The 115343-nt window shown below is 33.7% G+C and carries 121 protein-coding genes and 1 other RNA gene (1 of these 122 running past the window's edge); 61 read left to right on the forward strand and 61 right to left on the reverse strand.

Annotated elements, in window-relative coordinates:
- Nucleotides 1-260: 260 nt before the first annotated feature.
- From Q0951_RS11290 to Q0951_RS11310, 5 genes are all read right to left on the reverse strand, one after another.
- A complete protein-coding gene (locus tag Q0951_RS11290) occupies nucleotides 261-2162 on the reverse strand; it encodes a putative porin (protein ID WP_299336916.1) in 1902 nt (633 codons plus the stop codon).
- A gap of 240 nt (nucleotides 2163-2402) precedes the next feature.
- Nucleotides 2403-4280 (reverse strand): S8 family serine peptidase, encoded by a 1878-nt coding sequence (locus Q0951_RS11295; RefSeq protein ID WP_299336918.1) that lies wholly within the window; start codon nucleotides 4278-4280, stop codon nucleotides 2403-2405.
- Nucleotides 4281-4448: 168 nt separating this feature from the next.
- Nucleotides 4449-5231, reverse strand: coding sequence for a hypothetical protein (locus tag Q0951_RS11300; protein WP_299336919.1), 783 nt, complete (start codon nucleotides 5229-5231; stop codon nucleotides 4449-4451).
- Nucleotides 5232-5251: 20 nt separating this feature from the next.
- The gene (locus Q0951_RS11305; protein ID WP_299336920.1) at nucleotides 5252-6745 is read right to left on the reverse strand and encodes a RagB/SusD family nutrient uptake outer membrane protein; all 1494 of its coding nucleotides are present in this window, start codon (nucleotides 6743-6745) and stop codon (nucleotides 5252-5254) included.
- 11 nt (nucleotides 6746-6756) lie between these two features.
- Nucleotides 6757-9798 carry a SusC/RagA family TonB-linked outer membrane protein gene (locus Q0951_RS11310; protein ID WP_299336923.1) on the reverse strand — a complete coding sequence of 1014 codons (3042 nt, stop codon included), beginning with the start codon at nucleotides 9796-9798 and terminating at the stop codon, nucleotides 6757-6759.
- 203 nt (nucleotides 9799-10001) lie between these two features.
- On the opposite strand from Q0951_RS11310, the gene Q0951_RS11315 reads away from it, so the two are divergent.
- The 6 genes from Q0951_RS11315 to Q0951_RS11340 all read left to right on the forward strand — a co-directional run bounded on the left by Q0951_RS11315 (nucleotide 10002) and on the right by Q0951_RS11340 (nucleotide 17012).
- Nucleotides 10002-10604, forward strand: coding sequence for a ribonuclease HII (locus tag Q0951_RS11315; protein ID WP_299336926.1), 603 nt, complete (start codon nucleotides 10002-10004; stop codon nucleotides 10602-10604).
- A 27-nt stretch (nucleotides 10605-10631) separates the two neighbouring features.
- The gene (locus Q0951_RS11320) at nucleotides 10632-13064 is read left to right on the forward strand and encodes a ribonuclease HII (RefSeq protein WP_299336932.1); all 2433 of its coding nucleotides are present in this window, start codon (nucleotides 10632-10634) and stop codon (nucleotides 13062-13064) included.
- Between the two features lie 122 nt (nucleotides 13065-13186).
- Entirely contained in the window at nucleotides 13187-14740 is a 1554-nt protein-coding gene (locus tag Q0951_RS11325) for an OmpA family protein (RefSeq protein WP_299336935.1), read from the forward strand.
- A gap of 119 nt (nucleotides 14741-14859) precedes the next feature.
- Nucleotides 14860-15909, forward strand: coding sequence for a nucleoid-associated protein (locus tag Q0951_RS11330; RefSeq protein WP_299336936.1), 1050 nt, complete (start codon nucleotides 14860-14862; stop codon nucleotides 15907-15909).
- A gap of 30 nt (nucleotides 15910-15939) precedes the next feature.
- A complete protein-coding gene (locus Q0951_RS11335) occupies nucleotides 15940-16410 on the forward strand; it encodes a DUF1572 domain-containing protein (protein WP_299336938.1) in 471 nt (156 codons plus the stop codon).
- Nucleotides 16411-16517: 107 nt separating this feature from the next.
- On the forward strand, nucleotides 16518-17012 hold the full coding sequence (locus tag Q0951_RS11340; RefSeq protein ID WP_299336940.1) for a CIA30 family protein: 495 nt from the start codon (nucleotides 16518-16520) through the stop codon (nucleotides 17010-17012).
- A gap of 67 nt (nucleotides 17013-17079) precedes the next feature.
- On the opposite strand, the gene Q0951_RS11345 is transcribed toward Q0951_RS11340, so the two are convergent.
- A complete protein-coding gene (locus tag Q0951_RS11345; protein WP_299336942.1) occupies nucleotides 17080-18060 on the reverse strand; it encodes a PLP-dependent cysteine synthase family protein in 981 nt (326 codons plus the stop codon).
- Between the two features lie 202 nt (nucleotides 18061-18262).
- Nucleotides 18263-19501, reverse strand: a complete 1239-nt coding sequence (locus tag Q0951_RS11350; protein ID WP_299336944.1) for an FtsX-like permease family protein — start codon at nucleotides 19499-19501, stop codon at nucleotides 18263-18265.
- A 21-nt stretch (nucleotides 19502-19522) separates the two neighbouring features.
- Between Q0951_RS11350 and Q0951_RS11355 the strand changes: the two genes are divergently transcribed.
- Nucleotides 19523-20809 (forward strand): DUF1343 domain-containing protein, encoded by a 1287-nt coding sequence (locus Q0951_RS11355; RefSeq protein WP_299336946.1) that lies wholly within the window; start codon nucleotides 19523-19525, stop codon nucleotides 20807-20809.
- A 51-nt stretch (nucleotides 20810-20860) separates the two neighbouring features.
- Nucleotides 20861-21325: a hypothetical protein gene (locus Q0951_RS11360; protein ID WP_299336948.1), complete on the forward strand. Its 465-nt coding sequence runs from the start codon at nucleotides 20861-20863 to the stop codon at nucleotides 21323-21325.
- Here the strand turns inward: Q0951_RS11360 and Q0951_RS11365 are convergent.
- The 6 genes from Q0951_RS11365 to Q0951_RS11390 all read right to left on the reverse strand — a co-directional run bounded on the left by Q0951_RS11365 (nucleotide 21312) and on the right by Q0951_RS11390 (nucleotide 25890).
- Entirely contained in the window at nucleotides 21312-21707 is a 396-nt protein-coding gene (locus tag Q0951_RS11365; protein WP_299336950.1) for a hypothetical protein, read from the reverse strand. The two genes, Q0951_RS11360 and Q0951_RS11365, sit on opposite strands and share 14 nt — an antisense overlap.
- Nucleotides 21708-21863: 156 nt before the next feature.
- Complete coding sequence (locus tag Q0951_RS11370; RefSeq protein ID WP_299336952.1) at nucleotides 21864-22514, reverse strand: hypothetical protein; 651 nt, start codon at nucleotides 22512-22514, stop codon at nucleotides 21864-21866.
- Nucleotides 22515-22765: 251 nt separating this feature from the next.
- Nucleotides 22766-23638, reverse strand: a complete 873-nt coding sequence (locus tag Q0951_RS11375) for a glycerophosphodiester phosphodiesterase family protein (protein ID WP_299336954.1) — start codon at nucleotides 23636-23638, stop codon at nucleotides 22766-22768.
- A complete protein-coding gene (locus tag Q0951_RS11380; protein WP_299336956.1) occupies nucleotides 23638-24477 on the reverse strand; it encodes a sterol desaturase family protein in 840 nt (279 codons plus the stop codon). The genes Q0951_RS11375 and Q0951_RS11380 overlap by 1 nt, the downstream gene beginning before the upstream one ends.
- A 12-nt stretch (nucleotides 24478-24489) precedes the next feature.
- Nucleotides 24490-25389 carry a hypothetical protein gene (locus Q0951_RS11385; RefSeq protein WP_299336958.1) on the reverse strand — a complete coding sequence of 300 codons (900 nt, stop codon included), beginning with the start codon at nucleotides 25387-25389 and terminating at the stop codon, nucleotides 24490-24492.
- A 6-nt stretch (nucleotides 25390-25395) separates the two neighbouring features.
- Nucleotides 25396-25890 carry a YkgJ family cysteine cluster protein gene (locus Q0951_RS11390; protein WP_299336959.1) on the reverse strand — a complete coding sequence of 165 codons (495 nt, stop codon included), beginning with the start codon at nucleotides 25888-25890 and terminating at the stop codon, nucleotides 25396-25398.
- 20 nt (nucleotides 25891-25910) lie between these two features.
- Here Q0951_RS11390 and Q0951_RS11395 point away from each other — a divergent pair, with 20 nt between their 5' ends.
- Nucleotides 25911-26618: a bifunctional 2-polyprenyl-6-hydroxyphenol methylase/3-demethylubiquinol 3-O-methyltransferase UbiG gene (locus tag Q0951_RS11395; RefSeq protein ID WP_299336961.1), complete on the forward strand. Its 708-nt coding sequence runs from the start codon at nucleotides 25911-25913 to the stop codon at nucleotides 26616-26618.
- Here Q0951_RS11395 and Q0951_RS11400 read toward each other — a convergent pair.
- The 3 genes from Q0951_RS11400 to Q0951_RS11410 form a co-directional block, all read right to left on the reverse strand.
- Nucleotides 26599-28215, reverse strand: coding sequence for an amidohydrolase (locus Q0951_RS11400; RefSeq protein WP_299336963.1), 1617 nt, complete (start codon nucleotides 28213-28215; stop codon nucleotides 26599-26601). The two genes, Q0951_RS11395 and Q0951_RS11400, sit on opposite strands and share 20 nt — an antisense overlap.
- Nucleotides 28216-28323: 108 nt before the next feature.
- Nucleotides 28324-30042 (reverse strand): TonB-dependent receptor, encoded by a 1719-nt coding sequence (locus Q0951_RS11405; RefSeq protein ID WP_299336965.1) that lies wholly within the window; start codon nucleotides 30040-30042, stop codon nucleotides 28324-28326.
- 4 nt (nucleotides 30043-30046) lie between these two features.
- Nucleotides 30047-33070 (reverse strand): tetratricopeptide repeat protein, encoded by a 3024-nt coding sequence (locus Q0951_RS11410; protein WP_299336967.1) that lies wholly within the window; start codon nucleotides 33068-33070, stop codon nucleotides 30047-30049.
- 221 nt (nucleotides 33071-33291) lie between these two features.
- Between Q0951_RS11410 and Q0951_RS11415 the strand changes: the two genes are divergently transcribed.
- Nucleotides 33292-33975, forward strand: coding sequence for a cell division ATP-binding protein FtsE (locus Q0951_RS11415; protein WP_299336969.1), 684 nt, complete (start codon nucleotides 33292-33294; stop codon nucleotides 33973-33975).
- Here the strand turns inward: Q0951_RS11415 and Q0951_RS11420 are convergent.
- The gene (locus Q0951_RS11420; protein ID WP_299336971.1) at nucleotides 33972-35597 is read right to left on the reverse strand and encodes a hypothetical protein; all 1626 of its coding nucleotides are present in this window, start codon (nucleotides 35595-35597) and stop codon (nucleotides 33972-33974) included. The genes Q0951_RS11415 and Q0951_RS11420 overlap by 4 nt on opposite strands.
- Nucleotides 35598-35688: 91 nt before the next feature.
- On the opposite strand from Q0951_RS11420, the gene Q0951_RS11425 reads away from it, so the two are divergent.
- Nucleotides 35689-36579: a glycosyltransferase family 2 protein gene (locus Q0951_RS11425; protein ID WP_299336973.1), complete on the forward strand. Its 891-nt coding sequence runs from the start codon at nucleotides 35689-35691 to the stop codon at nucleotides 36577-36579.
- Nucleotides 36576-37499, forward strand: coding sequence for a glycosyltransferase family 2 protein (locus tag Q0951_RS11430; RefSeq protein ID WP_299336975.1), 924 nt, complete (start codon nucleotides 36576-36578; stop codon nucleotides 37497-37499). Before Q0951_RS11425 ends, Q0951_RS11430 begins: the two co-directional genes overlap by 4 nt.
- Here Q0951_RS11430 and Q0951_RS11435 read toward each other — a convergent pair.
- Nucleotides 37484-37894: an FdtA/QdtA family cupin domain-containing protein gene (locus Q0951_RS11435; protein ID WP_299336977.1), complete on the reverse strand. Its 411-nt coding sequence runs from the start codon at nucleotides 37892-37894 to the stop codon at nucleotides 37484-37486. The two genes, Q0951_RS11430 and Q0951_RS11435, sit on opposite strands and share 16 nt — an antisense overlap.
- The gene (locus tag Q0951_RS11440; RefSeq protein ID WP_299336979.1) at nucleotides 37884-38990 is read right to left on the reverse strand and encodes a glycosyltransferase; all 1107 of its coding nucleotides are present in this window, start codon (nucleotides 38988-38990) and stop codon (nucleotides 37884-37886) included. The genes Q0951_RS11435 and Q0951_RS11440 overlap by 11 nt, the downstream gene beginning before the upstream one ends.
- A gap of 52 nt (nucleotides 38991-39042) precedes the next feature.
- Between Q0951_RS11440 and Q0951_RS11445 the strand changes: the two genes are divergently transcribed.
- From Q0951_RS11445 to Q0951_RS11455, 3 genes are read left to right on the forward strand one after another with little or no spacing between them, the layout of a single operon-like run.
- Complete coding sequence (locus Q0951_RS11445; RefSeq protein ID WP_299336981.1) at nucleotides 39043-40191, forward strand: glycosyltransferase; 1149 nt, start codon at nucleotides 39043-39045, stop codon at nucleotides 40189-40191.
- A gap of 1 nt (nucleotide 40192) precedes the next feature.
- A complete protein-coding gene (locus Q0951_RS11450) occupies nucleotides 40193-41017 on the forward strand; it encodes a glycosyltransferase (RefSeq protein ID WP_299336982.1) in 825 nt (274 codons plus the stop codon).
- Entirely contained in the window at nucleotides 41014-41505 is a 492-nt protein-coding gene (locus Q0951_RS11455) for a DapH/DapD/GlmU-related protein (RefSeq protein ID WP_299336985.1), read from the forward strand. The genes Q0951_RS11450 and Q0951_RS11455 overlap by 4 nt, the downstream gene beginning before the upstream one ends.
- Before the next feature lie 12 nt (nucleotides 41506-41517).
- Here Q0951_RS11455 and Q0951_RS11460 read toward each other — a convergent pair whose 3' ends face one another.
- From Q0951_RS11460 to typA, 9 genes are all read right to left on the reverse strand, one after another.
- The gene (locus tag Q0951_RS11460) at nucleotides 41518-42276 is read right to left on the reverse strand and encodes a transferase (protein ID WP_299336987.1); all 759 of its coding nucleotides are present in this window, start codon (nucleotides 42274-42276) and stop codon (nucleotides 41518-41520) included.
- Nucleotides 42269-43756 (reverse strand): oligosaccharide flippase family protein, encoded by a 1488-nt coding sequence (locus Q0951_RS11465; RefSeq protein WP_299336989.1) that lies wholly within the window; start codon nucleotides 43754-43756, stop codon nucleotides 42269-42271. Before Q0951_RS11465 ends, Q0951_RS11460 begins: the two co-directional genes overlap by 8 nt.
- Nucleotides 43757-43772: 16 nt before the next feature.
- On the reverse strand, nucleotides 43773-45080 hold the full coding sequence (locus Q0951_RS11470) for an O-antigen translocase (protein WP_299336991.1): 1308 nt from the start codon (nucleotides 45078-45080) through the stop codon (nucleotides 43773-43775).
- Nucleotides 45081-46184, reverse strand: a complete 1104-nt coding sequence (locus tag Q0951_RS11475) for a DegT/DnrJ/EryC1/StrS aminotransferase family protein (protein ID WP_299336993.1) — start codon at nucleotides 46182-46184, stop codon at nucleotides 45081-45083.
- A complete protein-coding gene (locus Q0951_RS11480) occupies nucleotides 46181-47053 on the reverse strand; it encodes a GNAT family N-acetyltransferase (RefSeq protein WP_299336995.1) in 873 nt (290 codons plus the stop codon). Before Q0951_RS11480 ends, Q0951_RS11475 begins: the two co-directional genes overlap by 4 nt.
- Before the next feature lie 151 nt (nucleotides 47054-47204).
- Nucleotides 47205-48698 (reverse strand): hypothetical protein, encoded by a 1494-nt coding sequence (locus Q0951_RS11485; RefSeq protein WP_299336997.1) that lies wholly within the window; start codon nucleotides 48696-48698, stop codon nucleotides 47205-47207.
- The gene (locus Q0951_RS11490; protein ID WP_299336998.1) at nucleotides 48691-50076 is read right to left on the reverse strand and encodes a class I SAM-dependent methyltransferase; all 1386 of its coding nucleotides are present in this window, start codon (nucleotides 50074-50076) and stop codon (nucleotides 48691-48693) included. The genes Q0951_RS11485 and Q0951_RS11490 overlap by 8 nt, the downstream gene beginning before the upstream one ends.
- Nucleotides 50060-50275, reverse strand: coding sequence for a hypothetical protein (locus Q0951_RS11495; RefSeq protein WP_299337000.1), 216 nt, complete (start codon nucleotides 50273-50275; stop codon nucleotides 50060-50062). The genes Q0951_RS11490 and Q0951_RS11495 overlap by 17 nt, the downstream gene beginning before the upstream one ends.
- Before the next feature lie 80 nt (nucleotides 50276-50355).
- Complete coding sequence (typA, locus tag Q0951_RS11500; protein ID WP_299337002.1) at nucleotides 50356-52155, reverse strand: translational GTPase TypA; 1800 nt, start codon at nucleotides 52153-52155, stop codon at nucleotides 50356-50358.
- A gap of 319 nt (nucleotides 52156-52474) precedes the next feature.
- Between typA and Q0951_RS11505 the strand changes: the two genes are divergently transcribed.
- From Q0951_RS11505 to Q0951_RS11515, 3 genes are read left to right on the forward strand one after another with little or no spacing between them, the layout of a single operon-like run.
- On the forward strand, nucleotides 52475-52822 hold the full coding sequence (locus Q0951_RS11505; RefSeq protein ID WP_299337004.1) for a hypothetical protein: 348 nt from the start codon (nucleotides 52475-52477) through the stop codon (nucleotides 52820-52822).
- Between the two features lie 37 nt (nucleotides 52823-52859).
- Complete coding sequence (kdsA, locus tag Q0951_RS11510; RefSeq protein ID WP_299337006.1) at nucleotides 52860-53678, forward strand: 3-deoxy-8-phosphooctulonate synthase; 819 nt, start codon at nucleotides 52860-52862, stop codon at nucleotides 53676-53678.
- 3 nt (nucleotides 53679-53681) lie between these two features.
- Entirely contained in the window at nucleotides 53682-54155 is a 474-nt protein-coding gene (locus Q0951_RS11515; RefSeq protein ID WP_299337008.1) for a GNAT family N-acetyltransferase, read from the forward strand.
- A 3-nt stretch (nucleotides 54156-54158) separates the two neighbouring features.
- On the opposite strand, the gene Q0951_RS11520 is transcribed toward Q0951_RS11515, so the two are convergent.
- The gene (locus Q0951_RS11520; RefSeq protein WP_299337009.1) at nucleotides 54159-54518 is read right to left on the reverse strand and encodes a DUF1801 domain-containing protein; all 360 of its coding nucleotides are present in this window, start codon (nucleotides 54516-54518) and stop codon (nucleotides 54159-54161) included.
- 6 nt (nucleotides 54519-54524) lie between these two features.
- Entirely contained in the window at nucleotides 54525-54878 is a 354-nt protein-coding gene (locus Q0951_RS11525) for a hypothetical protein (RefSeq protein ID WP_299337011.1), read from the reverse strand.
- Between the two features lie 52 nt (nucleotides 54879-54930).
- Here Q0951_RS11525 and Q0951_RS11530 point away from each other — a divergent pair, with 52 nt between their 5' ends.
- The 13 genes from Q0951_RS11530 to Q0951_RS11590 all read left to right on the forward strand — a co-directional run bounded on the left by Q0951_RS11530 (nucleotide 54931) and on the right by Q0951_RS11590 (nucleotide 63686).
- On the forward strand, nucleotides 54931-55902 hold the full coding sequence (locus tag Q0951_RS11530) for a transglutaminase domain-containing protein (protein WP_299337013.1): 972 nt from the start codon (nucleotides 54931-54933) through the stop codon (nucleotides 55900-55902).
- Nucleotides 55903-55970: 68 nt separating this feature from the next.
- The gene (locus Q0951_RS11535; protein ID WP_299337015.1) at nucleotides 55971-56600 is read left to right on the forward strand and encodes a hypothetical protein; all 630 of its coding nucleotides are present in this window, start codon (nucleotides 55971-55973) and stop codon (nucleotides 56598-56600) included.
- Nucleotides 56601-56645: 45 nt separating this feature from the next.
- Nucleotides 56646-56939: a transcriptional regulator gene (locus Q0951_RS11540; RefSeq protein WP_299337017.1), complete on the forward strand. Its 294-nt coding sequence runs from the start codon at nucleotides 56646-56648 to the stop codon at nucleotides 56937-56939.
- Nucleotides 56940-56995: 56 nt separating this feature from the next.
- A complete protein-coding gene (locus Q0951_RS11545) occupies nucleotides 56996-57760 on the forward strand; it encodes an oxygenase MpaB family protein (RefSeq protein WP_299337019.1) in 765 nt (254 codons plus the stop codon).
- 56 nt (nucleotides 57761-57816) lie between these two features.
- Nucleotides 57817-59214, forward strand: coding sequence for a DUF4173 domain-containing protein (locus tag Q0951_RS11550; RefSeq protein ID WP_299337021.1), 1398 nt, complete (start codon nucleotides 57817-57819; stop codon nucleotides 59212-59214).
- 7 nt (nucleotides 59215-59221) lie between these two features.
- Nucleotides 59222-59593, forward strand: coding sequence for a hypothetical protein (locus Q0951_RS11555; RefSeq protein ID WP_299337023.1), 372 nt, complete (start codon nucleotides 59222-59224; stop codon nucleotides 59591-59593).
- A 1-nt stretch (nucleotide 59594) separates the two neighbouring features.
- Nucleotides 59595-60095 (forward strand): Coq4 family protein, encoded by a 501-nt coding sequence (locus Q0951_RS11560; RefSeq protein WP_299337025.1) that lies wholly within the window; start codon nucleotides 59595-59597, stop codon nucleotides 60093-60095.
- The gene (locus tag Q0951_RS11565) at nucleotides 60088-60375 is read left to right on the forward strand and encodes a hypothetical protein (RefSeq protein WP_299337027.1); all 288 of its coding nucleotides are present in this window, start codon (nucleotides 60088-60090) and stop codon (nucleotides 60373-60375) included. The genes Q0951_RS11560 and Q0951_RS11565 overlap by 8 nt, the downstream gene beginning before the upstream one ends.
- Nucleotides 60376-60379: 4 nt before the next feature.
- Nucleotides 60380-61009 (forward strand): ElyC/SanA/YdcF family protein, encoded by a 630-nt coding sequence (locus Q0951_RS11570; RefSeq protein WP_299337029.1) that lies wholly within the window; start codon nucleotides 60380-60382, stop codon nucleotides 61007-61009.
- Entirely contained in the window at nucleotides 61006-61389 is a 384-nt protein-coding gene (locus tag Q0951_RS11575; protein WP_299337030.1) for a DUF2809 domain-containing protein, read from the forward strand. The genes Q0951_RS11570 and Q0951_RS11575 overlap by 4 nt, the downstream gene beginning before the upstream one ends.
- Nucleotides 61377-62033: a DUF1361 domain-containing protein gene (locus Q0951_RS11580; protein ID WP_299337032.1), complete on the forward strand. Its 657-nt coding sequence runs from the start codon at nucleotides 61377-61379 to the stop codon at nucleotides 62031-62033. Before Q0951_RS11575 ends, Q0951_RS11580 begins: the two co-directional genes overlap by 13 nt.
- 4 nt (nucleotides 62034-62037) lie before the next feature.
- Entirely contained in the window at nucleotides 62038-62754 is a 717-nt protein-coding gene (locus Q0951_RS11585) for a hypothetical protein (RefSeq protein ID WP_299337034.1), read from the forward strand.
- Nucleotides 62755-62795: 41 nt separating this feature from the next.
- Entirely contained in the window at nucleotides 62796-63686 is an 891-nt protein-coding gene (locus Q0951_RS11590) for a hypothetical protein (protein ID WP_299337036.1), read from the forward strand.
- Here the strand turns inward: Q0951_RS11590 and Q0951_RS11595 are convergent.
- Complete coding sequence (locus Q0951_RS11595; protein WP_299337037.1) at nucleotides 63683-64888, reverse strand: NAD(P)-dependent oxidoreductase; 1206 nt, start codon at nucleotides 64886-64888, stop codon at nucleotides 63683-63685. The genes Q0951_RS11590 and Q0951_RS11595 overlap by 4 nt on opposite strands.
- A gap of 65 nt (nucleotides 64889-64953) precedes the next feature.
- The gene (locus tag Q0951_RS11600; protein WP_299337039.1) at nucleotides 64954-65166 is read right to left on the reverse strand and encodes a DUF2945 domain-containing protein; all 213 of its coding nucleotides are present in this window, start codon (nucleotides 65164-65166) and stop codon (nucleotides 64954-64956) included.
- Nucleotides 65167-65434: 268 nt separating this feature from the next.
- Here Q0951_RS11600 and ssrA point away from each other — a divergent pair.
- Together ssrA and Q0951_RS11610 are read left to right on the forward strand one after the other, a co-directional pair.
- Nucleotides 65435-65829, forward strand: a transfer-messenger RNA (tmRNA) gene (gene ssrA, locus Q0951_RS11605).
- A 308-nt stretch (nucleotides 65830-66137) separates the two neighbouring features.
- Entirely contained in the window at nucleotides 66138-66383 is a 246-nt protein-coding gene (locus tag Q0951_RS11610) for a GIY-YIG nuclease family protein (protein WP_299337040.1), read from the forward strand.
- A 218-nt stretch (nucleotides 66384-66601) separates the two neighbouring features.
- Here Q0951_RS11610 and Q0951_RS11615 read toward each other — a convergent pair whose 3' ends face one another.
- The 6 genes from Q0951_RS11615 to Q0951_RS11640 form a co-directional block, all read right to left on the reverse strand.
- A complete protein-coding gene (locus Q0951_RS11615) occupies nucleotides 66602-67084 on the reverse strand; it encodes a hypothetical protein (RefSeq protein WP_299337042.1) in 483 nt (160 codons plus the stop codon).
- 191 nt (nucleotides 67085-67275) lie between these two features.
- Nucleotides 67276-67836: a type 1 glutamine amidotransferase domain-containing protein gene (locus Q0951_RS11620; protein WP_299337043.1), complete on the reverse strand. Its 561-nt coding sequence runs from the start codon at nucleotides 67834-67836 to the stop codon at nucleotides 67276-67278.
- Between the two features lie 65 nt (nucleotides 67837-67901).
- Nucleotides 67902-68543: an SDR family oxidoreductase gene (locus Q0951_RS11625; protein ID WP_299337046.1), complete on the reverse strand. Its 642-nt coding sequence runs from the start codon at nucleotides 68541-68543 to the stop codon at nucleotides 67902-67904.
- A gap of 9 nt (nucleotides 68544-68552) precedes the next feature.
- Entirely contained in the window at nucleotides 68553-68708 is a 156-nt protein-coding gene (locus tag Q0951_RS11630) for a YqaE/Pmp3 family membrane protein (protein WP_299337048.1), read from the reverse strand.
- Between the two features lie 293 nt (nucleotides 68709-69001).
- Entirely contained in the window at nucleotides 69002-69295 is a 294-nt protein-coding gene (locus tag Q0951_RS11635) for a hypothetical protein (RefSeq protein WP_299337050.1), read from the reverse strand.
- A gap of 139 nt (nucleotides 69296-69434) precedes the next feature.
- Nucleotides 69435-71756 carry a transglycosylase domain-containing protein gene (locus tag Q0951_RS11640; protein ID WP_299337052.1) on the reverse strand — a complete coding sequence of 774 codons (2322 nt, stop codon included), beginning with the start codon at nucleotides 71754-71756 and terminating at the stop codon, nucleotides 69435-69437.
- A gap of 539 nt (nucleotides 71757-72295) precedes the next feature.
- Between Q0951_RS11640 and msrB the strand changes: the two genes are divergently transcribed.
- Genes msrB through Q0951_RS11660 form a run of 4 tightly spaced genes read left to right on the forward strand, consistent with a single transcriptional unit; the run spans nucleotide 72296 to nucleotide 74311 of the window.
- Complete coding sequence (gene msrB / locus Q0951_RS11645) at nucleotides 72296-72757, forward strand: peptide-methionine (R)-S-oxide reductase MsrB (RefSeq protein ID WP_299337054.1); 462 nt, start codon at nucleotides 72296-72298, stop codon at nucleotides 72755-72757.
- Nucleotides 72757-73308, forward strand: a complete 552-nt coding sequence (msrA, locus tag Q0951_RS11650) for a peptide-methionine (S)-S-oxide reductase MsrA (protein WP_299337056.1) — start codon at nucleotides 72757-72759, stop codon at nucleotides 73306-73308. The genes msrB and msrA overlap by 1 nt, the downstream gene beginning before the upstream one ends.
- Before the next feature lie 10 nt (nucleotides 73309-73318).
- Nucleotides 73319-73573 (forward strand): glutaredoxin family protein, encoded by a 255-nt coding sequence (locus Q0951_RS11655; RefSeq protein WP_299337058.1) that lies wholly within the window; start codon nucleotides 73319-73321, stop codon nucleotides 73571-73573.
- A gap of 6 nt (nucleotides 73574-73579) precedes the next feature.
- Nucleotides 73580-74311: a nitroreductase family protein gene (locus Q0951_RS11660; RefSeq protein WP_299337060.1), complete on the forward strand. Its 732-nt coding sequence runs from the start codon at nucleotides 73580-73582 to the stop codon at nucleotides 74309-74311.
- Here Q0951_RS11660 and Q0951_RS11665 read toward each other — a convergent pair.
- From Q0951_RS11665 to Q0951_RS11690, 6 genes are all read right to left on the reverse strand, one after another.
- Nucleotides 74296-75138, reverse strand: a complete 843-nt coding sequence (locus tag Q0951_RS11665) for a hypothetical protein (protein ID WP_299337062.1) — start codon at nucleotides 75136-75138, stop codon at nucleotides 74296-74298. The genes Q0951_RS11660 and Q0951_RS11665 overlap by 16 nt on opposite strands.
- A gap of 3 nt (nucleotides 75139-75141) precedes the next feature.
- Nucleotides 75142-77544: a protein-disulfide reductase DsbD gene (locus tag Q0951_RS11670; RefSeq protein WP_299337064.1), complete on the reverse strand. Its 2403-nt coding sequence runs from the start codon at nucleotides 77542-77544 to the stop codon at nucleotides 75142-75144.
- A 131-nt stretch (nucleotides 77545-77675) separates the two neighbouring features.
- Entirely contained in the window at nucleotides 77676-78089 is a 414-nt protein-coding gene (locus Q0951_RS11675; RefSeq protein ID WP_299337065.1) for a rhodanese-like domain-containing protein, read from the reverse strand.
- Nucleotides 78090-78101: 12 nt separating this feature from the next.
- Complete coding sequence (locus Q0951_RS11680) at nucleotides 78102-78416, reverse strand: rhodanese-like domain-containing protein (RefSeq protein ID WP_299337067.1); 315 nt, start codon at nucleotides 78414-78416, stop codon at nucleotides 78102-78104.
- 109 nt (nucleotides 78417-78525) lie between these two features.
- Nucleotides 78526-79134, reverse strand: coding sequence for a thioredoxin family protein (locus Q0951_RS11685; RefSeq protein ID WP_299337069.1), 609 nt, complete (start codon nucleotides 79132-79134; stop codon nucleotides 78526-78528).
- A gap of 7 nt (nucleotides 79135-79141) precedes the next feature.
- A complete protein-coding gene (locus Q0951_RS11690) occupies nucleotides 79142-79666 on the reverse strand; it encodes a TlpA disulfide reductase family protein (protein ID WP_299337071.1) in 525 nt (174 codons plus the stop codon).
- A 102-nt stretch (nucleotides 79667-79768) separates the two neighbouring features.
- On the opposite strand from Q0951_RS11690, the gene Q0951_RS11695 reads away from it, so the two are divergent.
- The 17 genes from Q0951_RS11695 to Q0951_RS11775 all read left to right on the forward strand — a co-directional run bounded on the left by Q0951_RS11695 (nucleotide 79769) and on the right by Q0951_RS11775 (nucleotide 92625).
- The gene (locus tag Q0951_RS11695) at nucleotides 79769-80224 is read left to right on the forward strand and encodes a MarR family winged helix-turn-helix transcriptional regulator (protein ID WP_299337073.1); all 456 of its coding nucleotides are present in this window, start codon (nucleotides 79769-79771) and stop codon (nucleotides 80222-80224) included.
- Between the two features lie 60 nt (nucleotides 80225-80284).
- Nucleotides 80285-80917, forward strand: coding sequence for an NAD(P)H-dependent oxidoreductase (locus Q0951_RS11700; protein ID WP_299337075.1), 633 nt, complete (start codon nucleotides 80285-80287; stop codon nucleotides 80915-80917).
- A gap of 24 nt (nucleotides 80918-80941) precedes the next feature.
- Nucleotides 80942-81514, forward strand: coding sequence for a YceI family protein (locus Q0951_RS11705; protein ID WP_299337076.1), 573 nt, complete (start codon nucleotides 80942-80944; stop codon nucleotides 81512-81514).
- Between the two features lie 262 nt (nucleotides 81515-81776).
- Entirely contained in the window at nucleotides 81777-83177 is a 1401-nt protein-coding gene (locus Q0951_RS11710; RefSeq protein ID WP_299337078.1) for an anthranilate synthase component I family protein, read from the forward strand.
- Entirely contained in the window at nucleotides 83174-83737 is a 564-nt protein-coding gene (locus tag Q0951_RS11715) for an aminodeoxychorismate/anthranilate synthase component II (RefSeq protein WP_299337079.1), read from the forward strand. The genes Q0951_RS11710 and Q0951_RS11715 overlap by 4 nt, the downstream gene beginning before the upstream one ends.
- 1 nt (nucleotide 83738) lies before the next feature.
- On the forward strand, nucleotides 83739-84731 hold the full coding sequence (gene trpD, locus Q0951_RS11720) for an anthranilate phosphoribosyltransferase (RefSeq protein WP_299337081.1): 993 nt from the start codon (nucleotides 83739-83741) through the stop codon (nucleotides 84729-84731).
- Nucleotides 84731-85516: an indole-3-glycerol phosphate synthase TrpC gene (gene trpC / locus Q0951_RS11725; RefSeq protein ID WP_299337083.1), complete on the forward strand. Its 786-nt coding sequence runs from the start codon at nucleotides 84731-84733 to the stop codon at nucleotides 85514-85516. The genes trpD and trpC overlap by 1 nt, the downstream gene beginning before the upstream one ends.
- Nucleotides 85513-86154, forward strand: a complete 642-nt coding sequence (locus tag Q0951_RS11730) for a phosphoribosylanthranilate isomerase (RefSeq protein ID WP_299337085.1) — start codon at nucleotides 85513-85515, stop codon at nucleotides 86152-86154. The genes trpC and Q0951_RS11730 overlap by 4 nt, the downstream gene beginning before the upstream one ends.
- Nucleotides 86138-87319, forward strand: coding sequence for a tryptophan synthase subunit beta (trpB, locus tag Q0951_RS11735; RefSeq protein WP_299337087.1), 1182 nt, complete (start codon nucleotides 86138-86140; stop codon nucleotides 87317-87319). Before Q0951_RS11730 ends, trpB begins: the two co-directional genes overlap by 17 nt.
- Nucleotides 87320-87349: 30 nt before the next feature.
- Nucleotides 87350-88414, forward strand: a complete 1065-nt coding sequence (locus Q0951_RS11740) for a carbohydrate-binding family 9-like protein (protein WP_299337088.1) — start codon at nucleotides 87350-87352, stop codon at nucleotides 88412-88414.
- Nucleotides 88411-89499 carry a family 10 glycosylhydrolase gene (locus Q0951_RS11745; RefSeq protein ID WP_299337090.1) on the forward strand — a complete coding sequence of 363 codons (1089 nt, stop codon included), beginning with the start codon at nucleotides 88411-88413 and terminating at the stop codon, nucleotides 89497-89499. Before Q0951_RS11740 ends, Q0951_RS11745 begins: the two co-directional genes overlap by 4 nt.
- Nucleotides 89492-90256, forward strand: coding sequence for a tryptophan synthase subunit alpha (gene trpA, locus Q0951_RS11750; protein ID WP_299337092.1), 765 nt, complete (start codon nucleotides 89492-89494; stop codon nucleotides 90254-90256). The genes Q0951_RS11745 and trpA overlap by 8 nt, the downstream gene beginning before the upstream one ends.
- A gap of 106 nt (nucleotides 90257-90362) precedes the next feature.
- Nucleotides 90363-90587: a hypothetical protein gene (locus tag Q0951_RS11755; protein ID WP_299337094.1), complete on the forward strand. Its 225-nt coding sequence runs from the start codon at nucleotides 90363-90365 to the stop codon at nucleotides 90585-90587.
- Nucleotides 90577-91026: a tRNA (cytidine(34)-2'-O)-methyltransferase gene (locus Q0951_RS11760; protein WP_299337095.1), complete on the forward strand. Its 450-nt coding sequence runs from the start codon at nucleotides 90577-90579 to the stop codon at nucleotides 91024-91026. Before Q0951_RS11755 ends, Q0951_RS11760 begins: the two co-directional genes overlap by 11 nt.
- Before the next feature lie 33 nt (nucleotides 91027-91059).
- Nucleotides 91060-91185 (forward strand): hypothetical protein, encoded by a 126-nt coding sequence (locus Q0951_RS11765; RefSeq protein ID WP_299337097.1) that lies wholly within the window; start codon nucleotides 91060-91062, stop codon nucleotides 91183-91185.
- Between the two features lie 17 nt (nucleotides 91186-91202).
- Entirely contained in the window at nucleotides 91203-92117 is a 915-nt protein-coding gene (locus Q0951_RS11770; RefSeq protein WP_299337099.1) for a YitT family protein, read from the forward strand.
- 91 nt (nucleotides 92118-92208) lie between these two features.
- Entirely contained in the window at nucleotides 92209-92625 is a 417-nt protein-coding gene (locus Q0951_RS11775; protein WP_299337101.1) for a hypothetical protein, read from the forward strand.
- Nucleotides 92626-92628: 3 nt separating this feature from the next.
- Here Q0951_RS11775 and Q0951_RS11780 read toward each other — a convergent pair whose 3' ends face one another.
- The 5 genes from Q0951_RS11780 to Q0951_RS11800 all read right to left on the reverse strand — a co-directional run bounded on the left by Q0951_RS11780 (nucleotide 92629) and on the right by Q0951_RS11800 (nucleotide 96467).
- Nucleotides 92629-92850, reverse strand: coding sequence for a VF530 family protein (locus tag Q0951_RS11780; protein WP_299337103.1), 222 nt, complete (start codon nucleotides 92848-92850; stop codon nucleotides 92629-92631).
- A gap of 10 nt (nucleotides 92851-92860) precedes the next feature.
- Nucleotides 92861-94129 (reverse strand): DEAD/DEAH box helicase, encoded by a 1269-nt coding sequence (locus tag Q0951_RS11785; protein ID WP_299337105.1) that lies wholly within the window; start codon nucleotides 94127-94129, stop codon nucleotides 92861-92863.
- A 118-nt stretch (nucleotides 94130-94247) separates the two neighbouring features.
- Entirely contained in the window at nucleotides 94248-95045 is a 798-nt protein-coding gene (locus Q0951_RS11790) for a tryptophan-rich sensory protein (RefSeq protein ID WP_299337107.1), read from the reverse strand.
- A 45-nt stretch (nucleotides 95046-95090) separates the two neighbouring features.
- Nucleotides 95091-95744: a uracil-DNA glycosylase family protein gene (locus Q0951_RS11795; RefSeq protein ID WP_299337109.1), complete on the reverse strand. Its 654-nt coding sequence runs from the start codon at nucleotides 95742-95744 to the stop codon at nucleotides 95091-95093.
- Nucleotides 95745-96467 (reverse strand): hypothetical protein, encoded by a 723-nt coding sequence (locus Q0951_RS11800; RefSeq protein WP_299337111.1) that lies wholly within the window; start codon nucleotides 96465-96467, stop codon nucleotides 95745-95747.
- Nucleotides 96468-96557: 90 nt separating this feature from the next.
- Between Q0951_RS11800 and Q0951_RS11805 the strand changes: the two genes are divergently transcribed.
- Nucleotides 96558-96683 carry a 30S ribosomal protein THX gene (locus Q0951_RS11805; protein ID WP_299337113.1) on the forward strand — a complete coding sequence of 42 codons (126 nt, stop codon included), beginning with the start codon at nucleotides 96558-96560 and terminating at the stop codon, nucleotides 96681-96683.
- On the opposite strand, the gene yaaA is transcribed toward Q0951_RS11805, so the two are convergent.
- The 6 genes from yaaA to Q0951_RS11835 all read right to left on the reverse strand — a co-directional run bounded on the left by yaaA (nucleotide 96684) and on the right by Q0951_RS11835 (nucleotide 102185).
- Nucleotides 96684-97442, reverse strand: a complete 759-nt coding sequence (gene yaaA / locus Q0951_RS11810; protein ID WP_299337115.1) for a peroxide stress protein YaaA — start codon at nucleotides 97440-97442, stop codon at nucleotides 96684-96686.
- A 92-nt stretch (nucleotides 97443-97534) separates the two neighbouring features.
- The gene (locus Q0951_RS11815; RefSeq protein ID WP_299337117.1) at nucleotides 97535-98911 is read right to left on the reverse strand and encodes a DUF5672 family protein; all 1377 of its coding nucleotides are present in this window, start codon (nucleotides 98909-98911) and stop codon (nucleotides 97535-97537) included.
- 6 nt (nucleotides 98912-98917) lie between these two features.
- On the reverse strand, nucleotides 98918-100090 hold the full coding sequence (locus tag Q0951_RS11820) for a glycosyltransferase family 9 protein (RefSeq protein WP_299337119.1): 1173 nt from the start codon (nucleotides 100088-100090) through the stop codon (nucleotides 98918-98920).
- A gap of 158 nt (nucleotides 100091-100248) precedes the next feature.
- The gene (locus Q0951_RS11825; RefSeq protein WP_299337121.1) at nucleotides 100249-100518 is read right to left on the reverse strand and encodes a hypothetical protein; all 270 of its coding nucleotides are present in this window, start codon (nucleotides 100516-100518) and stop codon (nucleotides 100249-100251) included.
- Between the two features lie 61 nt (nucleotides 100519-100579).
- A complete protein-coding gene (locus Q0951_RS11830; RefSeq protein WP_299337123.1) occupies nucleotides 100580-101620 on the reverse strand; it encodes an RluA family pseudouridine synthase in 1041 nt (346 codons plus the stop codon).
- Between the two features lie 4 nt (nucleotides 101621-101624).
- Entirely contained in the window at nucleotides 101625-102185 is a 561-nt protein-coding gene (locus Q0951_RS11835) for a PASTA domain-containing protein (RefSeq protein WP_299337125.1), read from the reverse strand.
- A 145-nt stretch (nucleotides 102186-102330) separates the two neighbouring features.
- On the opposite strand from Q0951_RS11835, the gene Q0951_RS11840 reads away from it, so the two are divergent.
- Entirely contained in the window at nucleotides 102331-103305 is a 975-nt protein-coding gene (locus Q0951_RS11840; RefSeq protein ID WP_299337127.1) for a D-alanine--D-alanine ligase, read from the forward strand.
- Nucleotides 103306-103357: 52 nt separating this feature from the next.
- The gene (gene coaD, locus Q0951_RS11845; RefSeq protein WP_299337129.1) at nucleotides 103358-103813 is read left to right on the forward strand and encodes a pantetheine-phosphate adenylyltransferase; all 456 of its coding nucleotides are present in this window, start codon (nucleotides 103358-103360) and stop codon (nucleotides 103811-103813) included.
- On the opposite strand, the gene Q0951_RS11850 is transcribed toward coaD, so the two are convergent.
- The 6 genes from Q0951_RS11850 to alaS all read right to left on the reverse strand — a co-directional run bounded on the left by Q0951_RS11850 (nucleotide 103806) and on the right by alaS (nucleotide 112941).
- The gene (locus Q0951_RS11850) at nucleotides 103806-104456 is read right to left on the reverse strand and encodes a response regulator transcription factor (protein WP_299337131.1); all 651 of its coding nucleotides are present in this window, start codon (nucleotides 104454-104456) and stop codon (nucleotides 103806-103808) included. The two genes, coaD and Q0951_RS11850, sit on opposite strands and share 8 nt — an antisense overlap.
- 68 nt (nucleotides 104457-104524) lie before the next feature.
- A complete protein-coding gene (locus Q0951_RS11855; RefSeq protein WP_299337133.1) occupies nucleotides 104525-106471 on the reverse strand; it encodes a tetratricopeptide repeat protein in 1947 nt (648 codons plus the stop codon).
- Nucleotides 106472-106792: 321 nt separating this feature from the next.
- Nucleotides 106793-108685 (reverse strand): PQQ-binding-like beta-propeller repeat protein, encoded by a 1893-nt coding sequence (locus Q0951_RS11860; protein WP_299337135.1) that lies wholly within the window; start codon nucleotides 108683-108685, stop codon nucleotides 106793-106795.
- A gap of 14 nt (nucleotides 108686-108699) precedes the next feature.
- Nucleotides 108700-109233: a DUF6252 family protein gene (locus Q0951_RS11865; RefSeq protein ID WP_299337137.1), complete on the reverse strand. Its 534-nt coding sequence runs from the start codon at nucleotides 109231-109233 to the stop codon at nucleotides 108700-108702.
- An 80-nt stretch (nucleotides 109234-109313) separates the two neighbouring features.
- Nucleotides 109314-110264: a GSCFA domain-containing protein gene (locus tag Q0951_RS11870; RefSeq protein ID WP_299337139.1), complete on the reverse strand. Its 951-nt coding sequence runs from the start codon at nucleotides 110262-110264 to the stop codon at nucleotides 109314-109316.
- Between the two features lie 61 nt (nucleotides 110265-110325).
- Nucleotides 110326-112941, reverse strand: a complete 2616-nt coding sequence (gene alaS / locus Q0951_RS11875) for an alanine--tRNA ligase (RefSeq protein ID WP_299337141.1) — start codon at nucleotides 112939-112941, stop codon at nucleotides 110326-110328.
- A gap of 107 nt (nucleotides 112942-113048) precedes the next feature.
- Between alaS and Q0951_RS11880 the strand changes: the two genes are divergently transcribed.
- The 4 genes in view from Q0951_RS11880 to Q0951_RS11895 are tightly spaced (at most 12 nt apart) and all read left to right on the forward strand, a layout consistent with a single transcriptional unit that may run on beyond the window.
- Nucleotides 113049-114020, forward strand: a complete 972-nt coding sequence (locus tag Q0951_RS11880) for a M23 family metallopeptidase (protein ID WP_299337143.1) — start codon at nucleotides 113049-113051, stop codon at nucleotides 114018-114020.
- Nucleotides 114021-114024: 4 nt separating this feature from the next.
- Complete coding sequence (locus Q0951_RS11885) at nucleotides 114025-114354, forward strand: MerR family transcriptional regulator (RefSeq protein ID WP_299337144.1); 330 nt, start codon at nucleotides 114025-114027, stop codon at nucleotides 114352-114354.
- Nucleotides 114355-114366: 12 nt separating this feature from the next.
- Entirely contained in the window at nucleotides 114367-114966 is a 600-nt protein-coding gene (locus tag Q0951_RS11890) for a LemA family protein (RefSeq protein WP_299337146.1), read from the forward strand.
- 5 nt (nucleotides 114967-114971) lie between these two features.
- Nucleotides 114972-115343 carry the 5' portion of a TPM domain-containing protein gene (locus Q0951_RS11895; protein ID WP_299337147.1) on the forward strand. Its footprint extends 66 nt past the window's final position, so the window shows 372 of its 438 coding nt (coding positions 1-372); the start codon lies at nucleotides 114972-114974; its stop codon lies off the right edge, out of view.

Raw genomic sequence — 115343 nt, forward strand, 5'->3', positions numbered from 1 at the left:
TAAGTACTTTATCACTTAAGCGGGTGCAAATATAAAACCCTTTTTTTTATCCCACAATACTTATCTGTACTTTTTTTTAAAATTATTTTTAAAACTTAAATTAGTAATCAAATATTGTGTTAGAACATCACTAACGTATCCCGTTAGCGGGTGCAAATATACAACCACTATTTTTATACCACCAAAACTTTTTTCATCTTTTTTCTATTTATTTTTTTTATAATTCCGCATAGACTATAAATGAGGGACATAGCAAAACTTTACAGAAAGAAATTCCAGACTAATCCAAAGCGTATATTAAAATCTCTGTAAGGATTATTAGGTGCAGAGAAGTAATCGTAACCAGTAAAAGAAGAATTAAAGTGTTCTGCTTTCAGGAAAATCCTAGTTTGTCTAATTTTAGCATTAATAAAAAAATCCAATCTAGGAAATCCACTAATTTTCGTTTGGTTTTGGGTGTAGAATTCAGCAAGCAGAGGATCGTATCCATCCATATAATAATCACTGAAATAATTAAACGTAATTCCTGTTTGCAGATAAAGTGCATTATTTTTAAAAAAATGATTAGAGTAATACAGGGTATTTCTCAATATAATTTCGGGTAAGTTAAGCGATTGTGTATCATCATCAACACTTTGGTATAGGATAGAATTATCGAGTGCAAACTTCCCTAACCTTATTTCCTTATCTAATCTTATTTTGAAAAAACTAACTGACTGGTTAAGTTGTTTTGGTTTTACGATATTGAATTCTGAATCCGTTGATATTTCAGAATCAAAGAAAGATAAATTATCAATAGTGGTATATTGAATGGAGGCATTCAAAAGCTTCTTTGATTTTAGGGTAAAACCTAAATTATAAGTTTCTTGATTGGAGAAGTTTTCAATATTATTCCAATTATAATTTATATAGTCACTCTGATACAGCAGAAGATTATAATTTGGCGAATTAGAATTTATTCCAATGTTACCTCCAATAAGAATATCCTTATTTAAATCATAGGACACAGTTCCTGCTAGAAAACTGTTATTGAAGTCACCAACAATATTGGTACCAATATCAAAATCATATGAGAGCCTTTTAATTTGATTAGAATATCTTCCTTGCAGCCCAATTACTTTATCTTGTATTCTGTTGGGAATTACCTGATCACTTAAAATTGTCACTTTATCATATCCATAATTGACATCATTATAATTTACACCAAAACTTATATTTCCTAAAATTGAGTTTCTGTAATCTACAGATAGTTTTGTATTAAAATTCTCCAATGTAACCCTATCTCTAATATCTGTTTGATTGAAAGATTCTCCAAAAAAGTTTACACTATTTGTTTGATCGAATTGATAATATTTATCTTCAAAATTGATAATATTCTTGATTGATAAAGATGTACTGACAGAGTCTGTAGGTTGAATTATATAATAGGCATGGTTTAGATAAAATCGCTTACCAACCAGAATATTTTCAGCATTATCAAAATTAGGATCAAAAACTGATCTGTCCTCAAAATCTTCATCGCCAGATATAAAATTTTGAATATCTTCATTCTTCAGACCTCCATTTTCCTGATTTAACAAGTCTTGAGTTGTTATGTGTGCTTTGGCATTGTATCGTCTATTTTTGGTTTTATAATTCGTTGTGAATCTTAAATTACCAGTACTTGTCAGCGCATTTTGATAATTACCTAAAGATCTAAGTCCTTTATATGCAATTGAGAAATTAAATTGTTTTGAAGTATTAACAGTAAAAAAAGCATCTAACAATTGACCTTGCTGAAAAGCGGTTTTAAAGAATAATTCAGTTAAAGGTGTTGGTACTTCATAATAGTTGATATCATCAACTTCCATGTAATTGAAATGTCTTGCACGAGCACCAAACATTGGGAGTAACTCTTGATTAGAAAAATCTTTAGTGAGTTGATTGTAAGTTTGTCCTAAATTAGCAAATTGCAGCAAACCAAAATTATCTCTCCTCAAATAATTAAACTTGTATTCCTTCCTAATGGACAAGGTGGTATCAACATAAGTTGAATCGCCTCTGTCAGAAATAATTAAATATTGACTAATAAGTGCTTTATCTTTTGATCCTTTACTCTTTTTTAATGCACTTGAATCTCTAGCAGTTCGATTCGACGGCCTTTTTGATTGATCTCTATTCAATTCTTCTTGACCATATGCAAGAATACTTAATAATAGAAAAATTAAACTGAATTTATATTTAAGGTAATTAGAATACAATATAATTAAGTATTGAATTTAGGTTTGTTAAACGCTATTATATAAAACAAAAGCGAGAATACTAGTTAAGAATTCTCGCTCTAAAGATAATAATGTATAAAAATAAAAAGCTTAAATTAATTGTAAAATATCCTTTTTATTTTTTGAAAGCTTTTAAATCAGTTAGTACTTTATAACTTTTGAATTAGATATAGAACTACCTTGTTTAATTGATAGTATGTAGCTACCGTTAGCTAAATTAGACACATCAATTGTTTCAGTAATTCTGGAATCGAATACATCAAGAGTCTTATTGTATACAACTCTACCTTGTAAATCAATCATTGTGAGAGTGATATCTAGATTATTCACTGGTTCAAAACTAAGGTTAAAGACATCTCTTGTTGGATTAGGCCAGAGTTTTGAGTCAAATACTGACACATCGTCCACGCTTAAGCTTATATTCTTTCCTGACACAATCAAAGAAAAGTCTTGTTCTTGTGGTTCGAAAGGTGTTGCTCCCTGAAGTGTACCCTTATGAGAAACGGTTAATGTATACGTACCTGTTTCAGGGGCTTCAATATCGATACGTTCAACATTATCTGCAGTATTATCTCCTTTTGTACTAGTGACAGAGGTTCCATTTAATTCAAGTTTCCAAGGCAGATAATCTACACCATCTTTTGTTAATCTAATATCCAAATCATTTACCAATCTTGATGCAGTATTGTTAGAATCATTATCAATGGTTAATACACCTCTTACATCAGTCCAACAGATCGTAGCACTTAATTTCTCTCCTTCTACAGCACTAAACGTAGTAACATATGTTTGTCCATTAAGTAACGTTTGTTCATCTAAAATGGCTGACCCATTAGTGTCTCCAGTAATTAATTCCGCAGCAGCTCTAGCATCTAAAAATCCCCAACCAAATCTTGGATCTGGTCCAAAAGTATCGAAATCCTCTAAAGCCGTGTGACATACCAGACCTTTTAATGTTGAAGCGTTCATATACACTCCATGCAACTGTTCATAGTACTGTTGTAATAATACTAGTGTTCCAGTAGTATTAGGAGCGGACATAGACGTTCCGGAAGAATTTCCATATGTTCCACCCGGAAATGTTGAAAACACTCCTGTTCCAACAGCAGCAATATCTGGTTTTACTCTTAAATCATCAGTTGGTCCTTGTGTACTTCCTCCACTAATAGACAAACTTGTCAGTTCACCATTGAAAGGAAAAACTGTAGCAGCAGCATTACCTATAACTAAATTATTTTTGGCACAAGCAACACCAGTTAATTTGTCCAAACCTGGAGCCATTGCATCCGAGTTAACAAAAAAGCCATCATTACCAGCAGAAACTACCATTAAGTATTTTGGATTGTTTCTAGCTATTTGATCAACCTGACTAGCATCACCAGTGTAAGCACCTAGTCTCCACTCTTCAAGAAAATCGATAATTAAGCCATAAGAATGATTTGATAAAATAATAGGACTTGTCAAACTGGTAATCTCGGTTAACATCTCAGGTGTGTCATTGAGAAAGTTATATGTGAAGACATTTACGTTTGTTGCCATTCCTTTAGCTGCTGGATTAACACCTTTAGCCGAAATAGTTCCAGTAACATGTGTTCCATGACTTGATAAATCGAATGATCCATCTGTGTTCTCCAATTCTTTATTAAGAACACGTGATGCTGAACCAGAAGCTTCTGCAAATTCAGGGTGATCAATTTGAATTGCACCTCCATCCCAAACACCAACAGTCATACCAGTACCATCAAGATCTAAGCCTAAGGCTCCACCAACTTGTAAATCACTTGTTCTAGTAGCTAATGCAGCTTCATTATTATAAGTTGCAGTATATTGAGGTTTTCCATCAATAACATCTGTCATGGTAGCTGTATTACCACTAGATGTTCTAATGTATCTTGAAACGTTTGGATTAGTAGCTAAAAACTGATTCACTCGTTGAGACTTTTCATTACTAGTTGCAACTAATTCATTATATAATTTTTTGTTTGCTTCAGACAAACTTTCGTATTGTTCTTGAGGCATCTGTTGTGCAGTTAATACTGAACAAAAAAGGCATAGTAATACTAAGGGATAAAATTTTAACATAACTTCTTCTTTTTTTTATAAAAATACAACATTTACCTAATAACATACAAATAAAAAAGGGCTACCAATATTGGTAGCCCTTTTTATTTATAGAATATTTTATTCTTAAGGATTCACTGAGAATGGCGTTGATTCAAATGATCCATTATCTAACTCACCCTCACCAGAGGCGTGTGTTAAGATAGAACATGTCAATGCATAGTTTCCAGTTAGAGTAACTCCTCCACCAGTACCTAGCTGACCATCACCATACGAATCATACAAGGTAAAGATGTAATCTCCATCTGGCAAGAAAAAGTCTGCTTCAAAGGTTTGTGGCTGTGTTGAGTTGATTGTCCAAGGGAAAAACTCAGCAATCACTACGTTACCATCTGCATCTGTGATGTCAAAACTAGTTTCAGTTGCCCATACATCAGAAACGATCAATAAGTTCATATCATTACAAACGATTTCTCTAAAGTATTCGATCTCTACGGTTTCAAAATATGCAGTATCTCCTGCATCAGGATTGATTGAAAACACTAAGTTTTTCACATCTCCATCCTCTCCAGTAATTGAAGAGAAATCAAATGATACATCCAAAGACCCACTATAAGATCCAGCAGGAATCACAATAGAACCTAAAGAGTACTCTCCAGCTTCTCCAGTAGTTCCTTCAGCATCAACAGATACAGAAACGTTTCTGTCCTGAGTAGATACTGTTGTTACACTTACAGGAATAGTTAATACTAAATCTTCCTGTGGTATTGATAAGCTATAGCTTGTTTGACCGAAAGAGTATGCTGATTGCCCATTAATTGGATCAAAATTCTCTATGTCATACTCACAACTTGTGTAGGTGAATACTACAAGTAAAGCCAGAGCTAATTTTAATATATTATTTTTCATAATTATAAGATTTTTAATTGTTAGTATCCAGGGTTTTGTTGACCACCTATACCGTTATTAGCGTTAATCTCGATAATTGGAATAGGTAAAGTGAATCTAAAATCACTAGCAGATAATGTACAAGCACCACTTTGCGTAGTACAATCTGTAACATCTCTATCAACTCCTCTGTTAGCTGCAGTTCCAAGACGTTTTAAATCTTTGTAACGGTGTCCTTCGTAGCATAACTCGATTCTTCTTTCTTCTAAGATACCAGCATACGCTTCTTGAGCAGAACCAAATGATGGTGCCGCTTGAGCAGAACCGAAACGTGCATCTCTAAGTTGCTTGATAAGGTTAGCAGCTCCAGTAAGATCATTGTTGATCGCTACTCTAGCTTCAGCTAAGATTAATAACATTTCAGAAGATCTGAATACTTTTAAATCGTTCATTAAAGGACGACCTTCAGAACCAGGATACTTTTGAATCACAAGGATATCAGTGTTCACTGGATCAGGATCGGTTGCATAATCTGGATTGATTACTGAACTAGGAGCTACTACAACATCAAATCTGATATCAGCAGGATCTAAAAGGTTAAATACACCTCTATCCATTTCAAAGTATGGAGAACCTGATAATGTTGCATCAACGAATGCAAAACGAGCACCAGCCCATCCACCTGCGGCAACTGAACCAGTAGTTCCTTGTCCGTCATAAGCATCATTAAGTGTTCTTTCTAATTTGAAGATCACCTCAGTATTGTCAGCATCTAACCACATGTTCTCATATTGAGTTCTGTTAGCCAGTGGATAAGCAGATAATAACTGACTAGCCAATGTTTGAGCAGTTGGATAATCTTTTCTTGTTAATGCTGCTCTAGCTCTCATCGCATTGATCCCATCTGTAGAGATAAATGTTGGATCAGACTGAACATTACTTAAGCTCAATGCAGTGTTTAAATCAGAATCGATGTAATCCCAAAGCTCACCTGTTGTATTTCTAAGTGGCTGATAATCTAATGGTGCTACAAAATCAACAACTGGCGCTGCTAATGTAGAGTCATCAGAAGGATCTGGACTAAAATACGTCATTAATTCTAAGTTAGCATATGCTCTTACAGCATGAGCCTGAGCTAAGATATCATTGTATAAATCTTCTTCTCCAGCTTCTGGTGTAATATTACCAGCAGCTTCAATAAGAATAGTTGCTCTGTTGTTTGCTCTGTAGTTTCTTACCCAGAAATCAGATGCAGCTGTACTACCTGCATTTATTACGAAATCGTATAAAGCGAAACCTTGTCCACCACTATCAAAACCAACAGATAATTCATCTGTAAAGTTTGATGACAATGCAATTTCAGGAGTTACATCCCATTGGTTGTATACAGCAAGGAGACCTTGTTGTAAATCGTCAACCGATTGAAAAGCGTTTATCGCGTCTAATCGACCTGGTTGTCTGATATCAATTGCGTCGTTACATCCCATTACTATTGTAAGGAGTCCGACAAATATTATTTTACTAAATTTTTTCATATTTCTTTTTTTTAAAATCCTAATTCGAATCCTACAGAGATTGTTCTTGGTGTTGGGTAAGATCTTTGACCTCCTCTAGAAGAAGCATCAAATCCTCTCCATTCAGTCCAAGTAAATAAGTTTTCTCCATTTACGTAAACTCTAGCGTTTGTAAGTCCAGTGTTCTCTAAGTATTTAGCAGGAACATTGTATCCAAAACTTGCGAAACGTAATCTAACGAAGTCTGCACTTCTTAAGAAACGGTCAGAGTTTCCAAATGAGTTTCTGTTAGATGCAGAAGGTGAAGGAATATCAGTTACATCTCCTGGTTGAGACCATTCTCTCAATACATCAGCAGAAAGGTTAAACTGTCCTACATCATCTTGATCAATTAAACTTGCATAATCATTGTCAAAACGATCTACACCAAACACATAGTTAAATTGTGTTTGTAAGAAGAAGTTCTTATAATCGAAGTTAAGTTTAAAACTACCATTCCAATCAGGAATAATATTCTTATCTAACCATACACGGTCATTATCAGCATCAGGGTTTTCAGTAACATCTCCATTTGCAGTTAAGTATAATAAGTTACCATTTGCTGGGTTAACACCTACATATCTTAATGTGAAAATTTCGAATAATTTACCTCCGTTACGACCTAGACCAATGATTTCTCCTTCTGGGTTAGGAATATCCTGTAACTCAGTTTCGTTGAAGTTACCAACAATACCAACTGTAAAGTTAAAGTCACCAGCAGACTTAGCTCTAAATACATCGTAATCAACGATGAAATCAAAACCTCTGTTGAATAACTCTCCTGTATTAGCATTTTGCTGAGTTACACCAGTTGTAGCTGATAAAGGCGTACTTTGGAAAAGCTCAGTAGTTTGTCTTTGGTAAACATCAAATGAACCACGTAATCTACTGTTCCAAACACCGAAATCTAAACCTATGTTAAGAGTAGTAATAGTTTCCCATTGTAATGAACGGTTACCTAATTGTGCTAATGCAATAGAGTTAGCATTACCATAACCAGATCCAGTTGCGAAGAAGTCTTCAGTTAAATCTGGACCTCCAAAGTAACCAGCACCTACGATATCTTGGTTACCCGCTGTACCATAAGACGCTCTTAATTTTAAGTTGTCAATTGCTGAATCATCCATGAATGCTTCGTTAGAAATATTCCAACGTCCAGAAACAGACCAGAATGTACCCCATCTGTTAGAACCAGCAAAACGGTAAGATGCATCTCTACGTACTGTAGCTCCGAAACCATACTTGGTATCGTAATCGTAGTCTAATGAAGCAAAGTAAGAGAATAAACCTGCATTTAAGATATTTGCGTTTGCTGTATCTTGGAATAATCCATTTGCAGGAGCAATAAATCCACTACCATCTCCAGGGAAGAACGTTTTAGGATCTAAACCATCTTGTCTGTATCCAAATGTTCTTAAGTGAGCTTTAAAGTACTCTGTATATAAACCTACATCAACAGTATGCTTATCAGCAAATGTCTTGTTAAAGTTTAATGACGTTACTTGGTTGTAAGAGAATTGTCTTGTTGACTGTTGGAATTGGAAACCAGATGTTGGGTTCTCAGCACCACCAAATAACAAAGCGTTAAATGATGTTGGTCCTTCAGCACGAGTTAAGAACTCACTTTGGTAATCTGCAGATAATACAACTCCAGCTGTTAACCAGTCTGTAATATCATAATTAAAGTTTGCACTACCAATAGCTTTAACCTCTTCCTCAAAACGCGTATACGTTCTTAATCTATCTAATAAGAATAAAGGTGTGTTTGTAAATGAAAGTGGAGCTAATAAATCTGCACCATCAACATAATCTTGATCTGTAATATAAGGTACAGATTCAAATGCACCTAATACGTAGTTTCTGTTAATTGCAGTACTACCGATACTATTTGGCTCATTTGACTTAGAGTAGTTAATAGATAAGTTAGCACCATATCTAAATTTCTCATTTGTAGATTTCCCACTAACGTTTGTTCTTAAGTTGAAACGTTTCAAATCTGAATCTTCTAATACACCTTCAGTATCTTGGAAACCAAATGATGTAAACTGAGACGTATTTTCACTACCACTAGTTAATGATAATGTATGACTTTGTGTGACACCTGTACGGAAAAAGAAGTCAGTCCAATCAAAATTTGGAGCTGCTGCAATTTGCGCATCTGTTAATGGTGTACCATTTCCAGGGTTGAATTTACCTGTACTGTTACCAGCACCTGCACCATTCCCTCTGTCTCTTTCATAAGCTAAAAGCTGTTGAGAAGACATTCTATTGTAATCATTATCTTGAAGTGTACTGTAAGCTACAAATCCGTTGTAGTTCACCTTAAGTCCTTCTCCAAAATTACCTTGACGTGTTTTAATAACGATTACACCATTCGCACCTCTGTTACCGTAAATTGCTGTTGCACCTGCATCTTTCAATACATCAATAGAAGCAATATCTTGCGGGTTAAGAGATCTGAAGTTGTCCTCATCAACTGGAGCACCATCAATAATGAATAAAGGCTCCGTGTTACCATTAATAGAAGCAACACCACGAAGTTGAACTAATGAATTACCACCTGGCTGACCAGAACTAGTTGTAATGTTCAGACCTGGTGCTTGACCAGCTAGTGTTTGAACAAAACTCGCATTCGGTCTGTTTTCAATAGTTTCTGCTGACACCCTAACGGTAGCAACATTTGAAGTTGCTTTAGTTTGAGTTTTGTACCCAGTAACTACAACTTCTTCTAGTTGGTTATCAAATTCCATCGCTACGTTAATAGTCGAACCTGAACCTACTAGCATCTCAGTATTTTTCATACCTACATAAGAAAATACTAAAGTTTCACCAGCAGATGCTTTCAAGGAATAATTCCCATCAAAATCTGTTTGTGCTCCTCTTGTAGTTCCTTTAACAATTACAGAAGCTCCAGGCAATGGTAAACCATCGTCTTTAGTTGTAACTGTTCCTGTGATTGTTTTCTCTTGCGCGAAAGAGAGTTGCATCACAAACGCCATAAAAAGCGTCATTAACCATGTTAACTTTAATTTCATAAAACAATTATTTGAGTTAGTCTAGCGCAAACATCTTAATAATATATTAAATAAACAAGTATTTATACTAAAAAAATGTTAACAAGTAATTAAATTACAAGTCTCTATTTTTAGCATGCTAAGCCTTATAATTACTAGTAATTAGATACATAAACATTAAATTGGTTGCGTTAAAATTTTAACTTTGTCCAAACTTTAACATTTTGACACTAAAATCTTCATTTTCAAATTTCAAATTAGAATGCGGGACTGACGAGGCCGGAAGAGGCTGTCTGGCAGGCCCAGTAACTGCTGCAGCTGTTATTTTACCACACTCATTCTCTAATGATTTACTCAACGACTCCAAGCAACTCTCTGAAAAGAAAAGAAACTTACTTAAACCATTGATTGAAACAGAGGCGGTGTCATATTCGTTTTGCCACATTTTTCCTGATGAAATTGACACAATCAATATTTTGAACGCTTCTATTTTAGCCATGCAAAAATCTATTGATCAATTATCTTCCAAACCGGAATTCATCATAGTTGACGGAAATAGATTTAAGCCTTATCACGATATTCCTTTTAAAACAATTGTTAAGGGCGACAGCAAATACCTTTCTATAGCTGCCGCATCTGTGCTTGCAAAAACCTACAGGGACTCGTATATGGAACGTATTCACAAAGAATTTCCAGTATACAATTGGAAACAAAACAAAGGGTATCCTACAAAAGAACATCGTGCAGCGATAAAAAAATACGGCATTACTAAATACCATAGAAAATCTTTTAGATTATTACCAGCACAACTCAAATTAGAACTCTAACTTTTTATATTTGTAAAAATCTTTCAAATGAAAAACATCTGGTTCTTAGTTTTTTGCTTTTCTTTCTTTTTTAATTGCGAAAACTCTAAATCAAAATCACTAAATCCCTTATCCCTTGTCCCAGAAGACTCAGAAATTATTATTAAAATAAATTCATCAGAAGGTTTAGAGAACGGACTTAAAAACAACTCGCTAATTAAAGCCATTGAAAGTTACTCTCAAGTAAAACATCTCAACACTTCTTTAGCGCCTTTTTATTATGTTAATAAGCGTCATAGCTTACTTGCATTTTCAAGATCTTCAAATGATAGTTTGGAAATCAGCTACATCGTTCCTTTTTCAAAAGAAAGCATATCTCTAGATTCAATTTCAGGATTAGAAATTGATTCTAAATTCAGTTCTGAGAAACCAATCAAAAAACTGATGTACAATGAAAACATATTCTACAGCACACTAGTAGACAGTGTTCTATTTGTTTCAAATTCTCTGATATTAACCAAAAATGCATTGATCAAACCAAAAGTAAATACTGAATTAGAATCATTATACAAGTTGTCTAACAATGAGAAAATGGTTTCTGTTTTTATTGATAATACCAAAAAAAACACCTTTCCAACTCAATTCAAAGATTCCTTACTAAATTCATATCAGTTTACAAATTACACTGTTTTTGATAGTGACATTTCACAAAATTCAATTTTCATCAATGGCATCACAAAAGCAAAAGACTCTACAAAAAGCCTTATCAATATTTTTAAAAATACCATTCCTCAAGAAAACAAAATAGCCTACGTATTACCAAATAATGTAAGCAGCTTTACCAGTGTAACATTTAACGATTATGAAGTTATAAGAGCAAATTTGATTCAGCACAAACTAGAAGACTCTTTGACAAACCACTCCAATATCTTTCAAAATGTTATTGAAGTTGGACAATTTAGGAACACTTCCCAAAAAGCTATCGTATTAAGATCTATTGATGCCGCTTCAACACTAGACAACATCAATTCTTTGACCATTTCAGACGAATACAGAGGCGTAAACATCTTCCAAATAGACGATGCGATGCCTTTTTTGAATAGCTTCAACCCTATTATTACAATTGAATCAGCTAATCATTTTATTAATCTGGACGACTTTTTTATATTTTCTGAAAATATCGATTTTCTTCAGTCAATTATTTCAAATTATCAAAATAACACAGTTTTATCTGAATCTGATGCTTATAAAAATCTTATGCTAGACCTAAGTGACGAATCCTCGCTACTACTATATGGCAACGCCTCTGAGTTAAACGATATTTTAAATACCAATTTTACTGACGATAAAAAATTAAATATCTCTGACTATAAATCATCATCAATACAATATATTTATGACACAGATTTTGCACATGTTAATGCAGCAATTAAGACTAACAAGACACGAGGAAAACACAATGTGGTAAGTGAAGAATTAAATATTTCGTTAGACTCAGATCTTGCCTCTGCGCCACAATTGGTAAAAAACCACACTAACAACCAAATGGATATCATTGTTCAAGACGTCAATAACAACATTCATCTTATATCCAACAAAGGTAAAGTGTTTTGGAAAAAACAATTAGACGGTAAAATAATGGGTGACATAAAACAAATAGACATCTATAAAAATGGTCGTTTGCAACTCGTCTTCAACACCTCAAAACGTCTCTATATCTTAGACAGAAACGGAAATGACGTCAAACCATTTCCTTTAAAATTCAATGATAAAATCACACAACCCGTATCTGTTTTTGATTATGACAAAAAGAAAAACTACCGCTTGATGATTACACAAGGTAAATCTGTTTTGATGTATGATAAAAACGGAAAAATAGTAAGCGGCTTCAAATACAAATCTGCAAAAAACGAGATTTCCTCTCAACCCAAACATTTTAGAATAGCTAGAAAAGATCACATCGTTTTTGCCCATGGTAATACTCTAGAAATTCTTGATCGTGTCGGAAAAACAAGAATAAAAGTTAAGGAGAATATCAGTTTCTCAGGAAATGAAATTTACCTCTACAACAATAGATTTACAACATCAAATACCAATGGCGAACTTTTAGAAATCAACCAAAACGGCAATGTAAATCATAAAAACTTAAACGCAAATGATGAACATAAAATTACAACTACCAGTAAAACTCTTGTTGTTTTAAACGAAAATAAACTGACGATTAAATCTAAGACAATCGATTTAGATTATGGCGATTACACAGCTCCAAAAATATTCTATATTAATGATAAAATATATGTGACGATAACAGATTTACAATCAAAGAAAGGCTACTTGTTTGATAGCCAAGCTAAGCCTATTGCAAATTTTCCAGTATATGCTAATTCAGAACTTACCCTCAATAACATCGACAAAGACAAGTCTTTGGAGGTGATTACCAAAGGTGACAATGATGCTATTATCATATACAAAATCCAGTGATTTCTATATTTTTAGATATGACCAACTATACATAAAAAGCGACTAAACATACATCATTCTTTGCTAATTGAATTTGATTATCTACCTTTAAAGTGGCTATTAATCAATTCATTGCAATCCTCATGACTGAAAATCTTGCATTTAAAAAAATGTTACTTACAAGTTTAGTATTTGTGTTTTTCATTCCCCTTTCCTACGCACAAACTAAAAAAATTAAAAGACCCAGAAGTAGCGTTGGTATATCAAGTGTCGATAATTTTGTAAGAGAGTCTTTTGATCTTTATGACAAGGTTTATAAATACGATGGTTACGCTGAAGCTGGAACTCCACTTGAAGATGAAGATATAGACACGCTAGAGGAAGCGCTTGATGATGTTACAGTATTAAGTGAAAGTGCCCCAGATATTATATCAGATCTCGATGGTCAGAACGTATTAAAACAAGGTAAAGCCACATTACAAATTAATAAAGCAAAAAAAGCGCTAAAATACAGTGTTAAGACTGCCAAAGAATTACTATTGGGTGAACGTAAAAGAAAAGAAGAGGAATCTGAAGACAATGATTCGTCTTCCGAGAGTGATGATGATAACATCAATAAAACCTCCTCTGAGAACAGTGAAGAAAATGAGGATATCCCTGAAGTGCCTAAAAACGTTTCTGATGATTTAGAAATATTGAGTAAATATGATTTTGTCCCTGGAGATAAATTGTTGTTTTTTGATGACTTTTCACAAGATTTTATTGGTGATTTCCCCTCTAAATGGAACACTAATGGTTCGGGAGAAACAGTAAAAGTCAAAGGTCAGAATTGGCTTGAGCTAAAATCAGGCTACGGACTTTACTTCATCCCTGATATAGAACAATTACCAGAAGATTATACCATTGAATTCGATATACTTACTAGTGGAATTTCAAAACAAACGTCGTCCACAGCCAGACTTAGTATATTTTTAAGTGACAACTTAAAATTTGATCGTGGAGAAGAACACTATACTGAAATCTCACTTCCATTTGGACAATTTGGAGTCTTCAATATTAGAGCGTCTAACTATTTCAACAGAGGAGGTGGTGATATTAATTCTCAAATAAAAGCTGATATCAGAACTGCTGTCTTAAACCAACCACATGTAGCTATATCTGTTACCAAAAAGCGTTTCCGATTGTGGGTAAACGAAGTGAAATATGTTGATATTCCTCGATTTATAGAAGTTCAAAATGTACTGAACCACATCAAATTTCACATCAATAATTTTAAAGATAACGAAGAGCGTGTTTTTATATCAAACTTAAAAGTTGCTGAAGGAGGTGTTGATCTAAGACGTAAATTACTTGCAGAGGGGAAAATCTCAACAAATGGTATTTTATTTGACTCTGGATCTTCAGATATTCAAGCTCAATCCTATGGTATCATTCGTCAAATTTCTCAGGTTTTACTTCAAGATGAAACAATCAAATTAAAGATTGTAGGTCACACTGATTCTGATGGTGGTGACGACATCAATATGAAATTATCTAAATCGAGAGCTGAAGCTGTTAGGCAAGCACTTGTAACTGTGTATAAAATTAATGCAAACCGACTCACTTCTGAAGGAAAAGGAGAAACAGATCCAGTTGCAGACAACTCAACTATTGCTGGAAAAGCTCAAAACAGACGTGTTGAATTTATAAAGCAATAAACATATTTAAGGTAACCAAATCGATGCCTCAGTCTTAGTGAAGGCGCCAAGGAGAAATCTTTGGCGTTTTTACTTATTTACACTAAATTTTAGTAGTATTGCAGCTCTAAATTCTTATCATGATCAAACGTAATAAAGCTTCAATTTCTAAGTGTATTCTTCATAAGGTTGGTAATAAATTCAACAGCACTAAAAACGCTTTTTCTGAACAAGTTATTGATTTTGAGGAGGTAAGCTACGACCTTGTGCTTCCATATTTATTACGTCCATTTACTAGTCTTTCTGAATCTTATCGCTTTAACCATCATGCTGATATTGATCTCAATGAAATTAATAGTTATGCAACCCAACTCTTAAATGACGACTCTAATTTTGTAGACGTTTCTAAACATATTGTGATGCATTTATTTGAGCAATCAAATTCTGCTCAAATTAAAACAGGAGATGTCATTGTATGTCTCTTTCATGATATTATTTATGAAGATTATCAAACCGATGCTGTTGGAATTTTTAAAATTGAAAATAAATCGCATTTTTTTCAAACCTATCTTGAAAATGGTAGTTATGATATTATTACTCAAAAAGGAATAGCTACAAAGAAAGTTGATAAAGGTGTCTTGATTTTAAATGCAGCCGATACTGAAGGCAAAATTGTATTGAGTGTTGACAATAATAATTACGATGCTCAATATTGGATCAAAAGTTTTTTAAACATTAAATATCCTGACGATGCTAACCAACACACAAAGAATTATATTGAAATGTGTCGAGAATTTTCAAAAGAAGTCATGCAACCTCAATTTGGCGGACAGGAACAGAGTAACTTCTTAGCTAAAACCGTCGATTTCTTTAAAGAGAATGACATTGTAAATATTGAATCTTTCAAAGAGGAAGTGTTTGAGGAAGAAGATACTATTCAGTTATTCGAAGATTATAAAAAAACTTACGAGAGTGATCATAACATCCTAATCAGAAATCAATTTGACGTTTCAGAAAGAGTTTTAAAAAAACAGAAGCAAAAGATAAAGACAGAGATCAAATTAGACACTAATATTCAAATAAAACTGGACGTAGATGCTCCTGATGCATCTGCTGAATATTTAGAACGCGGTTATGATGAGGAGAAAAAAATGCACTATTACAAAGTATTTTTTAATGAGGAAGGTTAATTAGCTTTTATTACCTTTAAATAAAAAATCATGAGTCTAAGTACTGCACTTGCCAACCATTTAAGAGCTGTGTTTTTTGGAGGTAACTGGACCAGTTCTAATCTAAAAGATCAATTATCAAATGTGACCTTAGATGTTGCATCTGTCAAAGTACAAGAATGTAATACCATACTTGCACTCACATACCATATTAGTTATTATATTTCTGGAGTTTTAGAAGTGTTTAAAAATAAGCCCTTGTTAATTAAAGATCAATACAGTTACAATTACCCTAACATAACTACTGAAACTGAATGGCAGACAATGCTTGATACTGTTTGGACAGATGTTGAAATTTTGGCTACATCTATAGAACAGCTAAAAGAAGAACAATTGTGGCAAGACTTTACAGATGCTAAATATGGCAGCTATTACAGTAACATCACTGGAATTATTGAGCACACACATTATCACTTGGGACAAATTTCATTACTGAAAAAGTTAATCAAGAATCCTTCATAATTTTCTAAAACTTAAGTTAAGGTCATTATTATCAGCTTAATCCCTTTGTATCTTTACAAAAAAGCTGTGATATGAAAATGCTTCTACTAATTTCAACACTAATACTAATGAGCACCTCTACTATCCTTTTTGATTTTACTAAAACCAGTAATCTTGATAATTGGCGTATTGTTGACGATGTGGTTATGGGAGGACGCTCTAACGGAAGCTTTGAGATCAACAAAGATGGTCATGGCAAATTTAGTGGTGATATTTCTTTGGAAAACAATGGCGGGTTTTCATCCTTGCGTTATAACTTTAAAACAAAAGATGTCTCCAATTATTCTAAAATTATTTTACAAGTAAAAGGTGATGGTAAAACATATCAATTTAGAGTAAAGTCCTCTTCCAAAGATTATGCATCTTACATCTACGAATTCCAAACAACATCAGATTGGTTGACTATTGAAATCCCCTTCGATGATATGTATCCTGGGTTTAGAGGTCGACGTTTACGTCAACCAAACTATGAAGGGGAAGAAATGGAAGAAATTGGTTTCTTAATTGGCAATAAAAAAGAAGAATCTTTTGAATTGTTAATTGATAAGATAGAACTGAAATAAAAAAACTTATCATAAACAAAAAAAAGAGTGCGAATTGCACTCTTCATTTTAATTATGTGATTCAAATTTAATCTATGTAACCCATTTCACGCATCCAGTCATTATTAAACATTTTGCCTACATAACGACTTCCATGATCGTGGAATAAGACTACAACAACATCATCTTTTGTAAAATGCTCTTTTAATTGCAACAATCCTTTCACAGCTGCTCCAGCACTATTACCTAAGAACATCCCTTCTTCTTTAGCTAAGAGTTGTGTATATACTGCTGCATCCTTATCAGTTACTTTAGTGAATCCGTCAATAATGGAAAAATCAACGTTTTCTGGAAGAATATCTTCTCCAATACCTTCAGTCACGTATGGATAAATTTCGTTCTCATCAAAAATACCTGTTTCATGATATTTTTTAAAAACACTACCATAGGTATCAATTCCCCAAACTTTGACATCAGGATTCTGTTCTTTAAGGTATTTCCCAACACCAGAAATAGTTCCTCCTGTACCTACACCTACAATAAAATGCGTAACCTTACCATCAGTTTGTTTCCAAATTTCTGGACCAGTACTTTCATAATGTGCTTTGGCATTACTTGGGTTATCATATTGATTAACATACCATGAATTAGGTGTTTCTTCACCTAATCGTTTTGATACCGAATAGTAACTACGTGGATCTGTTGGCTCAACATCTGTTGGGCAAACAATAACCTCTGCTCCTACAGCGCGAAGAACATCCATTTTCTCCTTAGACTGCTTATCACTAATTACAAAAATACATTTATACCCTTTTACGATGGCTGCCAATGCGAGTCCCATTCCTGTATTTCCAGAAGTTCCCTCAATTATAGTTCCACCTGGTTTTAAACGACCGTCTGCCTCAGCATCTTCAATCATTTTCAAAGCCATACGATCTTTAACTGAGTTTCCAGGGTTAAAGGTTTCATATTTAGCTAAGACCAAACAAGGAAGCTCAGCGGTTAATTTGTTGAGTTTTACCAAAGGTGTATTACCAATAGTTTCTAATATATTTTCTGCGTAGTCCATACGTTACTCGCCTAAGCGATAATCTTTTCTAATTAATCTAAATTCTGTGCAAAAATAGTTTAAAACTTAATGTTTACAATAAACATTAACTGATTTTTGCGTTAAGGGTTGCAGTGGCATCCTCTCCTCTGCCAGAGGCTTAGGAGAGATATAACGAAAAACCTGACCCTCTGAAGTCTAAACGAAAGAGGGTAACGCCCAACTATTCAAATCTGATAGCTTTGACTGGAGAAATTTTTGTAATGATAATAGATGGAATCAATAACATGAGTAAACAGGCTATAAATGTTCCAATATTGAGTAGTAAAATATAGTCTAACCCAATATGCACAGGGATGATTGATACATAATATTGTTCAGGGTCTGGAAATTTTAATATGCCGAATTTTTGTTGAATAAATAACAAAGCTAATCCGATAAGATTACCCCAAAATAAGCCTAAACAAATCAAATATGTAGCATTGTACAAGAAGACTTTTCTAATACTCCAGCTACTACTTCCTAAGGCCTTTAATATCCCTATCATCTGTGTACGCTCCAATATAAGTACAAGTAATGCAGTGATCATATTAATACCAGCAACAATGATCATAATGGCTATGATTCCGTAAGTATTGTTATCGAAAATTTTAATCCACTCAAACGTGGTTTCAAATTTTTCTTCAATGGTTTGCGTATCGAGCAATGATGGCGTATAGTCTCTTATGTCCTGTTCTTTTTCTTCAAGCTCTGTAAAATCATCTAAATAGACTTCAAAATTTCCAACTTGATCCTTTTTCCATTTATTCATTCGCTGAATATGACTGATATCTCCAATCATAAAAGTTTTGTCTATATCATTGAATCCAGAATTAAAAATTCCAACCACTTTAAATCGCCTTTGAAATGGCAACTGCTCAATGCTTTCTTTACTAAAAACTGTCTCAAAGTAATCACCAACCTGAAAACCTAATCGGTTAGCTAAATAACTTGATACAACTACCTCATTACTCAGTTTGCCTTCGTAGTTGGGCAGTGTTCCGTCCACCAAAAAATCATTGACATATGACCAATCGTAGTCTGCTCCAACGCCTTTAAGCACAATACCTTCAAAATCTGTCTCTGTACGAATCACACCAAACTTTGTAGCAACAGCCTGTATATGTTTTATTCCTTCTACAGTTTTAAACTCTGGATAAAAATCCTGATCTATAGATATGGGAGCAATGGACTCATTAGATGCATTGTTGTTATAGTTGTTGATAGTCACATGACCATTGAATGCCACTACCTTTTCCCGCACTTTCTTTTGAAGCCCCAAGCCTGTAGCAATTGCAATTAGCATCACAATAATACCAATAGTAATAGCAGCAATACCAATTTTTATTATTGGAGCTGAAACACTACTTTTATACGCTTTACTGCCAATAATGCGTTTAGCTATAAATAACTCGTAATTCAAAATTTAAAAATGCGTTTATCGATGTTCAAAAATAGGGTTTTCCCAATAATTATTGTGATTGTTTTGATTCTCATTTCCTGCGGAAATAAAACTAATGAGAAATCTGCAAATAATAACGTGGCTGCAAGTCAAATTCAAAATGATAACCTGCCGAAATTTGAAGGTGATATTATCGTTGGTGCTGACCGGAAAAACATTTATTTACCATTGTTAAGGGGAAAGCGCATTGGAATTGTTGCTAATCAAACCTCGGTTTTAGAAGTTGCTGAAAGTCAGGCAATAGACTCTGTAACTGTTAAGAGCGTTAAGGTAAACTATCATCTTGTAGATTATTTACATGAATATAGCAACATTACAGTAAGTAAAGTTTATGCTCCAGAACATGGTTTTAGAGGCAATGCTGATGCTGGAGAATTAGTTAAAGATGGTATAGACACAAAGACAGGTATTCCAATTATTTCTATTTACGGAAAAAACAAAAAACCATCATCGGAACAACTTGCCGATATAGATATTATGGTTTTTGACATACAAGATGTAGGAGCTCGCTTTTACACCTACATATCGAGTCTACATTATGTCATGGAAGCTTGTGCTGAAGCTAATATTCCTGTGCTTATTTTAGACAGACCAAATCCAAATGGGCATTATATAGACGGTCCAATTTTAGAACCTGAACATAAAAGCTTTGTTGGCATGCATCCTATTCCAGTTGTTCATGGTATGACCATTGGAGAATATGCAAAAATGATTAATGGTGAAGGTTGGCTTAAAGACAGTATTCAGTGTGACATCAAAGTTATTAGAATGAAAAACTACACACACAACAGACCTTACAGTTTACCAATAAAGCCTTCGCCTAATTTACCAAATGACCAAGCAATTAATCTATATCCCAGTCTTTGCTTTTTTGAAGGCACAAATGTGAATGCAGGTCGCGGTACTTCAAAGCAATTTCAAATTTATGGGAGTCCGTATCTGGATAAAACGAAATATGATTTCAAATATATTCCATCACCTAATACAGGTGCAAAATATCCAAAGCACGATGGAGTACTATGCTATGGTGAAGACCTAAGTGAGATTGATACTTTATCTCAGATAGACCTTAGTTACCTGATAAAGGCCTATCAAAATTCAATTGATAAAAAGGTCTTCTTTATTGACTATTTCACCACATTGGCAGGCACTAAAGCATTGCAGCAACAAATTGAAAATGGTATTTCGGAACAAGAGATTCGAGAAAGCTGGGCTGAGGGTCTTAGCGCATTCAAAGCCACAAGAGCAAAGTATTTGATTTACAAGTAGACTTATAGCTTGTCTGAACTACATAGATACATAGCACCAATTAGAAATTCAATGAGATCTCTTCTGAAAGGAAGTGTAAAGTTTACTGAAATATATGAGTATTGGTCTATGGAAATTAATTTGACTTGGACAAAACACTGGATAAAGATCCATGTAACTTCAAGGGCTCAGCATTTAAAAACTGATTTTATCTCATGTAAACTATCGCAAGCCTACTTTCTGGGATTATTCTTAAAAGGTGTTTCCTATGGAATAGGTCTAGGAAGAGCTGACAACAGTGCATCTTTAAAGTTTTCTGGTAGAAAAAGTGAATATTCTGATATCATTTTAGAAAGCGCTGCAACACAATACTTGTTAGACAGCCGAAATGCATCAATAGAACTTGATAAAAAATGTCTTATTTTTAAAGGATCTGTTCGTAAAAAAGATCAAATCAGTTTATCAAATATATTTATATTAATTGAAATGCTTATGGAAGAAATAGATGATCTTACAGTTACTTCTAATCATTCTTAAGTGCTAATCGCTCCTCCTGCATTGCCAATAGCCATTCATTATCTCTAAAGACTTTGACAACAAATACGATTCGGATTGGTGATTGTACAGCTACAAAAACATGCTTGCCTTTACTAAGCTGATTTAGTGGTATTTTGATGTGTGTATCATTAACAACCATATCAACTTCACGCTCATAGTCAGTACTAACTGAATACACTTTATTTATAAGTGATCCACTTTGAAGAATTAAAGTATCTTTTGTTTTATTGAGCTCTTGAATTAAGCCTTTAGCTCTAATATTAACATTTTTCTCAAGCTTCGCAAAATCGTTTTGGGCTTGAGCATTGTAGTTCAGTGAAGTGATTAAACTAAAAAAGATTACAGTAATAACTAATTTCATATGTAAACGTTGGTTAACGTCAACAAAAAATGAACTAATAGCGTTTTGTAATCCCGAACCTTAAAACTAATTCCTTTTTTGGTTATCGAGCAAAAAAATCTACGAACGGCATATTTAACCGAAGTACAGTTCTTTCTTGTTGATCTTGGGTATTAATTAATCATTATAAGGTTTTCCATTAGGACGTAAGTGTGTTCTTCTGTACTCTGCTCTAGATTGGACTTTTGACCGGTCTGGTTCAGTAAGATTGTAAGCCAGTGTCACCTTTTCTTCAAAAGTTTCATAATCCTTATCAGCATTACTATTTGCTAAAGTTATATTAGCCCTATCTAACTCTAAGTCTGTATTGTCAATATCAGTAGATGTTATCTCTGATTCTAGTTCAACGTCTTCAATGTCATTAAGAGCCACATCTGTATCAGAAGCTCGAACATAATCAAATGGTAATTTTCTGTCTATCTGAAAAACAATGATCTTATCTGCTTGGTAAAACATTACTGTATACTTACCCAGTGGTAATTGATCTAATGGAATTTTTGCACTTTTAACAGCTGGCTTGAACTCAAAGACCTTTTCTGTTGTTTTGTTTATAAAACGTACCTTCTTAAAAAGAAACTTATTTTCAAGCAATAAGGAATCTTGAGAATCTGATAAATTGTGATTCAGATCAAATGCTAAAGGATTGATATTTTTACGAATAGTTGTATAGGTTTCTTCTTGAGCGAAACTAATGCTGCTCATAAGTAGAAATATCACTATTGCGCACAGGCGATTTATTGGCACGCCAAGGCTAGTTAACTTGTTCATGATTGGGGTCATTTAAAGATTAAACTAAAAATATTTCCAACCTCTTTATTGAGGGAATTGGATTAATTTATTTACATCAAATTTAGGGTAGTAAATTGTCCAAATCTAAGTTGTTGGTTGAAAGCAAAAAAAGAAACGATTAAGTGATAGTGGAAGTAAAAAAAACAGATTAAATGCAGAAAATCAAACAAAATTCATTTAGAATTAAAACCGTAAAACCTTAAAAATGAACACTTAAACGAAAGCGATACTTATTTTTTCAATCTCAATAGCTGAATCACTCTATTTGGATAATCTGATATAATTCCATCTACATTCAGATCGATCATGAGGTTGATATCACCAACGTCATTAACCGTCCAGGGAATAATTGCAAAACCTTTGTCTTGGAATGTTTTAACCGTATCCTGATTTAATAATTTGAAATACGGACTGATGATTTCAGGTGAAAAGGATAACCTTGACAATTTAGTTGAGATATCTTCATTTTCATCAACTAATAGTGCTATGGATATCTCATCATTTGTTTGTTTTGTCAATTCCAATGCTCTTAGATCGAACGACTGAATAGTAACTCTATCTTCAATCTGTTTTGAAAAAATATCATCAAGCACTAATTTGACAAATGTTTCAACAGCTGGTGAGTATATGTTATCGTATTCAGGTCGACTCTTAATTTCAATATTGTAATATATAGACTGTTCTGATGATTTTTCAGCAAAATCAATAACGTCTTTTAGTAAAGGTTTATAGACTTTTTCTTTAGCCTGAAGTGGAAAATTCGTATGTCCTTTTGATCCACAATCATATAGCTTGATACTGTCATAAGTCATCTGAAACATATTAAACTGTTTCTCATTATTTTGAGAAATCTCATTTCCGAAGACATCTAACGCAATCTCATGATTCATAAAGGGCTCATGAGATACAACAACTTCAAAATCCTTTGAGATCACGACATCCAACTCCAGGGTTTGAACACCAATATCTATAGCTCTTTTAAATGCAGGTAATGAATTTTCGGGATGCAAACCACGACAGCCACGATGCCCTTGAACATCAAGTGTCGTTTTGGAGCTGCAACCAGCTAGTAGAACGAAACAGAATAACCACAGATAGCGCATTATTCGGAGAAATTAGCAGTAGTTGGTTTACGGTATTTATGAAACGGTTGTTTGAGCAGATCTTTGATATTAGAATTTGTGACTTCATCAGGAAATGTATCTACACCATAAACAATAGACTCTCTATCTAAGGTCATATAGGTACCAAAAAGTCTATCCCAAACCGAAAAAATATTTCCATAATTAGAATCTGTATACGGCAACATATAGTGGTGATGTACCTTGTGCATATCTGGAGAAACAAGAACATAACTTATGGCCTTATCTACCTTTTTTGGTAATTTGATATTGGCATGACTAAACTGTGTAGCCACCAGTGACAAGGATTGATACAACATAACAATAGCAATTGGAGTACCAACAATAAACACACCTATCAAGGTAAAAACGAAGCGAATCACACTTTCTAATGGATGGTGCCTATTTGCAGTTGTTGTGTCTACTTTATGATCTGTATGATGTACTAAGTGCACCATCCAAAGCGGTTTGACTTTATGTTCTACGTAATGTGCCAAGTAAGCACCTACAAAATCTAGAAGAAAAACACCGAGAAACACGTAAGCCCAAAGCGGCAAGTTAGGAATCCAGTTGATAATCCCAAATTGAGTCTCTTTTACCCAATCTGCAGATGCTACTAACAAAAATGCCAATCCGAAATTTACAATGATGGTCGTTAATGTAAAAAATAAATTAGGAACTGCGTGTTTCCATTTCTTGTATTTAAAATTGAATAGTGGCAACGAACCTTCAAGCAACCAGAAAAAAGTAATACCTCCAACAAGAATAATACTTCTATGAAGTGGCGGTATTGTTTCAAAATAATTAATAATTGTATCCAATGGTCTTGTAAATTATTGAACGTTTGTAATGATAGTGTTAGCTTTTTTCAAATTTACTAAAGAAAGTTTACTTCTCCACAAACTCGCATTTTTTTCATCCTTTAGTAGTCGGTAAGACGTAAAGTAAAGCAGTGCTAACAATGATTCGTTGGTAGAGTCAATTTGAGTATCTTCTAGCTTTCTCAGCTTGCGTAAGACTCGTTTTGGCTTATCTAAGATGACATCTTGTAATAATTTAAGCAATTCACTTTTTTGTTGTAATGCAGCCTTATTTTCAACATCCTCATTAGGTAAACGTTGCTCCGCTTCTTTAAGATAAATATTAGAAAGATCAATTATTTCTTGTCTTACTTCATCATTAACTATAGCAGCTGCATCAATATATTTTGATGCTAAACGAAATGAAGTGATAACATTTTGTTCTTTAGAATAGTTATCTAGTTCGACTTTCAAAAAAGAAGTATCCATGTAATATTTCATAATGAAAGCCGTCATATTTAAATATTGGTCATAAATAATATCAGTATTAATGATATTACCATTGACATCCATAATCTTAATACTATCGTCGTTAAATTTATCAATGTAACGATCTGGTCTCTTGTCTTTAATTTGATTATAAAGCTCTGCATATTGCGACTCATTAACAACTACAGGTATAAAATGCTCCCAAATAAGTTGATTTATAGATTCATTCTTAAACATATCTTCAACAAAAACTACCCTTCCATTAGTATCTAAAACCTTAACCGGAAATGGAAATGTTGTTGAATCTTCCCACATCATAAAGATTAGTTTATTTTGAATGCTAGCTAATCGTTTACTCGCATCTAAAGAAGTCATCCATTCTTGAGACTGACAAACCTGTAACGAACTAAACATCAATACAAAACTTAAGACAATGTTTTTCATAAACTATCAGATTTTAATATGTTTTTTCATATTCTCTACAATATTGAATGCTGCAGGACAAATAGCAACATTCTTCATGGTTAAGTTAGAAATTTGCTGAAATTTTTTGCGGTCAGTGTGCGGAAACTCTCTACATGCTTTGGGTCTTACATCATAGATAGAACAATAATTATCTGCTCCTAAAAATGTACAGGGAACCGATTGCAAAACATAATCCTGTTCTTCATCCAATCGCAAATAGGCATCTATAAACTGCTGCTGTTTCATTTTAAAAAATTTTGAAATACGCTCAATATCTTTTGGTGTAAACAAAGGCCCTGTAGTCTTACAGCAGTTAGCACACTCCAAACAATCGGTACGTTCAAACTCAGCCTCATGAAGTTCCTGCATAAGATAGTCTAATTGCTTAGGCGGCTTTTTTTTAAGCTTAGCAAAGAAGGTTTTATTTTCCTTATGCTTATCTTTGGCGAGCTTTGGCAGATTATTTATAAAGTCTTGCATATGGCAAAAATACTACTTTTATGAAAGACCTTTTCGGGAAAGCCTTACAAGATTATTTTAACAAAAATTATACCGAAGACCTCATCACTTCAACTAATATTTCTGGTGATGACGAGCTACCATTACCGTATTTGTTTAGGGATTATACTGAAATGCCAATACTAGAACAAAAGGCACTTCAACTTGCAAAAGGAAACGTTTTAGATGTTGGATGCGGCTCCGGAAGTCATAGTCTGTATCTTCAAAACAAAGGCTTAAAGGTTAAAGCTATTGATATTTCCGAAGGTGCTGTAGCGGTAGCTCAACAACGTGGAGTTCTGCATATTGAACTCAAAGATCTCCTCGATGAAACTGAACAGTTTGATACTATTTTATTACTTATGAATGGCACAGGGATCTTTCAGGAATTGTCTCAGGTCTCTAAATACTTAGCGCATCTAAAATCGCTGCTCAACACCAAGGGTCAGATTTTGATTGACTCCTCTGATATTCAATACATGTATGAGGATGATGATGGTGGACTATGGATAGATACTAATGCCAATTATTATGGAGAATTAGACTATTTCCTAAGTTATAAAGGCGAAGATGAGAATCCGATGAAGTGGTTATATCTGGATTTTGAACGCTTAACATTAGCTTGTGAGGCTGTTGGCCTCCAATGTGAAAAAATCATGGATGGTGAACATTTTGATTATTTAGCAAAAATCACTGTACTTCACCATTAACATAGGTCTGCTCCACTTTAATATTAGGAATCTCATTCTGATCAACTGTCATAATATCCTTATCTAAAATGACAAAATCGGCAAATTTATCAGCTTCTATACTCCCTTTTTCATTCTCCTCAAAATTAGAATAGGCTGCCCAAATGGTCATTCCTTTTAAAGTTTCCTTTCTTGATAAACCGTTGTCTTTCTGAAAGCCTCCTTCTGGATACTGTTCAAGATCCTGTCGTGCCACAGCTGCATAAAAGGTGAGAAACGGACTCACTTGCTCTACAGGAAAATCGGTTCCTAAAGCTACTTTTCCGTAGGCATCAAGTAATTGTTTATAAGCATAAGCGCCTTTTACACGCTCGCTTCCTAAACGTTCTTCTGCCCAATACATATCACTAGTTGCATGAGTTGGCTGAATGGAAGGCAAGACATTTTTATACAAACTAAAATCCTCAGGAGACACCACTTGTGCGTGTTCTACTCTCCAACGTCTATCTGTTTGTCCCTGTAGCACTTTGTTATAGGTACGCAATACAGCATGATTAGCAGAATCACCAATAGCGTGTGTATTCATTTGATAGTCGGAATTAGCGATTTTTTGAGCCGAACGGTTAAATGTAAGCAGATCCGTTACCAGAAGTCCGAAATGATTTGGTTTGTCACTATAAGGCGCTCTAAGCATAGCTCCTCGAGATCCCAATGCACCATCTGCATAGAATTTAAAAGAACGCACATTTAGCCTATCAGTTTTAATAATACCTTTTTCGGTATAGTAATCCACGTTTTTTGGAGAAAACGACACCATTGCATACACACGCATTTTAAGATCACCAGATTTGTGAAGGCTGTCTATAATCTCAATAGATTCTTTAGACAAGCCAGCATCATCAACAGTAGTTAATCCATAATCAAAACAAATATCCTGAGCAGCCAGTAAGGCTTTTACTTGATCTTCTCGAGTAGGTTTTGGCCAATAATTCATAACCAGATTTTCGGCATTATCAACAAGAACTCCTGTGAGTTTCCCATTGTCTAAAACAACTTCTCCACCTTCTATTTTACTTTTTGCCGTAACATTTCCAAGGTCTAGAGCTGCCTGATTACATAAAATAGCATGACCATCTACACGAGTTAAAGCCACTGGTATTTCTGGAAACATTCTATCTAAAAGGGTTTTGTTAGGAAATTTTTTCTCTTCCCAATCATTTTGATCCCAGCCTCTTCCTGTGATAAAAGACACATTGTTCTCATTTTGAAAATCAAGCACACGTTGAACAACTTCCTCAAAACTTTTAGTACCATTTAAATCAACAGCTTGCTGATTAAAACCCAAGCCTAGAAAATGACAATGCGCATCAATAAGTCCTGGCACAATAGTTTTACCATTCGCATCCACCATATTTTGAGAGGCATACTTTGCCTGAATAGCGTCAGAAGTCCCTACTTCAAGAAATTTACCGTCTTTAATTGCAAAGGCTTCCGCTTTAGCAAACTCATCATTTACAGTATAAACATTTGCATTGAAGACAATAGCATCTACAGGTTGTTTGCTTTTAGAACATGAAAAGATAAAGGCTAAAAACAGAAGGATGGTTAGATTTTTCATAGTTGTCATTTTTTGAAGTATAAAAATACAAAAAGCATTCAATCCATTAATTTAAGATTGAATGCTTTTTTTATGGTTTTCACATGAATTATGAAATACCAATTATACTTAAAAATCAAACTGATACGTCGCACCTGCTAAAAACTGAATCCCTTGCACTGGATAGTTTAACCAACGGTTATAATCCTGATTGGCAATATTATTAGCTTTTGCAAATGCAGAAAGCTGATCATTAATCTTATAACCAACATGAGCATTAACGTCAAAGTAGCTGTCTAATGTTATGGTTTCTGCAAGAGGCAATCCTAAAGTACCAATACCTGTTATAAATTCATCCTTACGTTCTCCAACATAAAACAAATTAGCACCTGCAAACCAATGCTTATCTATTTGATAATCTAAAAATAAGGATGCTTCAATATCTGGTAAATTCCAAGGCTCTGCTTGATTTTCAGTATCATAAGCAAAGTACTGGGCTTTCATTCCTAGTTTAAAGTTTCGGTTGACGTCGACATTTAACTCACCTGCTACAGAAAATGTCGTCACATCATCGTAAGCGATTCCGAAGGAATTTCCGAATTGATAATTTTCACGATCAATACCAGCATCAGGATTAGCTTTAAACAATGCTCTGTTATTATCAGCCAAATAATGACCGCTAATATTATAACTCATACTGTTTGATAACTTTCCTTTAATGCCTAGAGACACGTTATAAGCCTGATCTGTTGGAATGATAAACAAGGTTGGAGACACGAACGGATTTTCCTGAGCAAATTCGTGATATGAATTTTGAATCAAACCACCTTCAATACTTCCGTAGGCAATAAGCAATTCATTAACCAAACGGTAGCTTGCTGTGATATTTGGGTAAATAAAAAATTTCCCGTCACTAGCTTCAGTGTCATTGAGATAAACCAAATTAACACCTAGATTGACTGTTAAATCATCTTGCTTCATTTGGTAACTTGGAGCCAATCCAAAAGTAATATTACTATAATTTAATTCGTCTTGAACAAAATAGTTTCTATCAAAAGAACCTCCTAAATAATCAATGGTCACTTCGGCATTAATAACCTCATCGCTAACAGGCACATCAAAACCAGATTTGAGGACAAATCGATTCTCTCCCGAGTCTTGATTATCACCAAAACGTCTGTACAGTACACTACCTTTATTGATAATTGCATCTTCAAAATTGATATTTCCACCAAAATGTGCTGTATAGAATGAATGATCTACATCAAAGGTCTCAATACTTTGATCTGGAACACCATACCAGTTGAAGGTCTGCAAATGAAAACCTCCATCAACTTTCCATGAATAATCGCTTAACTTCTGACTATAATGTACATTTAGTCCTGTTTCAGAAAAATTATTATCAAAATTCACTCCATCAATATCACCTGCTGAAGAATGGTGACTAAAATAGCCTCCAACCCGTTCTGTTCTGCTCAACGCATGGTTTAGGTAGACCTCACCTAAAATAGTTGTATAAGTTCCAACACCTAAAGAAGCGTAATTATCATATAACTTCACTGGCTTTTCCTTATCAACATTAGCTGCTTTTCCTTTAGCAGGTGTAAACGTTGAAGCTACAGGAATCGAAAAAATATTGTACTTAATAGGTTTTTTAGTAGCATTAGTTGAGTCATTAAGTTTGGCAACTTCTTTGATCTTAAAGGCATCAGAAATTGTTGGTGTATAAGGCTTTACCACATTAACAACATCTGTATCTATAGTGTCTTTTTCTCGTTCTTGCGCTGTTAACATTGAGATGTTAAACGTTAAAATGACTAAGACTATATATTTCAATTTGTTTTGCATATTCTTAATTTTGTTCAGATTCTACTGAGGCATTTGTCTTTGCTTCAATGGCTTTAATTCTATTTAATTCTTCCTGAGCTTCAGTAACAACATCATCAAACTCAGAAAAGTTACTGATTACACTTTCCAGAATGTAAGTGGCTTGAAAAGCATCACCTAGTGCATCATAATTTTTCGCCATAACCACTAAGCCTTTAGCACTGTAATATTTATAGCTACTGTAATCACTAGCCAGTTTTTGAACAACCGTATTGGACGCTTGATGTTTTCCTTCTTTATTTTTGAAATAAGCATTGTAGAATAAAGCTTCGGCAGCTAGAGCACCAGTTGCAATTTTTTCAACTTTCGCATAAGCAGTTTTGGCTTTGTTCTCATCTCCTGTTTTAATCGCAGAACGAGCAATGATGATTTGCGCATCACTTTTGACCTTATTATCAATTTTAGAGTTTTGAAGTGCTTTTTCGGCATAGTTCACAGCTTCAGTATAGTTTTCCTTTTGATAATAGGCATTCATTAAATTAGACTCTGCATAGGTTACATTTTGTGGATAATCTGCATCTGATTCTAAACGTTTGAGTAGCGGAATCGCTTTATCCCAATTAGAGTTATTTAAATAAATTTCAGATAATTTCACGATAGCCTGTTCTGTAAACTCTCCTTTTTGTCTACCTACAACATACTCGTAGTGCGGACGAGCATTTTCAGGCAAGTCTTTTTTGGAATATAATTCGGCTAAATAAAAATGAGATTTAAGTGCGTGTATTCCGTTAGGAAATTCGTTTAAATATTTATTAAACTGACGAATAGCACTATCAGTATTACTTTCTAAATACTGCTTCTCTGCAGCCAGATAGGCAGTATTATCTAATTCGGCATCAGTTACATCAACATAATCTAGGGTTTTAACCCAAGCAGCATACTCATCAACGCGACCAAGATCAATATAGATCAAACGTGCTGTAGCCACAGCCTGACTTGCTTCTTCGGTTGAAGGATAATCATTAGCTACTTTTTTGAACTTATTTAGTGCGCGTTCATTATCATTGGTATTATAATACGCTAAGCCTTGTCTTAACAACGCTTTTGAGATGAACACACTATTTCGATACTCTGAAGTTAGTCGATCATACATAGCCATAGCCTTGTCTGTCTCATTAGCTTTCACATAGGAATTTGCCAATTCGTACATGGCATCATCTCGTAAGGCAGATTTAGGAAATTCATCAATAAAGGATTTAAGTCCGTTGATTTTTTTAGACCCTTGACCAATATAACCATAACTCATTGTTTTCTGAAATGTAGCGTAATCACCTTCAATCTCATTAATGCTTATAGCTTTATCATAGGCTGCAATGGCTTTATTATATTGACTAGACACAAAATGACCATCGCCAAGTCTTAAATACGCATCATTTAAACGCAGTTTATCATCTTTATGTGAAGCAATAAATGTTTGAAAACTCGCAGTAGCCTGATTGTAGTTTTTGAGTTTAAAATAAGTATAGGCAATGTTATAGTCAATATTAGTAATTTCATTTACTTCGGATGCCTTAGGCTGTTGTTTAAATTGCTTAAAACCAATCAAGGCCTCATCAAAATCACTTAAATTATAATCGGTTTCAGCTTTCCAAAAGGTTGCTCTAGCAGTGAAAACATCATCTTTAGCCTCATCAATAGACGCATTAAAAAGCTGTAAGGCTTCACTGTAATTCCCTTCATTATACACTTCTATCCCTCGGTAAAAAGCTACTTTTTGATAAGCCACACGGTTTTCAAAGCTCTTTTTATTTTCAAGAAGTTTGATTGCTTCCTTGTAGTTTTTAGAAGTGATATAAGAATCTATTAATAAGGTCTCTAACTCTTCCTTATAGCTCGTGTCAGGATATTTATCTAGATAACTGGTGAGTACCTGAGGAACTGATTGGTAAGGATTACCTATTTCATAACTGATCTTGGCATAATTTAACCACGCATCTTCCTGAATTTTCAAATCGTAATCCATTTGAGATGCATTTCGGAAGGCATTCAAGGCCTCTTGTTTTTTATCAAGATTGATATAACTTTCTCCTAAATGATAATAGGCATTCTGTGCGACAGCATTATTACCATCTATAATTTTATTGAATTCAGAGATGGCTTTTTCAAAATCATCTTGCTTGTAATAAGCATATCCTAATTGGTAATAATCAACGTTATTCCATTTTCCTCGTCGTCCTTTGTAAGCTTGTAAATACGGAATAGCTTCTGCATACTGTTCTAAGTTAAAATAACTTTCTCCAATAATTTTGGACAACTCTGATTTTTCCTGCGGATTACTCTTATCTAACTGTTCTAAAGCTAGCTCTATAGCCTTTTCAAACTTCCCCAATTTAAAATTAAGATCTGCCTGATAATACGATAGCTTTTCTTTGTATTTATCCTGATCACTTACCTGGTCGAAATACTCATTAGCTTTATCATAGTCGTCACCTTCATAAGCCATAAAACCTATGTAATACTTTGCTTGAGAACCATATTCTTTTGAAGTTACTACGCGATTCAAATACTTATTAGCACCACTTTCATCACCTGTAGAATACAAGGTATAACCGTAATTAAAATTAAATTTATCGCGTTCAGAACGGGCTATACTGTTTTCATCTACCTTATCATACCATTTTCTGGCGTAGGCATATTTCCCATTTGTAAAATAGTAATCGGCTACATCTAAAAAAGCTGTATTTCTTTTGGTACTTGTTGGGTAATTATCAACAAACTCCTGAATAAGATCATCGGCATTTTGCTGGTTTAACCGTACAGCACAATTGGCTATATAATAGGCACAATCGGATTCAACAGTTTCATTTGGCGCTTCGTTCTTTATAGATTCAAACAATGATTGAGCCGCTTGATACTGCTTATTATTGTAGAGCGTTAGCGCTTTTTGATAATCTACCAAATCACTGGTATATGTAGCTGTTTGTTGTGCTTTCAAGTAAGACGTAAACAACAAAAAGCTCAGCAAAAAAGTTAATTTTCTGAAAGTCATTAGGTTCGATTTTTAATTGATGTCAAAGATAATTTATCTCATAAGCTATAACGCAATAATCGTGCTATAATTATACACCGAGTTATTAAAAAGACTATTCGGGCAAGATTGTGTTACACTTTGCGTTTACTATTAAGTCATTACAGATTTTAAATTTCTACTATTGGTAGTTGCTAGTTTTTATAATACATTTACACATCTATTAAATCTTCATATAAACTATGTCTGAAACTGTTTTACAACTCAAAAATGCTTCTATTTATCAGGGTGATAGTATGGTATTATCTGATGTTAATTTTGAAATGAACAAAGGTGACTTTGTATATCTCATTGGAAAAACAGGAAGTGGTAAAAGTAGTTTTATGAAAACCTTATATGGCGATCTCGAACTCACCGAAGGCGAGGGTCACATAGTTGATTACGATCTCAGGACTTTAAAAGAAAAAGATATTCCATTTTTAAGACGAAAATTGGGTATTGTATTTCAGGATTTTAAATTATTACCAGACAGAACCATCAATCAAAATTTAGAATTTGTACTAAAAGCCACCGGCTGGAAAGACAAAACTAAAATTAAAGAACGTATTGAAAGCGTTTTAGATAAAGTTGCTATGAAAACTAAAGGCTTCAAATTTCCGCATGAGTTATCTGGAGGTGAACAGCAACGTATTGCTATTGCTAGAGCCTTATTAAACGACCCTGAACTTATTCTTGCCGATGAACCGACAGGAAACCTAGATCCGCAAACAAGTATTGAAGTTATGGAGGTTTTACTGGAGATTAATAAAAATGGAAACACCATTTTAATGGCTACTCATGATTATGCTTTACTTCTAAAATATCCGAGTAAAACGCTTAAATGTGACGAGAACAAAGTATTTGAAGTGGTGCAACGTAAAGGCTAAAACCCTAACCATTTAAAAAACCGTTTGATCACACCTTCTTTTTTTTCTACTGAATTATCCTCGGTTCCCTGAGGTTTAAACTCAATAATAAATACACCAAAATTAGATAATGATTTTTTAGCTTTAGTATTATGAAGTGGTTTTTCGAAGGCTGTTAACTGCATTGGAAATGTAATTTTAAAATCTTCGGAGAGTGTCCCTGTTTTTAAAACCTTACTAACATTTTCAACATCATATATGGTATAATTTATTCCAGTTTTAAGACCAGCTTTTGAAAAATCGGCCATAGTAGGTTCACCATCCTTTTGTAGTATGACTACCTTAAATGCATCTTTACGATACTTGTATCTTGTTATGGTAGCCATGGTTTTTAAATCAAATTGCTTAATGTGCTTCCATTGACTGTTTCTATCAATACCAAAATTAGATTGCCATTTATTTAGGTCATAATCCTGATGTTTTAATATTCTAAAACTAGAACTCTTCTTTGTGAAATACGTATTATTTTTAAATTGCCATTGAGACATATGCTCCAAAACCGACGACTGCATATGAACATAACCACAATAGACACTATTATTCTCGAAGGTTAACGATTTGGCGTGCAGAATTCTAAGTCCGTTATTTCTACCAATAATCATATTGTTCTTAATCTCAACGTTTTCAATTGGTGCATTTTTATGAAACCCTAGTGTTAATGAAGCGGCATCACCTCCTACTTGAGCATTTCCTACATCAGTATTATGGTAAAAAATATTATTGAGGATTTTAATGTGTTTTGCAATGTTTGTTCCATTTCTATCGTCTGATGCTACAATCAAATTATCTTTAAATGCACCACTTGGTGAGCCATTATTAAAGATTACATTACTTTTTAAGATGATATTTTTAACAAACTCTTCTTTAGCCTTTTTGTTAGCAGACCAGATTTGAACACCTTTATAAAAATTATTAAAAATGATATTATTTTCGATAATTCGTGTGCTCTCTGAATTATTTTGAACGTAAATCCCAACACCTCCACCTCTATTTTTGCTTGTGGTGTAGCCATTGTTAAAAATTAAACAGTCTAGGATTTCTGTTCCTCCAGTTCGTTTCCATGAGCCAAATCCGGAACCTGGATTATTATGGATTTTTAAATTGATGAACTTACAATCAATACCATTACTATGTGTTATTCCATCAACATTTTTAAAACCTTCAGAACCTTTATTTCGAGTAAATTCACCTAGAAATGTAACCTCAAAATTTTTATAGATAACTTGTTTACCTTTTACTTCAAGTACTGCTTTTTTTGATGATGTCACATTTCCGTTTAAAATAACCTTATCAGTTTTATAAGCAGATACTGTGATGTATTTATCAGACTCCAAACTTTGTAGTGAACTGGTAAATCTACCATTGTAAATTCCATCGTGAAGCCAAATTATATCTCCTGCATTAACGACATCCGATTTTTGATCAAATGCGGTTTGAAGATCCCATGGATTGTCAATTGCACCTGTTCCATTCTCTGTTCCAGGATTGGAAGTATGATCTTTAGGGAATACATGAAACTCCTCTTGAGCATTTAATAAAAGCCCAATGCAACAAAAGAACACATGTAATATTCGTAGTTTCATAATTTGATATTTCCAATTACTGTACCAAAAATAGGGATTCAAAATAGTTAATACCATAAAAAGTGTATTTTTGAATTAATTACAACGTCGTATGCTATCTGTACTTATTCCAGTTTATAATTATGATATAAGAGCTCTTGTAACTGCCATTCAAGAACAGTTACTGACCTCTCAAATACCATTTGAAATTATATGTATGGATGATGGTTCAAAAAGCAATTTTAGAACTATTAATTCTGAAATAGAACAATTAGAACATACTGGCTATCGCGTTTCTAATTCCAACTTAGGACGAGTTGCCACAAGAAAAAGCTTAGCAGAAAACGCTAGCTATAATTGGTTGTTGTTTTTAGATGCCGATGTCATTCCAAGAACTAACCAGTTTATTAATAATTACATTCCGTATTTGCATACTGATTACGAAGCCGTTTATGGTGGATTTGCTTATAAAGAGGATCAGCCTGAAGACGATTTGATGTTGAGATGGACTTATGGAAGATCCAATGAGCAGGTATCGGCACATATCAGAAACAAAACACCTTACAAAATAGTAATATCGGCTAATTTTCTAATTAAAAAAACACGATTCCTTGAGTTAAGCTCCTATATGACCAATACTGGTTATGGATATGATAATTATTTTGGAGCGCTTTTAAAAGAAAAGACTGTTAAGGTCTTCCATATTGACAATGAAGTGTTTCATTTAGGCTTAGAATCTAGTGCTTCTTATCTCAAGAAAATTGAAGAATCTATTGACAACCTATTACAACTAGACACTGAGGACAAATTAAAAACAACCGATAATAGTTTATTAAAGTTATTTAAACTATTTAAAACCTATAAACTCCATAAGATTTGGGCCTGGGTCTACAAGACATTTGGCAGCTCTTTAAAATCTAATTTGCTAAGCAAGAGACCAAGTGTGTTTATGTTACAATGTTATAAATTGAGTTACATTTGTTATCAAGATCAAAATTCATGACACCTTATTTTTCTATCATAATTTCTGTTTATAACAAAGCAGCATATGTAGCCGATACTCTGACATCTGTTTTAGATCAATCTTATTCAAATTTTGAAGTTATTGTAGTAAATGATGGTTCTACAGATGAGAGTTTAGAGATCTTAGAACGTTTTGACGATTTCAGACTACAGATTATCAATCAAGATAATCATGGTGCATCACATGCTAGAAACCACGGCATAAATCTAGCAAAAGGCCGCTATATTGCTCTTCTTGATGGTGACGATCTTTGGGATTCTCACTTCTTAGAAACTATGCATACCACCATAGATAATCATCCTACACAATCTATATTTACAAGTGCAATTGCACATAAGTATGATGACAACATCGTTCCTGTTCCTTACAGTTTCAAAATAGATAAAGACGTTTTAATATTAGACTATTTTGAGGCAAGTCAGAAGCATTCGGCATTATCTGGTTCTAGCACTGTGTTTAAACGTGATATTTTGGACATTACCGGAAATTTCGATGAACGTATCAGGTCTGGTCAGGACACTGATCTATGGATTCGCTTTGGAATACATTTTCCAGTAGTATTTGTAAGTAAGGTATTAGTGTATTATGTGTTTAATAGACAAAGCTTGTCTAATACTACATCTGACATTAATCTTAAACCTAAATTTGACAAGTATAAGGAAGAAGAAAACACAAATTTTTATCTGAAAAAATTTTTAGATAGAAATAGATTTTCGCTGGCTATATTAAGTAAGCTTAATGGTGATTGTGTGTCATTTGAGTTTTTTAGAACCTCGCTGTCACTAAGGAGCTTATCATTAAAAAGAAAAATTTTAATTATGAGTCCGAAATGGGTTATTTCACTACTTCTCAAACTAAAGTCAATTACTGGGAAGAAGTTATATTACGATACTTTATAATCTTTAAATTCTTTGTAATCTCTTATGTAATCGTCTTCATCAAACTCATCTGAAGCTAAGACCAAGCAGACTGATCCTGAAGAAAAATTTTCCAATTCACGCCAAATTCCAGTAGGTATTAATAATCCTTTATCTGGTTTATTGAGCATGATTTTTCTCTTTTGTTTACCATCATCAAGAACCACTTCAAAACTTCCGCTAAGGGCAATTAAAAACTCTAACTGCTCCTTATGTGCATGACCACCACGATACGCATCACTAGGCACATCATACAAATAATACACTCGTTTTATTTGATAAGGAATAGAGTCTTTTTCAATCACCGCCAAATTGCCTCTAGGATCTGTAATTTTTGGTATCTCTATTATCTCAATATTATCTATACTATTCTTCATCCTTTAATAATTGTTCCCATTGAAGAGAGATTTGCTCTTTAGAAAACCTTTCAACTGATTTTGAAGCATACGTCTTACACTTTTTATATAACGTGTCATTCTTAAACATCTTAACCATAGATTCTGCAAATAGACCTGTATCTCTATCTGCTACCAGAAGACCATTTTCTTCATTGATTACAATCTCATTGGGACCAGATATAATATCCAAAGATACTACAGGCACTCCAATGGACAATGCCTCCAGAAGTACCATTGGAAATCCTTCATATCTACTAGTTAATGTTACAAATTTACTATTGTAAATATATGGAAACGGATTTGGTGTAAAAGGATGAAATACTATAAAATCATTTCCATCATGTTCTTTTACATACATCTCTAAGGTCTCTTTGTCTTTACCATCACCTAAAATAACAAGAAAAACATCTTCTTTCCATAAATTTGATCTCAGGAATGAATCAATTAAAAACTTATAATCTTTTATTGAATCTTCAATTCTTCCATAAGATAACACATATGTTTTTCCTTTCAAAGGATGACCTATCAAGTCTCTTGATTGCATCCAATCTGGATCATAAGCATTATATATTGTGGTTGAATTATGTAACCCGTTGACTTTTAACAGTTCCGTTTCGATGTAATTAGAAACCGCTACATTACAGTAATTATTTTTGTGAATTTTAATAAAGTGATCTCGTTGCATTTCGGTGTTTAAAACTTGTCTGGAACTGTGTAATACATAAATGGTTTTAATCCCTCTGTACAGATATTGTTTATAGAAAACCTCTCTGTAGTAATTGTTCTTAGGGCGATGATCTATGATAAAATCAAACTGTTTCAATTTAAGATACTGACGTAGTTTTTTGAAACGTTTTAGCCTTTTATAAAGCGAATCATTTTCACTGTCTTTATGTTCGCCCAAATTAAACAAGGTTCCCGAATAAGGGTAATCAATTTGGTCATTCAAAAGTACAAGATGCACATCATGTCCCATTTCAGTTAACATACTTGTGAGTACTGAAATAGAACGTTCTGCACCACCTTTTGATAGTGATATGCCAACAACACATATTTTCATTGTGGTATTAGTCATTTTATCATATTTTTGAAAAGGACAAGTTCATGTTCGTAAATATATAGTATTTGTGAGGATTTTATTAGTTGGTGAGTACAGTAGATTACACAATTCTTTGAAAGAAGGCTTAAAATCTCTAAATCATGAGGTGACATTAGTTGGTGATAAAGACGGATTTAAGAATTATGATGTTGATATTCCAATTGGTTCAAAAATCTTCAATAACACCTTTTGGCATCCCATCTCAAAATTAGTAAATAAGCTAACAGGCATAAATTTAATTGCTCTTGAAAATGCTATCAGATTTTATAAAATCCTACCAAAATTAAAAGGCTACGATAGTGTTCAACTTATCAATGAAGGTGGACTTAAAACCTATCCCAAATTTGAAATTTTCCTCACAAAAAAACTAATGCAACAAAATAAAAGTGTATTCCTTTTATCCTGCGGTATTGATTATATAAGTGTAAAATTTGCTCAGGATAAAAAGTTTAGATATTCCATATTAACACCATTACATGATGATAATACTCATCAGGCATATTATAAACACATCCTTAATAAACTAAAGCCTAAGCACCAAAAATTACACAAATTTTTATACAACAATGTTAACGGCATTATCGCTACAGATTTGGATTACCACATACCACACATTGGAGTACATAATTATTTGGGAATGATTCCAAATCCGATAAACTGCGATAAGATTGCATATACAGAACCTTCACATCAAGATACAGTTACTATTTTTCATGGTGTCAATAAAACAGGCTACATTAAAAAAGGAAATATATTTTTTGACAAAGCACTTCATATCATAAAGGAAAAGTATAATGATAGAGTGCAAATCATAAGAACCGAAAACATTCCCTATGATACTTATATGAAATTTTATATTTCCTGCGATATATTATTAGATCAAGTGTATGCTTATGATCAAGGGTATAATGCTTTAGAAGCAATGGCAAGAGGCAAAATTGTGTTTACAGGTGCTGAACAAGAATGGCTGGAATATTACAATATAAATAAAGATACCATTGCTATAAATGCATTACCAGATGTAGATTATCTGGTAAAAAAATTAAGTTGGTTAATCGAAAATCCGGATATCAGAAAAAATATAAGCTCTAATGCTAGATCATTTATTGAAAAAGAACATCACTATATTCAAATAGCTAAATCTTATACTGAGCTTTGGAATGCCCATAAATCTTGATATGAAACACTATTTAATTACCCGATTCAACTTAAAGAATGCCAATTGGCATATATCAGGAAGTGATCAAGATGTTTTATCAAAACAATGGCTGGATCATCGGTTTGAAATTTTTGAATCTTACTGTCTTCCATCTGTAGAAAACCAAACGTGCAATAGTTTTACCTGGCTGGTGTGTTTTGATATCAATACACCCAAAAACTATCTCAAAAAGATTGACGACTTAAACCAGCAATTATCAAACTTTCAACCATTATTTATCGATGGATTTGATCATTTGGAATCGGAGTTATCAGACTATATAAAAAAAGATGCTACGCAACATCAGACTCATGCTATTACAACACGATTAGATAATGACGATATCATACACAAGGATTTTATTAAAAGCATTCAGGAATTATCAGAGCCAAATAATGCTGCAATAAACATAAGCTCAGGCTACCAATTGATATTAAACAATGCTCATTACAGCGTTAGGTTGGTAAAAAAAGCATTCAATCCATTTATGAGTGTGATAAGTACATTAGAAAATTTTGAAAGTGTTATCTCTAAAGAACACCATCACTGGAAATTACACCCAAATATAATTATAAATCATAATGACCGACTTTGGATTCAGTTTGTTCACGGGAATAATATCTTAAATGATATTAGTAAAACCTCAAAAAAGACAAGTGTTTTCAATGCTTCTGAATTCGGACTTAAAAATATAAGGATCAAAGAGGGTAAATTTGAAGTTATTTTATATAATATTGTGATGTATCCACAGAGATTATATCACAATTTAAAACAGGACATAAAACATATTTTTAAAGCCAAATGAGTATAAGCAATATAATTTCAGACAAAGCTACTATTGGAAAAAACGTGCAAATAGGCTCTTTTTGCATCATTGAAGATGATGTTGTTATTGGTGATAATACCATTATTAAGAGCTACGTTGAATTAAGAAAAGGAACTGTTATTGGACAAAATTGCTTAATAGATTCTCGTGTAAGTTCTTCAGGGAATTGTGTAATTGGGAACAATGTTGTAGTGAGATACGATAGTATTTTGGCTCGAGGTTTAAAAATAGGTGACAACTCCTATTTAAGTCCTAGAGTTATGACCAATAATCTTAACACCAATAAAGAACAAATTGGTGGTGCGCATATAGGTAAAAATGTTTTTGTAGGCACCAATTGCGTATTACACCATGGCATAACCGTTGGAGACAACAGCGTTCTGGGTGCTTTGGCATACGTCAATAAAAATGTTCCGAAAAATGAAGTTTGGTTTGGAAATCCTGCCAAATTTCAAAGAAAGGTATAATACGCTAAGTGTTTATAATTTTACACGTTTATACCTAAAAAGATTCTCTTTTTCTGATTCCCAATCTCTGATGTAATTCTCTTTAATCAATTTAGCTGGAACACCACCTAAAAGAATTTCAGAACCTAAACTACGATAATCTTTATTACACAAACTATTTGAGGCTATAACACAATGATCTGGCGTTTTTGTATTAGACATGATAGACACACGATTGGATATGGCATTATAATCTCCTAATATAATCTCTCCTGACATTGGATAGGATTCTCCAGTTTTGGAGTTTTTCATAGGATGAGATGTCGTATCTACCAACTGCGATTCGTAACCTATACCACACCAGTTACCTAGTATGATTTTATTGGTGCAGATAAGCTTAACATTAGACCCGAGACATCCCATAAATCCGAATTCGCAATAAGCATTCTTATCTACACTCAAAAACACATCTTTCCCAAAATGTGCATGACCTTTAAATACAAGGTTTCCATTTAAAATAATTTCAGCTATTCCTTTTGATCTCGACATTTTTTCAAATTTCTGTCCGAAACCTATCATCGCTTTTTTAATAGGAGCCTCTATACTTACTGAGCCATTCAGACTTGAGAACTTAACTTTTCCGTAGAAATAGAAAGGGAGTTTTTTGGCTTGATCAAACGGAAGCATTTTAAAATTAAAATACAAGGTTCTATACCAATTTACAGTAAAAAAGAATTTAATACGATTTATCATCCTTCGTATAAATGATGTATTTCTTTGAGGTTTACTCATTAGATGTTTTAAAAAAACGTTTTAATATGACTTGAAAGTTAACTCTTTTGTTCAATTGATAATACGAATACACACCAGAAATAATAATTAGTAATGCACATAATACATATTTATAGATCAAATCATTGATGTATGTCACGCCAAAAGTTGCTAAAGACAAACTTAATAAAACTATAAAAATCCCCATTAACTCAGTGTGCAATTCTAATTTATACCGCTTAGAAGTAATGATCTTGAGTCCAATAAAATGACAGATATAATATATTAAAAAGCTAATACCTAAGCCTTCTAAGTCATAAAAATAGTAACCTAATATGTTTAGAACAAGCATTAGTGTATTAAAAAACAGAGCTGTTTTTATGAATAACTTTGAGTCTCCTTTAGCTAAGATAACATAACCCATAGACCATGATAGAGTTTTAAACAACATCCCCAAAATAGCCCAAGACATAAACCCAACAATCACCAAAAATGCTTTAGAATACAAGAGCTTAATAATTAGTGGTAAAAATGATAAAAATCCAACTACTAGTGGACCAATAAGAAGAATTCCAATAACAGATTGCTGACTTACAGTTTTATTGATCTCATCTCGAGATTCTATAATACCCGATAACTTCGGGAAATAATCAGTCCGCATCGCATTAAAAACCATACCAACGTAGGAATTTAGTATAACGAAACCAGCAAGGTAAAACCCAACCACATCTACACCACCAACTTGACTCAAATACAACTGAAACACATATGCTGCTACTAGACTTATGGAAGCCTGTAAGCTTAACATAAACCCTAATCTCAACATTCCTCTAGCCTTTGTGTAGGCGTCTCTATTAGAAATTTTTAGTTTTTCAAATTTAACTTTGTTAGCATAAAACCAGCTAATGAGTAGACTAACCACAGATGAGAGTATAATTACTGGCACAATGGCATCTAATCTGTAAAAATAATACAGTGGCAAACTAACAAGAAGCGCTAAAAAATTACCTAATAAATTGGCTTTTGCCAACAGGTTTAATTTTCTATAGCCTTGTAGTATAGCTAACTGTCCAGCTGTTAACTGGCTAAATAGTAAGGATAAGGATATCCAAATAAAAGCAATAGTATAATTGTAATTATCAAATGCCAAATGGCTTAATAATGGGGAAAGTATAATGGTAGCTATAATACCTAGCAAACCCGTAAACCATACCACTTTTTTAATGGTAGCTATTATTAATGCTGATTCTCGGTCGTTTTGTTTATTTCTAGTAAGTGCAATCTCTCTAACAGCAGTAGTACTTAATCCTAACCGTGTAAATTCTCCAATAACTTTTAATGTAGACATGAGAAGACCAATAATACCCATTCCAGTAGGACCAATCCAAATGGCAATAACTTTTGATCTAATGATTGAAATTATAATATTGAAAACCTGTACAGCTCCAAAAAGAGACGTAGATTTTAATATACTCGTATAGTCATTACTTTGTTTAGGCATTAAACCCGATATCTAGTTAAGACTCTTTAGAATCTTCAGAAATGATTCCAAACAGAGATGTTCCAAAAATAAGCAACACAATGCCATAATGCATTAAATAACTAATAAAATGTCCGATAACAGCACCTTCAACCCCAAAAACATCAATAAGATAGACACTTGAAATGTATAACATTATCACTAAAAAAACCTCTATTATAATAAAGTGCGCAAACATCTTTTTTGCCAGAAATTGATATGCAATTACTATGGATAACACTTTTACGAAATCGCCCAGAAGTTGCCACAAGAACAGGTTTTCAACAGGTTTGAATTCTTCGGAAAAAATTATCGGTACAATAAAAGGTTTAAGTAGGTATATTAATATCAGTCCCAAACCAAAGATTGGCATTACCGACTTATAAAAACCAAACACTTCTTTTCTAAATTCTTGTTTACTGTCAATCTCACTAAACCTAGGAAGAATATACAGAGTAATAATAGACATGATAAACATGAGGTAATAATCAGATATTCTGTTCATTGCTTCCCAGTATCCTGCTTCCTTTATACCAATTTCGGAAATGATATAATTACGAATACAGATTGAAATTAATGGTAATGCAATAGAAGACACAAGCGCCATAGCAGCATATGGCCCAAACGTTTTGAGTATATCAAAGTTTAAGTGATCAACTTTAATATAGGTCATTAGATTTCGTCTGTTAATTATTCCAACTAACGTAATCAAAAATATCAAAGATGGTGCAATTACAGCTGCTATTAATGCCCCATCAATATTGTTCTCATAAATTAAAAGCAGTGTAACTAAGAGCCCTAAAATTTGACCAATAATATTAATAATGAGTAACATTTTATAGTTAGAAAACCCATTCATTATTGAAAAACTCATCATATTTAATCCATAGAACGGTAAGGCCAAAGCCATAATTCTTATGATGTAAGCGTAATTAAAATTTGAAGAGAATAGTAGGTCATTAATAAATTCAGCATTATAATACGACAAAAAAGAAACAATAACCGTTGAGAAAAAGCATAAATAATAAGCCGTGGATAAGGTTTGACTTAATTTGACACTATCATCTTTAAACTTAGCAATGGTTTTAACTACACCATTGTAAAATCCTAAAATAGAAACCGATTGTATTGCACTTAAGAAATTTCGGAGATTACCAATAAGTGCCATACCTTCTACTCCAATAAATATAGCAATAGCCTTGGAGGTAATAATACCTGCTATAATTTTGGTAACAATAGTTGCTGAATTAAGATGCGCAACTTTAAATAATACATTAGCATTAATGTATTTTATCAAGTTCTTCAATTAATAAAGGTTTAGGGCATTAATAATTGTTTCAATCTCATCATTAGTCATCACAGGACTCATAGGAATACTTATTACAGTCTCATGAATAGCCTCTGTGATGGGTAAATATAAAGATTTATATCGCAATAGTGCCTTTTGGTGGTGTGGCGCAATTGGATAATGAATTAAGTAGCCTATTTGATACTTCTCTAAATGGTCAATAAAATGTGATCTGTTGTCTACCCTAACTACAAATACATGAAATACATGATTATTTGACAAATCATAAAAAGGTAGTCTGATTTTTGGGTTCTTGATCTCATTTAAATAACGCTGGGCAATCGTCCTTCTAATTGAATTATCATCATCAAGATGCTTAAGTTTTACATTTAAAAAACTGGCCTGTATCTCATCTAAACGACTATTGAAACCAATCTTTTCATTGATGTACTTTTTTGAACTTCCGTAGTTGTGCAATAATTTAATACACTCTGCAAGTTCCGTATCATTTGTGGTTACTGCTCCAGCATCACCAAGGGCACCAAGATTTTTAGTTGGATAAAAACTAAATCCTGAAGCATGAGACAAGTTACCTGCTTTTTTTCCTTCAGAAGACAATACAGCTCCATGTGCCTGAGCTGCATCCTCTATTACCAGTAGATTATGGGTTTTTGCTATATCATTTATTGCAACCATATCAGCTAACTGTCCGTACAAATGAACAGCCATAATGGCTTTAGTTTGCGGTGTTATGTGTTTTTCAATTTCCGAAGGTGATATATTGAATGTTGCTTCATCTGGCTCAACAAAAACAGGTTTTAAACCAGAATTGATTACAGATAAAATACTAGCTATATAAGTATTTGCCGGAATAATGACTTCATCATTTTCCTTAAGTTGACCCAAATCCATATAGGCTCTAAAAATGAGTGTGAGTGCATCAAGGCCGTTAGCAACTCCAATACAATGTTTTGTTCCGCAGTATGCTGCATAATGCTCTTCAAAGCTGGAAACTTCAGATCCTTTAATGTAATAACCTGTATTTAAAAAAGATTGAAAGCCTGATGTTAGCTCATCTTCAAACCTAGTATTGATTTTATTTAAGTCTAGAAATTTTATCATAGCATTACATCATCTAACAACTTATAATTTTTAGTATCTACTTTATAAAAATCTTGTGTAATCGTTCTGGCTCCAAATCCTTCTTTCCAATATTGCAATCCTTGATTGACATTCCTGCCATTATTTTCATTAGAAATTCCAAAATCATAATACCTTTTATCTGTGAATATATGATCTATTAAATGCATATGCAGAAAATCTAAACTTCCTAGTAAGTTCTTATCTGAATTTCCAGAAATATATTGAGAGTGTGCCACAGTAGCGGTTTCAAAAACTGTTGTTCCTGCAACTATAGTATCATCTTTATACACATTAAATTGCCTGATATGCTTTGGAAACCGTTGTTTTAATAGTGTTATCTCCTCTAAAGTATGCACTGGATTAGTCTTGTGTTTCTCTTTAAGATTGACTTTTAAAATCTCATTCCAAAACGCATCAAAACTATCAACTTCCCTGACCACGAGATTGTGTTTCAATCCGCGTTTATAACCATCAATTCTATCTTTAGAACGCTTAGGTTGGTCACTTATTTGCAAAACAGCTAAGGCGTCTCGTCTGGTTAAATCTGCATTTACGAGAAACATTAAATACGCTAGCTCATCACTTGGCTGATCAACATAAATAGAAGGCAACAATTTAAAATGAATAATATCAATCCCATTCGTTTTCAAAAATTTCAATACAGACCTTAAAACATGTAAGGTGTCTTTAAACTTAATATTTGAATTCAACAAGATTCCTCCATAGGTTAACCCTTGATGCGAAAAGACCGTATTTTCTAATGTATTTGCTGGTAATAGTGCTACAAGCTTTTCATTCTTGTAAATCATTAGTGAAAAATCATCAAAACGATCTTGATGATAATCCATAAAACCCCTGTTAAACAAAAACGTAGCATTCTTAGAATGAGATACAAATGCATTCCATTCTTCTAGCTTATTAGGTTGGTATATCTCTATATTGAAAATAAGTCTGTGTTTATATTTATGTTGCTAATTTAACAACTGAAAAGGGTTTAAACTAATTAGTTACTTTATTAAATACTACATTTCCTTCATTATCTATAGTCTCATAGACGCCATAAGGTGCACCTTCATCAATAATTAAAAAGCTTTTATCGTCTTGCAGATGATCCAAATAGCTATCATTTTCACCTAAGTAAGAAAATAGAACTCTAAATAGGTTCACCCCAGACTCTATATGAGGTGTGGCATTTGCATCTGGCCACTTTATTGCTAAAGCAGACGAAAATACAGATTTTATAATATCTGGATCTGTTTGTTTGGTTCTGCATTGAGTTGAATACTCTAAACCTACAAAACCACCATGATCAGCCATGATAATAATTACACTATTAGGATCTTTAGAATTGATCATATTAACAGTCTTTGTTAACCATTCATTAGCAGCTTCGAGATTCTTAAAATACCTATTACGTTCTTTTTCTTTTCCAATAGAATTGCGTTTAAATGCTGAAATGTGCCTAGGCAGCATTTTTTGAACAAAATAAAAATTGTTAGTTGACGCATTAGAATCTATAGCATTTTCCAGGTCCTTATAAATGTCAATAGTTGTTTCAAAACCTCTTGCCAAATAAGGTAAATCGGAATAATCTATGTTACTCTCATCATAATAAAGCGTTGGTCTGTTACACAATAAATAAGGTTTTTCAATAAGTAAAGATGTATGGTAATTATTAGTGTTAAAAATAGATACAACCGGATTATCTCCAGAAATTATGCTTCTGGCATTTACCACTTCACTAGAATGTTTTTTAGGGTTGTTGTAATAATGATGTTTCATTGAAAACAATGACATATTAGAACTTAATGTAGAATAATAGTTACTTCTATACTCTGGATATAACTCAAATCCCGATGTCTTCAAAAAGGCTTCAAATTTAGAATTATCATAATTATAATGTCCTCTTTTTAGCTCACCAAAACTCGTGTAACCATCTGCCTGAATAAGATATATATTTGGTGTTTTCTTAAACTGTACTTGCTCTATAGTATCTTCTTGTACCATCCAATCTCTGGAGTACGTCAATTGACCATATAGCTTTGGCACTAATTTAAAAGCTACAACCAAGACCAATAAATATTGAAATACTATAATTTTATTAATGTATTTCCATAACCAGTAACTTACAATTACAGACCCAACAATTGCCAATAGAAGGTATTTTGTATGAAACCCTTTGGTGCTTATCACAATTAAAACAGAAAAAGTGATAAAATTCAGAATTGGAATACTATATTTTGAATAGACCTTGAGTAGTTTCACGTTTTCAAATAAGCCCTTTATCAGAACAAAAACAACAATTGGAATTCCTAAGAAATTAACTAGAAAAAACCCTAATTGCTCCCACGAATTGACAAAAAAGAAATTGTGATTGTAATAATAAAGCACAGGAAACAAACCAGCAGCAATAGCCGCTGTGATAGCACCAGCATCACTTCTTGAAGCAAATGCAATTATTTGCTCCCTTATTTTAGTTAGTCTTTTAATCATGAATTGATTTTAATAAAAACATCTCACGCTCAGAATTGTCAATGCTAACCTTTTCAATCACATCAAAGTACCTAGTGTAACAGGATTCAAAATGCTTAATATTGTAAAAATCGAAATGAGCCTTAAATTCTCCTTTAGTGTTTAACAAACGTTGAACCCAGGAGTCATCACGCTTTGGAAATTCTATAATCAGATATTTTGAAAAACTTGAGAAGAACTGAGCCGATAATTCAAACGGAATGTTTCCACTCAATGTCATATGATGAATGACAGCCAGAGCCATAGTTACATCAGGTGCGTAACGCTGTATCCGTTTTAAAAATGAATCGCGCTCTTTGTTATTGAATCCAATATTTGCTGAGGGATTTAACACATCAAATACAAAAGGCAACATGTATGTTTCCTTGTTGATTTTCAAAGTCTTAAAATTAGCATCAACAGCATTGTTATCAATATCACAAACTAGGGCTTGCTTTACATTATGATGTATTTTTCTAACAAAGGTCCCATCATTGCCGCCTATATCAATAACTGAGTTAGTGTTTAGTTGTTTAACCCAACCATCAATAATAGTTGACTTTTGATCAAAAGCGTCATTAGCATAATTTGTTTTGTCGTAATAGTTACCCCATTCGCTGGACTCATCTAAAGACATTTTCTTTATAAAATCGTAAAGACTGGTAATAATATTTAATTGTGCCTTTTTTGACAACTTACTAACTTTAGAAACTCCTTTATAATCTTCATTATGCTTGTGTTCATATTTAGCTAGCAAATGAATATTTGAATATAAGAAAGGATTTAGCTTTGTTTTAAACGGAAGCATTGAAGCTATCATTTTTACAGGAATACCGTCCATAAACGTATTCATAAGTTTCAATGATTCAACTCCATTATACTTGGCTAGTAATAATGGTCCTAAAAAGTGGGATACAAATTGCTTGTAGGCTCTCCACGGCGTATTTTCAGTATAAAAATCAAAAGATAAGGTATCTATAAACACCATGCGACCTTCGTAAAAAGTCACGTTAAATGCTGAAGCATCTTTTAAAGCAAAACCTTGTTCTAATGCAAATTTTTGAATTTTAAGTGTGAGTAACGCGGCAGCCTTATACATAATAAAACTCCATTCGTAAGGATATGTAAAAAAGGGAATTTGCTCAGGTTGTATAATAATCTCACTATCAGAAACGGATAGTTCTTCATGAGGAATTAATAAACCGGCATTATGTAATTTTTTGAAAACTCCATTGGATTTAAGAGCTTGGTACTGTTCAAAATAAAGAGGAGAAATAGACCGTTTAACTACACCTTGGTCAATAAAAATAAAACCCGAAGGATCTCTAAACGATGAAGAATGTCTATTGTTGGTTGTCACTATGCGATTTGCTTTCTATATCAGAATCTTTAACATCAATGTCATCAAATACCTCGTCATCATGTTTAGTAATTCCTAAAAATGATTTGATCTTAAACATTAAGTTTTTAGAAAATAATACAACTCCTGCTACTGCTGCTACAATGGCCTGAATAATCATTGCTCCAAGTCCTGGATCAAAATATAAGAAATGTATCATTTTTAACTTTTTGTAAATATAGAAAAACTCATAACAAAAAAAAGGAATCCCATTAGTGATTCCTTTTTTGTTATCATATGTTATATCGCTTTATTACGCTTTCTATCAACCTCTTTAAGGTAAATTTTACGTAATCTCAAATGATTAGGTGTTACTTCAACATATTCATCTTTCTGAATATATTCAAGAGCTTCTTCTAAAGAAAATTTAATAGCAGGTACAATCTTAGCTTTATCATCTGCACCAGAACTACGTACATTACTTAACTTTTTGGTTTTAGTAACATTAACTGTCATATCATCACCACGCGAATTTTCTCCAATCACCTGACCTTCGTAAATATCTTCACCTGGATCGATAAAGAATTTACCTCTATCCTGTAATTTATCTATTGAATAAGGAATGGCCTGACCATTTTCCATTGATACTAAACTTCCATTTTGACGCTCAGGAATCCCACCTTTCAACGGTTGATACTCTTTAAAACGGTGAGCCATGATTGCTTCACCTGCAGTAGCTGTCAACAATTGATTACGCAAACCAATGATACCTCTTGAAGGTACTATAAATTCACATACCATTCGTTCGCCTTTAGCTTCCATGCTTAACATTTCACCTTTACGCATGGTTACCATTTCAATAGCTTTACCAGAAACCGTTTCAGGTAAATCAATTGTCATTTCTTCAACAGGTTCGCATTTTACACCATCAATCTCTTTGATGATTACTTGTGGCTGACCAATTTGTAGTTCATAACCTTCACGACGCATGGTTTCGATAAGAACCGATAAGTGTAATACACCACGACCAAAAACCATGAATTTATCTGCGCTATCCGTTTCTTCAACGCGGAGTGCTAAGTTTTTTTCTAACTCTTTAGTTAAACGTTCTTTAATATGTCTTGAGGTTACATATTTACCATCTTTTCCGAAGAAAGGAGAGTCGTTAATTGTAAACAACATACTCATAGTTGGTTCATCAATAGCAATGGTCTTCAATCCTTCAGGTGATTCCCAATCGGCAACGGTATCACCAATTTCAAATCCTTCAAGACCAACAATAGCACAAATATCTCCAGCTTGAACTGCATCAACTTTCTTACGTCCTAATCCTTCAAAGGTATGGAGCTCTTTTATTTTAGATTTCACAATACTTCCATCGCGTTTAACCAAAGAAATATTCTGTCCTGCTTTTAATTCTCCACGAGTTAAACGTCCAATAGCAATTCGACCAGTAAATGATGAAAAGTCCAAAGATGTAATTAACATCTGAGTAGTTCCTTCTTCAATCTTGGGAGCAGGAATATGCTCAATTACCATATCTAAAAGTGGCTCAATATTATCTGTTGGCTTTTGCCAATCCTCACTCATCCAGTTTTGCTTGGCAGATCCATATACTGTTGGAAAATCCAACTGCCATTCTTCTGCTCCAAGTTCAAACATTAAGTCAAATACTTTTTCATGAACTTCGTCAGGAGTACAATTTTCTTTATCTACTTTGTTAACTACTACACATGGTTTTAATCCAAGGTCAATGGCCTTTTGTAATACAAAGCGTGTTTGTGGCATCGGACCTTCAAAAGCATCAACTAATAACAATACACCATCTGCCATATTGAGTACACGCTCAACCTCACCTCCAAAATCGGCGTGACCAGGAGTGTCAATGATATTGATCTTAGTGTCTTTGTAAATAACAGAAACGTTTTTTGAGGTTATAGTAATACCTCTTTCTCTTTCAAGATCGTTGTTATCGAGAATTAAATCTCCTGTGTTTTCGTTTTCACGAAATAACTGACAATGATACATGATTTTGTCAACCAAAGTAGTCTTACCGTGATCAACGTGTGCAATAATTGCAATGTTTTTAATATTAGTCATAATAGACGCCTTATTTTAAGCGTGCAAAGGTACATTAATTTCTCGGTATTTTTTTATTATGGAAGAATTAATGAAGATGATGAACCTAATTTCCTACAAGAAGATTGATTAACACTACCAAATTAGCCTAACACATTGATAATTAATTATTTCAATCAGCTCTGTTTTTAATGTTAAAATTTCAGAATCTTTAGTTAATTTAATGTTATTCTGATAAATATATATAATTTCTGTTCGTATCTTTCGTTACATAAATGATTAATAGTAAATAGCCTCCCAAACCAGCCATTTGGGCCATTTACATCTGAAACCCTAACAGATGGAAAAAATTAACAAATATTCAAAATTTGTACCCTACCTCTATTTCTTAGCGGTAATTGTATATTGGTTTACTGATGTTAATAGAAGTAACGGACTTACAGCATATCCAATACTGTTGTTTGGCATTCCTTTTCTTTGGCAAATCATTAAACCAAATAGAAAACTTAATTTTTCATTAGGAATAACATTCGTATGTCTATCATCTTACATGATTTTGGCTTATCTCTCTGACGTGCTTAATATTGTACAAACAAAAGAAATCATTGCTTATGGCGGATTATTTGTACTCGCTAACTTTGTTATGGCACTATGGATGATAAGAAATAGCATGAATAGAAGCTTTTAATATGTATCTTTGCAGCTGAAATTGAAATTTTAAGCAGATGCAATTATCAGATATTCCTAAACTAAAGCATACGAATTCTAATAACTTCTTTTTACTGTGTGGCCCATGTGCTATCGAGGGTGAAGATATGGCACTACGTATTGCAGAAAAAGTCATAGCCATCACAGATAAATTAGAAATTCCTTATGTTTTCAAAGGAAGTTTTAAAAAAGCTAACCGAAGTAGAATTGATAGTTTTACGGGTATTGGTGATGAAAAAGCACTAAAAATTCTCCAGAAAGTTTCACAAACTTTTGATATCCCAACAGTTACAGATATTCATGAATCTTCTGACGCAGAACGCGCTGCTCAATATGTAGATGTATTACAAATTCCTGCCTTTTTGGTTCGTCAAACTGATCTCGTTGTTGCTGCTGCCAAAACAGGTAAAGTGGTCAATTTAAAAAAAGGACAATTTATGAGTCCGGAAGCCATGAAACACGCTGTGCAAAAAGTTAAAGATTCTGGTAGTGATAAGGCCTGGATTACAGATCGAGGTACTATGTTTGGATATCAGGATATGATTGTAGACTTTAGAGGCATTCCAACTATGCGAGCTATTGCACCTACGGTTCTAGATGTCACTCATTCATTACAACAACCAAATCAAAGTGTTGGTGTCACTGGCGGACGACCAGATATGATTGAAACAATTGCCAGAGCAGGTGTTGTAAATAATGTAGACGGTCTATTTATTGAAACGCACTTTGATCCAGCAAATGCTAAAAGTGATGGCGCAAACATGCTGCATTTGGATAACCTTGAGCACTTATTGACCAATTTAGTTGCCATTAGAAAAACGGTTAATAGTTTATAAATCATGATAGACGACATCGAAATTAGGGAAGCCACTCTGGACGATATACCAGAGATTACATCAATTTTTAGAGATACGATTAGAACTGTAAATAGTAGAGATTATAACGACAAGCAAATTGAAGTTTGGGCATCTGGCGCAGATGACATTGACAAATGGGAAGAGCGTATCAAGACATTCTATTTTATTGTTGCTGAAGTTGGAGACACCATTGTTGGTTTTTCGTATTTAACCAAAGGCTACTATCTCGATGGCTTATTTGTCCACAAAGATTTTCAACGAAGAACCATCGCTTCTAAATTACTAAGAATTATGGAATCCAGAGTGTCAATTAATGGGTTTGACACCATCAAATCTGATGTAAGTATTACTGCACTTGATTTTTTTGACTCTCACTTTTACGAAGTAGAAAAGAAGCAGAAAAAATCACATAAAGGGATGGTGTTTGAAAATTACATTGTCTACAAAGACTTATAAAGACTACTTTAAAAACGACTTATTCTTGTGCTTTTCAACTTCCTTCAGAATATTAATAAACAATTCATCATCAATATCCTCTAAGGTTTTATAACGCATTGACTTTACTACTTTGCGCTTTTCGGAGACCATAAACTCGGTATATTTTTTCAAATGTGCCGAATGCCAAAAACCAACATCTATATAATCTTTACTTTGATTGAGATAACATATTGGGCGATTATTGACATAGTAACAAGGAATTCGCCATTTATACTTCATTTCAGCATCAGGAAACGTATGCTCAATAAGTATCTGTAGATGCATTAAAATTGACCTGTAAGGTTCAGGCTGTTTTAATATGTACGCCTCTGCTGGATTCAAAACAAACTAGAATAATCTAATAATACCAAATACTAAAAGTGCAATTCCAATAATGGCCTTAAATGGCATTAATTTATCAGATAGTTTTTTTAGACCATCACCCAAAGCAGGCACTTTACCAATAGAGTGTGCTAAAAGTAAAATTCCACCTAAAATACTTACAACATTATATAAAACACCATTCCAAAATTTCAATACAGCTAACACGATAAGTGCTCCACCAATAATGGTTTGAAAAGGTGCTAAAAACCCAGCTATCTTATTAAAAAAATTACTTTCTCCATCCCATTTATCTAGTGTAGCAAGGCCAAGTAAAAGACCACCTGCAATATTGGCTATAGTTAAAAGAAGTCCCATCATTATTTCTGAAAATTTATTGTTATTCCATAAATATAATTATTATCTTTAAGTTATGAGGCAACTCTTGTTAACACTTACCTTTCTTTTAGCTTTTATTAGCTATTCCCAGAACTATAACCATGTTGATTCTATTGTAAGCAACTATCCTGATAAATTCAGATCCATCAACTATTTTGCAAATAGAGTAGCAAAAGATTTTGATACAGATCTTGATAAAACCAGAGCAGTATACTATTGGATTGCAAATCATATTGTGTACGACTATAAATCTCGAAGGAATGGTTCAAATGGCTATAAATCTATTGAGGTGACCACAGAAGATGATTATAAGCATAAGCTTCTAGCAATGGAAAAAAAATATGCTGAACGCGCTTTAAAACGTAAACTCGCCGTTTGTGAAGGCTATGCACAACTATTTAAGTTTACACTTTTAGAATTAGGAATAGAAACTGAAGTCATTAGTGGTTTTGCAAGAATTAATCCTTCGGAAATTGGACGAATAAGAAACGATACCAATCATGCATGGAATGCTGTCAAAATACAAAATGAATGGAAGCTTGTTGATGCGACTTGGTCAACTGGTAGCGAAGAAGAAGTTCCAGAGCGGTTCAACTTTAGAGATACTTATTTTTTTATCGCTCCAGAAGATCTTATCCTATCACATTTCCCGAAAGATAAAAAATGGCAGTTATTAAAAAACCCTTTAGATAAAGCCGATTACTTTTACCAACCATTGTTTTATGAAACTTACTACGATTCTGGATTGAAACTTAAGGAGAAAACACAAGGACTTATAAAGATAAAATCAAAAGACTTCATAGAAATTACATTTGATGCTATCGATCCAACTCATAACTATTACTATGCGTTTTCTGAATTTAGCACTTCAAAAAAGTTATTTTTTGAGAAGAAAAACGGCAAGTACGTGACCAAAATCCCTTTTAATTCAAATCGTAAAACAGTGCTTGGTATTTATCATAATTTCACTGCAGCAATCGATTTCAAAATTATTCCAGCCAAATAGGTTTATGAAAGGTTTAACTTGTTTTATTCAACTTATTTTATTTACTTTGTATTTCAAAGTACTTTATAATGGAATCAAAAGACTATTTAAAAGACATATCTGAGATCAAGACCATGATGAATAAATCATCTCGATTTTTATCCATTAGTGGGCTTTCTGGAATTCTGGCAGGCATCTATGCACTTATTGGTGCTTATTTCGGTTATAATATCATCTACGCCAACAATATTGTAACCATTGATGGCTACAGAACATTAATCATTACTGAAGATGGTTTAACTAACATTTTTATTGTGGCCATGACTGTTGTTGTGATGTCTATTGTAACTGGTATCATTTTAAGTTACCTGAAAGCAAAAAAGCAAAGCGAAAGTATGTGGGATTCCACCTCAAAACGGCTCATTATTAATTTTATGATTCCCTTAGTTACAGGTGGAACATTTATCATGCTATTGTTGGAAAAAGATGCTTATCCTTTTATAGCGCCTCTCACCATGATATTTTATGGTTTGGCATGTGTTAATGCGAGTAAATACACCTTGGGTTATATTAGATATTTAGGATTGACAATGATTGTTATTGGATTGATCTCTACCTACTTTTTAGGATACGGATTGTTCTTTTGGGCCTTAGGATTTGGAGTTTGCCATATTTTCTACGGAACAATTATGCATTTTAAGTACGATAGACTAAAATAAGTTATCCTTTGCATAACTTTGAACTATTAATCTGAAACCAGAGGCGTGAGCATCATCAACAACATAAATAAAGCATTTGACCATCGAATTAGATTGGGTATTATGTCCATTTTAATGGTTAATGAATATGCCGATTTCAATATGCTGAAAGAATTACTTGGTGCTACCGATGGCAATCTGGCAAGTCACACAAAAGCATTAGAGAATGCCGAATATATTAAAGTTGAAAAACAATTTATAGGTAGAAAACCTAACACACGCTACTCTACTACTAAATTAGGTAGAGCAGCATTTAAAAAACACATTGAAGCACTTGAAAAACTAATTAATAAACAATAACTAAGTATATATTTTTTTATGCATTCACTTTGAAATTCAAAGTAAAAAAAAGAAAAATGAAACATTTTGTAGACAAACATTCGATAGTGAGAGAGATTTGGGGAAAAAGCGATACCATACTCCTCATTTTTGCTGGTGCTTCAGCTGAATTTGCACTCAACAAAGTTGTAGACTGGCTTTACTTTACAGGTAAGCTCCCTAAAGATCCTTTAGGTCGATTGTTTTCTACTGTGTCTTATGCAAGAGCCATTGTATTTTCAGAAAAGCAAATGGCATACACAGCCATAGATAGAATTAATACGATACATAGTTCAGTAGAGAAAAAACGCGGACAATCAATCCCTCAATGGGCATATAGAGATGTTCTATTCATGCTTATAGACTACTCGATTAGATCTTATGAAATACTCGAACGTCAATTAAAAACTCATGAAAGACAGGATGTCTTTAATGTTTTTATGGACGTTGGAAAACGAATGCACATTCAAGATTTACCTAATGATTACGAGGCGTTCAAAATCATGAGACATGAGCATATCAAACAAAACCTTTATAATGGAAAATTTACAAAAGACCTATACAAACAATACCGGAAACACTTAGGGTTTTTAAGATATCGATTATTACTCGAATCACAGAGTTTAATTGTTCCTAAAGCAGTAACTAAACTTTTAAAGTTAAGAAGTATCTCCTTTTTGAGTCCGCTAATTTCAATTTACAAACTCAGCAGATCGTTGAAACTAGACAACATAATAAAAGCCATACTATTACCATCAAATTATAAAAAAGAAATAAAATCTTTAAATCAAACAACATACTGACACCTATTTTTTTTATCTCATCACTTTGAATTTCAAAGTACTTTAAAATTTATACTATGAAACAAATTTCAGTCATCATCGCATCATTTCTATTCAGTTTACTTTTTTTTGAAAAGTATATTGGTTTGAATCTGTCCATTTTTTCAATTATTACCATCGTGTTTTTAGGTGTATATAATCCTGTAAAATTTAAAGACAAAACAGTACTACTATTTACACTTGCTTACCTTCTCACTGCTGTATTTGTATTTGTTCAGCATTCATATCTATCAATCATTGCCAACTGTGTTGCCTTTTTCACTTTGGTAGGTCGAGTCTCTCAAAGCAATACATCTATCTATGTCAATTGGCTAAATGGTTTGTATACCACAATAGCTGGGTTTTTCCATAGAAACATTCAAGTTGATGAGGATAAAACAAAAGTGAAATGGAACAAGGATATTGATGTACTGCATTGGACTAAACTCATTGGCATCCCATTGTTTTTTGTCATTATGTTTGTTCTTCTATATAAAAATGGAAACCCAGTGTTTAATGATTTGATCTCTAAAATTGATTTTAGTTTTATCAATGTACAATGGGTTTTATTCTCTGTATTGGGTTACTATTTATTCAGTAATATCTCTAAACCCATTAGAGTGGAGCCTGCAACCTCAACAGATTTAAATGTTAAGAATGAATTACTCAAATCGGATGATTTTTCCGAAGAAAAACTCCAAAAAGAGAAGCAATTAGGAACCACACTTATAGGATTATTAAATCTTTTGATTGTCTTCTACATAGTAACCGATATTTCGTATTTAATGACCAATCAAACTGTAAAAGCTTCGGTTTTTTCCAGTCAGGTTCACAGTGGTATTAATACCCTTATCTCCTCAATAATAATCGCAATTATCATCATTCTTTACGTTTTTAGAGGTAATCTTAACTTCTACAAAGAGAATAAAGTTCTTAAATACCTCACTTATACGTGGATCATCCTCAATGCGCTTTTAATTGTTCTTATAGCCATTAAAAATCATAATTATATTACCGCTTTTGGTCTGACTTACAAACGTATTGGTGTTCATATTTATATTCTGCTGGCATTTATTGGGCTCATTACAACATTTATTAAAGTATTGAGCATTAAAAATATGGCATTCTTATTCCGAAGAAACACTCAAATTGCTTTTATCGCTCTTATTGGTTTTAGTAGCATTAATTGGGACCATGCCATTACTTCATACAATCTTAATCATGCCAAATCATTTGATCTGGATTACCTTATTGGCTTATCTGAAAATAACGCATTACTGCTCAAAAAATACAGTCAGAAAGCTGAACTAAGCTCTAATTATTATAACAGGATTGATAAAAAATATGCCACTTACTTACAACGTACTGAAGAGCGAAGCTGGCAGGAAAAGGCCTATGCCGACTTTTACTTAACTGAAAACGATAAATCTCTATAACATTGCTATGAATCTCCCAAGTAATCTTTCAAAATCTTGTCTGATAGCTGCAGTCATTTTCTGGATAATCATTGCTACTGAAGAGAAAGACATAGGCTTGATGCCCATTATGTTTGTATCGTTAATTCCAATATTCTTTGTAGTTACCATTGTAGTTATTGGTAGTATTTGTCCGATTTTTTGGCTTAGAAAATCTGAAACTTTCGGCAACAAAGCCATATTTAAAACCTTTTACCCATACTATGCTATAATAGCTTTTGGTATTTGTTCTTTCGGGATCATAGCCTCAGATTTTGACATCTATATGATTGCTTTTTTCACGTCCGCTTTTATAACCACGAGCCAATGTTGGGTTTGGTTCGCAAAAGAAAAAGATTGATATGAAAACATTGAGAAAACAATTCATCGAATGGCTCTTTAAACATTCACAAAACATATACACCAATATGTTCAAACATCATAAGGCCTGGGGAATTAATACTGAGGAACTACTCACCTATCCTGAAACGTCTTTTGGCAGACATTTGGGTGAGTTTTTAGATCAAAACAATTTTGAGCTCATTGCCAAAGTAGAACGTCACGATGCTTATCACACACTAACAGGTTATGGAACAAAAGTAGAAGATGAGATTGCTTTACAGTGCCTGTGTTTCGGGAACGGCAAACGTAGTATCTATTTGTATGGCGCTATGATATTAGGCATAATTATACTGCCTGATTATTATAAATATTACTATCGCTCGTACTGTATAGGAAAAGCGTCAAATCCGTTTCATCACTATGACTACAAAAAATTATTACATATTAATATTGATGATTTTAGAGACGCTATTTTTACAAGATCACAACTTAAAACCTTAGTATTTCACTGCCATGGATAGACTTAAATTAACCATATGGATCACCTTAGTATTTTTTGGTTTTGGATCCATGCTTTTTGCCTTACATCTTTTTGATAAAGATAGTTTTGTCATTATAATATTTGGATACTATTATGTGTTATTCTGTGTAGTATTCAATAGTTTGTTGGTTTTGATCTTACTCTTCATTTTACTACTGAAGAACAACAAAGCAAAAACCTTGAAATCCATTGGAGTTCTATTAATTAATATTCCAATTGCACTACTCTATTTTAATATTGTAGTTAATACCATACATTAAACCTATGAAAAAACTTAAACTCTTCTTACTACTCATTGTATTTCTGTTGATCGCATTAATGATTACAAATTACATGGTAAGCTATCAGGCAAAAGGTAAAATCTACACTTCCACCTCTAAAATTCCAAAAAACAAAGTAGGCCTGCTTCTGGGAACTGCTAAATTTTTATCCAACGGAAATATCAACTTGTATTACACCTATCGGATAAATGCAGCCGTAGCCCTCTACAAAGCAAATAAAATAGAATATATTTTAGTGAGTGGAGACAATGGACGAAAGACTTATGATGAGCCAACAACATTTAAGGAGGATCTGATAGCCAAAGGCATTCCTGAGGATAAGATATTTTTAGATTATGCTGGTTTTAGAACATTAGATTCTGTGATAAGAGCTAAAGAGATTTTCGGACAAGACTCCATTACTATTATTTCTCAAGAGTTTCATAATGAACGTGCCATATACTTAGCCAAACACAATAACATAAAGGCCATTGCTTTTAATGCTAAAGATGTTCAGGGACGTTACGGACTCAAAGTACAGCTCCGTGAATATCTAGCCAGAGCCAAAGCTTCAATAGATGTATTGTTTAATGTATCTCCTAAATTTCTAGGTGACAAAATAGAAATCAAATGACCATCAAGTTCAATACATATTTTTTTGCATCAAGTCTGTTGCTGCTTTCTACTGAAATCTGTATCGCAGCATTTTTAACCGAAGGTTTTATAAGACATACCTTTGGAGATTTCCTGGTGGTTATTTTGATCTATTGCGCTATAAGAAGTGTTATTGATACAAAACCGTTACATGTCGCTATCGCTGTTCTTTTGTTTGCCTTTTTAGTTGAGTTTTTACAACTATTCAATCTTTTAGATTATTTAAATCTCAGAGACAATGAACTTGCTGTAATTGTATTAGGAAGTACATTTCATATCTCAGACCTCATCGCCTATACTTTAGGTGTCATTACTATTTTTTTAATTGATAAATATATCTGTATCACATGGAAACCATAAAAACATTAATTCTCAATCGGTTTAAAATCTTATCATTATTAACCATTTCAATGGCATTGAGTATCGTGCTATTAATGATTAGAATGAAACTCCACCACTCTTTTTACCTGCTATTTTTAGTGTGGAATCTATTTTTGGCTATCATCCCTTTTGCAATAACTACAGGACTAACAAGTAGACCAAAAGCAAATAAATTCTCCTTTTTTATATCGTTTAGCGCTTGGATACTTTTCTTACCAAATGCACCATACATTGTTACCGATTTACTTCATCTTACCAACAGTAAACCTCATTTACTTTGGCTAGATGTACTAGTCATTACATCTTTCGCTTTAAACGGATTGATTCTATTTTTCTTATCGCTATCTGATATGGAAGAACTTCTAAAACAACAATTAAACGTTAAGTTCATCATTCCTATACTAGTTTCTATTTTTGGCTTAACTGCCTTTGGAATCTATCTTGGACGATTTCTACGATATAATTCCTGGGAAATCATAAACAATCCTTTAAATCTTTTTTCAGATAGTATTAACCTTTTATTTGAACCCAATCTTGAAGCCTGGATATTCACATTGACGTTTGGTGCTTTTTTAGCCATAACCTATTGGATGTTAAAAGCATTCTCAAATTCTAAAATTTAAAACAATGAAAAAATTAATTACAATTCTCATCATCATTATTTCATTTTCAGCATGTACTAAACGTGACAATAGAAAAGTTGTAAATGATGTTGATAACAAAACTGAAACTAAAAACGACATTAAGACTGTAACTATAGCAGATTTACCAATTCATATTGATAGTACAGATGTCATGATTCATCCTATTGGAAGCTATGTACTCAGTAGAAATAAATCTGAGTATTCTGAATATGGTAGCTATAGATCTGACTCCTATTCAGAAATGAATGGTGTTTCAAATAGTCATGGTGATAGAATTACTGGTGACATTTCAAACCTAAAATTTCAAAACATTAACTCTAACAAGTTAAATTCATTGACTAATCGTACTCTGAGTATAAGATCGATTTTATTTCTACGTAATATTTACAAAACTACAGGTAATGATTACTTATTATATGACGTTATTGATAAAGATACCAATGCAGATGGAGAGTATAATTTCAAGGATATAAAAACACTATATATTAGTAATCTAGATGGTTCCTCATTTAGAAAACTATCTCCTAATCTTCAAGATATGGTCAATTGGAAAATCATATTAGAAGCCAATACGCTATTCTTTAAAAGTATAGAAGACTCAGATAATAATGGCAAATTTAATAAGAAAGATCAAATGCACTATTTCTATTTAAACCTTAATGATGATACTTCTAAAGTTGTAGAATACTATCCCATTTAAATAGTTGTAACCAAAATTGATCAAGTAACGTCTATATGGTAATGAAAGTTAAACATTTGATCATACTAATACTTCTTTGTCTTACCTGTTCTAACAATGAGCATTCTAATCGCATACCCGAATCTCATCTAAAGTATTTTGGTTTTGCTATTACTGACTGTGGGACAAATTTTACTAATCAGGTAGATGACTTTGTAAATTTGATTGATATGTGCCCTGAAGATTTGAATAGTCTTGAATCTCGAGTCACAGAAAATATATTGAACAACAATAAGGTCATCATCCACTTACAGGGTTTATTTATCAATGCTATTCTCGATAGTAATTCACCATCTGGTTTTCGTTACGAATTGTTAGAAAACTACCAAACACTTTTCAATATTTGGGCTACAAATAATGGTTTTTTGTCTTCGGAAATTGTCGCAGCCTTTGATTTTGCCGATGAACCTGCTTGGAACCAGATGAATATGAATGATCTAGCCACAATTGCAGAAACAATAAAAACTAGGTTTCCAGATATTCCTCTGATGGTAATTGAAGCTCCTGATGCAATTGATCAATTAGAGATTACAGATAATATTGATTGGATTGGTTTTGATCGCTACGGGACCATAGATCCTAAAAATGACCTAGAGTATTTACAACGTCTAGAACTTATTAAATCTAAACGCACCAATGCAAATCAAAAACTAGTCATTATTATGGAATCCCAGTGGCTAGATTTTTACACAGATGCAGGTTTAGACGAATCTGTTTTAATTTCAATGGCCAACAGTTATTACAGTTTAGCTAAATCAGAAAACGATGTGATTGCATTAATTTCGTATTTACTACCCAGTGGATTTGACACACCAGATCAAAGAGGTTTTTTTGAACTATCACCAGAGATCCAAATAGCTATTCAAAATATAGGCAATGAAATTACCAACTAATAACCATCAACATAATCTTGTAAATACTTAAAACGCTCAGTGAGTTTACCATCTGAAGTTGTGATTTTAGCACGCTTCAAAACACCATGTTGGTCCTCATTAAAAAATGCAGGAATCACATGTTCTAAGAACATCTCTCCAAAGCCTTCACTGGCATCTTTTGGAAGTTCACAAGGCAAATTGTCTACAGCCATAACAGTAATGGCTTCATCAGCGTCAAAAGCCACTTCGATTTCAGTATGTGGATCATAACCATAAAATGGATCAGCAATCGTTGATGGCCTAATTGTGCTAGCCACTGGCCCATCAATATCACAGGAGATATCTGCTACTAAATTGATTCTGAAGTCGGGATGTTTAGCATCTTCTCGTGTAAAAATAAAAGGTGCACCATCACCATAGAAATGACCAGCAATAAACATATCGGTTTCTTTAGCATAAGGCATAAAATTACTTTCGTAGCCTGACGGATCTTTATAGAATTCAAACTTATCACCAACCTTACCATCAATTCGTTTGCTGTATTCCATCACATCAATCATGCAATATACAGGTTCGGTAAATTGCGATGTTAAATACAAGGCATCACTAACTTCTTTAATTTGAAGATGATCTAGAATCTCTTTGGCTCCCATAGCCACTTTACCTGTTCCAGACAATACGATTTTAATGTTAGGTAAGGTAATCTTGTCCAGCTCTGCCTTAACGGCATCGAGATCAGCAAGCGTTTCTACTTTAGGCAATTCGAATAATCCATCTCTTAGTCCTAATGCTCGAAATCCGTTGTAGGCACCAACCAATCCTGCATAGCGACCAAAACCTATCAATCGTGCACCATTTTGCTTGATAATGGTTTCGTGATCATACATTTCAATATTTTTGTTAAGCATTTCAACCAATAACTTTCGGTTGTAAGGTTGTTTTTTGATGGTATGCGAAAAGAAGAAATATTTTTTATTCGGAATTAAATGCTCAAGCGGTACTTCTTTGACACCGATTAATACATCACAATCGGAAAGATCGTTAGTAACGTCAAACCCAAAATGACGATAAGCCTCATCTGGAAATACGCGAATATCTGAAGATTCTACAACAAATTCTGCTTGAGGATATTTAGCTTTCGCTTCTGCTAGTTTTTCGGGTGAAAATACCACACGTCTATCTGGTGGATTTTTACGCTCTCTGATAATTCCGAATTTCATATGGAAAATTTTCCACGAAAATAAGCTGATTTTATGGCTTTCACAAGCAGGATATTGATTTAAAATTAATCGTTACGTTCGACTTCACTTTCGCTTTTCAAAACATAATCGCCATCATCTTGTTTAATATATAAGGCTTTATTTCCTCCTTCTCCATTTCTGGTAACGTCACTACCTTTAATGGTTTTAGTTACTTTTGTAGTGTAAGTCTCCTGAACTTTACCAGTTGCTGTTCCGTTTCCCCATTTCCATTTTACATGTGTTCCTTCTTTAATCATAGTTTTAATCTTTTCTATAATTTAAAAAAAATACTGACATTTTTTCTTAACAGAATGATAAAACAAGATTGGTATAGCTTTTGAGTTAATATTTTTAGTAATTTCGCACTCCTTCGCTGAAGCTACAGAGCACTTAAGCTTAAAACTTCAGAGAAGTGCGTTAAGGATTGAGGTATTGTTGGAGCTCCTCGCAGAGAGCGACTACCGAAAGCCTGATCCTCTGAAGTCTTGACGAAAGAGGGAAACGCCAAAAATAAAAATTACCAAAGGGGTCGACTGGTTTTGACAGCGAGACTCATTAAACGGTAAGCACGTCGTGTAATGGCATTGATACACGTTAAAGGCTAGACCAAATTTTAAACGGCGAGAATAACTACGCTTTAGCTGCATAATCTGAATTACAGTAAGATTAAGCCTCGTCCTACTAGGTAGGAAAGCTAAATGTCTCCAGAAAGCCTTGGTTAATGGCGTTCTATTTAGAGGCATCGTAAATATTAACTTAGATCGTGTAGCGCTTTGATGCACTTTCGAGATTAAGAAGCTAAGTGTTGAGTAGGTTGTCTTTTGCCAGCTCAGCATCGAAAATCTAATGAAAGAATAAGCGTGTAGAAAGCTCTTTAATAGCTTGTTTGGACGAGAGTTCGATTCTCTCCGACTCCACCTACGCTCTCCGAAGCCTTGCGCGAAGGAGAGCTTTTTCTTTTTAAAGACCGATTTTTACACCAATTACAATTCATGATTATCAAGCGAAGAGCTACGGTGGACCCGTCCATAATCTATTTTTAATTCTAAAAAAATCACAGTACTTCGTAGCTCTGAATTCATGAAGAGCGCAGTAGTGCGGTGGACTCGTCCATAATCTCAATATTCTATATTCAAAATATCACCGCAATACATCATAGGTTTAGCGAAGATGTGCGTTGGACTTGTCTATCTTTTAATATTTACTATATTTATAGAAAATATTCTCAATGATACCTCCATATGCTGTCTACATTCTATTATGTGCTAACAACACTTATTATACAGGCTTTACGACTAATATTAATAACAGATTGATAGCTCATAGAAACAAAGAAGTTCATTATACTAAAGATAAGCAACCTACGAAACTAGTTTATATATCTTACTTTATCAATAAAAAGCAAGCATATGACTTTGAGCGTTATCTTAAATCTGGTTCAGGTATTGCATTTAGAAATAAAAGACTTCTTTGATGGTATTGTTTAAAGATGTAAAATATGAAGCTACATTTACAGCATGTGAGTAACTGAGAACAGCGAAGCTAATCTCTCCGACTCCACCTATGCTCTCCGAAGCCTTGCGCGAAGGAGAGCTTTTATTTTACAGACAGTTGATATAGATTACTACTCGTATGTATCACACGTTCAACGTGCACATGGTGTACCAGTCTGATGTAAAATTATAACTTAACTTATTCGATAGTTAAACCTCTAAATTCACCATTTTCTAAAGTAATTGTAGTGCTATTATCATTAGTAATCGTAGCAGTAAAGGTTCCTTCAATATATTCGCCTGTGGTTTGGGTTAATGTGATTGTTCCGTCGTTAGCAAAGTCAAAATCAAATCCCATTGGATCTGAAGTAAACGACACCTGATAATCAGAATCAAAACCTTCTTCTACATCAAAAGTTCCAGTTTCCAGAGCTAATGGAAGCCAAATTGATATTTGCGTATCTCCAGGATCTGAAAAATCTGCACCATTATTTCCGTTGAGTGTAATTGACAAAGATTGAGCAGTGGCTATATTTGTGAAGTTGTAGTTTGTACCATCAATCGTAAATCTGATATAAGTATCATCGGCAGTAGATGAATTATCGTCGTCTGAACTACAAGAGGTAAGACCTAAACCAGCGATAATGAATAATGCAATAAAATTGAACTTTAATAATTTCATGTTTGTTTTAGTTTTTAATGTTAAATACAAAGCGGCAAATATAGACAAATCCCAAACGTATTTGTAACTAATTAAATCAAGACTTTCAAAATGGCTGATCAATTGATAATCAACAATTGAGTATATCAGTTTCCATAAAAAAAAGAGATGCCAATGACATCTCTAAATTTCTTTTTTAGCAATTATAGTTATTAGGCTACTTGCTCTTCATGCTTACCTTCATAGACCTCTTCTACCAATTTTGCATTAAATGCAGGCAAATCATCTGGACATCTACTAGTTACTAAGCCTTCATCTACAACAACCTCTTCATCTACCCAATTTGCTCCAGCATTCATCATATCTGTTTTGATCGAGCTATACGATGTGATTTTTCTATCTTTTAATACATTAGCTTCAGCTAGTAACCAAGGTGCATGACAAATGGCTCCGACAGGTTTGTGATTTTCGAAAAATGATTTTACGAATGCAACAGCAGCATCATTCTTTCTTAATATATCTGGATTAATTTGTCCGCCAGGCAACATTAAGGCATTATAGTCCTTTTGGTTTACCTCGTCTAAAGTTTTATCTACTTTGTACGAATTACTCCAATTACCATCTGCCCAACCTTTTATTTCACCAGATTCTAATGATACGATATGCACGTCTGCGCCTGCAGCTTCCAAAGCCATTTTAGGCGCTCTTAGTTCGCTTTCTTCAAATCCGTTTGTTGCTAATATTGCTACTGTCTTTTTATTTAAATTTTCCATGTTTATTTTTTAATAATTAATATTGAATTGAATTTTTTTGCTTTTTTCTGTAATTATAGGTCACCCTAGATAACATTAGCATTTAAATTCGTCATAGCTTCTCCTATTAAGGTATCGCCTTCTAGTATTTCAAAGGTGACGTTGTATGGTGCATCATCGTGAAGTGATTTCACTAAGGTTTGTGCAACATCTGCTCTGCTAATTTCACCACGTTTATTCAGTTTCTCTTTTAATTCTATTCTACTGTTACCTTCGGAATCATTTAAAGTTCCTGGTCTTACAATAGTGTACTTGAGTCCGCTTTCTTTAAGATGTTCATCTGCATTATGTTTAGCCTGTAAGTACGCTTTAAGTTCATCTGCTTTTTCAGGATGGTCTGCTCCCATAGAACTTAACATTACGAAACGCTTGACATTAGCCATTTTGGATACTGCCATTAATCGCTTTGCGCCTTCCTGATCAACTTCTACTACATTTTCTCCACCAGATCCAGCTGCAAAAACAACCTTATCAACATCTTTAACTGCAGATGTCAAATCTTTAGTTAAATCGGCAAGCACTACATCAATACCTTCAGTCTCAAACTGTTTCTGTTGCTCTTCTTTTCTTACCATTGCAATGGGATTGAAGTATTGAGATGATTTTAAAAGATTTACTACTTTTTTTCCAGTGCTACCATTAGCGCCTGCTACTAATATATTTTCCATTGTTTTATCTTATTTACTGTTAATATAAAATGCATAGATGACACCTGGTAACCATCCAATAAGCGTTAATAATAAACTAATTAGAAATTCAGTTCCCAAGCCATGTTTTAAGGCCACAGCCAAAGGCGGCAGCAAAAGACTTAAAATGATAGTTAATAGTGACATCTTTGTATAATTTTTTGATTCATTTCAAAAGTAAGTCACTTCAGGAATTAGTCTTAACTTGAATCATTTCAATATTAACGCATTCGCCACATACCTTTTGTTTTATGGTATTTTATAGAATGAATACATTCTCTGTGATGCCAGTAAAAGAATTGATAACCGTGCAGAGAAAGATGTAATGAGTGAATATAAAATCAAATATTAGTTTAATTTAAAATATTTGAGCATGCTCACTGATCTCGTTTATAACTTTAAAAAAGGACTTGAACAATAAACCTAAGTAGCTAATTTGTTTAATTATTGCTTGTATTTCTTTTAGCTTTTATTTTAGAGACAGTTTTCATAGTACCATCAGCTTGCAAATAATCCCATTTCCAGTCAAAAGTATCTTTTGTAATATTATAAAACACAATTACCCATTGCCTAGTACCATCATGCATTTCTATAGAACTATCTTCTTTCATAGTGGCATCCCATAGGCCACTCATAGTATTATTACTATTTTCAACCCAAGTATTAACCCATTTCTTTTGTGCAGGATCAAAAATTCTATTCTTAGATTCTTTAGAGGGATTTTTTTTGTTCATCAAAGAGGGTTTTAAAATTAGCGTAGGCTAAATGCTAATAATATAGCCGCGGGACAACAGTTAATTGAAAGTTATAAACCTACAATTATATAGAACAAAATTCAATACGTAGAACTACGTATTTTTGGAGAGATGTTTATTAATCTTTGCTTTCTTTTTTATCCTTCTTCTTTAAAAACCCAAACAGCCCTCTTTTCTTTTTTTCTGGCTTTTCTTCGGACTCAATATCGAATTCGCGTTCTTTTCGATCTTTTTTAAACAAACGCTTCAAAAACCCATCACGCTTTTCATCCTCACATGCTAGAGCTTGTTTCACAGCATCTGATGGCTCTTCAAATTTAGCACGTGTAATACCATTAAATTGCTTATCGTCATTAATCTGCTTTAAAAACAGTGCTGCAATTGGCAATGCCGAATTAGCTCCTTGTCCAATGGAAGTATGACTAAAGCCAATTCTGTGATCATCATGTCCTACCCACGACAACATGACCAATTTCGGGCTTATCCCTACAAACCATCCATCTTTATTATTCTGTGTTGTACCTGTTTTTCCTGCCAGATCATTTTGAAGTCCGTATCGTGAACGAATACGCTTCGCTGTTCCAGTATTGATCGTTGATTTCATCATTTCGATCATAGCCTGTCTTGTGTCCTCTGAAAATGCAACAGGCAACGCTTTAGCTTTTGAATGCTCATAAATGATGGCGCCAGATTTATCTTCAATCTTTGTGATATAAAATGGTAAGGATTTACGGCCTGCATTTACATAACTGCTATAGGCTCCTATGAGCTCCAACATAGACAACTCAGCCGTTCCTAATGCTAGAGATGGTACTTTTGGTAATCTTGACGTGACTCCCATTTTTCGAGCTTGATTGATTACTGGGTCAATTCCAACATCCTCTAATACTTTTACTGCAATTGTATTTACAGACTCGCTGATAGCTTTCTCTAATGAATAGTTGAGATGTCGGTCTTCTTCTTGTTCTCCTCCATTAGTAGGTGTCCAATCTTTCTGATTAGTATAGGTGACCTCCTTAACCGGATAGTAGGTACAGGGCTCTATACCTTTCTCTAGAGCTGCAGTATACACAAAAGGTTTGAATGTGGATCCAACCTGACGTTTTGAAACAGATACATGGTCGTATTTAAAATGTTCAAAATCTATACCTCCAACATAAGCCTTAATAGCTCCAGATCCTGGATCAACTGCAACAAAACCAGTATTTAAAAACTTCATCATATGTTTCAAACTATCAATAGCAGAGGCTTCTTTAACAAACTCGCCATTCCATGAAAACAAACTGACATTGCCTTTGGTATTCAAGCTGTCCATAATTTGTTGATGACTCCATTTTTTCTTTTCTAATGCTTTATAAAGTTTTAATTGCTTTACGCGCTTATCAATAAGAGATGCATTCTTAAGCCATGGAGCATTTTTTCCGTAGGCCTTTTCAAATTGAGCTTGCAATGCTGACATGTGTTGCTTCATAGCTGTTTCGGCATAGCGTTGCATATCAATATCAAGAGTAGTGTAAATTTTTAATCCGTCTTTGTAGAGATTGTACGTTGTGCTGGTTGCTGTGTTGAGGCTATCTAAAAGATGTTTCACCTCCATTCGGATTTTTTCTCTGAAATAGGGCGCTACGCCGTCTTTATGACTAAATTTTTGGTAATCTATTGTTAATGGAATTTGGCTAGTTTCAGTTTTAGTATTTGAATCAATATATCCATACTTTTCCATTTGTTGCAAAACCACATCTCGCCTTAGCTGAGAACGTTCCGGAAACAATCTTGGATTATATCCATGAGGAGCTTTTAGGGTTCCAATTAATGTAGCAGCTTGAGCTAAATTTAGGTCTTCAACTTTAGTGTTAAAAAAACGTTGTGAGGCACTTTCTATTCCGAAGACATTCTCACTAAAAGGTACCGTATTTAAATATAGCGCAATAATGTCCTCTTTTGAATATATATTCTCAAAACGACGTGCACCTATCATCTCTTTCACTTTATTTACAGGCATAGAGAATATACCATGGTTTTCTCTTCCATAAATATTTTTATAAAGTTGCTGACTAATAGTGCTTCCACCACCACCTGAATTATCTTGAAGCAAAATGGATCTAAAAAACACACGTAAAAAACTTCTGTAGTCTACGCCGTCATGGTTATAAAATCGAACATCTTCAGTAGCAACTAAAGCGTCTACCAGATGTTTTGGAAGTTCTTCGTACGTAACAGTTTGTCTATCAAAAATAAAATACTTACCTAACAACTCACTATCAGCATCCAAAAGCAATGATGCTTCAGCTTGTTTTATATCGCTTAACTCCTCTTCGGAAGGTAATGCTCCCCAAAGTCCGATATAAACCGAAAACCAGAACAATAAGATTAAAGACAAGCCTGTTAATGTAGCTATCAAAATGCGTTTAAGCCAAACCGACTTTAAAGAGAATTTCATAAATAAGATTTAATCTAGAGTACCATTTATATACGAAAAGAATTACAAAATCGATGTTTTACTCGTTAACTTTTTAAAGTTTCATAACATACATGCGAAACTTTAACATTCATTAATAAATACCTTTATAATTTTGTTAAAGCAGTTCAAAAATTATGAAAACCCTAATAAATACGGTATATTAAATAGAATAAATTACTAATTTAAACACATAATCAAATGAAATTTATAAAAGAGAAAAATGAAAAGAGAAGAGATTATATTTTACAAAAAGACAAAAAAACAATATTTGGAGCACGTTTTATATCGAGTGTTCTAGCATTATTAGTAGTCGCTATTATGGTATCCTATTTTTATTTTCAATAAACCATAATTACTAATACAATAAAGAATAAAGTCTTTGAATAGACATGAAAACTCAATAACTTTGGTTATTGGGTTTTTTATTAAAAAATCTGTAAGAAAATTATAGTTTTCACGACCAATAATAGACCTTATAAACATAGAATTATTAACTAAAAACGAAAGGACAAAACACTATGTTAACATGGAAAGAAGTCATCAACTTCGCCGTAAACGGAAACCCTATTCCAGATCGTAGAGTTGAAAAAACAGACGCTGAATGGCGTCAACAATTAACCTCAGAGCAATTTAGAATCACACGTCAAAAAGGTACAGAACGCGCACACAGTGGTGAGTTATGTAGTATTTATGATGAAGGCAAGTATAACTGTATTTGTTGTGACACACCTTTATTTGATTCTACCATTAAATTTGAATCTGGAACTGGTTGGCCAAGCTTCACACAACCCATCAAACCCAATGCAATCAAATATGAAAAAGACTCGTCTTTTGGCATGGTTCGGGTAGAAGTTATGTGCAACACCTGTGACGGCCATTTGGGTCACGTATTTCCTGATGGACCAGAACCGAGCGGGTTGCGTTATTGTATAAATTCTGAATCTATGCAATTAGATTCAAAAGTAGAGGAGAAAAACTAATGAAAGACAAAACATTTCAACAAATTACTGTTGGTGCTGGATGCTTTTGGTGTATTGAAGCAGTTTACAATGAAGTCAAAGGTGTAGAAAAGGTTGTCTCTGGTTATAGTGGAGGAACAGTTCCAGGAAGACCAACGTACAGAGAAGTGTGTTCTGGCTTAACTGGGCATGCCGAAGTAGTTCAGGTCACTTTTGATCCTAGTATTATTTCTTTGGAAGATTTACTTGTTATTTTCATGACCAGTCACGATCCTACAACATTGAATCGTCAAGGTGCAGATGTTGGTACGCAGTATCGCTCTGTGATTTTCTATAACGATGAACACCAAAAAGAAGTCGCTGAAGTCGTGATTAATGAATTGGCATCTTATTATGATATGCCTATTGTGACAGAGATTAGTCCTTTAGACACTTTCTTTGAAGCCGAAGCTGCTCATCAAAATTACTATGCCAATAACCAATCTCAAGGGTACTGTAGTTTTGTGATTACTCCAAAACTGGCTAAACTGAGACAATTACATGCCGATAAGTTAAAAACCAGTGTAACCTGAAAGGCCTAAGATGTCCAAAATAGACATTCCAACAATAAAACTCTATGGAACAAGTCGTTGCCATAAAACGCAATATTATCTAAAATTATTAGATGAGACCAAATTACCTTATGAGTTTTTAGATGTAGAAACCAATAAAGACCATGCAGAACAACTGCGTGGTCTTTATGAAAATAAAAAGCTTAACTTCCCAACCATAACTATTGGTTCTAAAAAATTACGCAATCCAAAAAAAGACGTATTAGAAAAATGGTTACAGATCTAAATCAATATGGAAAAAACAGTTACTGAAGCAATACATTACAGACGATCAACAAGAGTATATAAAGATGACCCTATTGATACCGAAAAAGTAAAACAGTGTCTTTATAATGCCTCATTAGCGCCAACCAGTAGTAATTTACAATTATGGGAATTCTACCACATTACCGACGCCGAGACTTTGGAGAAACTATCAAAAGCTTGTTTTAATCAAAATGCAGCCAAAACAGCTAAACAATTGGTTGTTGTAGTCACAAGGAAAGATTTATGGCGAAAACGTGCCAAAGCAAATGTTGCTTTCCTCGATGAAATCTATAGCAAACCCGACCTTGACGAAAAATGGCTAAAGCGCAAAAAAATGGCGATGAATTATTACACAAAGGTTATCCCAACCATCTATACTGATCTCTTCGGAATTTTAGGTTTCATAAAATATCTAGCGTTTCAGATAGTTGGATTATTCAGACCTATATATCGTCAAACACGATTAAGCGATATGAGAATTGTGGCACATAAAAGTGCTGCATTAGCTGCTGAAAATTTTATGCTTAGCATGTCGGCTATTGGTTATGACACATGTCCTATGGAAGGTAGTGACACCTTAAGAGTCAAACAGGTCCTGTCTTTACCACGAGGATCAGAAATCAATATGGTTATTGGTTGTGGTATCAGAAACGAAGACAAGGGCATCTATGGACCTCGGTTTAGAGTGCCATTTGAAGATGTTTATTTTGAAAGATAAGCAGATAGAGATTTATAAAACCAAATAGTCTTTAACTGTTCGCTTACCGATTTTTTATGATATCTGAAAATACCAGAAACACCATCAACACCTATCTTATAATCTAAAAACTTAAAATATGAGTTAAACTTATTAGGTTGCTCGACAAAGCTACTATCCAATGCTTTAAATGCTTTTTGTAAATCCTCTTTGGAGTATTGAGTCGCGATTAACTCAACAAGTTTGTTAGAATACACTTTATTGTTTAATAAGTATTTGAAACCATAATACACCTGTTCATCTACATAATTGAGGTTTTGGTAAGTATCAAAAAACAACATCCCTAGCTTATTGTAATGAACTCTAGCTCCCACACCGCAAGTGAAATTTTTATGGTTCTCTAGTACCTCTCTATGCTTATCAAGTATTTGTAAAGACTCTTTGTATTTCCCCTGTGAATTATAATTTGTCACTAAATTGTGTACGACATCAAAAAGATGTATTTTATACCTAATGTCGTTTGATATAAGATCATAAATAGCCTCAGAGTACATTTCTGTTTCCTGATTCAAATAACCACTATAATCCAAAAGCTGTTTATAAGATCTGATTTTTTCAGACGTTGTTGAATTATTTGAACTAATATAATTCTGATGCACCTTCAAAGCCTTTTTCATAATTTGCTTTTGTTCATCAGTTATTTCTCCTTCTGCATGAAAATAGTCATAGAACATATCAGTTAGGAATACCAATCCATTTTCATCTTTATAAAAGAAAGAATCTAAGTTATCATTTTGAGATATACATAGACAGGGTAATAGTAACCATATGACAAGAATTTTTTTCAAAAATTACTTCTTAAAATTCTCAATACCAGACGACAACCAACTCAGGTACTCGTCAGCATCAGGAGTATAACCTACCGGATCGGTGAGATTCTCTTCATTATGATCCATAAGCACATAAAATGGTTGTGTATTGGTCTTATACTTTATGGTTTGTAGTTCACTCCATTTCTGACCAATGTACTTTAGTTTTTTTCCGGGTTTTAGTTTAGAATCTGTAATCTCACTTTCAGAAAGCTTTCGTTTATCATCAACATATAACGATATTAAAACCACATTATTTTTCAGTTTAGATAATACCTCAGGTTCTACCCAAACATTTTGTTCCATTTTACGACAATTCACACAAGCCCAACCAGTAAAATCAATCATCACAGGTTTATCAACTTGTTTAGCATAAGCCAAGCCCTTTTCATAGTCATTAAACGCCAAAATATCATGAGGTGCTAATAAATGTCCTCCGTCTGGCAAGTCTTGATGACTCGCAGAACTACCTCCCCCTTTTGAATTTCCAACACCATAAGGTGATTCACTATAATCTAATGGTGGCGGAAATGCACTGATTAAATTTAATGGCGCTCCCCAAAGTCCAGGAATCATATAAATAGTAAACGACAGTGTCAATAGACCAAATAATAATCTTCCTACGGAAATATGTTTTAAAGGTGAATCATGAGGCAACTGGATCTTTCCCAAAAGATACAGTGACAAGGCACCAAAAATAGCAATCCATATCGCTATAAACACCTCACGCTCTAATATATGCCATTGAGACACCAGATCGGCATTAGATAAGAATTTAAATGCCAATGCTAATTCTAAAAAACCCAATACCACTTTTACTGTATTTAACCAACCTCCGGATTTAGGTAATGAATTCATCCATCCTGGAAATGCTGCAAACAACCCAAACGGTAATGCAATGGCCAGTGAAAATCCTAACATTCCAATAATTGGTCCCATCTGACTTCCGCCAGAAGCAGCTTCAACTAACAAAGTACCTACAATTGGTCCTGTACAGGAAAAAGATACAATGGCTAATGCCAATGCCATAAAAAAGATACCAACAAGACCTCCTCTATCGGCTTGTCTGTCGGCTTTATTCGCCCATGAATTTGGTAATACAATTTCAAAAGCTCCAAGAAATGAAATTGCAAAAACAAGCAAGAGTACAAAGAAGATGATATTAAACCAAACGTTAGTAGATAGAGCATTTAGTGCTGATGGTCCAAAAATCAAACTCACTAAAATACCTAGAAGTACATAAATCACAATAATCGAAAGTCCGTAAATAATAGCATTTCTAATTCCAGCAGCTTTCGATTGGCTTTGTTTAGTAAAAAAACTAACCGTCATTGGGATCATAGGAAACACGCAAGGTGTTAATAATGCTGCAAAACCAGAAAAGAATGCAATAATAAATATAGACCAGTAGCTTTTACCTTCATCTTTGTCATCATCATTTGATGACGTGGCTTTAGTAGCTTTTGAAACTTTAGTGCTTTTAGTAAGATCATAAATTAAATCGACATAGCTTGGAGACAGGCATTGAGTATCATCACACGCCATGAATCCAACCTCTGCATTTACTTTAGTTACAGCTGGATCAGAAAGTTTAATGTGTTGTCTAAACTCTGCCGAATTCTTAAAGAATTTGATCTTCATTTTAAAAACCTTATCCTCAACTTCCTTTCCTTTCTCTTCAGAAGTATCACCTAAAAGCTCAGCACCTTCAGGTAACTCATATACAAATTCGGTTGGAATTGGTCCGCCTTCAGGAACACTCTGAGAATAGAGTTTCCAAGTATCATCTATAGTTGCTTTAGATACCAGAATGTATTCGGTATCTGAAACTTTTTCAACCGATGCCTTCCATTTGACAGGTTCCAGGATCTTTGAAGTATCGTCAGATATTCCAAACGGAGATAATACCGCCTCATCATCAGGAGCTTCGCTATCTTTTAAATTGAAATTAAGATCAACATAATTTGGTGGTAGGCACTTTTCATCATCACAAACCATAAATTCAACTTCCCCTTCAACAAGAGATAATTCCTGATTTAGTACTTTAATACGTTGTCTGAACTCTGCTTTATCTTCAAAGAACTTTATTTGCATTTGAAACACAGGATCGTCTACTGTATGTCCCTCACCTTCCGAAGTTGACCCACTCAGTTCATAATCTGCATTAGCTTTGTACTGAAATGTAGTAGGAATTGGTCCATTTTTTGGTACATTCTGAGAGTATAAGTGCCAACCACTATCTATTGTTGCTGTAGAAATAAGATCATATTCGTTATCAGATATTTTCTCTACTGAAGTATTCCATTTCACAGGTTTAAATACTTGAGCCGTGGAAGTCATTGAAAACACAACCAAACTACATAACGTAAGAATTAAGTTCTTCATCAGAAATAATTAGGGTTTGAAAGACGCTAATTTAAAAAAAACAAAGAGATTATACGACTGTATTAAGATATCATTAGTATCCTAAGTAATCAGACATAAAAAAACCGAACATTTAGTTCGGTTAATTTGTTTTATTGATAGGTTTCTATTTCATACCCTTTAAATTTCCATTGGGTAATTCCGCCTTTAAGATCATAAATCTTGACAAATCCAGCCTCTTTCAGTTTTTTAGAACACTGAGCACTACGTTTGCCTGATTTGCAATAAACGATTACTGGTTTAGTTTTATCGAGCTTTACAATATCCTCATCAAAAGTAGATGATCTAAAATCGATATTTTGTGAATGCTTTATAAAGCCTTCCTTGTATTCTTCAGGTGTTCGAACATCCACTAACTGAACATCTTCAAGTTCTAACAGTGAATCTATTTCTTCGGGAGACACTATTTTAATTTCACTCTTAGTTAGTTCATTTTGTGTCTCTTCTTTGCAGCTTAAAGTAAATGCAAAAAGCGCAAAACAGTAAATTAGTACCTTAGTTTTCATTTTGATTGATTTTTATATTGAAGTCATTTCTCCTGACCATTCGGTAATGCCTCCAATAAGATTATACGTGTTTTTAAAACCTAAATGATTCATTACACTACAAGCCTGACCGCTTCGAGCACCCGCTTTACAATACACATAATAGTTTTTAGACTTATCCAGTTCTTGAACTTCGTTGATAAATCCTTGACCTTTATATATATCAATAGTAATGGCGTTGGGTATAATTCCCAATGCAACTTCTTCAGGTGTTCTCACGTCCAATATTACTGCATTATCATCAGCAGCTAATTGGGATGTCCATTCTTGTTGTGTTAAATCAGCCATAAGTTTTATACATCAATAATCGTGCAAATTTAACATTTCCTTGTGATAAAGACGAAAAAAAATCCGAAGTGTTACACTTCGGATTCTTAAAATTTCAAAATAATTACAATTATACTTTGATTGAACAGCCTATTGCTCTTGTTTTTTGCTCAGGAACTTCTTTACCTTCTAATAAAGCATCTACAGCGTCTTCAACATAGGTTTTTGTTACTGCACTTGCATCCTGATAGTTATCATCTATAGCTCCAATGTATTTTACCTGAGGTCCCTTTTTTGTTTTCTCCAATACGTAAACATGTGGTGTTTTAGTTGCTCCATATTGCGGATAGATCTTCTGACCTTTATCCATTAAATACGGAAAAGTAAATCCTTTTGCTTTTGCTCTGGCTTTCATATTTTCCATGCTATCACCTGGTTTAACATCGGTGTTATTTGGCATAATTGCTATTACAGGATACCCCTTATCTGCATATTTTTTATTCAATGCTTCTACACGATCCTCATAAGCAACTGCATACGGACAAGTATTACAAGTAAAAACAACAATGAACCCTTTGGCGTCCTTGAAGTCTTTCATTGAGACCATCTTGCCATCAATGTTTTCTAATTCAAAATCGGTTGCAATATCTCCAATATCATAACCTGTTCCTACTGAAGTAAAAGCTGAAGTAGCAAATACAACAGCTAATGCTAATACTATTTTAAGTGTGTGTTTCATAATGTTTCTATTTAATAAATTGTTTCAATTCAGTTTCTAATTCGTTGTAATTAAATGAGCGTTCATAGAATTTCTTCTTACTCTTGTTATATATAATTGTTGCAGGAATAGCACCTGACCAATTTTCATTCACTTTCGGAATCCAGGTATTAGAGTCTACATCATTAAGAACTATGACTTCACTTTTTAATTTATTCTTTTGAAGAAACGGTTTTAATTTCTTGTCAATTTGTTTCGGAAAATCTAAACTCACCAAAATCACTTCAACATCTTTATTTAAATAATTAGCATTCAATTGCTCAAAATAAGGCAACTCTTTGACACATGGCGCACACCATGTGGCCCAAAAATTCACGACATACGTTTTATTTACATCCTTAGAACTAAGGTAGTTTTGAAGTTGATTAAAATCAAATATCTTTAAGCTATCACCTGTAAGTTCAAGAGTGTTTTCTTCGGAAAGAGAAACTCGATGAGTCTCGTTTCCAAAGGAAAACAAGACAATAGTTACAATGAGTACTACATATTTCATATCATAAATTTATGAATCAAAAAACATACAAGATTAAATTTAACAAAATATTAAATTACATATTCAAAATTAATATTACATTTGTATATACAATTGTTGTATATGAAAGATATAACCAACATACTTAAAACAAAATCAGATTTGTCTCTCCAAAAGAAGACAGTGTTAAACATTGCCTATTCTAGCATTTGTTTTAAAGATGGAATTTTGATGGTTTTAAAACCTTTTGATATTTCAATTGAACAGTTTAATGTCTTAAGAATCTTAAGAGGTAAACATGGTAATGCCACTAATTTACAAGATATTCAAGATCGAATGATTAGTAAAATGAGCAATACAACACGTTTAGTTGATAAGCTCATATTGAAAGGCTATGTTAAACGATTTGTTTGTAAAGACAATAGAAGAAAAGTAGATATCTTCATAACAGATGAAGGTTTAGAACTACTTAACCGTCTAGATCCAATAATTGACAACAAAGAACATGAACTTACCAAAAATTTAGATAGTTCAGAACTTGAAACCTTAAATCACCTACTGACAAAATTAAGAGATTAATATTTTTTTAAACAAACAATTGTATATACAATAATAGTAGTAACAAATAAAAAAAATAAAATGAGTAACCTGATAGAGAATCTTAGCTGGCGATATGCCACCAAAACATTTGATAGTTCTAAAACAATAAGTCCTAAAGATTTAGAAACACTAAAACAAGCCATGCAATTAACAGCATCATCTTATGGACTTCAACCCTACCAAATCTTAATTGTTGAAAACAAAGACATTCGCTCTAAACTTAGAGCAGCCTCATGGAATCAATCTCAAATTGAAGATGCTTCACACATGGTCGTTATTGCTAATATGACTGATTTTGGTGATGAATTGGTGGATAACTACATTGATAATGTGGCTAAAACTAGAGGTGTTGACAAAGAAGACTTACAAGATTACGCCAATATGATGAAATCAACATTAAGCGCTTTAAGTCAGGAACAAAAAGCAAACTGGACCGCAAAACAAGCCTACATTGTGGTTGGTAATTTATTGTCAGCTGCAGCAGAATTGAAAATTGATGCTTGCCCTATGGAAGGTTTTAGTGATAAAGACTACAATACTATTTTAGACCTCAACTCAAAAAATCTCAATGCGTCAGTAGTCGTAACCTTAGGTTATCGCTCTGAAAAAGACGAAACTCAACATTATAAGAAAGTTAGAAAATCAGAAACCAAATTATTTACATCTATATAAACAACATCTAAAAAACACAAAACAATGAAAACAAACATTTTAAAAACCGCATTTCTTTTAGTATTTGCTTTAACATTTGCATCGTTTACAACCCTATTAAACAAAGAAGTAAAAGTTAAAGAATCAACCATTACCTGGAAAGGCTATAAAGTTACAGGATCACATGAAGGCACAATTGCTTTGAGTGATGGTACATTGATTTTTGATGGAAACAATCTTACTGGTGGTAACTTCACCATAGATATGACAACTATTAATGTTACCGATTTAGAAGCTGGCAAAGGAAAAGAAAAATTAGAAGGCCATTTAAAGTCTGATGATTTCTTCGGAATAGAAAACCATAAAACAGCGAGTTTTAATATCACAAACGTTAGTGGATCTAACGGAAAATTTAAAGTCAAAGGAGATTTAACCATCAAAGGTAAAACACATCCAACAACATTTGATATGATGGTAACTAAAGATCAGGCAACTGCAACTTTAAAAGTAGACAGAACAAAATATGACATTAAATATGGTTCTGCTAGCTTTTTCGATAATCTAAAAGACAAAGCCATCTATGATGAGTTTGATTTAAATGTCACATTAAAGTTTTAATCTTAATTGATTAATAGCCCTATATAATGATTAAGATTCCCATTTATTCGGGAATCTTCTTCATTTTTAAAGAATTAAATTTGAAAACTGAAATTTGATTTCTATATTTGAACTTTAAATCGAAAATGATAATAAATTTAAATCATACATGGTGGTGGAATTCTCGAAACTCAAACTTCGTGAGCTAATCCTATCTGTATATTTAAAAACAAAATATCTAAAAGGCTTGTCAATCACGACAAGCCTTTTTTAATAACAATAAATGAAAACATTCAGCTTATACACCCATTACAAAAAGATACTAGCAGACACCATTACACCTGTGAGTATTTATTTGAAAATTAGAGATAAATTTCCAAATAGCATTCTATTAGAGAGTAGTGATTATCATGCTAATGATAACAGTTTTTCATATATCTGTTTCAATCCAATAGCTTCTATAAAGGTGAAAAATCACATCATAGAACAACATTATCCAGATGGTAGCTCTAAGGCTAATAAAGCCAAGAACATTTCAGTCACTGAAGAGATCCATAGATTTACTAAGCGGTTTAAAGTTAACTCAGATGGGGAGTTCAAATTTATCAATAATGGAATTTTTGGTTATACAGCTTATGATGCAGTAAAGTATTTTGAAGACATAGAGATCAATAAAAAGCCAAATTCTCTGGATATTCCTGATATTTATTATGCGGTATATCAAAATATTATAGCCATAAACCACTTTAAAAATGAAGCTTATATTTTTGCGCATTGTTTTGAAGCTGAAAATAATATTGATGAAGTATTACAATTAATTCGCTCTAAAAACTTTGCCTCATATAATTTTCAAACCAATTCTGATATTTCATCAAATCTAACTGATGATGAATATAAAGACCATGTAGAATTAGCAAAAACGCATTGCGCTCGTGGTGATGTCTTTCAATTGGTACTCTCAAAAAAATTCACTCAAGAATTTAAAGGAGACGAATTTAATGTGTATCGCGCTTTAAGAAGCATCAATCCTTCTCCTTATCTATTTTATTTTGACTACGGAAACTTTAAAATTTTTGGCAGCTCTCCAGAAGCACAACTAGTGGTCAATAAAGGCCAGGCAGAAATTCATCCCATTGCAGGAACGTTCCGAAGAACCGGAAACGATGAAGAAGATCAAAAACTAGCAAAAAAATTAGCTGAAGACGCTAAAGAAAATGCCGAGCATGTCATGCTAGTGGATCTTGCGAGAAATGATCTTAGTCGCCACGGAAGTCAAGTCACAGTAGACACTTACAGAGAGGCGCAGTTTTTCTCACATGTAATTCATTTGGTAAGTAAAGTTACCGGCAAAATACACGACAACACTGCAACAATGCAAGTTGTAGCAGATACATTTCCTGCAGGAACTCTTAGTGGAGCTCCAAAGCATAGAGCTATGCAACTTATAGAGCAATACGAAAAAACCAGTAGAGCATTTTATGGAGGAGCTATAGGTTTTATGGACTTTGAAGGTAATTATAATCATGCTATCATGATTAGAACCTTTATGAGTAAAAATCATAAACTCCATTGGCAAGCTGGAGCAGGATTAGTTTCCAAATCTAATCCAGAACACGAATTACAAGAAGTATATAATAAATTAGGCGCTTTAACAAAAGCGATAGAATTAGCAGAACAGATATGAAAGTACTAGTCATAGACAATTACGATAGTTTTACTTATAACTTAGTGCACTATTTAGAAGACTTAAATTGTGAGGTTATTGTCAAACGAAATGATAAACTCACGCTTGAAGAGGTCGATGCATTTCAAAAAATTGTACTCTCGCCAGGACCAGGAATTCCAGATGAAGCTGGTTTATTAAAAGAGATCATTAAAACCTATGCACCTACAAAAAGCATATTGGGTGTGTGCCTCGGACAACAAGCTATAGGTGAAGTTTTTGGAGGCTCCCTTGTTAATCTGGACGAAGTATATCATGGTGTAGCTACCAAAGTAGATATCTCTGTCGATGATGAAGCTTTGTTTAAAAACATGGACAAATCCATTGAAGTTGGTCGTTACCACTCTTGGGTAGTCCATACAGATCTGCCAGAGCAATTGGAAGCCACATCTTTTGATAGCAACGGACAAATCATGTCTTTAAGACACAAAGTATACGATGTAAAAGGCGTACAATACCATCCCGAAAGTGTATTAACACCTAACGGAAAACAAATTTTAGAAAATTGGATCAATAGTTAATATGAAACAGATTTTAAATAGATTAATCAACCACGAAAGCATCTCAAGCGACGAAGCAAAGAATGTCTTGGTTAATATTTCCGAAGGACACTATAACCAAAGTCAGATTGCTTCTTTTCTAACCATTTACATGATGCGAAGCATCACCTTAGAAGAGCTGCAAGGTTTTCGTGATGCTTTACTGGAACTATGTATCCCTGTTGATCTATCAGATTTTAATGCTATTGATCTCTGTGGAACTGGAGGTGACGGAAAAGACACGTTTAACATATCTACTCTATCATCTTTTATAACTGCGGGAGCAGGTGTAAAAGTAGCTAAACATGGTAATTACGGTGTGTCTTCAGCATCAGGATCATCAAATGTTATGGAAGCCTTAGGTGTAAAATTCACTAATAATATTGATAAACTAAAACAATCCATAGATAAAGCTGGAATTTGTGTCATGCATGCACCACTATTTCATCCTGCAATGAAAAATGTAGCACCTATAAGAAGAGAATTAGGCGTAAAAACGTTTTTTAATATGCTAGGTCCTATGGTAAATCCTGCATTTCCAAAAAATCAAATGGTAGGTGTATTCAATTTAGAACTTCAACGTATTTATGGTTATTTATATCAAAACACCGATAAGAATTACAGCATTATTCACGCATTAGATGGCTATGATGAGATTTCACTAACAGGAAATACAAAGATCATCTCTAATCATTCAGAAACAATGTTAAGTCCGTCAGATCTCGGCTTAAACCAAATAGAACAATCAGAAATATTTGGAGGTGCTACCGTAAAAGAAGCTGCTAAGATTTTTAAGAGGATTATTAATGGTAAAGGAACACAAGCACAAAATAACGTGGTTTGTGCCAATGCAGGATTAGCGATAGCAACAGTGCATCAGATATCGCACAAGGAAGGCTTTGCTTTAGCTCAAGAAAGTTTAGAAAACGGAAAAGCAAAGGCTAGTTTAGACCAACTCATTGAATTAAGTAACTAATGGATATCCTCAAAAAAATAGTTAACGATAAACGTGTCGAAGTCAAATTTCGAAAAGACCTTATTCCAATACGCCAATTAGAAACATCGGTCCTCTTTTCACGTGATACAATTTCACTTGCAAAAAAACTAAGTAGCAGCTCTACCGGAATTATTGCAGAACATAAACGACGCTCACCTTCTAAACAAGTAATCAATCATAATTTAAACGTGTTTGACGTTGCGAAAGGCTATGAAGAAGCTGGTGTTTGTGGTATGTCTGTATTAACCGATGGAAAATATTTTGGTGGTAGTCTAGACGATTTGCTAACAGCTCGTTCCAGCTGTAATTTGCCACTACTTCGTAAAGAGTTTATCATTGATGAATATCAAATATTAGAAGCTAAAGCCTATGGTGCTGATGTGATATTACTCATAGCAGCCGTATTATCTAAAGCAGAAATTAAGCAATTTTCAGAATTAGCAAAGCAGTTACATTTAGATGTATTACTTGAAGTTCACAATGAAGAGGAACTTCACAAATCTATAATGCCGAGCCTAGATATGTTGGGTGTCAATAACAGAAACCTTAAAACATTTGAAGTCAGTTTAGATACCAGTAAACAACTAAGCACATTAATTCCTGATGATTTCGTTAAAGTCTCTGAAAGCGGCATCAGTAGTACTGAAGCAATCAAAGCTTTACAACTCTATGGTTACAAAGGATTTTTAATTGGTGAGAATTTCATGAAAACAGATAATGCAGGTGAGAGTGCAGCTCAATTTATAAAAGACTTACAACTATGAAATTGAAAGTCTGCGGAATGAAATATATAGATAATATCAATGCGGTTGCTCAGTTGCAACCTGATTATCTAGGCTTTATTTTCTATGAAAAATCAAGTCGCTTTTTTGATTCGGAAATTCCTGAAATCTCCTCAGAGATAAAAAAAGTTGGTGTGTTTGTTAATGCAGGTTTAGAATATATTGTTAAAACAATTAATACTCATAATTTACATGGTATTCAACTACATGGTCAAGAATCACCAGATTTTATCAATAATCTCAAACAAATGATTTTAGGTTCTGAGATTAATAATTTAGAAATTGTCAAAGTATTTAGTATGAAAGACCATTTTGATTTTTCGGTATTAAAAGCTTATGAAGATATTTGCGATTATTTCTTATTCGACACCAAAGGGAAATTACCTGGAGGAAATGGATATACCTTTAATTGGGATGTCCTTAACAGTTACCCATCTACAAAACCATACTTTTTAGGTGGCGGCATTGGACCAAATGAAATAAAAAAATTAAAGCACTTTAAAAGAACAGACGCTGCAAAATACTGCCATGCGATTGATGTGAACAGTAAGTTTGAAATAGAAGCTGGTTTAAAAAACACAAATGAATTAGAAAAATTTAAATATGAACTACAACATTAATAACAAAGGATACTACGGTGAATTTGGAGGTGCATATATCCCTGAGATGCTCTACCCGAATGTTGAAGAATTGCGTCAGAATTATCTTAAAGTAATGGCTGAGCCATCATTTAAAAAGGAATTTGACCAATTACTAAAAGACTATGTTGGACGCCCTTCTCCACTGTATTTCGCAAAACGCTTAAGCGAAAAATACAAGACTAAGATTTATCTGAAACGTGAAGATTTAAATCACACTGGAGCTCATAAAGTTAACAACACCATCGGACAAATTTTAATGGCGCAGCGTTTAGGAAAAACCAGAATCATTGCCGAAACTGGAGCAGGACAACATGGTGTGGCCACTGCAACAGTTTGTGCACTCATGGGTATGGAATGCATTGTATATATGGGTGAAATCGATATTGCACGTCAAGCACCAAATGTAGCCAGAATGAAAATGTTAGGTGCTGAAGTAAGACCTGCGCTCTCTGGTAGCCGAACACTTAAAGATGCTACAAACGAAGCTATTCGCGATTGGATAAATAATCCTGTTGATACGCATTATATCATCGGCAGTGTGGTTGGACCACATCCCTATCCAGATATGGTAGCGCGCTTTCAGGCTGTAGTTTCCGAAGAAATTCAATGGCAATTAAAAGAAAAAGAAGGTACAGACAAGCCTAATTATATAGTAGCTTGTGTTGGTGGTGGAAGCAATGCTGCAGGTGCCTTTTATCATTATCTAGAAGACACCAACGTAAAACTTATTGCTGTTGAAGCTGCTGGAAAAGGTGTGAATTCTGGTGAGAGTGCTGCAACATCAGTATTGGGTCGTGAAGGGATTATTCACGGAAGTAAAACACTGTTGATGCAAACTAATGACGGTCAAATAACTGAGCCTTATTCTATTTCGGCTGGATTAGATTACCCAGGTGTTGGACCAATGCATGCGCACTTGTATAAATCTGGACGTGCAGAGTTTATTTCTATCACAGATGATGAAGCTATGACTGCTGGATTAGAACTAAGTCAGCTAGAAGGTATCATTCCAGCTATTGAAACCTCACATTCTCTAGCTATTTTCGATCAAAAAAAATTTAAAGAAAACGATATTGTAGTGATTAATTTGTCTGGTCGAGGTGATAAAGATTTACAAAATTATATCGACTATTTTAAGCTATAAATGAAATACTTCGTCTACATAGTTTTATGCTTGAGTATTGTATCGTGCCATACAAAACAGGAGTCGGAACCTATACAGGTTTCTGTAAGTAATGTTATTGTAAAGCCAAAGCATTACATCGTATCTAAATCTACAGACGCAATAATCATAGATGGAAACGCTAACGAAAAAGCTTGGGAGTTTGCTGAATTTAGCGATAAGTTTATTGATATTGAAGGCATTAAAACACCCAAATTTGATACACAAGTTAAAATGCTTTGGGATGATACAAATCTCTATGTCTATGCTGAATTAAATGAACCTCATATATGGGGAACCTTGACACAAAGAGATGCTGTTATATTTTACAATAACGATTTTGAGGTTTTTTTAGATCCAGCTGGTCAAGGTATTGGTTATGGAGAAATTGAAATAAACGCTTTAAATACAGTATGGGATCTATATTTAAATAAACCTTACAGAATTGGTGGAAAAGCAAATTTTGAATGGAATCTTAATCAATTAAAAACTGCTGTCAATATTCATGGCACATTAAACAATCCTGTTGATAAAGATTCTATTTGGACTGTTGAAATGGCAATTCCATTAAAGCCATTGATAGCCTTAAAAAACAGACCTAAAACCATTCCAAAGGAAGGGGAACAATGGCGAATTAACTTTTCCAGAGTTCAATGGGATCACGACATTATCGCTGGAAAATACCATCGCAAAAAAGTCAATGATAACTACTTAAAAGAATACAACTGGGTTTGGAGTAATCAGAAGGTCATAAATATGCATGAACCTGAAAAATGGGGCTTCTTACAGTTTACAGAAGATACGAGTTCTGAAAATATTACCTTTATTGAAGATGTAGATTTAGATATTAAGCAAACCGCATATGCTTTATTCAGAAAAACCAGATATAATGACCTCAAGTACCTATTGGATGAAGAACAAAACAGCTCAAAATCAATAGTGGTGACCTATGCTAAAAACAAAACTCTGAAGGCTACGTTTTATAAAACATTTTTTGGCTTTGAATTCCGTATTGAAAGTCCGAATTCTAATAGAACTTATATTATTAATCAAGAAGGCACACTGAAGGCACTATGAAAAAAACAACACTTATGCTTGTGGTACTGATTTTGGTGTCATGTAAAAACAAGCCAAGCAATACAGAGTCCACTGACAATATCAATGAGAGTTTCACCTTTGCAACATGGACAAGCCCAGGAGGTGAATTTAACGAAGACCTATGGGAAGCTAAACTAGCTTCTTATGACTCACTAGGCATTTCAGAAATTCTGGTTGGAGGGAATGCTGAATTTTATCAACAGCTAATTCCACTTGCTACAAAGAAGAACATGAAAATTCATGCCTGGATGTGGACCTTAAACAGACCAAATGACACAATAGCAAACAAACATCCAGAATGGTATGCTGTAAATAGAATGGGTAAAAACTCATTGGAATACAGGGCATATGTTGATTACTATCAATGGTTGAGCCCGTTTCATCCAGAAGCTAGAGAATACATAAAGAATAATGTTAGAGAACTTGCCAAAGTAAGAGGACTTGCCTCAATCCATCTGGATTACGTAAGATATGTTGATGTTATTTTAGGAGCCGATTTACAACCCAAATATGGACTAGTTCAAGATCGTGAAATGCCTGAATTCGACTATGACTATCATCCAATTGCTCGACAAGGATTCAAGGATATATTTGGCAAAGACCCCTTAGATATGGAACATCCAGAGCTGAGTACAGAATGGCGTCAATATCGATTAAATGCTATTACAAGTTTAGTCAATGAGCTTGTAGACATAGCTCATAACAGCGATCAAAATATGACTGCTGCAGTATTTCCTTTTCCTGAAATGTCACGTCAAATGGTAAGGCAAGCTTGGAACGATTGGAATTTAGATGCTGCATTTCCGATGGTCTACAATAATTTTTACAGAGAGAATGTCAGTTGGATTGGTTTTGCAATTGAGCAAGGTATTAACGATGTAGAGTTCCCAATTCACGCAGGATTATATAGTCCTGCCCTTACAGATCCAAAAGATTTAGAAAAAGCGATCAGACTTGTTAAAGAGAAAGGTGCTAAAGGATTTTCAATTTTTACTGCTGACAATCTAAATGATGAGCAAAAAGCCGTATTTATAAAGTTAAAAGAAGAATTCAAAGATGAATAGAATACAATCAAAATTACAAGAAGACAAAAAACTTCTTTCCATATATTTTTCAGCTGGATATCCCAATCTGAATGATACAGTTAGTATCATTCAAAATCTTGAAAAAAGTGGCGTTGACATGATAGAAATTGGATTACCCTTTAGCGATCCTCTGGCTGATGGTCCAACCATACAAGCCAGTTCAACCCAAGCTCTTGAAAATGGAATGACCACACAGATTCTTTTCGACCAATTAAAAGATATCCGGAACAGTGTATCAATTCCATTGATTATTATGGGATATTTCAATCCGATGTTACAATATGGTGTAGAGGATTTTTGCAAACAATGTCAAGAGATTGGTATTGATGGGTTGATTATTCCCGACTTACCAGTAGATGTATTCAACGAACAATACAAAACCATATTTGACAAATACGGTTTAATCAATGTATTTTTAATTACGCCTCAAACTTCTGTAGAACGTATTCAATTTATTGATTCACTATCCAACGGGTTTATCTATATGGTTAGTAGCGCCAGTGTAACAGGAAGTAGCTCCGGATTTGGAGATGAACAGACCTCATACTTTAAGCGTATAGCAAATATGAAACTCAAAAACCCACAAATTGTAGGTTTTGGTATATCTGACCACAAAACTTTTAAACAAGCCACCCAATACGCTAAAGGCGCAATTATTGGCAGTGCTTTTATTAAATATCTTTCAAAACACAATTTAGATGCGATTGAAGATTTCATCCTCAATATTAAAAACTGAAATAAGATATAAACCTTATCAGAGTATGATTCAATTTGGATTTATGATATTGAAAGACTATAAATTTATATCTTATGCCTAATCATTACTTTTAGACAGGCTTTTTATGAAACTACTCAACGATTATAGAATTATACTTTTGCTTTGCCTAACCTTAGGTCTGGCTCCTTTCTTTCCTGAACCACATATTTGGGGAAAATTAAAATGGATAGCAGGTGGCGCTATTGGTATGCAATTAAGAGATTGGTTTGATGTACTATTTCACGGTTTCCCTTGGCTACTTTTAATTCGCTTAATCATTGTAAAAACTATTCTAAAAAATGCCACTTAATATTGTACTATTTGAACCTGAAATCCCTAATAACACTGGAAATATAGGTAGATTAGCTCTCGCCTCTGGCTCCAAACTACATTTAGTAAAACCGTTTGGTTTTGAATTAAATGATAGTCGGTTAAAACGTGCAGGATTAGATTATTGGAAACATTTGGATGTTGTTATTTATGACTCTATTGAAGACTTTTTCCAAATAAACACGGATAAAGATTTTGCTTTTTTCTCTAGTCATGGTCATAAATCACATTGGAAAATTCCATTTCAAGATGATATGTTTCTTATCTTCGGAAAAGAATCGGTTGGATTACCTAAATCGATACTCGAGATTTACAAAGCCAATCTGTATAAAATACCGTTATACAGCGAACACATTAGAAGCTTAAATCTCGCTAATGCAGTAAGTATTGTTATTTATGAAGGTTTGAGACAACTTTAATAAACTATAACGCTTTTCAATATGATAGAAAACATGATGATTATTCTCTTGTTGCTAACCAGTAGTTTAAAGATCAATGCACAAAGTAAGCTATTAGAAAGCTTATCAATGAAAAGTGAATTACCAAATACTGAGATTAGTAATACCATACACAACTAATTAAACCTAGATTTAAAATGCAATCCAAACGAACCAAATACTTCAAACTTCTCTCAGAGTACTTTCAAGTTGCTTTAGGGATTGTATTGGCCAGCATTGGTTTAAAAGCATTTTTACTACCTAATGGCTTTATGGATGGAGGTGTTACTGGTATTGCACTTTTAGTAAATAGCTTTGTAAATATTAATATTTCATACTTGCTTATTGCCTTTAGTATTCCTTTTTTAATTCTGGGATACTTTACAGTCTCTAAACGTATTATTATAAAATCGGTCATCAGTATTTTAGGATTAGCTCTATTTATTCACTTTGAAAATTTTGAAACCATAACTAATGATAAATTCCTCATCTCTATTTTTGGTGGATTATTCCTAGGAGCAGGAATTGGAATTGCTATACGAAATGGTTCTGTTTTAGATGGCTCAGAGATCTTAGGTGTATTTGTAAATGATAGGTTTGGCATTAGTATTGGCAAGGTCATTTTGGTGTTCAATGTGATTTTATTTGCCATTACTGCTATTCTCATTTCTACGGAAATAGCCATGTATTCTATTCTCACTTACATTGTTACAGCAAAAGTAACCGATTTGGTTATAGAAGGTTTTGAGGACTTTATTGGTGTGACTATTGTATCTAAAGACTATGAAGAAATTAAAGTTGCTATCATCAAAGAACTAGGTGCTGGAATGACCATATACAAGGGAAGAAGAGGTTTTGGCAGCACTGGCGAATTTCAGGATTTCGACATCATCCACACCATCATCAATCGTATTGATATAAAAAAGATCTACAGAATCATATCACGTATAGATGATGATGCGTTTATTGTTGAGTTTGATGTTAATAGTGTAAAGGGAGGTGTCTTAAGACGTTATCTCAATAAGAAAAAAGACAAAAAACTTCCTTCTTTTATTGCTGAAGAAAAACTGTAGACAAAACAGAGCAAAACGACGATAAAGACACACTCAAATTAGAGTTTAAAAAATTATAACTAATTTTAGAAGACTATAAATACAGCTTATTATGAAAAAACTAGTGTTGTTATTATGTATCGTTCCTTTATTTGCTTTTCATTCCGTAGAAACAGAACACAGTATCATAGGTAAATGGAAAGGTGAAGACAAAGGCGATATAGGATTTGTTTTGTTTGACAGCGAAGGCTATGCTATGTTTGAAACTGGAGATCAAAAAATTGGTGGTAAAGAATATAACACACAAGGAAAAAAAGCAAAAATGACCTATGTGCTTAATAGAGAGACCAAACCAATGGAACTCGATTTTATAGTCACTATTCTTGAGACTAACCAATCAAATCGAATACTTGGAATTGTAGAGTTTGAAAACGAGAATAAAATGCATATGGCTATAGGATTTGGCGGTTCAGAAAGACCTACCGAGTTTGATAAAAATAACTCTATTTACTTTTTTAGAGAACGCTAATTACTATTGCTTATTTTTAAGCATTGTCAAATACATCTGCTCCACTTTGGTTCGTGCCCAAGGTGTTCGTCGTAAAAACTTCAAACTAGATTTTATAGAAGGATCATGTGTAAAACACCGAATGTTGATCTGGTAACCCATGTATTCCCAACCATAATGAGCTTGCAATTCGGTAACGATTTGCTCTAGTTTCACACCATGTAACGGATTATTTGGCTGAGACATATATGCTTTCTTAACTTCTTCTATCGTTACGACGTCTGGAATTATTACGCTTATTTCTGTGTCCTCCAGAACTTTTAGATCCAGAATTTCTGGCGTTTCGTGGTCGTCTGTTTTGACCTTGCTTTATTGGTTCTGTAGAGGCATTGGGATCAGGCTCAAAGCCTTCAACAATATCCACGCCTATTTGTTCTCCAATTAGCTTTTCAATGTTTTTTAAATACGACGTCTCATCTGCACTAACCAGAGATACTGCCTGACCATCAGCTCCTGCTCGTCCTGTTCTACCAATTCTATGCACGTAATCTTCAGAAATATTAGGCAGTTCAAAATTAACCACATGTGGCAATAACGGAATATCCAATCCGCGAGCTGCAATATCTGTAGCTACAAGCACACGAACACTTCCATTCTTAAAACCTGCAAGTGCTTTAGTTCTTGCTCCCTGACTTTTATTACCATGTATTGCCGCTGCACTTATTCCTGCAGAAATCATCTTTTTTGTTAAACGATTAGCTCCATGTTTTGTTCTTGTAAATACCAACACCTGTTTCCAGTTGCCTTCGGAAATGAGCTTAATGATTAAACCTGTCTTTTTGTTTTTAGCCACACGATACACTTTTTGTGAGATGGCTTCTACTGTTGTATTCTCAGGCGTAGCTTCTACTTTAACAGGCTGATTGAGCATACCATTAGCTAGCTTTCTGATATCTTTTGAAAACGTAGCTGAAAACATCAAATTCTGACGTTTTTCTGGCATTAGTTTCATGATGCGTTCCATATCCCTTAGAAATCCCATGTCCAGCATACGATCTGCTTCGTCTAAAACAAATACTTCAACACGTTTAATAGATAACAGGTTTTGATTTTCTAAGTCGAGTAATCGACCTGGAGTAGCAATTAATACATCAACACCACGTCTTAGTTTAGCAACCTGTGGTTTTTGATTCACACCTCCAAAAATGACAGCACTTCTAATATCCAAAAACTCACTATATGCTATAACACTCTCATATACCTGAGCAGCAAGCTCACGTGTTGGTGTTAAGATCAATGCGCGAATAGGTCTGAATTTTGCCTTAGGATTTTCAGATAAATAATGTAAAAGGGGTAATGTAAATCCAGCAGTTTTTCCAGTTCCTGTCTGTGCCGATGCCAATACATCGCGTCCTTCTAAAACGGGTGGAATTGCTTTCTCCTGAATAGGACTTGGTGTAGTGTATCCTTTTTTACTAATTGCTTTTAGTAAGGCATCAGATAAGCCTAAAGATTGAAATGACATAAAATTAGTTTGGTAAATGACCTTCTAAATTTTAGTGTCATTCTTATATTGCTGACAAAGGTAGGGCTAATTTATTCGATAGCTTAGTTTTATTATAAAAACTATAAACCCTGAAAAATTATTTAGAGCTAAACTGCCTGAACTTTAAAAACGGATTTGTGTTACGATTTATAAATCCGTGAACACCACTACTCAATACTAACACACCTGCAGCAATACATGCGATATAAGCAATACTGTTTTCTGTATCTTGATTTGCAATACCTATGGCAACTAACGCCCAGGCACCGACTAGAGCAAATTCTCGCATGTTACGTTTCCATGTAATAATCAAATTTAGTAGTGTGGCAATAACAATCATTGAAATGGTCCAAAACACAGGAGACAATCCAAAACCACTCCAATCTATTTTCACCAAATAGGCAGACACATTTGCTATACTTGCCACAGTCACCCAGCCACTGTAAATTACAAATGGCCACCATAAAAATGCAATGACAGAAATTGGTGCATCCCACAATTCCATACGGTTATTCCATACAATTTTGTGCAACGAAAATAATAGTAGAAAAATAAAAAAGCAGGATAAGCCTATATATTCATAGAGCCAACTTACAATCCAAAGACTATTAGCAATGCATGATATAATAAACCACCAACCTATTTTCAGTATAAAATCGTCATCTCTAACCTTTACAAACAGACTACGCCCTTGATAGATGATAAAACCGATGAGTAACACATAAATAATTCCCCAAATTGAGAACGCATAACTTGCTGGTGTGAATAGGCTTCTTAATCTTCCAGACACCTCTCCTATGGTCGTATTATTCATTTGCCCAGTATTAGACAAATAATTCATAATAATAGTTGCTACCAATGCGATACCGTTTAATACTTGTAGTGCTTTTTTCATATGCTTTTTCCTGAATCTCTTTCAAAAGTTACAAATTTATCTTAATTATAAAAACTCCCGATACTGTAGAACTCTAAAGTCGAAGGTATTAAATTCAGGGTGTTGTGCTTTGAGTTGTTTGTACAAGGGCAAACGACTAATAGAAATATTTGCGGCTCCCGAACCCGATGTTAACGATACTGTTTTTATAAGGCGTCCTTCTAATTCAAACTGATGAACTCTTGGCACTTCATTAGATAAAAGTTCCAGTGTTTTGTTGTAATCTCTTAGATGTCTTCGGAAGAAATATTCTGGTCCGTTTTTACTATTTCCTCCTGTAAATAAAATGGTTTCTATTGTTGGAAATTGTTTCAAATAACCTACTACGTTTCTAAGCTTAATATTTATCATTCCCAAATCTGAAGCATCAATTTTTTGACGTTCTGCACTTTCAACAATATCACAAACGCCAATTTTGTGCTTCATTAAAAACTGTTTACGTTCATTAATAGCTGCTTGAGAATTATCATAACGCAATCCTAATTGATGAATTTCGTCAATGAATAACCAAAGTGAATTGTAGTAACTTCCGTAGCAAAAATCAACATCTTTCTCCAGCAAGTCTCCAGTGCTAAAACGCGGAGGTGGCAATGTGCCAACGATAAGCTTGATGGTGTCCTGATGTATAAAAGGTTGATAAGGATGCTTATGAAAAAACACTTATATCGTTTTTAAAAGTTGCTCTACTTCTTTAATGGTTGTTCTGTATTTTCGTTTGTTTACAGTTGTCATATGCTGCGATTCAATATAGATCTCATTCAATAGGTCTTTAGCTTCCGAAACCTTGCCTTTAGCAATTAAAAACTGTGCTAAATGTAAACGTTCCTCATAATTTGAATACCGCTGATCTATCTGTCGAATCTGAATTTCAGCCTGCTCTGCTTCTCCAATATGATCCAGAGATAAACCGTAAAAAAATTGTGCTTTTGATCCTTTGAAATCGGTATTATCTTTTACTTTTTCAGCATAAAAAATAACCTTTTGATAATTATCAATAAAGAAATAGGATTTTATAAGTTGAAATATGACATGCTTATCATTATGAAAATCTTTAGCAATAGCATCTTCATAATGCTTAATCGCATGATTAAAATCTTTAATATCATAATAGGCATCTGCCAGATTCACTCTATTTTGGAATGTTTCTGAAAATTCCAGTGCTTTTTCAAGGTCTCTAACTTTCTTTGTGGGATTTATGATGGTTGTGAGTTCTTCCTGCATTTTATCTACATCGCGCTTATTATAGACTTGTGTAATGAGGTATACAATACACCCAATTACTGGCAAAAAGATAATTAAGAACACCCAGTAGTAGTCATTTTTGTTCTTATACCAATGATAAACGCAATACACCTGAAGCGCAATAATTAAATAATACTGCATATGTTAAATTAAGATTAAAGCCTAAAAATACTAAAGTAAAGTTTCAAAAATTAGTTATCTTAAAATATAATCAACTTAAAACAAAGATCCATGGGAAAAGGCGATAGAAAATCCAAACGAGGTAAAATTCACAGAGGTACCTTTGGAGTAAGACGACCACGTATAAAAAAGCGACCAAGAACTGAAGATAAAATCAATCCTAATAAAAAGAAGTAATTATCTTGTAAATACTAACTCTGTATCTGAAGAGAGTGCTTCAGTGTAGCGATAATTTTCATAGTCAAAACCTTTGACATCTTCGAGGGTCTTAGCATTTGTATCTATGATATATCTGGTCATCAAACCTCTTGCCAGTTTCGAGAATATAGCAATGGTTTTGTAGTTACCATCTTTTAACTCCTGAAACTTAATGTTAATCACTGGTACTTTTAATGCCTTTGTATCAATAGCTTTAAAATACTCGTTACTTGCTAAATTCAAGAACAATTCTTCATCATCTAACTCTTCATTTAAGGCTTGAGTCACCTGCTTTTTCCAGAATTCGTAGAGGTTTTTATTTTTACCTACCGGAAACTTGGTTCCCATTTCCAATCGGTAAGGCTGTATTAGATCTAAGGGTTTAAGTAAACCGTACAAACCTGAAATAATTCTTACAGTATCTTGAAGCTTATCCAATTTCTTGGTATCAATAGTGTAGGCATCCAGACCTCTGTAAACATCACCACTAAAAGCGTACACTGCTTGTCTGGCATTATCTTTTGTAAAAGGCAAACTCCACTCTTGATTACGTTCGTAATTTAACTGACCTAAATTATCAGAAATGTGCATGAGTTTAGACAAACTTTTAGCCGATTTTTTCTTCAGTAATTTATTCAACCGTTGAGCTTCATTCAGAAAACAAGCTTCTGTGGTTTTAGTAGTTGGTAATTTACTATCGTAGTCTAAAGATTTTGCTGGAGATAATACAAGCTTCATATGTTGAGAATTTATGTCAAATTTACAACACTACAGGTGAATTTTCAACTTAAGTATTTTAAATATATCAATAGAACTATAAGTAAAATAAATTATGCCATGCTATGCTCCTGAATGACATCCCATTCGAAATTGAGGTATACATCACTTCTTGCGTCTAAAGGATTATCTGAGGCTTTTATAATATCCATTTTCCGTTCAAATAACGCTTCGTTATAATCCATGTTTCTGGTAAGTGGGTTATGTTGCGTTTCAGTATTCTCTCTATGTTCTCTGTGCACAATATTATGATGACGAAACAAATAAAACTTTACACCCAATGCTTTGTTTAAGAAGTAGAAAAATACGTCTTCATATCCATAACGACCACTAAACTCTTCATCAACTCCTTTTGTTCTCATAAATACATCTCGTGTTAAAAAGAATACATTGAAATGAGGTTCAGTTCTAACCATACCCGAAAATGTATTGAACTTAAAAATCGAATTATTTGGTGGATGGAAATCAACAAGTTTTTCAAATAAAACCTCAGGAAACGTTAAGTCTAAATCGGTTAAGATTATACGTTCAGACTTGGCATATTTTACACCTAAATTTCTTGCTCCAGCCTGATTCCAGGTAATATCGTCACGTACTCTTACTAAAGTATAATTCAAATTGATGTCTTCAGGAATTCGAATTTCCGCCTTTGAATGATCATCTACAAAAACAAAATGTATTTTCTTTAAAAGATCTACATCATAACTACTGTAAATCTGAATCAATTCTGAAATAGGATCTACTTTAGAGTCTTCGATATAAAAATGCACGATATAGGTTAATTTTATAGCATTAGCCACGTAGTTTTTATTAAATCTTTCTATATAACTTGAGTGTAATTGAGGATCTGCAAAACGATTAATATCCCAGTTGGAAATATCTGCATTATGAAAACCAAACTGTTGGTTCCAAATACCATTCTCTACCGAAAATTGCCTAGCTATGTCTAATGTCGCAAATTTGATGCCTTTGGACTCTAAATACGATTTATAAGTAACACAAATTTGAATGTCTTCCGGATGATGTTCTTTAATGTGTTGATCATTTGCCAACAACTTCAACAACTTTTTAGATCTCAAGCTAAATCCACCATTTCCAATTCCCCAATTGCATGGAGCTCCAATATAGTCGTAATTAAGAAAATCACTTGTCCATGCCTGAGGATTAAGAACATAACCATCAAATTGTATGATTAGAACAAACTCCGTTTCAATATATTTATGTAATTCCTCAATCACAAATTGACTATAAGCTTCTATAGAATCAATTTTAGGAATCTTAACAACACTTTCATGTTTTGAATCAAGATGGGATAATAATTTAACCGACTTAAAATTAATTTCCTTTTGTGAAATCTGAGAGGCATAAATAAGTCTATCAATATTTACGCAATCTATTCCTAATAAGGTAACATTATCTAAATTAATCATGGAATATTAACTTTTAACCTTAGAAATAAACTCAGGAATAGCGGCAAAAAGATGTAATTGAAGCATGGCATCAAATACAGATTTGAACTGTGATGGCATGTGCTTAATATCGAAAGGTATTTGCTTAACGTGATCTAACATAAACGTTCTACTGTCTAGGTCACTTATCTCAATGAGGTATTCGTTTTCATGACTTTTAAAAATAAAACTATCGTCTTCAATATGAATTTGATAATCTGGGTTTAACATATACATATTGGAAGTCTCATTTAAAATCCGATTTAGAAGTTTCATTAAATAAAACATCATTTTAGACGGCTTCACATTATTAAGACAAACTCTATCCTCGCAGTTTAGAATGACATTGTAGTTGCATCGTAAAGAACAATTACCTCGTTTTCCCCAGATAAGTTCCACATGTTCAGAGAAAGCTCCCCAAGAACCAGGACCTGTTGGTCCATAAATGGTCAAAATTGGAATATTAAAAGCTCCAGCTAAATGCGTGATTCCTGCATCATTCCCTATATGAAATTGTGCTCCAGAAACTGCTAAGGCCACCTCATCAATATCACCTGTAACTAATTCATAATTCAAATTAGAGGTTTTAAAATGTGGCTCTGGATTAGGATCATTGGGACCAATAATGATCTTAGCTTTAAGATATGGATAACATTCGTTTATAAGTTCAATGAGCTCTGCATAGTAGTCAATTGGCCATGCTTTTAATAAAAACCCAGCACCTGGATGAATTGTGTAATACAACTCAGAGGCTTCAACTTTATCAAAATAAGGATACCTCTCGTTAGTTTTTTTTATATGAGGAAACTCTGCTACGATACCATCTTTATAATGCTCAATAGAATGCTGCTTGACTTTTTTATGTGTATGATAAACTATTTGTGGTCGTTTCTCAAGGTCATTATTGAACCTTGGATAATTACCTAATTCTATAACTGTATCGTAATTAGATTCATCAACAGAATTTTCATCAATAACTGAAATACCTTTTAAATGAGTTTGAAATAAGTTGACCAAACGCGGTTGTGTAGCAAAAGTAATTGTCTTAAACTGCTGTTTCAACATGTATATTGATGGCAAGGTAAAGAAAATATCACCTATACCACCATAACTTTTATAGACAAGTATCGAATCTGCTACAGCACTTTTTTCAGTGTTCATTTTTATTGCTTTTTATCATTCATAGAATGGTGACAGTTTAATACATACGGCCATAACTAAAAGTGTTTTTCAAATTACACTTGACAGCATAACTTAAAAAACACCTTGTATCTCGAATTTTATATTGTATCGCTAACTCAAGTTATTGACTGCTCATACTAATAACCATCGTCATAGTAGCCATCATCGTAGTAACCATCATCGTAATATCCGTCATCATAGTAACCATCATCATAGTAACCATCATCGTAATATCCATCATCATAGTACCCATCGTCGTAATATCCGTCATCATAATAGCCATCATTAAACATTGAATCGTCGTCAGAATCTGTAGAACAAGATGTTACAGAGATTCCAACAATACTAGCAACAGACGTTATTAATAGCGTCTGACCTGCTTTTTTTATAAAGTTCCTTCTTTTCATACCTTTATAAATAATGGTTCAAAACAAAAATAGCATTTTTTAAATAGTAACAATAAAATAATTACATTTTATCTTGATGCTTTGCGTAATCTCGCCATTTTTCGATACACTGCTGCATATCGTCTGGGATAGGTGAATCAAAACTTAACTGTTCTCTTGTTACTGGGTGTTTAAATCCGAGGGTCTTAGCGTGTAATGCTTGTCGTGGTAAAATCTTAAAACAATTATCTACAAACTGCTTGTATTTTGAGAACGTAGTCCCTTTTAAAATACGCTCACCTCCATAGCGCTCATCGTTAAAAAGTGTATGACCAATATGTTTCATGTGTACACGTATCTGATGTGTACGACCTGTTTCGAGCTTACAGGATACCAAAGTGACATAACCCAAACGTTCAATCACCTTATAGTGTGTTACAGCAGGTTTACCCTTGTCCTGATCATCACCTTCAAAAACAGTATTCTGTAATCTATTCTTTGGATGCCTACCAATGTGACCTTCAATAGTACCTTCATCTTCAGAAACATTTCCCCAAACTAATGCTACGTATTCTCTCTCACTAGTTTTATTAAAAAACTGTTTAGACAGGTGAGTCATAGCTTGTTCGGTTTTAGCAATAACAAGTAATCCGCTAGTATCTTTATCAATTCGATGTACCAAACCAGGTCGCTCGCTGGAGTTATTAGGTAAATTTTCAAAATGAAATACCAAAGCATTGATTAAGGTGCCCGAATAATTCCCATGACCAGGATGTACAACCATACCAGCAGGTTTATTGATAACTAAAAGTGCATCATCTTCATAAACGATATTTAATGGAATATCTTCAGGTGTCAACAAGTATTCATAAGGCGGATGCTCAAATAACACACGAATCTTGTCAAAAGGTTTGACTTTATAATTCTGTTTGACCTGCACATCATTGACATAAATACTTCCTTCTTTTGCTGCCGTTTGTATCTTATTACGTGTGGCATTCTCAATACGATTCATTAGGTATTTATCAATACGAAGTGGTGCCTGACCTTTATCTACTGTAAAAGCATGGTGCTCGAATAACTCATCGTCATTCTGATCTCCTGATGTATGTTCTGTGGTCATTTTTTTAGTTCGATCCTCGTTTTCCGTTTCCTAAAACAACATCGATTTTTGAAGTTAATGGGAGTAATACGCCTGCTTTAATCGTTTTACCTTTGTGTTTGATAGCAATGACTTCTTCTTTTCCTATATCATCTACATAAGTCACATCTCCAACAACAAATCCTAAAGTTTCCAATGTTGGTTTTGCCTGTCGAAATGTTCTTCGTACAATATTTGGCACAGCAACTTTACGATAGCCCGATGGGTTTAAGGTGAGGTATATTTTTCGATTTTCTTTGACCTGAGTTCCTGCTTTTGGATACTGTTCTATTACAGAATATTTTGGATATTTCGGATTGTAATTGGCTGAGTCCTGAATTTCCATAACCAAATCATTATCGTCCAATTCAATCTGAACAGTTTCTAATGTTTTTCCTTTGAGGTTAGGCACTTTGATAAACTCACCATGATTAGTTGTACTATTTAACCATTGCATGGTGAAAAAAATGATGAGCACTAACGCAACAGCAGCTAATGCTAGCTGTTTGAAAAATGTTTTGCTTTTAAGAAACTGTACGAGGCTCATGTTATAAATTTATACTGCGACAAATATATAAAAACGAAAGCGTTTTTTTTATGGGTTTATTTGGTATTTTAGCTTAACTGATAATGAGCAACTATATTGCTTAACAATCTAATTAAAACAGGATACTATCTTTTCGGTAAAAATTATGAAAAAAAATATTGCCATCATTATGGGAGGTTTTTCTAGTGAATATGAAATTTCTCTTAAAAGCGGACAAGTAGTTTATGATACTTTAGACAAGTCTAAGTATACCCCCTACCGCATACAGATATTCAAAGACAAATGGGTTTTTGTTAATGAACAGAACGATGAGTTTCCTGTTGATAAAAATGATTTTTCCATCAGAGTAAATGGTACTAAGGTAAGTTTTGACTGTGTGTTTAATGCCATTCATGGATCACCTGGCGAAGATGGTATGATGCAAGGATATTTTGAATTGCTTAATATACCTCATACGAGTTGTAATATGTATCAGGCAGCGCTTACCTTCAACAAAAGAGACTGCTTGAGTGCCTTAAAGCCTTATGGAATTAAAACTGCCGAATCTTATTTTTTAAATCTTGGAGATGATATAAATGAAGATGCTATTGTAGATAAAGTTGGCTTACCTTGTTTTGTAAAAGCCAATAGAGCTGGAAGTAGTTTTGGAATTAGTAAAGTCTATAAGAAAGAAAATCTCAAAACGGCAATTAACGATTCTTTTAAAGAAGATGATGAAATTATAATTGAATCTTTTTTAGATGGCACTGAAGTATCTGTAGGTGTGATTACTTACAACGGACAGGTTAAGGTGTTACCAATTACTGAAATCGTCACAGACAATGATTTCTTTGATTACAAAGCAAAATATCTAGGAGAATCCCAAGAAATAACTCCAGCAAGAATTGATGACAACCAAGCTGAAAAAGTTAGAATTATTGCCAAAAAAGTCTATGAAGTACTCCGTTTAAAAGGATTTAGCCGAAGTGAATACATTTTTAAAGATGGTGAACCTCATCTTCTTGAAGTCAATACTGTCCCTGGCTTAACCACTGCTAGTATTTTACCACAACAAGCTGCACAAGCAGGCATTAGTCTGAGTGAATTGTTTGAAAATGCTATTGAAGAAGCACTCCAATAATATTAAGTATCTTTGAATACGTAACTAACAAACCTGGTTTTACACTCCAACTATGAAACGAGCAATCTTTCCTGGATCTTTTGATCCTATAACCTTAGGCCATTACGATATTATTGAACGTAGCGTGAAACTTTTTGACGAAGTTATTGTAGCTATAGGTATCAATGCAGATAAAAAGTATATGTTCTCAATAGAAGAACGTCAGCAATTTATCGAAGATGCGTTTAAAGATGAACCTAAAGTAAAAGTGGTTACTTACAAAGGACTGACTGTTGATTTTTGTAAAAAAAATAATGTAGAATTTATTTTAAGAGGCTTACGAAATCCTGCCGATTTTGAGTTTGAAAAGGCTATTGCACATACCAACAGAGATTTGGCTCCTATAGAAACGGTATTTCTATTAACTGCAGCTAGCACGTCATACATTTCGTCTTCAATTGTGAGAGATGTGATTAGGAATGATGGCGATTACACCAAATTGGTTCCTAAAAGTGTGAGAGTTAAATAAGATTATTGCGTTTTGCTTTTTGTACCGCTTCAAGCTTACTATGCACTTGTAGTTTTTTGTAAATGTTTTCGATGTGCTTTCTAACTGTACCTTTTGAAAGAATCAAGTTATCAGCAATTTGAATGTAATTGAGTCCTTTACTCAAATGTTCTAAAACTTCAGTTTCACGATTTGTTAATTTAATATCTTCTTTATCTTTTTCATTTTCTATACTCAACGGGTTGCGAAGTAACTTCAAAGTTTTTAGCGCTATTGAGGGATTCATCGCTGCGCCTCCATTGAGTGTCTCTAAAATACCATCGTGTAAATCTTTCGCATTAATTTCTTTGAGTAAATAACCATCTGCTCCAGCTTTTATTGCATTAAAAATATGCTCATCGTTATCAAACACAGTAAGCATAATAATCTTAATATGTGGATATTTTTGTTTGACTATTTCAGTAGTTTCAATACCATTAAGTACTGGCATTTCTATATCCATTAAGATCAAATCCAAATGATGATTATCTTCTAATTTAATCATTAAATCAGACCCATTCATTGCAGTAAATTTCAAATTGAACTCATCAAAAAAAGATAGTTTTTCCTTAATGGTATTTATTAAAAAGGTATTGTCATCTACAATGGCTATCTTAATACTCATATCATTTATATTTTGATTTAGAAAGTTACAATTTCAGCAATAAAGAAACGATACGCTTTATGACGTATTTAATCAATTCTTATCTTTAAAGACATCTGTGTTCCTGCATTTATTTCAGAATTCAGTTCAATCTCTGCGCCTATATCATGAGCACGTTTTTTTATATTATTTAGACCGTTTCCTAACTCGACTTTAGTCATATCAAATCCTTTACCATCGTCGCTGACAGAAGCGTATACAAAACCCTCTCTTATGTCAAAGTCTACGGAAATATGCTTTCCTTCAGAATATTTAATTGCATTATTGATACTTTCCTGAATGATACGATAGATATTCATTCCTTCAACAGAGGTGAATTTTAAGTGTTCCACTTTTGAAGAATTAGAATTAAACTTAAAACTCATATCATCTGAGGCTAAATTTGCTTTTTCAACGAAATTAGATATTCTGGATTTAAGATCTTCAACTGATATTTCGGTTTTGTTCATGGCCCAAATCGTATCCCGCAATTCATAAATAGTTGATGTTGTGAACTGACTTATTGTATTGAGTTTTGTATTCAATTTATCATCCTTGATATCAAAACCATATTTCAAATTATCAATAGAGGAAATAATGAAAGTCAGTTGGGCTCCAATATTGTCGTGTAGATCTCTGCTAATTCTGAGTCGTTGTTCCTGCAAACGATTTTGAGTTTCTATTTTTAAGAGCGCGTCCTTGAGTTCATTTTCCTTAAGGAGTTGATTATTTTTGAGTTTTTGCTGATTATAGAACAAAAAACCCAAAAGTCCTAATAGTAAAGCAAATCCTATTGAACCATATAGCTGATAATTTTGTTTCTGGATGGTTAATTCTTGCTCAGCAATTTCAGCTCTTTGAACTAAAATTTCACGTTCTTTTTTTTCAGTTTCATATTTAATTTCAAAATCTGCAATAGCATCAGCATTGTTTTTAGAAAAAACAGAGTCTTTCAATGTGAGAAAGTTTTGTCTATGCATTCTTGCTTTTGAAAAATTATTAAGCATGTAATGACTCTCTGCACAGGTTAAATGTAAGTCGGCAGAAATAAGCTCAATTTCGGGATAGAGTTTTACCAATTCAAAGCCTTTTTTGGCATAGTTTAAAGCTACTTGAGGTTGGTTCATTTCGTTATATAATGCTGAAATATTATTTAGTGTTATTAATTCTGATTTTTGTTCAGAATCATAGTCCTCTGGTTTGCTCAAAGCTTTGAGGTAGGTTTGAAGTGCTAAATTAAGATTCCCATTTTCATTATAGGCATTACCAAGATTATCGAGTAGTTTATAATATTCGATCAAATTATTTTTTCGTTTAGCCAGATCAATTCCTTTTTTATAAATCAAAATTGCCTCGTCTGTTCTCCCAAGATCTTTAAGATTAATTCCAATATTATTTAAGGATGTAATTTGTTCATTTTGCATATCATATTTCTCTCTAATTACGAGAGATCGCTTATGATACTCCAATGCTTTTTCACTAAAATTCATTTCTTGATAAATAAGACCAATATTATTTAAAGATACTGATGTAGACTTTTCATCACCTTTTTCCTCGTTCATTTTTAGAGCTTCAAAAAAATACTTCAATGCCTCATCATAATTAGCCCTGTTCCAATGATACATCCCCAAATTATTAACACACATAGACTCTATGATATCAAATTTATAATCACGACTCATTTTGAGTGCCTTTTTAAAATAATATCCTGCAGAATCAGATTTACCAGTAACATCCATATAAATACCATGTGTATTAGTAAGTTCTGTTAATCCAAAATTAAATTGGGCTGCTTTAGCTAATGTTTTACCTTCATTAATCACCTCTATTGCCTTCTTAGTATCATTAAAAATATAGCTGAATGCTATTTTATTTAACATCCTGATTTTAGCAGAATCATTTTTTGTCTCTCTAGCAACAGTTAAAAGACTATCAAGATTTTGTGAGTAACTTACAGCATTTACGATGCACAAAAAAAATAAAAATGCAGGTCTCATGTTAAAAAGGATTAATTAATAGCATCTTCAAGATACTACTTTTCAGTAATATCATTAATTCGCAATAGATAAAGTAAATAGAATTTGTAGAGAAGCTTCTGAAAACAAACTTCACTTTAAGGCATAAAAAAAGCATCAGATTTGATAGGCCTTTTTGGGACAACAAAATTAACTGACGCTCTTTTAAAAAATTGATTAATAGCAATGCGAATATAGAATTTAATGGTTATGATGTAAGTTTTTTTCGACAAGAAGCAATTAAAAAAGATTAAGCGTAATCTTATAAAAAATCACGCCTAATCATAATCTCAACAACAAGATTTAATTATTAAGATTGTAAGCATAGATAGTTCTATCATTTGCCTTGTAATACAAATAGCCTCCAAACTCATCAACTTGATAATCAGGTTTTTTATCTTTTAATATGATCTCTTTTTCTTTTGAACCGCTATCCTTATTTAGCTTAACTAAACCAACGCCATCGTCTAATTTTGTTAATACAAATTGAGAATTTTGAGTAGCAGCAGTGGCTTTAAAACGTTTAAGCATCTCTGCTACCGAAGCTCCAGTTGCAGCAGCCATTCCATTTCCTAAATTAGCATATCGTTGACCAGTGGTTGTATAATTACCTAACATATTTCTATTTTGATTTGCCACTTGATAAGCACTTGAAGCGACTGCAGCTGTGGCTACAGCTGTTACTCCAGCCAAAATAGCTCCAAAAGCACTTTTACCTGGTGCTCTGTAGTATTCGTGCCATTGGGTTTCACCATCCCAATCTAGCATCATCATATTTTGTGATGATGTTAAAAGAATCCCATTATCTCTAACTTCAACAGATGTTGGATCCTCTTTTCCATCAAAATCCAATTCAGCTAAAAGTTTATAGTCTCCAGAATCTGCATTGATTGCAAATAATTTATCATCAGCACTAATTAAAAAATTATTGTGGGTTTTATCTAAATCTGAACTTACAACATCAGCTCTTTTAAACTTTAAAGGCTTTTTCCATACTTGATCACCTGTCTTGAGATTAACTATATTAGCATCTTCAGAAGTGATATAAATTAAGCCCTGAGATGTTTGAGCCATAGTTAAAATATTTTCTCCTGTCTTTAAGGGCTTCTTAAATAGTGTTTGACCATCGTAAGAAATTTTATTTATACCACCTTCTTTTATTCCGAAGAGAATACCATCATCCATGATATAAAAGTGTTGGACATAACCTTTCGTTTTTGGCGCCTTTTCCCAAAGATCTTCTCCAGTGCTGGCACTAAACATCGTTATTTTTGATTCAGCTCTACTTGCTGCCAATTTAGCTAAACCTTTCTTCCCTGAATCTGCAACATCACTAACTACTGCCAATCCTTGAGGTAAAATTTGAAAGTTAGATACACTTCCTTTCACTTTTCTTTCTTCAGACCAAGCTTCGCTCCCATTAGAATTTAGTTTATATATTCTGGTATTTTTCCCATTAGCCGTTGCTGCAAAGGCATATATATCTTTTTCAGATGCATCACTTGTCATCCAATTCACATTTTTGATTTTATTCTCCCAAAGTGTTTCACCCGACTTAGATTTTGCTATTACTCCCTGACTAGTAGGTATGAGTAATTTATCGTTTAACAATAGTGGTCGTCCTGTAACAGCAAAATACTTCATTGATACTTTACCAGGTTTTATCAGAAAAAAAGCGTAATCTTCATTGCCTGTAACTAAATCATAAACAGCTACTTTAGGCGTAACGCTTTCCGCTTTTCCACCTCCTTTTTGAAAACCACTTACAATAAGTTTGTTTTCTGGCATTATAATATTGCATGTCATTACGTTTTTCCAACCTTTAGATTCTGTTGTAAACAGTATCTTTCCAGACATGTAGTCTATAACCGCCTTTTTTGAAGAAAGATTTGCAAATCCAGTTTGCCCCACCATAACGTAAGGTGCTTGTGGTATAAACGTAAGCTCTTCTGGCTTAACTCTGCCATAATCTGTAAAATTAAATAGTAATCCATCTTGACCTGGTTTAATTCCAACTAAACCGTCATTTGTTGCAACCACAACAGTTCCTCCTTCTGTGATGGTCATCTCATTTATCTTTGCTCCCAAATCATAACTCTGATCTGGAGTCTCTGCTTTTTGAGCATATAATGAGGTTACGCCAAAAATAAGCGCAACCGTCACTAAGCTCTTCATTTGAATTAATAGCGTTTTCATACTAACTGTAATGTTTAGTTTACTTGTTTATTCAAGTTAAATGAACCCTCTGTGATTGTTTTTACAGATTGGTCACCATTTACATTTTTACATGTAAACTCAAAGGTTCCTATTACTTTAGTGTCGGTTTCTTCAGACACTCTAAATTCACCCACCATAGTATCATCATATGGCGCTTGCCAGATTTCTGTTGTAGAGTTTTGCGGATTATTTAAATCGACATCTGTTTCTGTATAAGACCCAGAGTTAAAAATATTCGCACCTCCACCTAAAGGGTAAGTTCCTACACCATCATAACCCAATATGGTAAATGCAAAGGCATTACCATCACTATTAGAAGCAATTATGATTAAGTTTTGACCTCCATTTGCTACTGTAGCCGATGATGATATTTCTAAAGATTGAAATGAAGTTCCATCTACTTTAGCAGCTAATACGCCTGAACCAGCACTACCTGGAGCACCTCCATCGTCATCGCTTGAACATGATGTGAATGTTACTAATGAAACTGTCATTACAAGTAACATGAATTGTCTTAAATTTCTCATTGTTGATTAATTTTGTGGTTAATAATGAGACAAAGTTGCGTTTTAAGACAGGGCAAGACAATACGGCAAATGTCGTATTTTTAAAATGTAATGTGAGAAACCCTTGATTTTAAAAGGGTTTTCTTCGTTTCTAATTGTTGAAGAAAAGTAAGATGCGCATCAGATTCTGGATTAAAAGGTCTATGTGTTAACCCTTTTTGAATCTCCTCGACGTCTTTCATTGTGGTTTGAGCATCCGATGACATCCAAACCTGTTGAAAGCGCTCCCAAATATATTGAACTGCAATAGGATTAGGATGGATCATATCAGGATTATAAAATCTATAATCGCGTAACTCATCCATCATAATTTCATAAGACGGAAAATAGTAACACTGATGTCTCGGGTCTACAATGTGATGAATTGCAGTTATCAAATGAGATTTACTCTGCGTATTTTCAATAAAACCGTCTTTAATATGTCTTACTGGAGATACGGTGAATATAAAAGACACTTCAGGATTAATACCCCTAATCAAACTTATAATAGCATCGAGAGACGCTCGTATTTGTTCAACAGATAATAATTCTTTTAAAAATTGTTTCTGCAGAACTTTATGACAATTTGCTACAATTGTATCTGTATCTATGAAACGATAAGCCCAAGCCGTTCCTAAAGTAATAATGACATGCGTGGTCTCTTTTAAAAATTGATGCGTAGTCTTGATTTGAGCATTTAGATCATTTAGGAGTTGATCTTCGCTACTATGACTCCGTTTGGAGTGTGCATCAAAACAATGCCATTGTTCATTATGAAAGAAAATGTCATTTTTTGTGTATACTTTTTCATTGATGGCATTGGTAATTAATCGCTCAATAGCCAAAGGATGAAACAAAATTCCAAAGGGGTTTTGTAGCTTCTGAAACTTGAAGTATTCAAACTTTTCGCCAATGTTTTCAGCAAAGCAAGAACCCAACAATACGAGTTTAGAATGATAATCAATTTGATCATACTGTTGTTGAGGAAGGGGTATGTTGGTTTGAAGATTCATCCTATTTGCTTATCGATACCCACACTTCGACTGCGCTCAGTGTGACAATGTGAGACACAATTTATTTTAAATAATTTTTAGCAGCCATTAAAGCCGTTTCAATACCTTGCGGATGTTTACCTCCTGCTGTCGCAAAGAAAGGTTGTCCGCCACCTCCTCCTTGGATGTGTTTACCAAGTTCTCTTACAATAGTTCCTGCATTAAGATCTTTATTCGCTACAATTTCTTTTGAAATGTAACAAGACAAGATTGCTTTACCATTATTTTCTGCTCCAAATAGCAGAAATAAATCATCAAACTGGCTTCCTAATTCAAAACATAAATCTTTAATACCACCAGCGTCTAAATCTAATTTCTTAGCTAAAAATTGAACACCATTAATAGTAGTGAGTTCACTTTTTAAATCGCCTTTAATAGATTTGGCTTTTTCTTTTAATAAACTCTCAATTTGTTTCTTAAGATTCGTGTTTTCCTGCTGTAGATTTTGTAATGCTTTGACAGGTTCTTTAGAATTATTGAGCAGATCTTTCATTTCAAAGTATGCTCTGTTATTATCGTAATAGAATTCTTTTACAGCATCACTAGTAATAGCTTCAATACGTCTAACACCAGCTGCAACTGCGCCTTCAGATACAATTTTAAAGTGCCATATATCTCCTGTGTTTTGAACATGTGTACCACCACACAACTCAATGGATTGCCCAAAACGTACCGCACGAACCGTATCACCATACTTTTCGCCAAAAAGCGCCATAGCACCTTCATCGATAGCTTGTTGCATTGGAATATTACGTTTCTCCTGTAGTGGCAATTTTCCATCAATACGTCTGTTGACAAAATTCTCAACCTCACGTAATTCTTCAACAGTTAACTTTGAAAAATGTGAAAAATCAAATCGTAAATACTTAGAGTGCACTGCAGATCCTTTTTGCTCAACATGTGTTCCTAAAACCTCACGAAGCGCTTGATGTAGTAAATGGGTTGCTGTGTGATTACATTCTGTTCTGTATCGTTGTTTAGCGTCAACTGAGGCTTTAAATGTTCCATTGACATCCTTTGGAAGGTTTTTAGCAAAATGAACCGATACATTATTTTCTCTTTTAGTGTCAATAATATACACCACATCACCGTGAGCATCTTCTAAGTATCCCTTATCACCAACTTGCCCGCCTCCTTCGGCATAAAATGGTGTGATATTAAATACCAACTGATAAAGCTCACCATCCTTCTTTGAGGTTACTTTTCTATACTTTGCAATTTTAACCTGAGCTTCCAAAGCATCATATCCTATAAACTCTTGTTCTTCATCCTCAATTAAAACCGTCCAGTCGTCAAATTTAACAGCTGTAGCTTTTCTACCATCTCCTTTTCTATTGTCTAGATGTTTTTTAAATTCGGTTTTGTTGTATTGATACCCTTTTTCTCTGAGTATTAATTCGGTTAAATCTTCAGGAAAACCATAAGTGTCTTTAAGTTCAAATACTTTTGCTCCTGAAATTTCTTTACTTTTTGAATTTTCAATAATACGATCTAAAAGCACCAAACCTTGATCTAAGGTTCTTAAGAATGAACTTTCCTCTTCCTTGATCACATTCTCAATCAATTGACGTTGTGCTTTTAACTCTGGAAAGGCTTTTCCCATTTGTTTAACGAGCACCTCAACCAATCTGTAAATAAAGGGTTCTTTTTTATCTAAAAATGTAAATCCGTAGCGAACGGCACGACGTAAAATTCGTCTTATAACATAACCAGCTCCTGTATTACTCGGAAGTTGACCATCGGCTATAGAAAAAGCAACAGCACGAACATGATCAGCAATCACACGAATAGCGACATCTATCTTTTCATCTGTTCCGTAATCTTTATCTGTTATGGTCTCAATCTCACGAATAATTGGTGTAAAGACATCGGTATCATAATTAGACTGAACACCTTGCAATACCATACAAAGACGCTCAAACCCCATACCAGTATCGATATGCTTGTCAGGAAGATTCTCCAGAGTTCCATTAGCTTTTCTATTGTATTGCATGAATACCAAGTTCCAGATCTCAACCACTTGTGGATGATCCATATTGACTAAAGATTTTCCGTCAACTTTTGCTTTTTCCTCATCAGAACGTATATCAACATGGATCTCACTACATGGTCCGCAAGGACCTTGATCTCCCATTTCCCAGAAGTTATCACTCTTGTTTCCCATAAGAATGCGATCTTCAGGAATAAAAGCTTTCCAGAAATCATAAGCCTCCTGATCCATAGACAGGTTATCCTTATCATCACTACCTTCAAAAACAGTAATGTAAAGAATATCCTTATCGATACCAAACTTTTCAGTTAACAACTCCCAAGCCCAGGCAATAGCTTCCTTTTTGAAATAATCTCCAAAACTCCAATTTCCAAGCATTTCAAAAAGCGTGTGATGATACGTATCATAACCTACTTCTTCAAGATCATTATGTTTACCAGACACACGAAGACATTTTTGAGTATCTGCAATACGATTGTTCTTTGGCTGAGCATTTCCGAGGAAAAACTCTTTAAAAGGTGCCATACCAGAATTGACAAACATTAAGGTTGGATCATCTTTTAAAACCATTGGTGCAGAGGGCACAATGCTGTGTTTTTTTTCTTCAAAGAAGTTTAAAAAAGTTTTTCGAATGTCTTGAGACTTCATAATCAGTTGTTAAAAACCTTGTTTCTATTTAATTCCTTTAAATAAGAAACAATTTATATATTTGTGTTACGTTCTATTATTCTTGCAAAAATAGAACTTTTTAAGATATGTCTAAAGTAAAATATTATTACGATCCAGAAACACTTTCTTACCGCAAAATAGAGCGAAAGAAAGGCAACACCATTAAGTTTGGAATGGTATTTTTATTAGCATCGGCACTATTTGGTTTTTTGTTCGTCTTTATTGCCAGTCAGTATATTGAATCTCCTCGAGAACGCGCTTTAAAACATGAGCTTACCAATTTACAGTTACAATACGACTTATTGAACAAGCGTGTTGACAATGCATTTGCAGCTTTAGAAAGTGTTGAAGAACGCGATAATTCAATTTACAGACTATATTTTGAGGCTAATCCAATTCCTGAAGAGCAACGACGTGCTGGTTTTGGAGGTGTAAACCGTTACCAAAAATATGAAGGATTTGACAATTCTAAATTGATTATTGAATCGAATAAACGCATTGATCAATTACAAAAAGCCATTGTGGTACAATCAAGGTCTTTAGATGAAATAGCTGTTTTAGCAGAAGATAAAGAGAAGTTTTTATCCTCAATTCCTGCAATTCAACCTGTAAGAAACAAAGATCTCAAACATATGGCATCTGGCTATGGTTATCGAACCGATCCATTTACTAAAGTTAGAAAGTTTCATTTTGGTATGGACTTCACTGCACCACGAGGCACACCTGTTTATGCTTCTGGAGATGGCGTTGTAAAGCGTGCAGATAGCAATTCGTCTGGTTATGGAAAACACATCAGAATAGATCATGGCTATGGTTATGTCTCATTATATGCGCATTTGTACAAATACAATGTAAAAGCCAATCAGAAGGTAAAACGTGGTGATCTCATTGGTTATGTTGGCAGTACAGGACGCTCTGAAGCTCCACATTTGCATTACGAAGTATTTAAGGATGGTGATCGTATTAATCCTATAAATTTTTACTACGGAAATTTGACTGCTGAAGAATATGCTCGATTATTAGAAAAAGCATCATTAGAAAATCAATCTTTAGACTAAGACTATGCACATTGACCTTCCCGAAAAACGCTATTATGGTATTGGCGAAGTCGCTAAAGCTTTTAATGTTAACACTTCATTGATTCGCTTTTGGGAAAAAGAATTTGATATCCTCAAACCCAAAAAAAACGCAAAAGGTAATCGTAAGTTTACACCAGAAGACATTAAGAACCTTAAGTTTATCTATCATCTGGTTAAAGAACGTGGTTTTACTTTAGAAGGTGCAAAAACACATCTTAAAGAAGGGAAAAAACAATCACTTGATACATTTCAGATCATTGAAAAACTGGAAGGTATCAAAGCACAACTTATCAAAATTAAAACACAACTTTAAAACTATATCATCATGAAAAAGTGGCTACCATGGATTATTATCGTAATAATCGCATTTGGATTATATTCAAAAGGTTCTGGATTTTATAATAATGTAATAGCTGAAGAAGAAAATATTGGGGAACAATGGTCTAAAGTAGAAAGTGCCTATCAATTGAGAAGTGACTTGATCCCAAATTTAATGAAGATTGCTGAACGTTATGCAGAATATGAACAAGAGACCTTTAAAAGCGTAACCGAAGCAAGATCAAAAGCAACTAGTATTCAAATAGACCCCTCAAATATTACACCAGAACAATTGGAACAATTTAAGCAAGCACAAAGTTCTATGACCTCTGCTTTATCTAGGTTATTAGCTGTTTTTGAGAGGTATCCAGATTTAAAAGCTAATGAAAATTATAAAGAAGTCATGAACTCTTATGACCGAGTTGAAAAACGTATTAAAGTTGAACGTGATCGCTTTAATGAGGCCATAACTCCCTACAATAATCTGGTAAGAAAGTTTCCAAACAACTTATTTGCTTCCGTATTTGGTTTTGAAAAGAAAGTACGATTTGAAGGTGATGATGGTATAGAAGTTGCTCCAGATATTAATGATAGCATTAGAGAATAGCAATCATGCCTAATATTGAAGATTTTCTATCACCACAAGAAGAACAAGACATCATAGATGCCATAAGAGAGGCTGAAAAAAACACCTCAGGTGAAATACGTATTCACATAGAACATGATGCTGAACTTGATCCAGTTGATCGTGCCATAGAAGTCTTCCACTATCTTAAAATGGATAACACCAAACTTCAAAATGGTGTCCTTATTTATGTAGCTGTTGATGCGAAAACATTTGTGATTTATGGTGACAAAGGCATCAATGATGTGGTGCCATCAGATTTTTGGAATAGTACCAAAGACATCATGCAGTCACATTTCAAAATCAATCAATTTAAACAGGGGCTTATTCAGGGCGTATTAAAAGCTGGTGAGCAATTA

The sequence above is a fragment of the uncultured Psychroserpens sp. genome (assembly GCF_947501425.1).
GTDB lineage: Bacteria > Bacteroidota > Bacteroidia > Flavobacteriales > Flavobacteriaceae > Psychroserpens.

Coding starts and splice junctions, on each gene's coding strand:
- Q0951_RS11465 (WP_299336989.1), bottom strand. CDS start 43,756: ATGCCTAAACAAAGTAATGACTATACGAGTATATTAAAATCTACGTCT.
- Q0951_RS11770 (WP_299337099.1), top strand. CDS start 91,203: ATGCAATCCAAACGAACCAAATACTTCAAACTTCTCTCAGAGTACTTT.
- Q0951_RS11420 (WP_299336971.1), bottom strand. CDS start 35,597: ATGAAACTACGAATATTACATGTGTTCTTTTGTTGCATTGGGCTTTTA.
- Q0951_RS11385 (WP_299336958.1), bottom strand. CDS start 25,389: ATGAAAAACATTGTCTTAAGTTTTGTATTGATGTTTAGTTCGTTACAG.
- Q0951_RS11805 (WP_299337113.1), top strand. CDS start 96,558: ATGGGAAAAGGCGATAGAAAATCCAAACGAGGTAAAATTCACAGAGGT.
- Q0951_RS11575 (WP_299337030.1), top strand. CDS start 61,006: ATGACCATCAAGTTCAATACATATTTTTTTGCATCAAGTCTGTTGCTG.
- Q0951_RS11820 (WP_299337119.1), bottom strand. CDS start 100,090: ATGAACACTGAAAAAAGTGCTGTAGCAGATTCGATACTTGTCTATAAA.
- typA (WP_299337002.1), bottom strand. CDS start 52,155: ATGACTAATATTAAAAACATTGCAATTATTGCACACGTTGATCACGGT.
- Q0951_RS11570 (WP_299337029.1), top strand. CDS start 60,380: ATGAAAAAACTTAAACTCTTCTTACTACTCATTGTATTTCTGTTGATC.
- Q0951_RS11530 (WP_299337013.1), top strand. CDS start 54,931: ATGAGGCAACTCTTGTTAACACTTACCTTTCTTTTAGCTTTTATTAGC.
- trpC (WP_299337083.1), top strand. CDS start 84,731: ATGGATATCCTCAAAAAAATAGTTAACGATAAACGTGTCGAAGTCAAA.
- Q0951_RS11630 (WP_299337048.1), bottom strand. CDS start 68,708: ATGTCACTATTAACTATCATTTTAAGTCTTTTGCTGCCGCCTTTGGCT.
- Q0951_RS11715 (WP_299337079.1), top strand. CDS start 83,174: ATGAAAGTACTAGTCATAGACAATTACGATAGTTTTACTTATAACTTA.
- Q0951_RS11840 (WP_299337127.1), top strand. CDS start 102,331: ATGAAAAAAAATATTGCCATCATTATGGGAGGTTTTTCTAGTGAATAT.
- Q0951_RS11585 (WP_299337034.1), top strand. CDS start 62,038: ATGAAAAAATTAATTACAATTCTCATCATCATTATTTCATTTTCAGCA.
- Q0951_RS11460 (WP_299336987.1), bottom strand. CDS start 42,276: ATGAGTAAACCTCAAAGAAATACATCATTTATACGAAGGATGATAAAT.
- Q0951_RS11405 (WP_299336965.1), bottom strand. CDS start 30,042: ATGCAAAACAAATTGAAATATATAGTCTTAGTCATTTTAACGTTTAAC.
- Q0951_RS11455 (WP_299336985.1), top strand. CDS start 41,014: ATGAGTATAAGCAATATAATTTCAGACAAAGCTACTATTGGAAAAAAC.
- Q0951_RS11535 (WP_299337015.1), top strand. CDS start 55,971: ATGGAATCAAAAGACTATTTAAAAGACATATCTGAGATCAAGACCATG.
- Q0951_RS11485 (WP_299336997.1), bottom strand. CDS start 48,698: ATGATTAAAAGACTAACTAAAATAAGGGAGCAAATAATTGCATTTGCT.
- Q0951_RS11365 (WP_299336950.1), bottom strand. CDS start 21,707: ATGAAATTAGTTATTACTGTAATCTTTTTTAGTTTAATCACTTCACTG.
- Q0951_RS11765 (WP_299337097.1), top strand. CDS start 91,060: ATGATGATTATTCTCTTGTTGCTAACCAGTAGTTTAAAGATCAATGCA.
- Q0951_RS11660 (WP_299337060.1), top strand. CDS start 73,580: ATGGAAAAAACAGTTACTGAAGCAATACATTACAGACGATCAACAAGA.
- Q0951_RS11730 (WP_299337085.1), top strand. CDS start 85,513: ATGAAATTGAAAGTCTGCGGAATGAAATATATAGATAATATCAATGCG.
- kdsA (WP_299337006.1), top strand. CDS start 52,860: ATGCAATTATCAGATATTCCTAAACTAAAGCATACGAATTCTAATAAC.
- Q0951_RS11415 (WP_299336969.1), top strand. CDS start 33,292: ATGTCTGAAACTGTTTTACAACTCAAAAATGCTTCTATTTATCAGGGT.
- Q0951_RS11450 (WP_299336982.1), top strand. CDS start 40,193: ATGAAACACTATTTAATTACCCGATTCAACTTAAAGAATGCCAATTGG.
- Q0951_RS11890 (WP_299337146.1), top strand. CDS start 114,367: ATGAAAAAGTGGCTACCATGGATTATTATCGTAATAATCGCATTTGGA.
- Q0951_RS11690 (WP_299337071.1), bottom strand. CDS start 79,666: ATGAAATATGTAGTACTCATTGTAACTATTGTCTTGTTTTCCTTTGGA.
- Q0951_RS11360 (WP_299336948.1), top strand. CDS start 20,861: ATGAGATCTCTTCTGAAAGGAAGTGTAAAGTTTACTGAAATATATGAG.
- Q0951_RS11745 (WP_299337090.1), top strand. CDS start 88,411: ATGAAAAAAACAACACTTATGCTTGTGGTACTGATTTTGGTGTCATGT.
- Q0951_RS11615 (WP_299337042.1), bottom strand. CDS start 67,084: ATGAAATTATTAAAGTTCAATTTTATTGCATTATTCATTATCGCTGGT.
- msrA (WP_299337056.1), top strand. CDS start 72,757: ATGAAAGACAAAACATTTCAACAAATTACTGTTGGTGCTGGATGCTTT.
- Q0951_RS11835 (WP_299337125.1), bottom strand. CDS start 102,185: ATGAGCCTCGTACAGTTTCTTAAAAGCAAAACATTTTTCAAACAGCTA.
- Q0951_RS11780 (WP_299337103.1), bottom strand. CDS start 92,850: ATGTCTCAGCCAAATAATCCGTTACATGGTGTGAAACTAGAGCAAATC.
- Q0951_RS11855 (WP_299337133.1), bottom strand. CDS start 106,471: ATGAGACCTGCATTTTTATTTTTTTTGTGCATCGTAAATGCTGTAAGT.
- Q0951_RS11675 (WP_299337065.1), bottom strand. CDS start 78,089: ATGAAAACTAAGGTACTAATTTACTGTTTTGCGCTTTTTGCATTTACT.
- Q0951_RS11310 (WP_299336923.1), bottom strand. CDS start 9,798: ATGAAATTAAAGTTAACATGGTTAATGACGCTTTTTATGGCGTTTGTG.
- alaS (WP_299337141.1), bottom strand. CDS start 112,941: ATGAAGTCTCAAGACATTCGAAAAACTTTTTTAAACTTCTTTGAAGAA.
- Q0951_RS11830 (WP_299337123.1), bottom strand. CDS start 101,620: ATGACCACAGAACATACATCAGGAGATCAGAATGACGATGAGTTATTC.
- Q0951_RS11340 (WP_299336940.1), top strand. CDS start 16,518: ATGAGCACCTCTACTATCCTTTTTGATTTTACTAAAACCAGTAATCTT.
- Q0951_RS11400 (WP_299336963.1), bottom strand. CDS start 28,215: ATGAAAAATCTAACCATCCTTCTGTTTTTAGCCTTTATCTTTTCATGT.
- Q0951_RS11480 (WP_299336995.1), bottom strand. CDS start 47,053: ATGGATTATCATCAAGATCGTTTTGATGATTTTTCACTAATGATTTAC.
- Q0951_RS11755 (WP_299337094.1), top strand. CDS start 90,363: ATGAAACTACTCAACGATTATAGAATTATACTTTTGCTTTGCCTAACC.
- Q0951_RS11860 (WP_299337135.1), bottom strand. CDS start 108,685: ATGAAAACGCTATTAATTCAAATGAAGAGCTTAGTGACGGTTGCGCTT.
- Q0951_RS11515 (WP_299337008.1), top strand. CDS start 53,682: ATGATAGACGACATCGAAATTAGGGAAGCCACTCTGGACGATATACCA.
- Q0951_RS11710 (WP_299337078.1), top strand. CDS start 81,777: ATGAAAACATTCAGCTTATACACCCATTACAAAAAGATACTAGCAGAC.
- Q0951_RS11555 (WP_299337023.1), top strand. CDS start 59,222: ATGAATCTCCCAAGTAATCTTTCAAAATCTTGTCTGATAGCTGCAGTC.
- Q0951_RS11885 (WP_299337144.1), top strand. CDS start 114,025: ATGCACATTGACCTTCCCGAAAAACGCTATTATGGTATTGGCGAAGTC.
- Q0951_RS11345 (WP_299336942.1), bottom strand. CDS start 18,060: ATGGACTACGCAGAAAATATATTAGAAACTATTGGTAATACACCTTTG.
- Q0951_RS11655 (WP_299337058.1), top strand. CDS start 73,319: ATGTCCAAAATAGACATTCCAACAATAAAACTCTATGGAACAAGTCGT.
- Q0951_RS11865 (WP_299337137.1), bottom strand. CDS start 109,233: ATGAGAAATTTAAGACAATTCATGTTACTTGTAATGACAGTTTCATTA.
- Q0951_RS11560 (WP_299337025.1), top strand. CDS start 59,595: ATGAAAACATTGAGAAAACAATTCATCGAATGGCTCTTTAAACATTCA.
- coaD (WP_299337129.1), top strand. CDS start 103,358: ATGAAACGAGCAATCTTTCCTGGATCTTTTGATCCTATAACCTTAGGC.
- trpB (WP_299337087.1), top strand. CDS start 86,138: ATGAACTACAACATTAATAACAAAGGATACTACGGTGAATTTGGAGGT.
- Q0951_RS11620 (WP_299337043.1), bottom strand. CDS start 67,836: ATGGAAAATTTAAATAAAAAGACAGTAGCAATATTAGCAACAAACGGA.
- Q0951_RS11305 (WP_299336920.1), bottom strand. CDS start 6,745: ATGAAAAAATTTAGTAAAATAATATTTGTCGGACTCCTTACAATAGTA.
- Q0951_RS11625 (WP_299337046.1), bottom strand. CDS start 68,543: ATGGAAAATATATTAGTAGCAGGCGCTAATGGTAGCACTGGAAAAAAA.
- Q0951_RS11425 (WP_299336973.1), top strand. CDS start 35,689: ATGCTATCTGTACTTATTCCAGTTTATAATTATGATATAAGAGCTCTT.
- Q0951_RS11430 (WP_299336975.1), top strand. CDS start 36,576: ATGACACCTTATTTTTCTATCATAATTTCTGTTTATAACAAAGCAGCA.
- trpD (WP_299337081.1), top strand. CDS start 83,739: ATGAAACAGATTTTAAATAGATTAATCAACCACGAAAGCATCTCAAGC.
- Q0951_RS11410 (WP_299336967.1), bottom strand. CDS start 33,070: ATGACTTTCAGAAAATTAACTTTTTTGCTGAGCTTTTTGTTGTTTACG.
- Q0951_RS11390 (WP_299336959.1), bottom strand. CDS start 25,890: ATGCAAGACTTTATAAATAATCTGCCAAAGCTCGCCAAAGATAAGCAT.
- Q0951_RS11335 (WP_299336938.1), top strand. CDS start 15,940: ATGAGTCTAAGTACTGCACTTGCCAACCATTTAAGAGCTGTGTTTTTT.
- Q0951_RS11435 (WP_299336977.1), bottom strand. CDS start 37,894: ATGAAGAATAGTATAGATAATATTGAGATAATAGAGATACCAAAAATT.
- Q0951_RS11870 (WP_299337139.1), bottom strand. CDS start 110,264: ATGAATCTTCAAACCAACATACCCCTTCCTCAACAACAGTATGATCAA.
- Q0951_RS11760 (WP_299337095.1), top strand. CDS start 90,577: ATGCCACTTAATATTGTACTATTTGAACCTGAAATCCCTAATAACACT.
- Q0951_RS11705 (WP_299337076.1), top strand. CDS start 80,942: ATGAAAACAAACATTTTAAAAACCGCATTTCTTTTAGTATTTGCTTTA.
- Q0951_RS11850 (WP_299337131.1), bottom strand. CDS start 104,456: ATGAGTATTAAGATAGCCATTGTAGATGACAATACCTTTTTAATAAAT.
- Q0951_RS11785 (WP_299337105.1), bottom strand. CDS start 94,129: ATGTCATTTCAATCTTTAGGCTTATCTGATGCCTTACTAAAAGCAATT.
- Q0951_RS11700 (WP_299337075.1), top strand. CDS start 80,285: ATGAGTAACCTGATAGAGAATCTTAGCTGGCGATATGCCACCAAAACA.
- Q0951_RS11300 (WP_299336919.1), bottom strand. CDS start 5,231: ATGAAAAATAATATATTAAAATTAGCTCTGGCTTTACTTGTAGTATTC.
- Q0951_RS11815 (WP_299337117.1), bottom strand. CDS start 98,911: ATGATTAATTTAGATAATGTTACCTTATTAGGAATAGATTGCGTAAAT.
- Q0951_RS11635 (WP_299337050.1), bottom strand. CDS start 69,295: ATGAACAAAAAAAATCCCTCTAAAGAATCTAAGAATAGAATTTTTGAT.
- Q0951_RS11825 (WP_299337121.1), bottom strand. CDS start 100,518: ATGAAAAGAAGGAACTTTATAAAAAAAGCAGGTCAGACGCTATTAATA.
- msrB (WP_299337054.1), top strand. CDS start 72,296: ATGTTAACATGGAAAGAAGTCATCAACTTCGCCGTAAACGGAAACCCT.
- Q0951_RS11330 (WP_299336936.1), top strand. CDS start 14,860: ATGATCAAACGTAATAAAGCTTCAATTTCTAAGTGTATTCTTCATAAG.
- Q0951_RS11440 (WP_299336979.1), bottom strand. CDS start 38,990: ATGACTAATACCACAATGAAAATATGTGTTGTTGGCATATCACTATCA.
- Q0951_RS11320 (WP_299336932.1), top strand. CDS start 10,632: ATGAAAAACATCTGGTTCTTAGTTTTTTGCTTTTCTTTCTTTTTTAAT.
- Q0951_RS11670 (WP_299337064.1), bottom strand. CDS start 77,544: ATGAAGAACTTAATTCTTACGTTATGTAGTTTGGTTGTGTTTTCAATG.
- Q0951_RS11595 (WP_299337037.1), bottom strand. CDS start 64,888: ATGAAATTCGGAATTATCAGAGAGCGTAAAAATCCACCAGATAGACGT.
- Q0951_RS11790 (WP_299337107.1), bottom strand. CDS start 95,045: ATGAAAAAAGCACTACAAGTATTAAACGGTATCGCATTGGTAGCAACT.
- Q0951_RS11565 (WP_299337027.1), top strand. CDS start 60,088: ATGGATAGACTTAAATTAACCATATGGATCACCTTAGTATTTTTTGGT.
- Q0951_RS11800 (WP_299337111.1), bottom strand. CDS start 96,467: ATGCAGTATTATTTAATTATTGCGCTTCAGGTGTATTGCGTTTATCAT.
- Q0951_RS11680 (WP_299337067.1), bottom strand. CDS start 78,416: ATGGCTGATTTAACACAACAAGAATGGACATCCCAATTAGCTGCTGAT.
- Q0951_RS11495 (WP_299337000.1), bottom strand. CDS start 50,275: ATGATACATTTCTTATATTTTGATCCAGGACTTGGAGCAATGATTATT.
- Q0951_RS11545 (WP_299337019.1), top strand. CDS start 56,996: ATGAAACATTTTGTAGACAAACATTCGATAGTGAGAGAGATTTGGGGA.
- Q0951_RS11590 (WP_299337036.1), top strand. CDS start 62,796: ATGAAAGTTAAACATTTGATCATACTAATACTTCTTTGTCTTACCTGT.
- Q0951_RS11525 (WP_299337011.1), bottom strand. CDS start 54,878: ATGATGGGACTTCTTTTAACTATAGCCAATATTGCAGGTGGTCTTTTA.
- Q0951_RS11550 (WP_299337021.1), top strand. CDS start 57,817: ATGAAACAAATTTCAGTCATCATCGCATCATTTCTATTCAGTTTACTT.
- Q0951_RS11505 (WP_299337004.1), top strand. CDS start 52,475: ATGGAAAAAATTAACAAATATTCAAAATTTGTACCCTACCTCTATTTC.
- Q0951_RS11295 (WP_299336918.1), bottom strand. CDS start 4,280: ATGCCTCAAGAACAATACGAAAGTTTGTCTGAAGCAAACAAAAAATTA.
- Q0951_RS11475 (WP_299336993.1), bottom strand. CDS start 46,184: ATGATAAAATTTCTAGACTTAAATAAAATCAATACTAGGTTTGAAGAT.
- Q0951_RS11580 (WP_299337032.1), top strand. CDS start 61,377: ATGGAAACCATAAAAACATTAATTCTCAATCGGTTTAAAATCTTATCA.
- Q0951_RS11610 (WP_299337040.1), top strand. CDS start 66,138: ATGATACCTCCATATGCTGTCTACATTCTATTATGTGCTAACAACACT.
- Q0951_RS11355 (WP_299336946.1), top strand. CDS start 19,523: ATGTTCAAAAATAGGGTTTTCCCAATAATTATTGTGATTGTTTTGATT.
- Q0951_RS11395 (WP_299336961.1), top strand. CDS start 25,911: ATGAAAGACCTTTTCGGGAAAGCCTTACAAGATTATTTTAACAAAAAT.
- Q0951_RS11880 (WP_299337143.1), top strand. CDS start 113,049: ATGTCTAAAGTAAAATATTATTACGATCCAGAAACACTTTCTTACCGC.
- Q0951_RS11375 (WP_299336954.1), bottom strand. CDS start 23,638: ATGCGCTATCTGTGGTTATTCTGTTTCGTTCTACTAGCTGGTTGCAGC.
- Q0951_RS11640 (WP_299337052.1), bottom strand. CDS start 71,756: ATGAAATTCTCTTTAAAGTCGGTTTGGCTTAAACGCATTTTGATAGCT.
- Q0951_RS11370 (WP_299336952.1), bottom strand. CDS start 22,514: ATGAACAAGTTAACTAGCCTTGGCGTGCCAATAAATCGCCTGTGCGCA.
- Q0951_RS11600 (WP_299337039.1), bottom strand. CDS start 65,166: ATGATTAAAGAAGGAACACATGTAAAATGGAAATGGGGAAACGGAACA.
- Q0951_RS11775 (WP_299337101.1), top strand. CDS start 92,209: ATGAAAAAACTAGTGTTGTTATTATGTATCGTTCCTTTATTTGCTTTT.
- Q0951_RS11695 (WP_299337073.1), top strand. CDS start 79,769: ATGAAAGATATAACCAACATACTTAAAACAAAATCAGATTTGTCTCTC.
- Q0951_RS11685 (WP_299337069.1), bottom strand. CDS start 79,134: ATGAAACACACACTTAAAATAGTATTAGCATTAGCTGTTGTATTTGCT.
- yaaA (WP_299337115.1), bottom strand. CDS start 97,442: ATGAAGCTTGTATTATCTCCAGCAAAATCTTTAGACTACGATAGTAAA.
- trpA (WP_299337092.1), top strand. CDS start 89,492: ATGAATAGAATACAATCAAAATTACAAGAAGACAAAAAACTTCTTTCC.
- Q0951_RS11325 (WP_299336935.1), top strand. CDS start 13,187: ATGACTGAAAATCTTGCATTTAAAAAAATGTTACTTACAAGTTTAGTA.